Consider the following 113982-nt stretch of genomic DNA (forward strand, 5'->3'; position numbering starts at 1 on the left):
CACTCACCGACCGGAGCACGCAGATCCGGCTGTTCCGCAACCGTGAGGACCACCTCGTCCGCACCTGTGCGCAGCGCCTGCGGCGGGCACTCGACGACGACAACGACGCCTTCGACGTCTTCAACAACGCGCAGGACCACCTGCTGAAGGTCGGGCACGCCCACATCGAGCGAGTGGTGCTCGAGGCCTTCGTCGAGGCGATCGAGAACTGCGATTCCCGTTCCGCCGCAGAACTGTTGGGCAAGGTGTGCGACCTGTTCGTGTACTCCGCCCTCGAAGCCGACCTGTCGTGGTTCATGATGCACCGGCACATCTCGGTGGAGCGTGCGAAGGCGGTCCGGCGCGGCGTGAACGAGCTTTGTCAGGAACTCCGCCCGCACGCACGGTCGCTGGTCGACGCCTTCGGTGTCCCCGAGGAACTTCTCCGCGCACCGATGCTCGTGAACGGCTGACCCGACCGGGAATTCATCTGACCACTGCGCCCGGCCTGTATCGCTCAGGCCGGGCGCAGTCTTCTGTGCGCTCGTGTTTGGAAAGAGCACAACTCGGGCACTACTGCCTCGACGCCGCTGTGAAACCACCCGCTGCGACGCGTCCAGGGATGTCGCCCCGTGTTGCATCGACGGTCAAGACCGCGAAACTCCCTGGGCTCAAAGCACGTTCGTCGACACCCGCATCCCGCCGGCACCATGCAGCCGGTGTGCGATCGATGCTGCCCGCAGACCGGCGGCGCACACGTCGCGATGCCGTCGCCGACCACCGTCAAACAGCGTGAAGGGCAAGTACAAGGACCTCATCATGGACATCGCGACCGAGGAGATCGGCCATGTCGAGATGATCGCCACGATGGTCGCGCGCCTCAACGAGGGCGCACCGGTCACCGACTCCACCGCGAATGCGCTCGGTGATCCCGTGGTCGCCGCGGTGCTCGGTGGCTCCGATCCCACCCAGGCCGTCTTCTCCGGCGGCGGACCGCGCCTCGCCGACAGCAACGGCGTGCCGTGGAATGCCGGTTACATCGTCCACAGCGGCAACCTGCTCGCCGACTTCCACGCCAATGTCACCGCCGAGGCGCAGGGGCGCGTGCAGACCGCCCGCCTGTGGCACATGACCGACGACCCGGGGGTGAAGGACATGCTGCGGTTCAACCTGGCCCGCGACACCTACCACCAGAATCTGTGGCTGAAGGCCATCGAGGAACTCAAGGCCGACGGCCTCGAGGGCACCATCGCCCCGGACGACCTGTTCGACGAGGAGTACAGCGAGCATGCCAGCACGCTGTGGCACCTGTCGGACGGCGCGGACGCCGACAAGGGCGGCTGGGGGCCAGTGGTCCCACCCCTGACGGAAAGCACGAGTTCAAGTTCCTCGCCGATCCGCAACCGCTCGGCGACCGCCAATCCGGTCCGCCGCCGGATCCGAAGCTCTACGCGACCTACGATGGCGCCATGGGAGACCCGCAGAAGCCGCAGTTCGGCACTGAGAAGGGTGTCATCGGCAAGATCAAGGACGCCGTCGATCCTGATCCGACCGGCTAGAAACCCGTCGTCGATGTGGCAGGCCGCGGACTCCCGAGGGGTTCGCGGCCCTGTCATGCCACCGGCGGTGCCGCTTCATCTACGGAGGTGCCATGCCTGACCTGCCCGACCTCATCACCACGCCGTTCCGCTGGCTCGGCGCTCTGCGGCACGCCCGCGTGTTCCATCCGGACGGTCTGCTCTGCGGGGGTCAGGCTTCGGTGTCCGGCGACCACCCACTGCCGTTCCGTTCCGGCCCGGTGACGGTCCGCCTGTCGAAGGGGATCGGCACCCCTGGCGGTCTGCCCGACATCGTCGGTGTGGCCGTGCGGTTCCCCGCCGTGGCCCCGACGAACGCCCCCGCCGATGCGCCGACCCCGACCGTCACCGGCGACGCCGCGTCCGGCGCGTGGGACCTGCTGATGGCCGGCCCCGCACCGCTGTCGGGTCGTCTACCGGTGCCGCTGCCGGCCACGCACTGGGCCCCTACCGCCGTCTCGAGCCTGACTCCCTACCGCTACGACGGCGAGCTCTACTGGATTCGTGCCCGCATCATCGAGCCGACCGGGCCGTCGGGTCTGGACGTCGAGGATCTCGCCGCCTGCCTGCGCACCAAACGGCCGGTCGTCATCATCCTCGAAGCCGGGTTCAAACGGTTCGTACCCCTGGCCCGCATCGAACTCGACCACGTCCTCACCGGGCTCGACATCGACTTCGATCCGATCCTGCATCGTCCCGACGGTGTCGAGTTCGCGCCGTCGTGGCTGGGCGACCTGCGCCGGCGCGCCTACCGCGACAGCCGCAAGGGCCGTCACTCGGTGGTGTCCTGATCCTTCTTCTCGGGTTCTTCCGGATCGGTCTTCCGGGATTCGTCGCTCTCGGTGGACTTGCTCTTCCTGGTGGAGGGCGGTAGTCCCCTCCGTACGGCGGCGTGCGCCTGCGTGAGTTCACTGCGGAACACCTCGACGTCGCGGGCCCATGCCTGGGCCAGATTGCCGGAGGTGAGCCGCACCCCCACCCCCTTACGACGCCGCGGCACGCCGTGGAGTTCGCCGAGCGCCGGAGCGCTCTCCCAGTCTTCGGGTGTCGGGGAGTTGTTGGCCGGGTAGATCTTCTCGATGTCGGCGAGCGGCGTCGTCACCGCGCCCTGACGCAGCGTCGTCTCGGTGAGTTCGACGCTGACGTGGCGTCGTGCCGCGGTCACCTGGACGAGCGAAAAGCCGAACAGGATCACCAGGAAGATGATCAGGACCGGCCAGTGCACCTGCCCGGGCCCGGCGATCTCCATGATCAGGACGGCGAGGACGAGCACCGGCCCGATGAGGACCACCAACCTGCTGCCGCCGGGTTCGTAGAAGAGAACCTCGCCCGGGTCCACTTCCGGTTGGGGTGCAGCCGGTTCGGGTTCGACCGGATCGACCCCGTCGGCCGGGTCGGGGGTCTCGTCGGTCACGGCTTCTTCTTGCGCGGCGTGCGCTGCTTCTTGGGTTCGGGGGCCTTGCCGGTGTACCAGGTCTCCGAGTCCGGCCGGTAGGCCAGCAGCGAGCCGAACAGGCCGATGATGGCCGCCAGCAACGCCAGGGCGAACACCGGCGATCCGAAACCGACACTGAGGAACAGCAGCATCGCGACGACGACGAGTGTCAGGGCCGACAGCGACGACCGCCAGCGCGCGTCACCGGTGAAGGCCTTGCTGCCGAGCAGGATGTAGGCGACGCCGACGATCAGGACGAGGGCGCCGAGCGTCGCCGAAGACATCGACCCGGAGTCGTCGATCGCGGACAGGATCACCACGAGGACACCGAGGACGGCCAGGAGCGCTCCCGACACCACCCAGCACCGGTAGGCCCAGACGACGAGTTTCGGACGCTGCGCCGGGTCGGGACTTGTCACTGCTTCTTCGGTCCTTCGCTGTCGGGGTCGGGGGTCTCGGGTTTGCGGAGGTCGGGTGTTCCACCGCGAGCCGCGTCGCCGGGTGAATTGTCACCATACGGTGTGCCCGCGGACTGCGTCCCCGGCTCTGACGCAGACCCGTACGGGTTCGGTGTCGGCTCGTGGGGTGACGGATACGGATTGCTGCCATACGGATTCTGGCCGTACGGATTCTGGCCATACGGGTTCTGGCCGTACGGGTACGGCGCCGCGGCGGGCGGGACGGGCCGCGGCTTGCGTTCCTCCGCCATGCGCCGGCAGTACTTCTCGGAGTCACCCCGCATCAACAACACCGTCGCGCCCAGTGCGGCGACACCGCTGATGACCAGCGGCACCATCGCCCACGCCGGCTCGGTGTCGCCGAACAGCGAGAAGACCAGGTTGACGACGATGTAGACGCCCATCGCCCCCAGCACGATGCGGGCCCAGTTGTAGCCCTTGCGCGTGAACCACACGACCAGCGCGGTGATCGCGGTCAGGAAGACCGACATCGCGACGAGGACGCCGACGACGAAACCCGACGACGTCATGAACTGCAGCTGGTCCGCGGAGACACCCTCTTGCGGGTTGGCGCGGATCTGGTCGCGGACCATGTCGACGAAGGTGCCGGTCTGGGCGAACAGCGCGACGATCTGTCCGACGACGACCACCACCCACAGTTCGACGGCGATCGAGATCGAATCCGGGATCGTCGGGCGCTGGTGCGCATCGGCCTCGGACGAGGCGCGCATCGGGTCGAACGGTGCGGACATGGCACCAGCCTAATCGGAGGCGACCCCGGTCCCGTGCACGCGTCCCGGAGGCCGCCGCGGTCAGCTCAGGAGAGCCGGTTCGCGACCTCGGTGGCCCAGTAGGTCAGGATGACCGACGCGCCGGCACGACGGATCGAGGTCAGCGATTCCATGATCGCGGCGTCGCGGTCGATCCAGCCCCGTTCGGCGGCGGCCGTGATCATCGCATACTCGCCGCTGATCTGATATGCGGCGACGGGGACGTCGCTCATCTCGGCGACGTCGCGCACGATGTCGAGGTAACTCATCGCGGGCTTGACCATCACCATGTCGGCGCCCTCCTCGAGGTCGAGGCGCACCTCCCGCAACGACTCGATCCGGTTGGCCGCGTCCTGCTGGTAGGTCCGCCGGTCCCCCTGCAACGAGGAGCCGACCGCCTCGCGGAACGGACCGTAGAAGGCCGACGCGTACTTGGCCGAGTAGGCCAGGATTCCGGTGTCGGTGAAGCCCTCGGCGTCGAGTGCCTCGCGGATGACGGCGACCTGGCCGTCCATCATCCCGCTCGGCCCCAGGAACCGGGCACCGGCGCGGGCCTGTGCCAGCGACATCGACACGTAGCGGTCGAGGGTCACGTCGTTGTCGACGCGCCCGCGACCGTCGAGGACACCGCAGTGCCCGTGATCGGTGAACTCGTCGAGACAGGTGTCGGCCATGAGGACCGTCGAGTCACCGAGGTCGTCGGTCAGCGCGCGCAGGGCACGGTTGAGGATTCCGTCGTCCGCATCGGCACCCGAGCCCGTCGCATCCTTGTCCTCCGCACGCGGCACGCCGAACAGCATCAGCCCGCCGACACCGGCCTCGACGGCCTCGGCCGCGGCAGTGCGCAGCGAGGCAAGAGTGTGCTGGACGACGCCGGGCATCGACGAGATCGGCTTCGGCTCGTCGATGCCGTCGGCGACGAACATCGGCAACACGAGTTGCCGTGGCGCGAGGGTGGTCTCGGCGACCAGCCGACGCATCGCCGGTGTGGTGCGCAGCCGGCGGGGCCGGATGACGGGTGGCATGGCGTCTCCTTCGTCTCACTAGCCCTTCGAGGCTCGTCGCTATCGCTCCTCGCACCTCAGGGAGCAGGGCACGTCACGAACGCGATCGACGGGACTTCTTGCGCGGCGGGGGCAGTGCGCCCTCGGCGCGGAGCCGGGCGGCGTGCTCGGCGAGCGCGTCGACCAGTTCGAGAACCGACGCGTTCTCCGGCTGCACGTCCACGCGCAGACCGAATTCCGTTGCGGTCTCGGCGGTCTTGGGACCGATGCACGCAACGATGGTGCGGGCGTGCGGTTTTCCGGCGATGCCGACGAGGTTGCGGACCGTCGAGCTCGAGGTGAAGCAGACCGCGTCGAAGCCGCCGGTCTTGATCATCTCGCGGGTCTCGGCGGGCGGCGGCGCGGCGCGCACGGTGCGGTACGCCGTCACGTCGTCGATCTCCCAACCGCGGTCACGCAGTCCCTCGGAGAGGGTCTCGGTGGCGATGTCGGCCCGCGGCAGCAGGATTCGGTTCACCGGGTCGAAGACGTCGTCGTACGGCGGGAACTCGTCGAGCAGACCCAGCGAGCTCTGCTCACCCGACGGCACGAGTTCGGGGTTGATGCCGAACGACCGCACCTTGTCCGCGGTGGCCTCGCCGACACAGGCGATCTTGACGCCGGAGAAGGCGCGGGCGTCGAGACCGAACTCGGCGAACTTCTCCCACACGGCGCGGACCGAATTGGTGGAGGTGAACACCACCCACTGGTAGCGGCCGTCGACGAGTCCCTTGACCGCGCGCTCCATCTGCGCCGGACTGCGCGGGGGCTCGACGGCGATCGTGGGCACTTCCTTGGGGATCGCGCCGTGACTGACGAGGCGGTCGCTCATGTCGCCGGCCTGGTCCTTGGTACGCGGCACCAGCACGGTCCAGCCGTAGAGCGACCGCGACTCCCACCAGGAGAGCCTGCTGCGGGAACCCACGACCTTGCCGACGGTCACGACCAGCGGGCCGGTCAGGGCGTTGCCCTGCTCGTTCAGTGTCGCGAGAGTGGCCTCGATGGTGCGCTGTGCACACGTGGTGCCGTTGATGGTGATCGCCGCCGGGGTCTGCGGCGCCATCCCGTGCTCGGTCAGCGCGCTGGCCGTCTCGGCCAGGTGGCCGGACGTGGCGTGCAGGACCAGCGGGCCGGGCGCCGCGGCCAGGGCGGCCCAGTCGACCTCACCGCGCACGTCGGCCTCGGTGTGCGTCGAACCCAGCGGCATGCCGGCGTAACTCGGTACGACCGAGGCGGCGGGCAGGCCCGGCAGCACCTCGAAGGTGACCGAGTGACGCGCCACGGCGTTGACCTCGGCGAGCACCGAGTCGGTGGTGAGCGGATCACCGGCGACGACGCGGACCACGTCGTCGCCGTTGCGGGCGGCGGCCACGAGGGTCTTGGCGACCTCGGTCGGGTCACCGAGCGCCGGGCGCACCACCGACTCCTCGTCGGCCTTGTCCGCCTCCGCCGCGGATGCATCCGCGGCGGCCGCGGTGTCCGCCGCATCGCTGCCGTCGGCTTTGTCTTCCGCCGTCTTGTCGGCCTTCTTGGTCGACCGGCGGGTGTTCGGTGCGGGTTCTTCGCGGTGCGCGCTGCCGATCAGCGACACCACGGCGGCCGGGACATCGGGATCGATGTAGGCCGTGGTCGCGTTGATGATCACGGTGCGTGCCCGCACGGTGAGCAGGTCTGGGTCACCTGGACCCGACCCCACGAACAGGATCCGTCCGGGATTTGCCTTCTTCGTACGGCTCATGGGTTCGCACTCTCCTGCCCTCGCGTCGAGGGCTGCAGTTCTTTCTCTGCTAGGGAGAGTTGACGAGTTCGCCCGCTCCCAGCTCCAGCAGTTCGGCGGCAAGATCTTTACCAAGTTGGACGGCACGATCGACCGGACCCACCGCCGAAGCGCGGATCACATCGGATCCGTCCTCGGCCGCCACCGCCGCACGAAGCGACAGTTCGGCGAAGATGCGCCCGTCCTCGTCGATCGATTCGACCACCTCGGCGATCGCTCCGACCGGCGCAGTACACCCGGCCTCCAGGGCCGCGAGTACTGCCCGTTCGGCATCGATGGCCGCCCGGGTGGACTTGTCGTCCAACTCGGCGAGTATTCTCACCAGTTCGGCATCGTCTGAGCGGCACTCCACAGCGAGAGCACCCTGCGCCGGAGCCGGCAGCATGACGACCGGATCGAGCGCTTCGGAGACCACTTCGGTCCGTCCGATCCGCACGAGGCCGGCGCGGGCGACCACGACTGCGTCGAGTTCGCCGCTGGCGACTTTGCCCAACCGAGAATCTAGGTTGCCTCTTAGGGGGCGGATTTCCAAACCGAGACCCAATGCCTTAAGCTGTGCCGCCCGCCGGGGGGCCGAGGTGCCGATCACCGATCCCGGCGGCAATTCCCCGAGCACCAGATCGTCCCGGCTGACCAGCGCGTCTCGCGGGTCCACGCGGGTCGGGACGGCCGCGATCGTCAGGTCGTCCTCGGGGGCCGTGGGGAGATCCTTGTAGGAGTGCACGGCGACGTCGACCTCGTCGTCGCGGAGCGCGACGCGGATGGCGGTGGTGAAGACGCCGACGCCGATCTCGGCGACCGGTGCGGCCGAGGCGTCACCGGCGGTCTTGATGATCACCAGTTCGGCCGGGTGGCCGGCGGCGGTGAGTGCGTCGGCGATCGTCTGGGATTGGGTGGTGGCCAGTAGCGAACCCCGCGTACCGATACGGATCGGCGCGGTCCGGGTTTCACTCATCGGTCACCCTGCTCGCCGGTCGAGTCGGTGGTCCCCAGTCGATCGGGCGCCGAAACCGACTCGGCCGCACCTGGTTTGAGCTCGAACAATTCGCGCAGGGCCTCCGCGTAGTGATCGCCGTTGGGCGTCGACGCCAGCTGCTTCACCCGCACCGTCGGTGCGTGCAACAGCTTGTCGACGACGCGGCGGACGGTCTTGGCGACCTCGTCGCGCTGGTTGTTCTCGAGGTCCGGGAGCCGGGTCTCGAGGCGCAGGATCTCGGCTTCGACGACATCGGCGGCGCGCTGGCGGAGAGCAGCGACGGTCGGGGTGACCTCGGCCTGGCGCTGGTGGGTCAGGTAGTCGGCGAGCTCGGCGGCGACGATGGACCGGGCCGCGAGGGTGTCGTTCTCCGCGGCCTGGGTCTCGGAGTGGCCGCGCAGACCCTCGATGTCGACGACGTGCACGCCGGGCAGGCGGGCCGCGGCCGGATCGACGTTCCGCGGGAGTCCGAGGTCGCAGATGACCATCGGGGTCGACTCGCCGTTGCGGTTTCGCTCGGCGAGAGCCGAATGCACCGCACCCACGCTCACCACGGAGCCGATCGAGCCGGTACAGCTGACCACGACGTCGGCGGCGGCCATCGCGGCCGGCAGGTCGTCGAGTCCCACCCCGTGCACGGTGATCCCGTGGTTGGCGGCGATGTTGTCGGCCAGGTGGCGGGCGTTCTCGACCGTGCGATTGACCACGGACATCTCCGTGACGCCCTCACGGGCCAGCTGGGCGGTCGCGAGGCCACCCATGGCGCCGGCGCCGACCACCACCGCGGTGCGCAGCCGGTGCGCCCCGGTCGCGGGGTCGGTGAGGAGGGACTTGGCGCGGTGCAGGGCCACGGACACGACCGATGCGCCGGCACGGTCGATGCCGGTCTCGGTGTGCACCCGCTTGCCCACGCGCAATGCCTGCTGGGCGAGCTCGTGCAGGACGCGGCCGGCCGAGTCGTTGGCGTCCGCGCTCAGGTAGGCGTTGCGGATCTGGCCGAGGATCTGCTGCTCGCCGACGACGAGCGAGTCGAGACCGGCGGCGACGGTGAAGAGATGTTCGACGGCGGCCTCGGAGTAGCGCACGTAGGCGTGCCGGGTCATCTCGTTGACGGTCATGCCGGAGTGGTCGCCGAGAACCTCGCCGACCGCCTCGAGGGCCGGGTGGAAGGCGTCGACGACCGCGTAGATCTCGACGCGATTGCATGTCGAGACGACCATGGCCTCGGAGATCGCCCGTGACGACAGCAACTCGTCGACCAGCTTCGGACGGTCGTGGTCGGAGACCGTCAACCGCTCCAGCACCTCGACGGGCGCACTGCGGTGCGACACCCCGAACAACAGAACACTCACGCTGTCACCGTTTCTTCACCCATTGCTTTTCCGTGGCGTCCGTCGGCCGCCTTCACCTCGCGAGGCGCACCGACGTCGCTGCGTGAGGAGATCTTGAGGTCGTTCCGTGGGGCCTGTGCACTGCCACGAGAGGCCTGGAACGTCAACACCTGTAGCTCCAAGGCTAGATCAACTTGTCTGACGACGACATCCGCCTCCGTCGTCAGCGCCACCGGGGTGACGTTGAGCACTTGCCGCACACCTGCCCCGACGAAGGCGTCGAAGGCCGGCCGGGCGTCGTCGTCGGCGGTGGCCACGACCCCGATCTCCACCGCGGGCTCGACCTCGGCGCAGACCGCCGCGATGTCGGTGAGCGGGGCGATCCGCGGGCCGCCGACCTCCAGCGATGTGCCCGTGAGAGCCGGATCGGCGTCGAACATCGCGGCCACCCGGAAGCCGCGACCGAAGCCGGTGTGGGCGAGCAGAGCGCGTCCGAGCTGGCCGGCCCCGGCCAGTGCGACCGTGTGGATGCTGTCGGTGTGCAAGGTCATCGAGATGCGCGCGGTGAGACGACCGACGTCATATCCGACGCCGCGGACGCCGTTCGCGGCGACATAGGAGAGGTCCTTGCGGAGGATGGCGGGGTTCACCCCGGCCGCGGTGGCCAGTTCGCCGCTGGAGGCCACCAGGACGCCGCGCTGGCTGAAAGAGCGCAGGACATGCAGATATGTGGCCAGCCGGGCCACTGTGGGAGCCGGGATGTCGGTGGCCACCGTGGCGGCGGGCGGCGGCAGCGCAGACGCGGGAGGGTCGGCGTCGCCGGACTTCTGACGATCGGCGCCCACGCTCACCTCCACTCCCCTACGCACAGCACGATCCATCGAGGATATTACCCTCTGTGAATCTCTTCACATGGCCCTCATGATTCGCGGAGCTGTGTTAAACACCACCGTTTCTCCGCGATGGCGGATCGGGGCCGGACCGCCGGTTCAGCCCTGACGCGTGAGGTCGGCACGCAGCCGGGGCTCGTCGACCTCCCAGTAGCTGTGCTCGTCACCCTCGAGCAACACCACCGGCAGCCGGTCCCCGAACTCCGCACGGATCTCGGGACGGCCGTCGGCCGCGGCCCGGTCGACGTCGACCTCGGTGAACTCCACCCCCAGCTCGCCACAGATCCGCGTCAGGTCACGACGGGCGGTCGCGCACATCTGGCATCCCTCACGGGTCAGCAGTTCCACGGTCATGAGGTCCATACTCGCAGCGCTCCGCTCCCCCGCCGACGCGACCCCGGCCCGGTGACGAGAACCACGGCCCGGGCGCGCCGCAACGGCCCCGCGGCGACGCTGATCGTCGTGGGTGGCCGCTAGGCTGGACCGCGCAGGCAGTGCTGGCGCCAGAAGCGACGTGGGAGGTGGGCAGTGGGCAACACCCCGGGCCCGGGAGACGAACGACCCGACAACTCCTCCGACACCCCTGTGCCCGGCGCATCCGGTCCCGAAACCCCCGCGGCGCGAAGCTCCGCACCGGCCGACTCCGGCGCCACCCCGCTCGACACCGGCGACGACTGGGAGTCGCAGGCAGCACGCATCGAGTTCGACGACGACTTCGACGAGGACGCCGAACTCCACGACATCGCCGCCGACGACGAGACCCACCGGGTCACCACGTGGATCTCCCAGCGGGCCAGCGCGGCGACCGGCCGCTTCCGCCAGACCGCCCACGAACTCCGTCAGACCCTCGCCGGCGAGGCGAGCGCGAAAGCCGCGGTCGACTCGCTCCGGCTGCGCGAACCGTCCGACATCGAGCCCGGCGAACCCCCGCGCGATCTGACCGCGGCCGCGTTCTTCGACGTCGACAACACCCTCGTCCAGGGCGCGTCGATCGTGCACTTCGCTCGAGGCCTCGCCGCCCGCAAGTACTTCACCTACGGCGACATCATGGATTTCGCGTGGACCCAGGCGAAGTTCCGGATCACCGGCAAGGAGAACGCCCGCGATGTCGCCGAGGGCCGGGAGAAGGCACTCTCGTTCATCGCCGGACGCCAGACCTCGGAGCTCGCCGAACTCGGCGAGGAGATCTTCGACGACTACATCGCGGACAAGATCTGGCCGGGCACGCGCGCTCTCGCGCAACGCCACCTCGACGCCGGTCAGCAGGTGTGGCTGGTGACCGCGACGCCGGTCGAACTCGCGCAGACCATCGCCGACCGTCTCGGACTCACGGGTGCGTTGGGCACGGTCGCCGAAAGCGTCGACGGCGTGTTCACCGGGCGTCTCGTCGGCGACATCCTGCACGGGCCCGGCAAGGCCCACGCGGTGCGCGCACTCGCCATCCGCGAGGGCCTCAACCTCAAACGCTGTACCGCGTACTCGGATTCGCACAACGACGTCCCGATGCTGTCGCTCGTGGGCAAGGCCGTCGCCATCAACCCCGACACCGACCTGCGCGACGTCGCCAAGGTCCGCGGATGGGAGATGTACGACTTCCGGACAGCGCGCAAGGCGGCGAAGTACGGTGCCGGTACCGCCATCGTGCTGGGCGCCGCCGGTGGCGGTGCCGCGGCCGCCGCACGGCTCCTACGACACCGCTGACCCCGGCGCCTCGTCGCGACGTCGGTGAGCGCCCGGAGAGACCCATCCCGGAGAGGACCACCATGACGGACGAGACCCTCACCGATCCCGGACCCGGAGCAGGCGCGACCGCCACACCCGATCCGCTGCGCACGATCGAGCAGCGCGTGCTCTGGCTGTCGACGTCGATGATCCACCACGCCAACCGGGTTCGGCCGAACCCGTCGGGCCTGAAGGTCGGCGGGCACCAGGCGTCGTGCGCCTCGATGGTGTCGATCATGACGTCGCTGTGGTTCTCGCAACTGCGGCCGGGTGATCGGGTCTCGGTCAAACCCCATGCGTCGCCGGTCCTGCACGGCATCAACTACCTGCTCGACGGTCTCGACGAGTCGTATCTGACGACGCTGCGGCAGTTCGGCGGACTCCAGTCGTATCCGAGCCGCACGAAAGACCCCGACGCGGTGGACTATTCGACCGGGTCGGTGGGAATCGGTGCGACCGCGCCCATCTGGGGTGCGGTGGCACGCCGCTATCTCGACACGACGGTCGGCGGCCCCGATGCGGTTGCCGCCGACCGGCGTTCGCCCACGGTGCTCGCCCGGCAGTACTCGCTCGTCGGCGACGCCGAACTGGACGAGGGCGCGGTCTGGGAGGCGATCCTCGACCCCTCCGTGGCCGAGCTCGGCGAGATCGTCTGGATCGTCGACCTCAACCGGCAGTCCCTGGACCGGGTCGTCCCCAACATCGCCGCCGGACGCCTGGAGGCCATGTTCGCCGCCGCCGGGTGGCAGGTGATCATGGTGAAGTTCGGCCGGCTGCTGGAGGATCTGTTCGCGCGGGCGGGCGGGTCCGCGCTGCGTTCGCGCATCCTCGACATGCCCAACCCCGAGTATCAACGCCTGCTGCGGTGCGACGCCGGCGAGGTCCGCGAACGCCTGCCGGGAGCGGGTCCCGACGCGGACGCGGTCGCCGCGCTCATCACCGAGGTCGACGACGAGACCCTCCTCGAGGCCATCCGCAACCTCGGTGGCCACGACCTCGACGCCCTGGTCGGCGCCTACGAGCAGATCGACGACACCCGTCCGACGGTCATCCTCGCCTACACCATCAAGGACAACGGACTGCCGATCGAGGGCCACCCGCAGAACCACTCGTCGCTGCTCACCGTCGAACAGTACGACGAGCTGGCGGCGTCGCTGGGGCTCGACCCGAGCCATCCGTGGGGACGGTTCGACGAGGACACCGACGAGGGCCGGCTGTGTGCCGCGACGGCCGAGCGACTTCGGCGCGAACCCGTCGCGCCCACGGCACCGCCCGCGGTCCCGACCGACACCGGGAAGACACCGTCGGGAACGTCGACAACGCAAGCCGCACTGGGCCGTACGCTCCTCGCCCTGTCCCGGGAGGCTCCCGAGGCCTCGGCCCGGGTCGTCACCGTGAGCCCCGACGTCAGCTCGACGACCAATCTCGCCGGCTGGCTGAACAAGGTCGGGGTGTGGTCGCCGAACGAACGCCGCGACTGGTTCGCCGACGACGCGGAGACGATCATGCACTGGCGGGAACGACCGACCGGCCAGCACATGGAACTCGGTATCGCCGAGACGAACCTGGCCGGACTGATCGGCGAGCTCGGCGCCACCTGGAGTCGTTGGGGCGAACCGCTGTTCCCGATCGGCGTGCTCTACGACCCGTTCGTGGAGCGCACACTCGAGCCGTGGTCCTACGGCATCTACGCCGGCGGCCAGTCGATCCTGGTGGGTACCCCGTCCGGCGTCACGCTGGCAGCGGAAGGCGGAGCGCACCAATCGATCACGACACCGTCGATCGGCCTGGAACAACCCGGGTGCGTCAGCTACGAACCTGCCTTCGCGATCGACGTCGAGTGGACGCTGCTGGCGTGCATCGGCCGGCTCGGACGCCCCGACGGGACCTCGTCGTACCTGCGGCTGTCGACGCGGCCGGTCGACCAGCGACTCGCCGCGGTCCCCGACGACCCGGCCGCCCGTGAACGCCGCCGCCGTCAGGTGGTGGCCGGCGGATACCTGTTGCGTCGCAGCGAATCCCCGCAGGTCACGCTGGTCGGGATGGGTGCGGTCAGCACGGAGACACTGGCCGCCGCCGACCGCCTGGCGGATCAGGGCGTCGCCGCCGACGTCGTCTGCGTGACGAGCCCCGGACTGATCTTCGAGGCGCTACAGGCCCGACGCGGGCTCGCCGAGGCCGCGTCGTGGATTCTCGACCAGGTGTTCCCGCCCGGGCGCGCGGCACCGATGGTCACCGTCCTCGACGGACATCCGCACACCCTCGCCTTCCTGACCGGCATCAACAACGTGCCGGGTGCGGCGCTCGGGGTCAGCCGGTTCGGCCAGGTCGGCTCGCTCGAGGACGTGTACCGCCTCCACGGCATCGATGCCGATTCGATCGTCCGCGCCGCCCTCGACCTCGCGACCTGATCCTGTTCAGAGCGAGGCGACCTCACTCATCGGGTCGATCAGCACCTTCGCGTGGTGGGCGGCCGACCCGAGCGCATCGAACGCCGGCGCGACCCCTTCGAGTCCGACCGTCGCAGTGATCATCGGCGCGACGTCGACCTTGCCCGCGGCGATCATCTGCAGCGTCTCGTGGAATTCGGCCGGGTCGTAGACGAACACGAATCGCAGTTCGATCTCCTTGTTGAGCGCCATCGCCGGGCGGAACGTGTCCGGTTCCATGCACACACCGACCACGACGACACGTGAGCGGAACGGGGCGTTGGACACGATGTGCTCGATCATGCCGGGGGTGCCCACGCATTCGAAGATCACCGGCCCCTTCGGCGTCGCGCCGAGCCGATCGGCGATCCGGAACAGGGAGTTCCACGGGGCCAACGGAATTCGACGCAGGGTGTGCATGGCATCGAATGCGGTGCCGAGCAGGTCCTGCGCGGCGGTGACGTATTTCCCCTCCTGCGCACACCGGTCGAACGGCGACTCCACGGCCGGGTCGACGACGATGTCGGCGCCGACGCGGCCGGCCAGCGCCCGGCGTCCCTCGGACAGGTCGCTCGCGATCACGGTGCGCACGCCCGACGCCTTGAGCATGGCGATGACCGCGAGGCCGATGGGCCCGCACCCGATCACCACGGCGACATCGCGCCGGCCGACCTCGCCGCGTCGGACCGCGTGATGGGCGACGGAAAGGGGTTCGGTGAGGGCGGCGTGGTCGACCGACAGCCCGTCGGGGATCTCGAAGGTCATGTCCTCCGACACCAGCACGAACTGCGCGTAGGCGCCCGGGGCCGACGCCGTCAGGCCGGTCAGGTGCGCGTCGTCGCCGTGGCGGATCATCGGCACCGCCACCACCGGCGTCCCCGGCGCCCACCGCTTGCGGCATCCGGGACCGTAGGACACCACCTCGCCGGCGAACTCGTGACCCATGACGACCGACTGGTCGGACCGCATGAACGCGTCGTAACCGACCTCGCCGGACACATCGGCGGTCGCATCGCAGTGCACGCGGGCGTGGAGGTCGGAACCGCAGATGCCCGCCCGCAGAACACGCAGGAGAACCTGCCCGGTTTCCGGTACGGGGGTGAGGACGTCCTGGACGGTCAGCTCACCGGCTCGACACACGACTGCACGCATGCCTCAATGGGTAGCAGCCGACGGGCGCTGCGTCAGCTGAAATGCGGGGTCAGCCGAAATGCGGGGTCAGCCGAAGTAGACACTTCCGCGGCGGCTCAGCATCCGGAACAGGGTCTGCTGAATCTCTTCGCGTACATGGTCGGTGAGGTCGAAGACCACCATCGGGTCGTCCGCCGACGACTCGTCGTAGGAACCGGTCTCGATCGGGCGGCCGAAGTGGATGTGCCACTTCGACGGCAACGGCACCATGCCCAGGGGCCCGAGCCACGGGAACAGTGGCGTGATCGGGAAGTACGGCAGGCCGAGCACCTTGGCGAGCGGCTTGAGGTCGGCGAGCATCGGATAGATCTCCTCCGAGCCCACGATCGACACCGGGATGATCGGCGCCGCGTTGCGCAGCGCGGTCGTCACGAAGCCGCCCCGGCCGAACCGTTGCAGCTTGTACCGGTCCTTGTACAGCTTGCCGATGCCCTTGAACCCTTCCGGCCATACGGCGGTGAGTTCACCGGCGCGCAGGAGTCGGTCGGCGTCGTTGTTGCAGGCGAGCGTCGCGCCGATACGCCGCGCGACCTCGCTGATGCCCGGTGAGTCGAAGGCCATGTCGGCGGCGAGGACACGTAGATACCGATTGTCGGGATGGTTGTCGCGGACGGCCAGCGAGGTGATGATCGCGTCGACCGGAATGGTGCCGGCGTGGTTGGCAACGAGCAGCGCACCGCCCTCGAGCGGCAGATTCTCGATACCGGTGACCTCGACGCGGAACCACTTCTCGTAGACCTGGCGGAGCGCCGGAAACCACACCGATTCGGTGAAATGGGGATCGAATCCGAACTCGTCGACCTCGTACTCGCCCGCCATCCGTTCGCGGATGAAGCCCGCGGTGGAGGTCAGGGTGTCGGCGACGGCGTTCCGGATGCCCCCGAGACTGAACAGCGGGCTCGACTTCGACGGGCCGCGGTGCTCGATACCGAGCGCCTCGTCCGACAGGGCGATCTCGTCGCTGATCGGGGTGATCCGCGCAGGCGGACGGCCGAATCCATCGGTGTTGGGGTGACCGAGCATCGAATCCTCGTGCATCGCACCGGTATTCGGGCGGTGTCCCGGACCCTGCTGGCTCGGATGTCGACGACGCCCCGAATCACGTGCGCCGCGGCGATCCGCGGAGGCGTCCGGACCGGACGGCGACGCGTAGAGCTGTATGACCTTGGCGGTACGCGCATCTGTCGCTCCGCTACCTGGCAAGGCGCTCACCCCTTGTTCCTGTCCCGTGGATCGTCCGTGTCGGTGAACCCCCTGCTCGACGTCTGAACCGGGGTGCCTGAACTACTGGCCGTCGTTCCGTCACAAGCCATCCCCCAGACCGGCAGACGTAACGCTGCGTCGTCGATGACATGAAACGAGAACCCGGGAACGACCCGCGATCTCCCCGTGTGATCGTCAGCATGTTCCCGAAGTCCTCACCCGTCGCCCGCGGTGGAGTGACTCCCCCGCGCGCGATGTGGGTCTGGCGACCAAGTCTAGAGGTTGCACCGACGTTGCGCACGTCGACGGCCACACCTCGCACCAATGTCATCCACAACTCACTGGAGTTGATGTGCGGCCGAGACGACACGCTGCTCCAGAGCCCTCCAGACGTCGGTCCCGATCACCGGCGTCACGCCGCTGCGTTTCACGAAGTCATCCAGGGTTTCCATGGTCGTGTACCGCGGCACGAAACCCAACTCGGTGCGCATCCTGGTGGTGTCCAGCACCCTGCCGTAGGTGAGGAACTCGGTCTGCGAGGAACGGAGCTTCGCCGAGCGCAGGTCCTGGAACACTCCGGCGATCGGCGCGAGGAGACCACTCGGCACCGGCAGTTCGACGTGCCCGACCCGCCGGATGGCCTGCGACAACGTCACCACACCCTCACCGGAGAGGTTGAACGTGCCGGGCTTGCCGGCGAGGGTCACGTGCTCCATCGCCGCGAGTGCGTCCTCCTCGTGGAGGAACTGCAGGCGCGGCTGGTATCCGATGACCGTCGGGACGACCGGCGCCGACAGGTACGAACCCATGCGCGTGGTGATCCGCGGTCCGAGCATCGCCTGTGGGCGCACGATCGTGATGTCGATGTCCGGGCGGCGGCGTCCGAGTCCGCGGACGTAGCCCTCGACGTCGAGGAGGTCGCGGCCGTAACCCCGCTTGGGCTCGCGGCGTGCGCGGGTCTCCTCGGAGAAGTGCGACGGGTCGTGCGCACTGGAGCCGTAGACCATCCCGGTCGACCGAAGTACGAGCCGCTTCACCGACGGCGTCCGCTGGCAGGCCGCACAGACCTGCATCGCGCCGACGACGTTGAATTCCTTGATCGCCGCCGAGTGCGGGGCAGTGTCGGCGATCGACGTCGCGGCGTGGACCACCGTGTCGACCTCGTACGACACCAGCGCCTTTGCGATGGTGGGTCGCCGGATGTCCAGACGCAGGAACTCCGCACGCCCCATCCGGCGCAGGAGGTCCTTGCGCGGCACCCGGGAGTCCACGGCCAGCACACGTTCGATCTGCGGATTGGCCGCGAGCCTTGCGACAAGGTACCCGCCGAGAAAAGTCGACGCCCCGGTCACCAGGACGACCCGGGGCAGCACTGCGGAGGATTCGGCCATGGCGTCGAGGCTAACGTCATCGGCCCGTTTCAGCCCGTCGAGGGCCCCGGATCGGGTCCTTCAAACAGCAAAAGGACCCGCCGAGGCGGGTCCTGGTGCCATGAGAGTGCTTATTTGCCGAGTTTACGGCGCTGCACCCGGGTTCGACGCAGCAGCTTGCGGTGCTTCTTCTTCGACATGCGCTTGCGGCGCTTCTTGATCACTGAACCCATGGGGGCGCTTCCTCACGATTGACACTGATGTACTTGACCGACCCTGGCCTGCACTCGATCGGCTTCGTCAGTGGTCGTCGACTGGCGTCGACTACCCGGCTCGAGGAGCTCACCGGTACATCCAGGTACGCGACCACTGAGCCTACCGGGCGGTGTATCGGATCAGGAAATCGCGGTGGCCGAAATGACCACCGGGACGGTCTGCCGGCCCGGGTGGACACCCGCACCAGACACAGCACTCCCGGGGCGGCCGTGCGGCCACCCTCGGGAGTGCTGGGTAGAACTGCTGATCGGCGCGTCAGCCGAGACCGAACCTAGCCGGCGTCGAAGTACGACGTCTCCAGGTAGTCGTGCACCGCTTTCGCGTGCACACGGAACGAGCGTCCGACCCGAACCGCGGGCAGTTCGCCGTTGTGGACGAGACGGTAAACGGTCATCTTCGAAACGCGCATCAGCGACGCAACTTCGGCGACGGTGAGGAACTGCGACGCAGAGGTCGCGTTGCTCACCGAGGCCGCCCTGTCACCAGGAGTGTCTGCAGGTGCCATTGATCACTCATACCTCCGGTGCACGCGTCGCGGCCGCAGGCTTCCCCTCCTGCGGACATCAGACACGCACGTGCTTAAAGCAGCTTAGCGTGGCAGATGTGAAAAAAGCGACGTGAGGGACCGTGATTTCTGAGATTCCTGGGACTCGACCCCAACATGCTGGGGTTTAGCGGCCTGTCGACCACAACTCATGGGGTGTCGGACACCGCGTGTCCCGCCGCCAAACCCTCGACTTCCACTCGACGTCCGCCGCGGGCGCTGGCGGCCGCACAGGCGCGTGTGGCCTGGTAGACGGCGTGCCGCAGGCCGTTCGCCTCGAATTCCCGGATCGCCTCCGCGGTCGTGCCGCCCGGTGAGGTCACCGCGGCCCGCAGATCGACCGGTGACATCCCGGAATCACTCAGCAGGACCCCGGCGCCACGGATGGTCTGGATCGTCATCTCCGACGCCTGTGCGCGGGTCAGACCCAGACCGACGCCGGCGTCGATCATCGCCTCGGCGAGCAGGAAGACGTAGGCGGGACCGGACCCGGACACGGCGGTGACCGCGTCCATCTGCTTCTCGGGCACCACGGCCACCCGGCCGACGGTCTTGAGGATGTTGACGACGGCGCGCAACTGCTCATCGCCGACGTAGCGTCCGGCTGACACCGCGGACATCGCCTCGTTGACCAGCATCGGCGTGTTCGGCATGACGCGGATGACCGGCGAACCCGCCTGTAGCGCACTCTCGTAGCGGGCCAGCGGGATGCCGGCGACGAGGGTCACGGTCACGCGCTCGGTCTGCGCGTTGTCCTCGGCCGAGGCCAGCTCCCGCAGCACCGAGTCGACGGCATCCGGCTTGACGGCGAGGAACACGTACTGCGCGGATTCGGCGGCCGTCTTCACGTCGGTCACCAGGACCCCGTATTCGTCGGCGATCTCGGACGCGCGGGATTCGAGCTTCTCCGCGACGACGAGATCCTTCGTCGGGGTTCCGGCGCCGATCAGGCCGGCCAGGAGCGCCTCCCCGATCTTGCCTCCACCGATGATGGCGATGCGTTCGGTCACGAATGTCTACCTTCCTGCGGGAATGAGTGCCAACTGACGCGACTGGGCGACAACTGTCCCGGTCGAGTCCACCACGAGATGATCCTCTTCGAACATTCCGGGCCCGACCTCGGTACTCGTCGCGGCGAACCGCAGCCATCCCGGCGCGGGATGCCGGCGCACGTAGGTGGTCAGCTGCACGGTCGGCGCCCAGCCGAACATCGCGAGGTTGAAGACCACCGGCGGCGAGATGTCGCACACCAGGACCGCGAAGTACTCGTCGGGATCGAGGCCCTTCGGACGAATCCACCCGCGCACGAGCGGCTCACCGGTCTCGCCGCGGACCATCGGGAACGTCTCGGCGTCGAGGACCAGGTCGACCGCCGCACCGAGATGGTTGATCTCGGCGATCGGCGAACCGTCCAGCGAGATCCCGGTCGACGGGGGTTCGGCGGGCGTGCCGTCGAGCACGTTGGGGCCGGAGTGATGCGGGGTCCCGGAGTCGGGGCGGGCCATCGTCACCGACGAGGACACGACCGTGCGACCCTGCTGGACCGCGTCGACCTGGAGGACCGTGACGGTCCGGCCGCGTTTGCGCACGGAGATCGCGAGGTCGACGTCGGCGGCGTCGGGTGCGGTGAGGTAGTCGCTGGCGATGGCGACCGGGATCATCGCGGCCGCCGCGTCGGTGGCCTTCGTGTCGCCGTCCGGTCCCGGGGCCGGGGTGAGGGCGGTCAGTGCGGTGCGCGCCGCCTTCGCCACCACCATCTGCAGGCTTCCGCCGTGCACCTTGGGTCCGATGGTGAAGGTCTCGTCGATGTGCGCTCGCAAGGTGATGGAGTCGGGACCACCGCGCTCCACCTCGGTCAGCGCCAGTACCTCGGCGATCTTGCTGGTCATCGTCCCGCTTTCGTCGTGCCGACCCCGACGCCGGCGGAAGACCGGGACGCGACGATCTCCGGGGTCAGGTGTCGAGCCGGCCGGCGCTCTCGGGGTGCAGCTCCCGTTTGAGATGCTGCCGCGCAAAATCTAGCGAACGCGCGAGCAGTGCACTGCGTTCGGGCTTGGTGCGTGCGCTGCCCGTGGTGACCTCCAGCACGACCGCACCGGCGAAGTCGCTCTCCGCGATTCGACGGCACACCTCGGCGCACGGTTGTCCGCCGTCACCGGGGATGAGGTGTTCGTCGGTGGCGGCGCCGTGACCGTCCGCGAGATGCAGATGGTTGAGGTTCGGTCCCATGCGATCGAGCAGGTCGAGGGCGTCTACACCGGCCGTCGCGGTGTGCGACAGGTCGAGCGTGTAGTTCGAGTACCCGTCGTCGGTGGGGTCGATCGACTTGCCGAACGCCGAGGCGGCGAGACCGGGCCCACCGCCACGTCTCTGGAGGCGGCGTACGGATGGCTCGCGCGAGCCGAAGAAGCGGTCCGCCCGCATCGGGAACATGTTCTCCACGGCGATGGCGACGCCGCTGTCGTCCTCGAGCTCGCCGACGAGGTCGTCGAAGGCCGACACGTAGCCGCGCTGCCAGCGGAACGGTGGGTGCACCACGACGGTCGACGCGCCGAGGTCCTCGGCCGCCTGCACCGATCGTGCGAGCTTCACGACCGGGTCGCGACCCCACACCCGCTGGGTGATCAACAGGCACGGGGCATGGATGGACAGCACCGGCACCTGGTAGTGGTCCGACAGGTATCCCACGCGTCGGATGTCCTGGCTGACCGGGTCGCCCCAGACCATCAGCTCGACACCGTCGTAGCCGAGGTCCGCGGCGTAGGCGAAGGCCGCCTCGGTGTTCTGCGGATAGACCGAGGCGGTCGACAGACCGATGGGTATCTCCGGTCTGGGGAGCGGAGGCGTCCCGGGCGTCGTCACGTGGCCAGGAGTACCAGTGGACCGATGGTCACCAGCAGGCCGACCCCCAACGCGAGCAGCGTCGTGGTCAGGTCCTTGGTGCGCCGCACCACGTGCGACAGCGTGACGATCCCGAAGATCACCAGGACCGCGAGGACCAGCGCGAAGTAGGGGTTCCAGCGCCACAGTTCGGTGAAGCCCCAGAACAGGCCGATACCGACGACCAGACCCACGACCGCCTGACCGAAGATCAGGAGCCACGCGGCGGCCGGGGACCTCTCGTCCTCGGTGTCGGCTTCCCTGGTCTCGGCTTCCCTGGTCTCGGCTTCGTCGGCCTCACCGACGCTGACCGCGGGCTTCGCGGCCTCCTCCAGCTCAGGCGGCGTCGTACCGGCGATGGTGGCGGTGTCCTCCGCCGGCCCGTCGGCGACACCGCCGGGGGTCTCGTCGAGGTCGGCGGTCTCCGCGAGGCGGGCGGTGTCGGGCTTGTCGACGGGCTCGGGTTCCGCGGCCGGCTCGGGAGTCTCGCGAGGCTGGTCGTCCTCCTCGTCGACGACCGGCGCCGACCACGCCTCGGTGTCGTACCACTGGGCCGACGCCTGCCATGCCTCTGTCTCGTCGGTCTCTGCGGGCCGGGTCTCCTCGACGCGGGAGTCCCCCGCTGCCGCCTCGTCGTGGGCGGCGTCCCCCGGGGACGCGATCGGCTCGATGATCTCGGTCGGGTTCTCGTCGTCACGTGCCCGTGCTGCGGCGGCTCGTGCGCGACCACCCGGCGCGGACGACGTTGCGGAATCCGTGCCGGGCGTCGAGGCGGCGGCCGAAGCGGCTGTTCCCGCGGCGGCGCCGGCCGCTTTGCGGCTGAACAGCTTGCGTGCGAGCCCGCCGAGCGCCTTGGCGCCCTTCTTCGGCCCACTCGTACCGGCCGCCGGCCGGGCACCGGTGTCGGTGTCGCCCTCCACGTCGGCGAAGTTGCGGTAGGCATCGAAGTCCATGACGTCGGAGAACCCGCCGTCGGCCCGCTCGCGCGGATCGGAACCCGAGTCGACCTCGTTGAGGTCATAGGTCACCACATCGTCGGATTCGACGACGACGAGACCCTCGTCGGAACCTTCCACGACCGGGATGATGCCGGTGACCGCGTTCGCCGACTCCTCGTCGACGGGTTCCGAGTCGCGCGGCGGGCTCATGCGCCGGGCGACGGAATCCGAGCTGAAGTCACGGGTGGCCGGCGGTGCCTCGCCGTAACCGGGCATACCGCTGGCGTTGCGACCGGACGATGCGAACGGCCGGTCCGGGCGGGACCGGTCGGCGACCGGGCGGTCGTCGGCGGCGCGACGCGCGACGGGGTTCCCCGACCGCGGGAACGGACCGCTCGGGCTCTCGGTCCTCGCCGACGATTCGGGTGCGGAAGGTTCCGATGCGGAGGGTTCCGGGGTCGATGCATTCTCGGCCGGCTCGGCCTCCGGCTGCTCGACCTCGGCGGTCTTCGCCTGGGGCGCTTCGACCTCGGACGCCTCCACCACTGCGGGTTCGGTCTGCGCGGACGCGTTCTCGTCCGCAGAAGCGGGTTTCTCGTCGGCCTGCGTGGCGGGCGCGTCGGTGATCTTCGGGATCTCGCCGGTCAGTTCGGACACCGAGACCGAGCCGTCGCGACCTGCGCGTCGCCGCCCGCGACCGTCACGCCGCGTGGGCGTCGTGCCGCCGGCCGCCTGCGACCGGGCGAGTAGTTCCGATACCGAAATGGGTCGAGATTCGGGTTCCGAATCCTTCGACATGAAGTGGCTCTCCGTCCTCGAACGTCACCGGATGCCGGTCGAGCGCATCCGCTTGGGTACCTCTCGGCGCTCGTGGACGCACCGTCGACCGTCTCCCCCATCCCGCGCGCCCGTGGGCGTCGCAGACCGGATCAGCCGACGCCGCCCCGGGCGCCAGTCGTCTGTGAGGGCTCGAATGAGTCGGCTGGTTCCGCATCGAGTCGACGCAAGATAACACCCTCCCGCAGAGCCCACGGACAGATTTCCAGTGTATCGACTTGGAGGGCCCGCATAGCCGCCTCCGCCACGAGCGCGCCGGCGACCAGCTGACCGGCACGATCGGCGCTGACGCCTTCCAGTTCGGCGCGGTCGGAGCGGGTCATGCGGGAGATGAAGGAGATGAGCTGACGGAGTCCGCTCGTCGTCAGCTCGCGCCGGACACGGGGGCCCGCGCTCGACGGTGCCGCGCCGGTCAGGCGGGCGAGGCTGCGGAAGGTCTTCGAGGTGCCGACACACAGGTCGGGTGCGCCGGGCGCGAGGAGCTCCCTGGCGGGGGCGCGCAGTTCCGCGTCGAGCCAGTCCCGCAGCACACCGATCCGACGCCGGTCCGGCGGGTCGTCGGGCAACCAGTCGCGGGTGAGCCGTCCGGCGCCGAGCGGCAGCGACAGCGCGACGTCGGGTTCCTCGTCGACGCCGTTGGACATCTCCAGCGAACCGCCGCCGATGTCGAGGGCGAGGATGCGTCCCGCGCTCCACCCGCGCCAGCGTCGGACGGCGAGTGAGGTGAGCCGCGCCTCGTCGCGCCCGGACAGGACCGTGATACGCACCCCGGTGCGTTGCTCGACCTCGTCGAGCAGATCGTCGGAGTTGGTGGCGTCGCGGACCGCCGACGTTGCGAAAGCCATCATCTGCTCGCATCCGGAGGTGCCGGCGATGTGGGTGAACTCCGTGACGGAGTCGATCAGCTTGGACACCGCCTTGTCGCTCATCCGCCCGTCGGCGTCGATCTGTTCGGCGAGGCGCAGAACGGCCTTGGTCGAACTCATGGGCGTCGGGTGGCCACCGCGATGGGCGTCGACCACCAGGAGGTGAACAGTGTTGCTGCCCACGTCCAGAACTCCTAAGCGCACGGGTCAACGGTAGTGCAGGCTCCGTGTCGGCACGATCCCGGCTACCGTTGTGGTCGTGACCGCACTCTCGCCGTCCGCGCCACGAATCACGCCCGCCCCGGAGGTCGAACTCGACTTTCCGCGTGAATGGTACGAATTCGTCGATCCGGCCGATCCCGAACACTTCATCAGAGCTGACCTCACCTGGCTGCTGTCGCACTGGACGTGCGTCTTCGGCACCCCGGCCTGCCAGGGCATCCTGCCCGGACGCGAGACCGACGGCTGCTGCAGCCACGGCGCCTACCTGTCCGACTCCGACGATCGGGAACGTCTCGCCCACGGCGTCTCCATGCTCACCCCGGAGGACTGGCAGTTCTACAGGAAGGGCTCGGGCAAGAACCCGCTCGGCCCCAAGGGGTATCTCGAGGAGGGCGACCTCGACGACGAGCCGGCGCTCAAGACGCGACTCCACAAGGGCGCGTGCATCTTTCTGAATCGGCCGGGCTTCGAGGGCGGCGTCGGATGCGCACTGCACTCGATGGCCCTGCGCAAAGGACTCGAACCGCTGACCGTCAAGCCCGACGTGTGCTGGCAGCTGCCGGTGCGCCGTGAGCAGGACTGGGTGGAACGGCCCGACGGCACCCAGATCCTGCAGACCACGATCACCGAGTTCGACCGTCGCGGATGGGGCGAGGGCGGCCACGACCTCAAGTGGTACTGCTCGGGGTCACCCGACGCCCACGTCGGCGCGAAGCAGGTGTGGGAGTCCTATGCGCCCGAGCTGACCGAGCTCCTCGGCGCCCCCGCCTACGAAGCACTCGCGGCCGCCTGCCGGCGCCGTAAGGGTCTGGGGCTCATCGCCGTTCACCCGGCGACCACCGCCGCAACCGCACGCCGCGAGACCGACGTCAAATACGAGCTGCAGCCGCCGGAGTGAGCCGGGTGCGCGGGAGACCGCGCACCCGTTTCAGGCCTCGATCTTGTACCCGAGACCGCGGACCGTGATGAGGTGTTTGGGGCTGGCCGGGTCCGGCTCGATCTTGGAGCGCAGGCGTTTGACGTGCACGTCGAGGGTCTTGGTGTCGCCGACGTAGTCCGCTCCCCAGACCCGGTCGATCAGCTGCCCGCGGGTCAGCACGCGGCCGGCATTGCGCAGGAGATACTCGAGAAGATCGAACTCCTTGAGCGGCAACGTGATCGGCTCGCCGTTGACCGCCACGGTGTGTCGTTCCACGTCCATCCGGACCGGGCCCGCCTCGACGACACCGAGATCGAGGTCGTCGTCGCCGGCGTCCGCCCCGCGGCGCAGGACCGCCCGGATGCGGGCGATGAGCTCCCGCGCCGAATACGGCTTCGTCACGTAGTCGTCGGCGCCCAGCTCCAGTCCGACGACCTTGTCGATCTCGGTGTCCCGGGCAGTCACCATGATCACCGGCACGTTCGACCGGGCACGCAGGGCCTTGCAGATCTCCGTCCCCGACATCCCGGGGAGCATCAGATCGAGAAGGACGATGTCGGGGCTGACGCGGTCGAAGGCGGGCAACGCCTGGGCACCGTCGTTGACGATGCTGGCCTCGAACCCCTCCTTGCGCAGCAGAAAGGCCAGCGGATCGGCCAGCGATTCCTCGTCCTCGACGATCAGCACGTGGGTCAACTCTCGGATTCCTTGTCGTCAGCGAACCAGCCCACGTCGGACAGGTCCTCGGGGATACACAAAGTGAAGGTGGAGCCCGTACCGGGTTCGCTCCACAGATTGATCGTGCCGCCGTGGTTGGCGGCCACGTGTTTGACGATCGCCAGGCCCAGACCGGTGCCACCGGTCATCCGCGACCTCGCCTGGTCGACGCGGAAGAAGCGCTCGAAGACACGCTGCTGGTCGGCGCGGGCGATGCCGATACCGCGGTCGGTGACGGCGATCGCCACCATGGGACGGCCGTCGATCCGGATGATGCGTCGGCTGATCGAGACGACGGTGTCGGCGGGCGAGTAGGAGATGGCGTTCGAGATGAGGTTGTTCAGGGCAGTCAACAGCAGCAGCCGGTCGCCGCGGATCGTCGCGCCCAGCGGATCGTCGGAACGCAGTTCGATCGACGCCGCCTCGGCGGTGAGCGTCGCCGCGGCGAGGGCGTCGTCGACCAGTTCGTCGACGTCGATCGGGGTGAACTCGGGGGTGTCGCCGTCCTGCAGGCGCGACAGCGCGAGCAGCTCACTCACCAGCCTGCCCATACGTTTGGTCTCCCCCACTACCCGCTGGCCGAAGTGCTGGACCGATTCGACGTCGTCGGACGATTCCAGGAGAGCCTCGGCGAGCAGCCCGATCGCGCCGACCGGTGTCTTGAGTTCGTGCGACACGTTCGCCACGAAGTCGCGGCGGGTGGCCTCGAGACGCTTGTGTTCGGTGTCGTCGAGGCCGTAGACCACGGCGTACCGCTCGTCGTCCTGCGCCACCACCTTGGCCAGGCAGCGCACATGTTCGACGGTCGGCCGCGGGGTGCGGCCGGTGGAGACGAAGCCGAGGGTCGAGGTGGGTGGACTGAACTCGAAGTTCTGCTCGACGCCGGTGTCGAGGACGTCCTTGACGGCATCCCAGACGGGGTCGGCGAGCAACATGTCGCGGACGATCCCCAGTTCGACAGCCCGGTGATTGAACATCACGACGTCGCGGAACTCGTCGACCACCGCAACGGCGGTCGACGAGTTGCGAACGACCATGCTCAGCAGGCCGGCCTTGGTCATCCGGCCGTCGGCGGTCGTCGACGCGACATCGGAATCGCGGATCTCGGCCGAGGCGGGCACAGCCCTCGGGACCTGCGCGCGGTCGGTGGCCGGGACGGGCAGGGCCGCGGCGCCGGAGGCGTCGGATTGCATGGACGTGCTACCCCGGCCGAACAAGGAGCCGAGCGAGAAGCGTCGGGGCCACCGGGAGGCGCCGAGACGGCGACCCAGGATGACTCCGAGGATGAGCGCGAGTACGAACGCGATCGTCGCGGCTGAGATTGCGGCGGTCACAGGCCCAGCTTACGGCGGAACCAACGCGAGTTGCACACGTGTCGCAGCTGTTGGGCAGCTGTTCACGTGCCGTTCGCCGAAGGCCTTGCGGCCGCCGGGTCGGACCGTCGGCGGGTGGAGCCCACGCCGGCGGCGCGGATCACTGGGGGACCGGCACCGCCATGTCGGCGAACTCCGGATGGAGCTGGATGAAACGCTGTACATACGAGCAGACCGGCACGACCTGCTTGCCACTCGCCCGGATGTCCTCGAGGACGAACCGAACCAGTTGTCCCGCATAGCCGTGCCCGCTGTATTGCTCGCGGATCACTGTGTGCGTGAGCACGACCTGATACGGCTCGGAGACATAGTCGAGGTACCCGACCACCTCGTCCTCGCCGAAGGAATCGGAGGCGAGCATCGCCTCATACCGTTCCCGAGCAGGTGAATGATCGATCCGCAGGGTGCCCACATCCGCCATAGCGTCTAATGTAGCGCGCGTCACACCCAAGAAGCTATGACGATTATGTTACGCGCTCACCGCCCGGCGTCTGCGGGCGGCGAAGGCGTGTCGGAGAGGCTACTTCTGGCCCTGGGCCGCCACCGCGGCCGCGCCGGCCGCGGCCGCCTCGGGGTCGAGGTAGGTGCCGCCCGGGTTCAGAGGCTTGAGGTTCTCGTCGAGGTCGTAGCGCAGCGGGTTGCCGGTGGGGATGTTCAGACCCGCGATGTCCTCGTCGGAGATGCCGTCCAGGTACTTGACGAGCGCCCGGAGCGAGTTGCCGTGGGCGGCGACGAGCACGGTCTTGCCTGCCTGGATGTCGGCGGCGATCGTCTCGGTGAAGTACGGGATCATCCGCGCCACGACGTCCTTGAGGCACTCGGTCAGCGGCACCTCGTCGAGGTCGGCGTACCGCGGGTCGCCGACCTGGCTGTACTCGGCGTCGGGCTCGATGGCCGGCGGCGGGGTGTCGTAGCTGCGACGCCACAGCATGAACTGCTCGTGGCCGTACTTCTCCAGGGTGTCGGCCTTGTCGAGGCCCTGGAGCGCACCGTAGTGACGCTCGTTCAGACGCCAATCGCGGACCACCGGGATCCAGTGGCGGTCGGCGGTGTCGAGAGCGATCTGCGCCGTCGAGATGGCGCGTCGCAGCAGCGAGGTGTACAGGACGTCGGGCAGCAGATCGTGCTCGACGAGCAGCTCACCGGCCCGTACGGCCTCGGCCTTGCCCTTGTCCGTGAGCGCCACGTCCACCCATCCGGTGAACTGGTTGGACGCATTCCATTCGCTCTCGCCGTGACGCATCAGGATCAGGGTGCCGTTGCTCATGGGCGATAGTTTCGCACAGTCGCGCCGAGGCCTCTTCCCACCGCCCGGCCATTTGACGTCCGACGCCTCCATTCGCCCGGCGACCCCCACATCCGAGGTCTAGCGTTGTCGCATGACAGCCAGCACGAACGCCGGCGAGACCGGCAAGAATGCGGAACAGCAGCCCGAACTCAAACGCGTACTGGGTTGGAAGCTGCTGCTCCTGTTCATCGTCGGCGACATCCTCGGCACCGGCGTCTATGCGCTGACCGGCCAGGTGGCCGGCGAGGTCGGGGGCGCGGCGTGGCTGCCGTTCCTCATCGCCTTCGCCGTTGCGACGCTCACCGCGTTCTCCTACCTCGAACTGGTGACCAAGTACCCGCAGGCCGCCGGGGCAGCGCTCTACGTGCACAAGGCCTTCGGCATCCACTTCATCACCTTCATCGTGCTGTTCACGGTGATGTGCTCGGGCATCACGTCGGCGACCACGGCCTCCCGCGCGTTCGCGGTGAACATGCTGACCGCGTTCCGCGGCGAGTCCCCCGACGCCACGAACCCCGCCCTGTACGCGGTGGCCGTCGGTTTCCTGCTGCTCGTCATGTTCATCAACTTCCGCGGCGTCGCCGAGGGCGTCGGCACCAACGTCGTCCTGACCCTCGTGGAGCTGACCGGTCTGCTGCTCGTGCTGTTCATCGGCTACTGGTTCATCGTCGGCGGCAACGCCGAGCACTGGGATGCGGTGGTGGCCTTCGAGAGTCCCGACGACAAGAACGTCTTCATCGCGGTGACGGCCGCGACCTCGTTGGCCTTCTTCGCTCTTGTCGGCTTCGAGGACTCGGTGAACATGGCCGAGGAGTGCAAGGAGCCGACCCGCATCTTCCCGAAGGTCATGCTGAGCGGCCTGGGTATCACCGCCGCGATCTACGTCCTCATCGCGATCTGCGCGGTGGCGATCGTGCCCGTCGGCGTGCTGGCCGAGAGCGAGACCCCGCTCGTCGACGTCGTCCAGGCCGCGGCACCGAACTTCCCGATGTCGGATCTGCTGCCGTGGATCTCGATGTTCGCGGTCGCCAACACCGCCCTGATCAACATGATGATGGCGAGTCGTCTGCTCTACGGCATGGCCAGACGAGGCGTGCTGCCCAAATTCCTGTCGTATGTGCACCCGGGACGCCGGACCCCGTTCGCGGCGGTCATCTTCACCACGGTCATCGCGCTGTTGCTGCTCACCTACGTGAGCTCCGACCCGAAGAGCTCCATCGTCGGGCTCCTCGGCGGCACCACTGCACTGCTGCTGCTCGCGGTGTTCACGGTCGTCAACGTATCGGTGCTGGTGCTCCGCCGGGACACGGTGGAGCACAAGCACTTCCGCACCTCCACACCGGTCGCCGTGCTCGGTGCCGTCACGTGCGGATACCTCACCCTGCCGGTCACCGGCCGCGATCCCGAGCAGTATGTGATCGCCGGCTGGCTGTTGCTGATCGGCGTACTCCTGTGGGCGCTGACCTATTGGTGGAACAGACGCGCCGGCGACCATGCGATCAGCTACGACGAGGTGCCGCCGCATCAGATGAGCTGAGGCCCGCTCGAGTAGGACGGAAATGAATCGACCCCCACCGGGTGATCACCTGGTGGGGGTCGTTTCTGGTAGTCCTCGCCAGCGCTAAGGCCAACACCCCAAGATCCATCGACCGGCGCCCTGACCAAGCACAATCCGAGCGCCGACGACTCCGTTCGCGAGTCACTGACGAACTACGTGGTGAGGTGGTCCAGCTCTACGCGAGTGGGATGACGAGTCGGGCGGTCGCTGAAGAAGTTGGGATTGGACGTACCACCGTTCTAAACGTTCTCAGGCGGGAAGGAGTCACTATTCGACCCCAAGGAGCACGATACTAATAGTGATGCGCTACCCATGAGTGGGATCACGAGTGTCGCTTACTAACCTCAAAGACACCCTTCTTGTGATTCTCTTCAAACTTGCTCACAATGTTGGCTTCTTTGAGTCGGCCCAGAACCGCCGCAACCCCAGTGTTCATATCGACTTTTGGTCGATCCCACCCTGGTGAAGTCAACTGACTGTACGGTTTGCCAAGTGCGTTCAGCGCTTCCTTCAGCAACGCCAAGTCCATCGTTGAGGCCTGGTTACCAAGTAGCTCGAGGATTGGCCGCGCTGTCGCAGCTCCACCTTCAGCAGCCAGGGCGACGGTAACTTCGGGTGTTGGTGTTCGTCCCCTACTGATCGCCCAATCGGCGATAGCCTTCGCACCCTTTGGGCCAAGCTTCGGCTCGAAAGTGCCAAACTCCGTGAGGAGGGTATCCTTGACGGTGTCGGGCACAAGCCGCGATGCCGCGATCCAGAACAGCTCGTTGGTACTGAATGGCAGATCAGTCATATACCCCGGAAACCCTGAGGCGACCCGAATCAGGTTCTCCTTGATAGCCCACTCGTCGTCCTCCAGGCTCGTGTACGCCTCGGCGTCATCCACAACAATGCCCTTCTCGACCAGTGCAGGCAGCATAGTATGGGCGCGCTTCTGCAGGTCAGCGGCAGCAATGGAACCCGGACCGAGTTCGAGACTTTCGACGTGCCGAAGCGTCGCATCATCCCCGAGCGGCGACGCGGCATTGAGTAGATTCAGGGCGAGGGAATCAAGCGGGGTCGAATCTCCGGCGGGCACCGTAATCACTGTTCCTACGATCCGCAACCACTCCGCTAGGTCGAGGTCAACCCCATACTCCGCGATGTAGGCGGCGGTATTGCGAGCCGTGAGAACTAACCGATGTGCCCTGACCACTGCCGGCCAAAGGGGCTTCTCGATAAGATCGAGGTCTTCCACCATGCACTCGGCGTTCGCTCGTCGCGCAACGTCTTCTGTCACGTCGATGTTCGCTTTCCCTGCGTCGGCAAGCACGTCGGTGAACTGCTCGGCATCGGCCACGGCAGGAACACCCGTAGTCTCGTCCAGAGCAGCGAGATAGTCCGGTAGGTGGGCGAGAACGTGCTGATAGACGTCCCCTTCCTTTGAACTCTTGATGCGATCGAGTGGCAGGTGCTCGTTGTCATCGAACAACGCAAGGAGGTTGGGCAGTGTGACTGGATATAGACTGCGTGACGCCAGCTCGGCCCGGAGTGGCTCGGCGACGCCGCCCAGCTCCTCAACACGAATACCCATTTGCTCCAAAGTCGCCGCGATAGCGCCCGCCCGATCCGCTGACTGGGCTGCGGTGATGGTTGACAATTGCGGTAGCGTCGCCGATAGCACGGCTCGTTGCTGATTGCCCAGGGAATAGGTCAGGTCCGGCTCGACTCCGCCGAGCGCGGCATCCAGCAAACCTTCATCACGCGTGCCCCCATCCTGCGCTAGAAGATAATTGAAGATGCCGGACCAGCAAGCGCTCAAGCTCCTCGCCAGCTCGTTCGCCAAGTTCCCTGATGCCAGATAGGCGTCGATGAAAGTACGGTCGCTGTCGGCAGCCGCAGCCAATCGTCTAATCGGTTCGTCGAGTTTGTTGGGATCTTCTTTTAGCAGGTAGTCGAATAGCTCGATATTGTAGACGCTCTGGCCCCCCAGCAGCCGGACTTCCTCGGCGTTAAGTACCGCCAAGATGTCGGTCGTATCGACCTCGTCATCAGCTCCAAAGTGATATTCGATGTCCATCGAGTCGGGCTGAACTGCCTTAATAATGAAGTTCATCGCAGAGGCGCTGATCGCCTGCCCGGGGAACTGCGTGATGTAGAGGGTGAAATTCTCGTCGATGAGACCAGCTCGCAGAAGCTCCAGTACGACGTCCGCACCTTCGAACAGTTCGGCGGCAACATCGGTAATCGATTGATTTACGCCACGGTACAAGAAAACACGATCAGTCTCCGCAAACGCATCGGTCATCGAGGCGTGCTGCGCGATACGCCGGTTTGCTATGGCCGTCGCGATCTCGCCGCTAATATCAGTTCGGACCTCCTCCGTCCAGTCTTCTGGAGTAAGCGGGTAACCCATGATCGCCTGAACCTTCTCAAACGACAGTTTGGCACTCTCGGGCTGATAGTGCTGGCGGTAGTGCACAGTCAATTCTCCGCGCCCTCCGATATACGCGCGCCAGAATTCGGGAGTCTCCAAGTCTGCAAAGCTAAAGTTCGAGTCTGCCGCTTTGACTTGGATGGCAGATGCGCCGATGTCGAGCTGCGTCCTAGCTAGCAAGACCTCCTGAAGTCGTGCTCCCAGGCTCGCACTACGCGAGGCGATGCCGTCAACCCTGCGCAGGCGTGCCCGAGCCGCGCGTTCCGCGCGTCGGGCAGCAGCCGTCTGCTGGGCAACCCATCCCCGGTACGCACGGTATAACGTGTCCAGCCGACTCGTGCCGTCTCGGATCTTCTCGTAGTCAACTAGGTATAGGTTCTTGTAAACGATCGACGCAAAGAGCCGGTCGGCAGACAGCTCGTCTAATCCGCTACCCGACAAGATCCGCCGCCTGAAAACCTCGTATTCATTGCAGATGTTCTTAATTAGGCGCATATCGGTTAGATGCGCTCCGACAATGTCGACAACGGCATCTCCTGGTCGCTGGTGAGGAACGACCGCATCCAATTCCTGTCGGATCAGATCACGCGATGTCCGATGCGAGATAAATGGCACCATTGGGACAACAAGGTCAAAGAACTTCGTCCGGTTAGTTGAAGTGAGGCGTCGAACCTCGCCCTCGTTTGCCGAGCCCTCGTTCCCCTCAGTGCCGTCAGGACCACCAGTAGAGGTCGTATCGAGTTGCTCGAAGATACTGTCCCGAATGGCATATACGAACCGGATTGGCGATGGTCCAGTCTGCTCGGCATTATTAAGGAGCATATTGAGCTCGCGAAGCGTCTCAAAGATATATGGATCCTTGAACCGGTCGAGATCCTCAAATATTACGACCGAGGTATTCGAGGTCTGAAAAAAATATACAATCTCGTCGAGATACTCGTCAAAATAGGACGACGATGCGTCAGAAAGTGTGACCTTTGTCGGTCCTGCGGCCAGTTCCGTCACTCGGATACGCTGCTGTAACAGCCGCTGCGCCCAGACTGCGGCCAGCACGCTGAGTATGAATACGACCAGCAAGCTTGACCACTGGATTGGCCCTGCCAAGTTGCCCCAGAGATGTTCGTTAATCCACGTCCACGCTTGCGGGGGCAACGACTCCTGCACCTTATTCGGCACTTTCGCAAGGAGCGCAGCCCCTGTCACAACAACACCGAAAGCCGCTGCGACCGCCAAAGCTCGCCACTTGTCGAAAACATCCAGTCGGTTATACCGTGAGGCTGGCATGGCCGACGGCTTCTGCCGATATAGTAGCTGTTTGACGATTTCTTTCTGAATCAGGTTCGTTTTGTCGAGGGCTTTGTTTCCATCCTCCGGAATACGCCCGTCGCCCACACCCAGACTGGGCAAAGACAGATTGATAACCCCGACACTCTCCGCGAGGCGGCGTTGCGTCTCGATAAGAACACTGCTCTTGCCGCTACCATAATGGCCCGTAAGTGCAATGTTTCGAGGTGCATCAGTACCAGACTTCGTAAGTTCGGTCGCCAGAATCTCTACATAGTCCTGATGGTGGTCAGGTGCGTAGACCGGACTCAGGGAAAGAAGCGCTGGTACTCCCTCCCTCGTACTCATCCCCAATCCTCGGCGGCGAGAGGAGAAGTGTTGAGCTGTTCCCGCCGACTTCGCCAGTCAGGTAAGTACTGGTCCATCAGCGCCGTAAACCGTTCCCCGTGATTTCGTTCGAAGTAATGCGTCATCTCATGGACGACGATGTATTCGAGGCAGTCTGGATGCTTCTTTGCGAGTTCGACGTTGAACCAGATGTGCCTGGTTTCGCGGTTGCATGACCCCCACTTGGTCTTCATGCGTCGGATCGACCACTTGGGGACGGCCACGCCAAGCTTGCCCTCCCAGGCCGTGATCAGATCGGGCAGGGCATGTCGTAGCTGTTCGCGATACCACCGGTCGAGGTAGCGGCGTCGATTCTCGGCATCGGTCCCAGGTGGCACGTAAAGGACAAGTCGATCACTCTCCGGCTCGAGGTGTGCCCGGCCGGGACGCTCAACGACCTTGAGGCGTTTACGAACGCCCCACACGTAGTGACTCTCGCCTGTTGTCATCTCACGCTCACTCTGGCGCGGGGCTGCTGTGAGTTGCTCACGCTGGCGTTTGATCCACGGCAGCCGCTGGATGACCGCGAGACGCACCTGCTCATCGTCGAGCCGTTTCGGCGCCGCGACCCGAACGCGCCCTAGCGGCGGATAGACGCCAATGTGCAGATTCTTGATGTCCTTGTAGATCACGTCAACGTCGATGCCTCGGATGCTGAGGTAGGCGCTAGCGGTACTCATCGCGAGCCTTCACCAGGTTGAACACCTCGTTGAGTTTGTCATCGCCGTATTCGTCGGGCAGGGTGCGGCGCAGCGCACGTTTGACGACTTTTTCCTTGAGCGGGTTACCGACCCAGGCATCGGGCTTCGTTGTCCGCACGGCTTCGTCCAGACTGCGCGCGATCTCGACGTCGGGCCAGGTGAAGTCGACGAGCGCTTTGCGTGCGCCGTCGTTGACCCAGTCTGGGTAGCTGTGGCCGGTACCTTCGCCGGTGCCTAGCTGCTTAGCGGCTTCCAGCAGCTTTGCCAGGTACGCCTGGTAATCGATGGCCTGTTGGCGGCGCTGTTCGATGATGGCGTCGAGTAGCTCGCTCATCTTGTCGTAATACTTAGGGTTCATGGCGTGCTCGTCGATGATCACCTTGCGCATGTTGTTGGTGATCGTCTCAGCGACAGCTTCGGGGTCCTTCTTGATGCCTGGCGGCAGCTTGTCGATTGCTCCTGCGCCGAGCTTGACGATCAGATCGACCAAGCCAGTGTCTTCGAACTCCGATACGACCTCGCTGGCATCGGCCCGAATGTAGGTGTCGAGTAGGTAGCGCATCCCGGCTTCGTACTGCTTGAAGTCTATTTCCTCACCAGCACCGAGCTTTACCTCGGCTCGCACGTCGATGTAGTGCGCGATCTCCGTCTTAATCGCGGCCGCCTCGGCCTCGCTATAGCCGGCATCGGTCATCTCATTGGCGAGGTTGCTGTAGGCACGGGACACCGCCGACACCGCTTTGTATAGCTCGACGCGCTTCGGCTCGTTGGCTTTGAGCTGCTCGGCGTTGCCCTGGTCCTTGGCACAGAAGTACTGCTGGTACTGCAGCGTGCCCTTCGGTGGTGCTACGGGCTCGACGAGTGCCCGGATTCGCTCAAGGGCATCGTCGAGGTCTTCGCGTGACTTCTCGATGCGGTCACTCAGGAGACCGTCGATGTCCTTCTTCTCGTAGCCGTCGAGGGCACCGGACGTGTAGTCGGTGATCGCGTCTTCGAGTGAGTTGAACAGGTCCTGGTAGTCGACGATGTAGCCGTAGTCCTTGTCCTCGCCGTCGAGTCGGTTGACGCGGCAGATCGCCTGGAACAGGCCGTGGTCGCGCATCTTCTTGTCGATGTAGAGATAGGTGGCGCTCGGTGCGTCGAAGCCTGTTAGAAGCTTATCGACCACGATCAGCAGCCGCATCTGACCAGGATGCTTGACGAACTGCTCTTTGACTTCCTTCTCGAACTGCTCGACCTTACCCATCGCGGCGTCTTCGGACTCGCTGAAGTAGTCGGCCAGCATGCGGCGGTAGATGTCGTACTGGCGCAGTTTCTCGGTCTTGCCTTCGCCGGAGTCTTCTTTGGAAATGTCGCTGGCGTTCGGGGTGTAGCTGGTGACGATCGCGCACTTGCCTTTGAGGTCGGTGGCGTTGAACAGCTCATAGAACTTGCACGCCTGGTAGATCGACGAACCGACCAGCATGGCGTTGCCACGCTTGTCCATCAGGCGGGGCTTGGTCTCCATGTCCATCAGGATGTCGTCGACGATCTGGCGGGCGCGCGGTTCGCTGGACACAACCTTTTGCATTGTGCCCCAGCGCTTCTTCAGCTCTGCCTTCGATAGGTCGGTCATGCCTTTGGTCTTGGCTTCGAACCACTTGTCGACCTTGTCGGGTGACGTGAGGTCTTGATCGATGTTGCGAGCCTCGTACTGCAAATCGAGTACCACGCCGTCTTTGACTGCATCGTCGAACTTGTAGGTGTGGATGAATGAGCCGAAGGTTTCAATGCTAGTGGCCTTGTCCGCCTTCAGTAGTGGCGTACCAGTGAAGCCGATGAACATCGCGCCCGGGAGCAGTTCCTTCATCGCGGTGTGCATCTTGCCCGACTGCGTGCGGTGCGCCTCGTCGACGAAAACGAAGATGTTGCCTTTGGCCTTGAAGTCCTTAGGAATCTTGGCGTTAAGTTCTTTGATGATGTCAGCTGTCGCGTCGTCATCGTCGGTGTCGGTATCGGCCTCACGGAACTTGTGCACCAGCGAGCACATCAGCGATTCTTGGGACGCGTTGAGGGTGCTTATCAGGTCTGCGCCGCTCTTGGTGCGGTAGATCTGCTCGTTGACGCCGCTAAACACCCCTTCGATCTGGTCGTCCAGCTCGGTGCGGTCGGTAATCAGCAGAACCCTCGCATCGTCCTGGTGCTCCCGAATCCACTTGGCGAGCCACACCATCGTCAGACTCTTGCCCGAGCCCTGCGTGTGCCAGATGATGCCACCCTCACGCTTGGCGATACGTTCCTGCGCAGCCTTCACACCAAAGTACTGGTTGTGACGCGGCCCCTTCTTGACGCCAGCATCGAACACGATGAAGTCGTGGATCAGCTCAAGGAAGCGATCTTTGTTGCAGAGCTGCAGCAGCGCCCGGTCGAGCGGGTCCTCGACGTCCGAGGGCTCTTTCCACTCCAGCCAATACTTCTCGGGCGTGTCGATCACGCCGTAGCGCAGCCCCTCGACATCGTTGCCGGCGAAGACGAACTGGACAGTCGAGAAGAATGAGCGGATGAACTGCTTGTCTTGGTTGCCAATTGTCTGCCGGATACCTTCGGAGACCGCCACTTTCGAGCGCTTGAGCTCCAGCGTTCCCAGTGCGAGGCCGTTAACGTAGAAAACGATGTCGGGGCGCTTGGTGTGCTCCCCGGCGATCGTGACCTCTTCGGCTAACGCGAAGTGATTAGCCTCAGGCGTGGCCCAGTCGACGAGCCAGACAGTCTCGAAATTCTCACCGGCGCCTGGTTGCACCTTCACGCCGTAACGAAGCAAGCTATAGACATCCTTGTTGGCTTCGTACAGGTCGTGACCAGCACCCACCGCCGCAGCCTTGTCGAGCTTGTCGAGCGCACGATTGACCAGGTTGTCGTCGTAGCCGCGCGCCCTGAGGTTTTGAATCAGCAGCTGGCGCTCGATATTCGAGTTTCCCGCGCGGCCTTCCCAGTTGCCAAGATACTCATAGCCGAGCTGTTCGCCGAACAGTCTGACTACGCGATCCTGTGCTTTGCGCTCGACTTGGCCAACATCGCTCATGACGAAACCTCCACGGGCAAGCGGATGCGACCGGTCAGGAGCTGCTGCATCATGCCAGTCTTCATCAGCTGCGCTTTTGTCAGGCGCTGTTGCAGTCGCTTGATCTCCAGCTGCGCAACATCCAGGATCGTCGCGATGGCTTCCTGCTCCTGCTGGTCGGGCACGTCAATCTCAATCTTGCTGTACTCGGCAATCCACCGGCGCTTGTGATCGACAGCCACAAACTCTATGAGCTGCATTCGTTCGTAGAGGTAGCGTAAGTCAACCCCAGGGCGTGCTGACAGCATTTTCATTGCTGAAGACTTAGCCTTGAATGGAAAGTCAACAAACTTCGATGCAGTTGTGAAATCATCAAAGATGATGACTGGAACGGCGTCAAATACGCCATTCTTCTCAGTTGTATACCCAAGCAAGAAAGTCTTTCCTGCCGTCAAAACAGGGATACCAGAATCGGAATAATCTGCACTCGATACCAAGTATCGGCCCGGCTGTTCGTAGGTTAGCAGATCGCCTAATCGCCGAGGTTTCCATGGGCTACTGAATCCGGATAGGCGGGTGCGACCGGTCAGGAGCTGCTGCATCATGCCCTGCTTGATCGCCTGCTTCTTGGCGATTAGGCGTTCGAGGGTCGCTATCAGATCGTCGGCGTCGTCAACCGCTTGAACGATGCGGTCCTGTTCAGCTCGCTCAGGCAGAGGGATCCGCATCCCGGCGATCGTTTCCATGCGAACGGAGTCGACCGATGACTTGGCCGTCAGCGACTCGATCCGCGCAAGAAAGTTCCGGCTGAACTGGTGGAAGAAGTACCGCCCCGACACGTCAGACCGGAAGTCGCTGATTCGGTAGACCCTCTGGTGGTAGTCGAACTTGCCATCGATGTAGTGGAAGACCTTGCCTGTGCCGACACCATCGCCGGCCGTCAGCACAGCTTCACCGTCGAACGACCAGGAGTTGATGCGCTCGACTTTCTGACTTCTGACGAAGAACGGATACTTGCCGCTCGTGACGCGGTCCTTGGTGTCTTTGGCTCCAGTTCCGATTGACGCAAACGACCGAATCTCTTCTTCGGGCCACGGTGCAAGAGTCATCACTCGACTCCCATCGCGGCGAGATGTCCCGCAACCTTGGCTTCGAGGTTCACAAGTTCAGTATCAAGATCGCCAACCGTCTCGGCATATCGTTCGCCGAGCTGCTGAATGCGCGCAACCAGGTCGAGCGTCAGTGCTTCGACTTCGTCCGAGACGCGGTGCACGACGGTCGTCCGCCACTTGTCATCGAGCACGAGCGTCTTGATGTCATCTTCGGTCAGGTCGCCGTACTTCTTCAGAGTGGCACGGTCGAGCTCCGACTGGGCATCCTTGACGGTCTTCTTGGCGGCGGCTTCGGCACTGTACAGCTTGGCGGCGTGCTGTAGCGCCTTGATCTCGTCGGGATCGCCGCTGGTCTTGATCGCCTTCAGTCGTGCGGCCACGAGCGCCTTGGAGATCTTTTCGTCGTCCATAGCATCGGCGAGCAGGCCGTCTTCGACGGCATGTTCTTCGATGTACTCCTCGACGGTGCGGGTGGCTTCCTCGGCTGCAGCGGTGAGGTCGTCGATGGCGGCCTGCTCGTCGGCGAAGTAGCGCGACACGATGAGTGCTGGCGGGATGAGGTCCATCTTGTACTTTGTAGCGCTACGACCCGATCCAACAACCAGGTCGGGGGTTTCGGAGAGCTTGCGCTCCTTGACTTCGATGGTCTTGCGCGGCTTGGCAGCGTTCAGCCATCCGTCGGCCATGACCAGGTAGACATCGTCGTGCATCGTGGCGTGCCAGTAGGTCATGAGCTGTTCGTAGACGTCGTACTCGTCGAGCAACGGGACAGTCTTGAAGCGTTCCAGCAGATCGTCCCCGATCGTGGCAATCAGCTCGTTCGGCTTCGTGTCGGCGTCGATCGCGGCGAGAGCATCTCGATGTGCGTCGTACCAATCGGTCGTGATCGATCGCACTTCATTGGCGAGCTTCTGGAACTCAGCGGAGTCCAGGATGGCCTGTTGCACTTCGCTTACGTCGAGTGTCAGATCGCTGTAGCTGGGACGGTTCGGCTGGAAGAGCTGCGCGCGTAGCTGCGGAAACGCCTGCCAGTAATCGTCGAGCAGATCGAGGTCGCGATTAGGGATGCCGCCGTGTAGATGTGCTTGTAGGTCCTGCAGATCCTCGGGCTCGGAGGAGTCGATGTAGCGCGGGATATTGAGGTTGTAGTCATTCTTCGGGGCGGCGATCTCGCTCATCGGCACCATGCGCGAGTACCGATCGATCTCTCGCTGGTTGTTGAAGGTGTCGACAATCTTGTGGATGTCCTGGCTACGGAGACGGTTCTTGTTGCCGTCCTTGATGAAACCCTTGGACGCATCGATCATGAACACGCCGGTACGTCCGACCGCGTTCTCTTTGTCGAGGATGACGATGCAGGCGGGGATGCCCGTGCCATAGAACAGGTTGGCGGGCAGGCCGATGATGCCTTTGATGAACCCGTGCTGCAGCAGGCGCTTACGGATGCCGGCTTCGGCATGACCTCGGAACAACACGCCGTGTGGAAGGATGATCGCCCCTTTACCCGTGCTCTTAAGCGAGGTCAGCGCGTGTAGCAGGAACGCGTAGTCGCCGTTCTTCTCCGGAGGGCGGCCGTACTCGAAGCGGTTGAAGTCGTGTTCGAGGCCGTTGTTCCAGGATTTCACCGAGAACGGCGGGTTCATGACCACGAAGTCGAAGGTCTTGAGGTGACTACCCGCCACGGTCTGCGGGCTCGTGATGGTGTCGCCCTTGTAGATCTCGGCGATCTCGTTGCCGTGCAGGATCATGTTCATTTTGGACAGTGCCCAGGTGGCGTTGTCCTTCTCCTGGCCGTAGACCGACATACCGCGTGGAGCCTCAGCTGCCGCCTTGAGTAGGAGTGAGCCGGAGCCACAGGCCGGGTCGTAGACAGTCTGATCCTGGCGGGTGTGCGCGCCGATGCCGACGACTTTCGCGAGGATGCGCGACACTTCGGCCGGTGTATAAAACTGACCTTTGCTCTTGCCAGACTCGGTGGCGAAGTGGCGCATGAGGTACTCGTAGGCGTCACCGAGCAGGTCGTCCCCCTCGGCGCGGGAGCCTCGGAAGTCGAGGTCATTGAAGATCGTGACCAGCTTGGAGAGGCGATCGACCATCTCCTTGCCCTTGCCGAGTTTCTCCTCGTCATTGAAGTCGGCTAGGTCGATGACGTTGCGCAGATCGTTGGCGTCGGCGAGCTTGGCGATGATCTTGTTGAACTTGTCGCCGATCTCCTTGTCGTTCTTTGCGGCCAGCATGTCGTCGAACGATCCGCCATCAGGCACGTCGATCAGGCTGGCCGAGTCGGCCTTCGCCTTGTCGGAGACGTACTTCACGAACAGCAGCGTGAGGATGTAGTCCTTGTACTGCGAGGCATCCATGCCGCCTCGAAGCTGGTCGCAACTTGCCCACAGGGATGAGTAGAGGTCCGACTTTTTGAGTGCCACAGCTGGTCTACCTTCGCTATTTCCAGGCATCTAATGCCATTTTACCACTAGTTCGAACAAATGTGCGAAGAATCACGAGCGTGACTCGCCGCATCACGCACAGCATGCCAAACCAGTCGGACACCCCGAAGCCGGACACGACCTGAGCCGCCCCGTTCCGCCACTCAGAGGACATCGCCGCTCGGTGCGGAGCGCAAGCCTAGGTGTCGTAAAAGCCACGACCGTTTTCCTTGAACCAAGCCTGCAATCGCCGGATCAACTCGGCATATTCAGTCAGCGTGAGCTCCTTAATCGCATTCAGCGCAACATTGATTTTGTAGTCGTCGGGCTGCGACGAATTTTGATACTCGAGGCTATATGTCTCAATCAAACTCGCAAAGGTAAGCAGCGCGTTCGCTTCGGGCTGTTTCCGAAACGTGTCGACCGAGTGATAGCCCAATCGCTTGGCTGCGGCTTCGCGGAGAACCGTCGGATTGGCTCCTCTGCGTCCCTGCTCAAGCCCAAGCAAGATGCCGATTGCCGTTCCCTGCGCTCCCTCACTCCGCATCTTGTACACGCTGCGGAGCAGGTTCTCGACATGCTCCGCGTTGTCTGTCCCGGTGGTCTGCATGGCCACTTCGCGTAGTGCGGGCACGTCGTCGATGTAGTCCACCAGCCTGTGCAATCCACGCCGCCGCACGACCTTCAAGTCAACGACGAGGCGATCACGAAGGCTCGATTCCGGCATGACCCCATTTTGCCCGGAAACTGCCCAGTTCTCAGCCAAAGAGTACGGCGCGATTTCCGCAAACCTAGAGGTAGAGGGCGGTCAGCGGATTTGCCCCAAACCCGAACGGAGACATCATGACTGAGATTGACCGTTTCGCAACGCCGGCTGCAGGCGTCAACACCTGGTTGGGTAGTCGAGCACTGTCGCGCCAGGTCGCCCGCGACCTCGCGGCCATCAATCACTCGACCGAGGTGAGTACCGCTCGTGTAGCGGCGGCCGGTGAGGTTCAGCAGGCACGGATTGATGCTGTCGCTCGAGCTGGCGCGTACGCCATGCAGCAGGTCGCGCTGGTGTCACAGATGCAGCAACAGCTTGCGCTGGCGGCACCGGCAGCGTCTGGCGATCTCGATTTCATCAAGACCATGACCGTCGTCGGCATCGGCCAGATCGTCGCTGACACGAGCCGGGCGGTGAACCGGTGGTGACCACGTTCGTGATCATCCTGGTGGCGATCACCACGATCCTGGCGGTGCTCTACCTCGTCGGATTCCTTATTGACATCTTCGACGAGTCCGACCGCCAGATTGAGATTGCCCGCATTAATCGGGAACGTCGCCAAGCAGAGGCGAGGATCAACCGTCTCACCTCAGCGGCGATCCAGCAGATGACCGAGGCGGCCGCGCCGCACGGCGCCTTCTGCCAGTGCGCACGGTGCATCGGGTGAGGAGGCCAGCCATGACGACACCCGATCTCGAGGTCGTGACGCTCGGAGTTCAGTCCGACTACATCGCGACAGAGCAGGTCGATCAGGCTAGGCGGGGCCTGACTCGCTGGGTGTGCACTACCGCGACGACGAAGGCGCGGGAATGTGGCTTTGCCTGGACGCCACGGCCGGACGCGCCGTCGACGTATCCGGGCCTGTGCGCCGCGTACGCCCGCTCTGTGGAGTCGGGCGAGTCGTTGCCGGTGTCGTCGGAGAACTCGACCTCCGTCATCCTGACCTCGTCCGATGCCAACAACGCCTGGCGATTCGTGCACGACATGGCACATGTCGAACGCGGCCTTAGCTTCTCGCTGCCCGACGAGTATGAGTTGGCGTTGTGGCATCTGTCCGAGCTGGAGCGAGACGGGTTCAGCCCGGACAGTTTGGAGTACGCCTTCCTGAAGGCCGACACGCTCGGTCAGGTGATCATCAACGCAGTAGTGCGTCGATTCCCGGCCGACCAGGAGCTGTTCGACCTCGAATGTCAGCTGTACGGCTTCGAGCAGGGCATCCTGCGCGAGATCCGTCGAGAGTCGTCGTGAGTGGCGAGCCCGGTGGGCTCGGGCCCCGGCTGCTCAACGCTTGCATCGCAGTCTTCGTCAGCGCCATGGCACTTTACGGGGCGATCTACATCCTGCAAGCGATCTGGGTACCGCTCTGCATCACCATCGCAACCCTTTCGATTGTCGGCGGACTTTGTGCACTCATTTATCGACATTTTCGACGCTGGTAGTTCAGATTCGATTGAGTTCCAGCCGGTGTTGTGGAATGCGCAGGATATATTGACCGCTGCATTCGTGCAGCGCATAGTAAGGGCATGGCCGCTGCATAAATGCAGCACACCAATTGCCATTCACATCATCAGCTAACCACCGAAAGGAGGGTGTATTTACTATGTCCAAGAAACACTCACGCACATCACAACCGCTGAAGCGTGGCAGGAATCGACAGCTGCGGATTCGCGGCCAACTTCGCTCCGACCCAGATCTGGGACGGATCGCCCGCACGGTGGTTGCCATCGCCATCGCACAGGCCGAGAAGGAAGCGCAGGAAGGGGCCGAACGCCGTGCAGAGCGCCAGGAGACTGGCGATGATTGAGACCAACCGGCTGGTCTTTGTCACCTTGTCGATCCCCGCTCCGTTAGCGATCGTGGCCGCGCACGCCGCTGTTGTCGCCCTAGCGGGACTCAGCGGGCAGCCACAGATCGTTATCGAGGCGCTCGGCAACAATCGCCAAGTGCGGTGGCGGATCGGGATGCCGATGCGCCACCGCCACCAGGTGATCGAGGTGTTGCGCACCCATCTTCCTGGTCTTGTCGTCGACGATCCGAAGCCGCTTGCAGCCGGCCCACGGGCCGACGTCGCGGCGAAGATCCGCGTCCGGTCACGGTCTGCGGTCGAGGGCTCTCTCGCACACGAATCCACTGAATCTGTCACGCGGGGAGTCCTCGGCGCTCTTGCGAACGCTGGACGGCACGAGCGCGTCTACCTCCAGCTGCTACTCGGCCCACGCAAGGCGCCGCAGCTCCCGCCTCAGCAATTACGCGGCGGTGACCGCACGCTCGCCATCGCCAAGCTCCGCGAGTTTCGGTTCGGCTGCGCCATTCGTGTCGCGGCAACAGCCGCTGATGACGACCGAGCTCGACGCCTGGCAGAACGCGTCATCGCCGCCGTTCGCGGACTGAACGCTCCGACCGCCCAGCTGACCGCCACCCGCATGACCACTACGTCATTCGATCGCGCCCGTGCACCGTGGTTCTGGACGACGACCCTGAGTGTCAGTGAGGTCGTCGCACTGACGGCCTGGCCCATCGCGCACCGTGACGCCGCACCGCTTCCGGGCGTGCCGTCGCGACACCCAAAGCGACTTCCCACCTCCGCGAATACGCCGAAAGAAGGCCGCATGGTTGGGGTTTCGACCGTCCAGCCAGAGCGACCAATTGCCATCTCGGTTCGCGACTCGCTCTCCGGGATCGCCATCACCGGCCCGACCGGTGTGGGTAAATCGAACCTGCTCGGCCAATTTGCACTGGCAGATATCGCGGCAGGACGCGGACTTGTCGTGATCGACCCTAAGGGCGACCTGATCGACGACATCCTGCAACGCGCCGACGAATCACGTCTCGACGACATCGCCGTCGTCGACGCCACAGACCCGGCTCCGATCGGCATCAACGGGTTGGTCGGCTCGACTGATCCCGATCTCGCAGCCGACACCGTCCTGGGCGTGTTTCACTCGCTGTGGGCTGACGCCTGGGGTCCTCGCACCCAAGATGTCCTGCACGCCAGCCTGCTGACGCTCGCCCGGCGCGGTGACGCTTCGATCGCGATGTTGCCGCTGCTGCTCACCAATCCCGGCTTCCGACGCTCGATCGTTGGCCGAGTGACCCGTGAAGACCCGATGGGGCTCGGCGGCTTCTGGGCGTGGTGGGAAGGGCTCAGCGAGAACGAACAAGCTCAGGCCACCGCGCCCCTTCTGCGCCGAGTGCGACCGATCCTGCTCCGTCCCGGCCTACGTGGCATCCTCGGTCAGCGCCGTCCGAAGTTCGATCTGTCGGACGTATTCACCAAGCGCCGCATCCTGCTCGTCAGTCTGGAGAAGGGCAAGATCGGTCCCGAAGCTGCCGCCTTGCTCGGTTCGCTGATCGTTTCGCAGCTCTGGACGGCGACCCTCGCCCGGGCCTCACAGCCACCAAAGTCGCGGCACCCGGTCACGATCCTGATCGACGAGGTCCAGGACTACCTCCGGCTCCCCGGCGACATCGGTGACGCCCTGGCTCAAGCACGCGGGCTCGGCGTTGGCTACACCCTGGCGCACCAGCATCTCGGCCAGTTACCGAGGTCGATCCGCGAAGCCGTCACCGCAAACGCCAGAACGCGCATCGCCTTCCAGCTGAGTCACCCTGACGCCCGCGAATTCGCCAGTCTCACCAGTGGCCAACTCGAGCCCGCCGACTTCGAGGCGCTGCCCGCGTATCAGGCGTATGCCCAGATCCTGCACCAGAACGCACCTGGTCCATGGGTGAGTGTCACCACCACGAAGATGCCCGAAACCGTCCGGTCGGCCGAATCAATCCGACAACGCTCCCGCAAGCGCTACGGGCAGCCACTCAGCGAGGTCGAAACCGATCTGCTGTCGCTCACCGAACGCCGATCCTCTCGCGAATCATTCGGCCGAACCAGGCGATCTGACGCGGAAGGCGGCGCGTCATGACCAGTTACACCCCAGGACAGGGCATTCCGCCCGCCATTCCGGCCGGCTCATCCGCCACATCCCCGTCATCGCAGGTCAGTCGCGAATCCGCGAATCATCGGGGGACGAATACTCCGCCGACGATGTCGACGGAGAGCGCCCGAGTATTGCAACCGGATAAGCGACGCCGCCGAATCGACCGCGACGAACTTCGCCGCATCAGTGAGGCCATGCCGGAACGTGACCGCGAGGTCCTGCACCGTATCGACGAGCATCGCTACCTCACCACGCACCAGATCCAGTCCTTCGTCTTCACCGCTCATGGCAGCACCGACTCGGCCGCGCGCACCACCCGCTATGTCCTGGCTCGACTCGAACGTCTCGCCTTGATCCGAGCGCTGCCGCGTCGAGTCGGTGGAGTCCGTGCAGGGAGTGCCGCCCGCATCTGGCAACTGGCTCCGGCCGGTGCCCGCTTGCTCCGCGATGAGGGCCAGGCCTATCGCAGCCATGAACCGTCACTGCGCTTCCTTCAGCACTGCTTGGCGGTCGCCGATGTCCACCTCGGTCTGCGTGATCTGACTGGCCTTGAGACCGTCGAGACGATCGGCGTCGCCACCGAACCCAACTCTTGGCGGCGCTTCGTGGGCACCGGGGGCGAACAGCGCTTGTTGCAGCCCGATCTCGCCAGCATCGTCCGGACGAGGGACTACGTCGATCGTTGGTTCATCGAGGTCGACCTCGGCACCGAATCGCTCCCGACCGTACTCAAGAAATGCGGCCAGTACGAGAGCTATCGAGCCAGCGGCATCGAGCAGGACGCCCACCACGCCTTCCCGTTGGTGATCTGGGTCTTCACCAGCCAGACGCGAGCCGAGAAGGTGAAGTCCTCAATCCTGCGCTCCCCCAGGTTGACACCCGATCTGTACCGCGTGGTGACGGCCGACCGTTTCACGACCAGCGCACAGGAGTGGCTGCAATGAGCGGGCCACCACGAAACCAGATCCTGACCGGCGACGCACTCGCACAGTTGAAGACACTGCCCGACGCCAGTATCGACTGTGTCATCACCAGCCCGCCGTACTTTCGGCTACGTGACTACGGCCACGACAACCAGCTCGGCCTCGAATCGCACGTCGACGCCTGGGTTGTCCAGCTGCGTGCCGTGCTCGCCGAATGCGCCCGCGTCCTCGTGCCGACCGGGACTCTGTGGCTCAACCTAGGTGACACCTACAGCACTCACGCTAGGGAGGGCGCTGAGCGCAAGAGTTTGCTGCTTGGCCCGGAACGTCTGGCGCTCCAACTAATCACGGATGGCTGGACAATTCGCAACAAGATCGTCTGGGCCAAGACCAACACGGTGCCGTCGAGTGTGCGGGATCGACTCACTGCCTCGCACGAGGTCATCTACCTGCTGGCACGGTCGCCGCGTTACTACTTCGACCTCGACGAGATTCGCATCCCGCACGTCTCTCAACCGCCGCGACGATCACCTCGACCAGTGAACCGCGCCGAGAAAGCAGGGCGCAGGCCGAACACCCACAGCGATCGCGGTTTGCTTGATCTTCGAGCCAGCGGACGAGTCGGACACCCCCTCGGGAGAAACCCCGGTGATGTCTGGGCGATGAGCGTCAGCAACTTCCGAAGCAGCCACATCGCGACCTACCCGGAAGCGCTGGTTCGTCGCATGATTCTGGCCGGCTGCCCACGACTGCGGTGCTTGCACTGCCGAGCACCCTGGACACGACAGCTGGTGCGACGCGGCAATCGCGCGCACCGAAAACCTCCACGGCCGAGCTGCACCTGTGATGCGCCCACCGAACCCGGACTCGTTCTCGATCCGTTCATCGGCTCAGGTACGACGGCCGTCGTTGCGACTCGTACAGGGCGCGACTGGCTCGGGATCGAAATCAACCCCCGCTACGTCGAGGTTGCGGAACAGCGGATTCAAACCACCCGGCAACTCAACACAACTCAACCCACAAAACGAAAGGAGGTGCTATGAACCATGAACACACCCACGAACCCCATCACGAGGACGAAACAACCCGAAAACTCCAGCCCCGCATCTGGATCGGCAGCTTGGCCGACTACAACGCCGGACGGCTCCACGGCGACTGGTGTGACGCCGCCGTCGACCCAAGCGACCTGCGGGCGGCTGTCGATCGCATCCTAGCCGGATCTGACGAACCGGACGCCGAAGAGTGGGGCATCTTCGACTACGACGACTTCGGCGACTTCCACGTCGGCGAGTACGACACGCTCGAGCAGGTCTCAGCCGTCGCGTGCGGGATCGTCGCGCACGGCCCAGCCTTCGCTACCTGGGCTGAGATGCACGACGGGAATCCCGACATGCTCGCCCAGTTCGATGACTGCTTCATCGGCACCTATGACTCACCGACGGACTGGGCCCGCGAGGTACTTGACGGCAGTGGGATCGAGAAGGCGCTCGAACGCGAGGTGCCGGCTGACCTCCGCGCCTACGTCCAGTTCGACTACGACGGATTCGCCCGTGACCTCCAACTGGGCGGCGATGTCCACATCGAGACCGCACCTGACGGCAAAGTCTGGCTTTTCCGGGTGATCTAAATAGCCGGTCATCCGTCGTCGAGAGACTGCGGCCGTCTCAGTGAAGCATTCCGCTCACCGGCCGCACCACCTCGAAGACGGTGACCGGGCACCCGGAAACAACCTTCAGGAAGGAGTAGGAGACTCATGAAAACACTGGCAATTCGTCTCGAAGACGAGCAGCACGCACGTCTGTCGATTCTGGCCAAGCTCAGTGGCGTATCGCTCACGGACACCATCCGTGACGCCATCGAGAGCCGTATCGCCACCCTGGCATCCGATCCAGAGATCGCGGCCAAAGCCGAGGCGCTGACCGCCGAGATCGACCGTGAAGCTGCCGAACAACGCGACGCCATCGCCACTCTGTTCGGTACGAACAACCGGACGACACCGCGTGGCCGCACGGCCAAGGAGTGAGTCAACCCATCCGCAAAACCGGGAAGCCAGGTCGAGTTGCAGCCAGCAACTCCCTGGCTCCCCAATATCCCTCGACAAATCCTATAGAGGTGAGGGAAACCTCGCCGATTCTACAACGATTTCAGTACTGCATTTATGCAATTTTGGGAATAAAATAGATATAAGAAACGAAGAAATCGGAGACAAAAACTATGGCAACCACTACTAACGCAGTCAAACTCGGAAACGCGCTCAAAGAGCGCAGGACCGAACTCGAGTTAACCATCAAGGAAGTTGCTCGCCGCTCTTGCATGACGGACTCCAACGTTTTGCGCATCGAGCGCGGTGACATCCCTCAGCCGAGACCAGAAACCTTGAAGTCACTGGCAGACGTACTGGGTCTTGAACTCTCCGACTTGTTCAACCTCGCGGGCTACGTCCAGCCGAAGACACTACCGAGCTTGTCTCCCTACCTGCGAAGCAAGTACGCAGATCTCCCCGAATCGGCAGCAAAAGAAATGGAAGCCAGCTTCGCGCGAATTGCCGCGAAACACGGATACGACCCGAGTGGACCACGCGACGGGGAAGACGAAAGAGAATAACGACCAGCCCACTATGAAAGGAGGCTCACCATGACACATACCTACAAACCATCAGTACTGACGAGCCTCCGCGCTGTCATTCCGCAACGCAATGCGAGCTTCCTCGAAGCACTGCGAACCGCTGAGATCCAGGCCGCCAAGCTCGCCGACCTGATCGCTGACGAACGCGGCATCCTCGAACACCACATCACTGGGCTGCCTCGCATCGTTGTCATCCGCGAGCGCATCCCGGTCTCCGGCATGAGCTACTGGAACGGTCAGCAGTGGGTGATCGTGCTTTCCGCCAATGAACCCACCGTTCGCCAACGCTTCACGCTCCTGCACGAGTTCAAGCACATCATCGATCACGGGCATACAGCCCAGCTCTACCGCACCACCCCCAAGATGACTGCGGCCGAGCAGGCCGAAGCGGCTGCCGACTACTTCGCGGGCTGCGCCCTGGTCTCCAAGCGATCACTTAAAACCGCCTGGGGTAACGGCATACAGCGCGTCGCCGACCTGGCATCTCACTTCGGTGTCAGCGAACCAGCGATCCGCGTCCGTCTCGCGCAAACCGGCCTCGACAAGGCCGATGATGCGCCCCTCGCGCACCGCTGCGCCCGACCTATCTACACCAACCATGACGAGCGCCAGAAGTTCATCCGCGCACCCCGTTCAACCCGACAGAGGAGCTACGCATGACCGCCGCACCATCACTTGGAATCAAGCCGCTGGCGGTTCACTACCTCCGCGTCAGCACGAAAGACCAAGCCGAGCGAGGCGGTGAGGCCGAGGGCTTCTCGATCCCTGCTCAGCGCGAAGCTTGTCTGCGCAAGGCACAGTCACTGGATGCGTTGACTGTCGCCGAGTTCGTCGATGCCGGTGAAAGCGCCCGCTCGGCCAATCGCCCGGAACTGAAGAAGATGCTCGACTACGTCAAGGCGCACAAGATCCAGTACGTCATCGTCCACAAGGTCGACCGTCTCGCACGCAACCGCGTCGACGACGTCGAGATCAATCTGCAGCTCACGTCGGTTGGTGCCCAGCTCGTCTCCTGCTCGGAAAACATCGACGAGACTCCGAGTGGCATGCTGCTCCACGGCATCATGAGCTCGATCGCCGAGTTCTACAGCCGCAACCTGGCCACCGAATCGCGCAAGGGCATGCTGCAGAAAGCGAAGGGTGGCGGCACCCCAGGCATGGCACCGTTCGGCTACCTCAATAGCCGCACCCGCACTGACGACGGCAGAGAAGTGAAGACCGTCGTCGTCGACCCCGAGCGTGGCCAGTGGGTCACCTGGATGTTCGAGCGTTACGCCACCGGTGAATGGACAGCCGGAATGATCAAAGACGAGTTCGACAAACGCGGCGTGACCACCGTGACCCGACCGAACCGCCCCAGCCGACCGATCGCTCACTCCCACATCACCGCGATGCTCCAGAACCGCTACTACACCGGTGCCGTCCGGTTCGAGGGGGTCGAGTATCCCGGTAGCCACCCAGCTCTTGTGAGCGAAACACTTTTCGCCGAGGTCCAGCGCGTCCGCCAGGCCCGCCACCAAAGCCGCGAGAAGCCGCGTGTACACAACCACTACCTGAAAGGATCGGTCTACTGCGGACAATGCGGCGAACCGCTCACATTTGAGAAGACCCGCAATCGGGTGGGCACCGTCTACGACTACTTCTACTGCCTTGGCCGTCAGCGACTCAAGAACGGCTGTACCTTCCGTGCCATCCAAGCGCCGCACCTCGAAGACCTCGTGACCGCTCATTGGCAGACCGTGACACTCAACGAGACGCAGACTGCCGCGATCCGTGCGCTCGTCCTCGACCACATGCGCATCCTGCTCCCGGACGCAGCCCGGGCACGACAGGCAGCCTCCGAACGACTCCAACAACTCGAACAGGAGAGCCGCAAGCTGCTCGAAGCGTTCTATGCCGACGCAATAGGCACGCCCGAACTCCGGAACGAGCAAGCGCGTATCGCGAGTGAGCGCGCGAAGTCGGAGGCGAGGCTCGGCGAGTTCGATCTCCAAGAATCACACCTCACCACGAAGCTCGAAGGTTGCCTGGCGCTCCTCGGCAACGCACATGAGCACTACCTGTCAGCCGACGCGAAATCGCGCCGCGACCTTAACCAGAGCATCTTCACGCACCTCTACGTCCACGACGACGACATCGTCGCTAGCGACCTGAGTCCGGCGTACCAGTTGCTCATGAACGACGATCTGGCCGCGACGCTGGCAGCCGAACGGAAGCGGGACCAGAACAACGTCGTTAGAACTAGTGACCTCATCGAAGCGACAAAGGTCACCGGGATTGGCGACAGGGGTGGTGAATCAACCCTCCGAGACCTGCCGACACGCGCCCGTAGAATCGCCCCAGACGCCCGAATCCCCGGGTTCCTGACTATCGAACGCCCCAGAGGTGCAATGCCGTGGGAAAAAGAAAGAACCACGGCCCCTGAGGACCGTGGTTCTAACATTATTTCTTTGGTAGCGGGGACAGGATTTGAACCTGCGACCTCTGGGTTATGAGCCCAGCGAGCTACCGAGCTGCTCCACCCCGCGTTGCAAGGAGCAACACTATCCGCGGGGTGCGGCCTGCACCAAATCGGCAGCTCGGACGGGCCCCGTCCCCGTGGCCGGACCTACTTGCGCAGGTCCTTGCGCAGGATCTTGCCCGACGCCGACTTCGGGATCGCCTCGATGAACTCCACCGCACGAACCTTCTTGTGCGGGGCCACCTTCGACGCCACGAACTCCATCACCTCGTCGGCGGTGAGCTCGGCCTCGGGCTGCCGGACGACGAACGCCTTCGGGATCTCCTCCCCCGACTCCGCATCGATCACACCGATGACCGCCGAGTCCGCGATCTTCTCGTGCGTCAGGAGCAGGGCCTCCAACTCGGCCGGCGGCACCTGGTAGCCCTTGTACTTGATGAGCTCCTTGAGCCGGTCGACGATGTAGACACACCCCGTCGGATCGACCTGCGCCATGTCACCGGTGTGCAGGAAGCCGTCGGCGTCGATCGTGTCGGCGGTGGCCTGCTCGTTGTTGAGGTAGCCGAGCATGACGTTCGGCCCCTTCACCCACAGCTCACCCGGCTCCGAGAGCCCTTCCTGCGGGAGGGGGATGTCCTCACCGGTGGCGGGATCGACGACCTTGTTCACGGTGTTCGGCACCGGCCAGCCCGTCGACGACAGCGGCGGATCCTCACGTCCCAGCGTGGCCTGGGTGTCGAAGGGGATGATGTGCGACACCGGGGACAACTCGCTCATGCCGTAGCCCTGCAGCATGTGCAGGTTCAGACGCTTGGCGACCGCCTGGCCCAGCTCGTCGTCGAGCGGAGCCGCGCCCGACATCATCGTGTGCAGCGACGACAGGTCGTAGTTGTCCACGATCGGGTGCTTGGCCAGGGCGACGGCGACCGGCGGCGCGATGTAGGCCATCGTCACCTTGTGGTTCTGGATGTTCTCCAGGAACTCCACGAGGTCGAACCGCGGCATGATCACCAGCGATCCACGGGCCGCGAGAGCCGCGTTGAGCAGCACGGTCATGCCGTAGATGTGGAAGAACGGCAGCACCGCGATCACCACGTCGTCGGCGGTCATGCCCTGCAGCGGACGGAGCTGCGCGACGTTGGCCACCAGGTTGCGATGAGAGAGCGCCACGCCCTTTGGGTTTCCGGTCGTTCCCGAGCTGTAGGGCAGAACCGCGACGTGGGTGCTCGGATCGAAGGAGACGTCCGGCGCCGGGAGGTTCGCACCGAGCAGGTCGATCGCGTTCGGGTGACCCGAGGCGTCCTGCCCCTCACCGTCCAGGACGATCAAACTCTCCGCCGACAGTCCCACCTCGTCGGCGGCCGCCTTGGCCTGCTCGAACATCGGCGAGATCGTGACCAGCATCTTGGCGCCCGAATCCCGGAGCTGCTTGGCGATCTCGGACGCGGTGAACAGCGCGTTGATCGTCGTCGCCGTGGCGCCCGCCCGCAGGATGCCGTGGAAGACGGTCGCAAACGCCGGGATGTTGGGCGAGAGGATGCCCACCACGTCCCCGACCCCGATCCCGCGCGACGCGAGGGCTCCGGCCGCGGCCTCGATCTGCCCGATCAGCTGGCCGTAGGTGGTCGTCGACCCCGACTTCGGGTCCACCAGGGCGATCCGCTCGCGGTCCTCGTCCGCGACCGACCCGAACAGGTAGTCGAAGACACTCACATCGGGGATCTCGACATCGGGGAAAGGACTCGTGAAGCTCATGGCACCTCCGGTGGTGGGTCGGTTTCGCCCGCACACCGTATCAACACACATTGACACAATGTGACCTGGACCTCTCCATCCAACCAAATCCCCCGCGCCGAGGTGTGACAACCCCTGCCGACACCGACGCCGATGAGGGCAGACCAAACCCTCCCGCCGTCGAGGAGGCTGTGGAGAAACCTGACAGTCGAACGTCAGTCCTCGGACGCGGACCCGCCTTCTCCACTCGAGGCCTGTGCGCCCTCGACCACGGATTCGCCTGGGACGTAACGCCCTTCGAGCGGGGCGCCGGCCTCGGGCAGCGCGTCTTTGTCGATGAGGTGCTCGAAGGCCAGGAGGTTGCGCAGGGATTCGCCGCGCGAGACCCGCCAGGCCCACTCGCGCTGGATCGAGGAGAGGAAACCGAGTTCGAGCAGGGTGTTGAAGTCGCCGTCGGCGGCCTCGAGGACCTGCCCGAGGACGCGGTCGAGTTCATCGGACCCGAGGGCGTCGGCCGAGATCCGGCCGACGAGGTAGATGTCCCCGGTGTTGTCGATGGTGTAGGCGACGCCGTACAACCGACGGTTGCGCTTGAGCAGATATCTGTACACGCCGGTGTGGTTCTCGTCGGGCCGGCGGCACACGAAGGCCTCGACCCTGACCCCGTGTTCACTGGCGGTGAGCAGCACGGTCGTCTTGAGCTTCTGCTCGCCCGGGAGTTCCAGGATGACGTGGTCGACGTCTGCTCCCCCGCCGCTCTTGCGCGAGTAGGCGATCTCGTTCTCGGTCAGGGTCTTCTCGAGTAGGTCGACGACCTCGGTACGACTCACGACATCCTCTCGGTGGGGAACGGGTTCGGCGGGACCTCTCAGACGGTCACCCGGTTGCGCCGCCGACGCCAGCGCCGGCGTACCCGGGCGGGCCCGCCCGGCGTTTGTGCCGCTGCCTGCTCGGCGTCTCGGTGGGCGGCATCGGTCTGAGCGGCGAAGGACTCCATCGCCCAGCGGTAGCTCTCGATCAGCTGGTCCACCGTGTGCTCCCAGGAGAACTTCTCGGCGTGGCGTCGGGCGTTGCGGCCGAGTTCGGCCAGCCGATCGGGTTGCGCCAGAAGCTTTTCCAGTGCATTCGTCCAGTCGCCGGGCACATGACCATTGACCAGCACACCGGTGCGTCCGTCGTCGACGGCGACGCCGAGACCACCGACATCGGCGGCGATGACCGGCGTCCCGCAGGCCTGCGCCTCGATGGCCACGAGACCGAAACTCTCGGAATGACTGGGCACCGCGACCAGGTCCGACGCGCGGTACACCTGGACGAGCCGATCCGACGGCTGCGGCGGGAGGAAGGTGACGGACTCGGAGATCCCCAGTTCGGCTACCTGATCCATGAGCGCGGTGGGGCGTTGCAGTCCGGAACCCGACGGCCCGCCGACGATCAGGAGTCGCAGCTTCCGCCCGGACCCGACTTCTTTGATCAGCGGCGCGATCGCGGCGACCAGGAGATCGGGAGCCTTGAGCGGCTGGATCCGTCCCACGAACGTCACGATCGTCTCGTCGGGATCGAGGCCGAGGACCGACCTGGCCTCGGCCGACGAGCCGGGCGTGTAGCACTCGAGGTCGGCGCCCGGCGTGACCACGTCGATGCGGTCGGCGTCCGCGTCGTACATCGAGAGAAGTTCTGCCGCTTCGGTTTCGGTGTTCGCGACCAGCCGGTCGGCCTCGCCCACCACCTGCTGCTCGCCGATGACGCGCAGTTGCGGCTCGGCGGTGTCACCCTCTGCGAGGGCGGCGTTCTTGACCGCGGCGAGAGTGTGGGCGGTGTGCACCAGCGGCACGCCCCAGCGGTCGCGCGCCAGCCAGCCGACCTGCCCCGACAACCAGTAGTGCGAGTGGATCACGTCGTAGTGGCCCGGCGCCTGCGCCGCCTCGGCGCGCAGCACTCCCGCGGTGAACGCGCAGAGCTGGGCGGGGAGGTCTCGCTTGTCGAGACCCTCGAAAGGTCCGGCGACCACGTGGCGGACGGTCACCCCCGGCGCGGCCGCGACCGACGGCGCGTCGGACGACGAGGTCGCCCGGGTGAAGATCTCGACCTCGATGCCGCGTCGGGCCAGCCGGATCGCCGTCTGCCAGACGTAGACGTTCATCCCGCCCGCGTCACCGGTACCCGGCTGCGCCAACGGCGAGGTGTGCACGGAGATCAGCGCAACACGCCGCGGCAACGGGCTGGAGGTCATGATCTCCACCTTAGAGAAATGGCGCAGGCGGTGACGCGCGCCCTCCGCGTCGACCAGCGCACACCGCAGATCTCCCACGGCTTCGCGTCGGGCCCGGCCATCCCCTACACTGTTTTCGGTAACGATTGTCATTTGCGTAAAGGGTGTCATGAGGAAAACGCTTCTCGCCGCGGCCGGAGTCCTGTCCGCCGCCGCGCTGGTGCTGGCCGGCTGCTCGAGCGACTCCGGAAACGGTGACGGCACCCCGACCGTGGTCACGTCGACCAACGTCTGGGGCGCGGTCGCCTCGGCCGTCGCCGGCGACAAGGCGACCGTCGCCTCCGTCTACACCAGCACCGAGGGCGACCCCCACGAGTTCGAGCCGTCCGCCGCCGACACCGCGACGATCGCCGACGCCGACATCCTCGTCATGAACGGCGGCCACTACGACGCCTACATGGAGCAGGCCGCGAAATCCTCGGGCGCGACCGTCGTCGACGCCTACGCCCTCACCCGCAGCGACGACCATGACGCGCACGATCACGATGCCGACGGACAGAGCGCAGACGACCACGCGGATCACGCCGATCACGACCACGGCGACGAGAACGAGCACGTCTTCTACGACCTGCCCGTCGTCGCGGAGGTCGCCGACAAGGTCGCCGACGCCCTCGCCGAGCAGGACCCGGAGAACGCGGGGACCTACCGCGCGAACGCCGAGACCTTCACCACCGGCATCGACGAACTGCGAGCCGAGGTCGCCGGCATCCGCAAGGCGCACGACGGCACGAAGGTGGCCCAGACCGAACCGCTCGCGGGGTACCTGCTCACCGAGGCCGGCCTGATCGACGCGGCTCCGGCCGGGTTCACCCAGGCCGTCGAGGAGGGCCAGTCGCCGTCCGCCGCGGACCGCGCGGCCATGCAGGATCTGCTCGCCTCCCGCGGCGCCGCCGTCCTGATCTACAACGTCCAGGCCGTCGACCCGGTGACCCAGGCGATGCTCGACGTCGCGAAGTCCGCGAAGGTGCCCGTGGTCGAGTTCACCGAGACCCTCCCGGACGGCGTCACCGACTACCTCGTCTGGCAGCGCGCACAGATCGACGCGCTCGCGGCAGCCCTCGACGCCGAGAAGGGGTGACCGCGATGACGGCGGGAACCGACCCGGTGGTCACGTTCTCGGGTGCGCGACTCGGCTTCGGCGACCGCGTGCTCTGGGACGACCTCGACCTGACGATCCGACCGGGTGAGTTCGTCGCCGTACTCGGCCCCAACGGGTCCGGGAAGACCTCGTTCCTGCGCGTCCTGTTACGTCAGTACTCACTCGACCGCGGCACCGTCACGACCACCGACAAGATCGGCTATATCCCGCAGCAGCACGCCGACGAGGGCGACCCGATGGCCCTCCGGGGCCGGGACCTGGTCGGTTTCGGCGTCGACGGCAACCGGTGGGGACTCGGACTGCGCGGGCGGTCCCGCCGCCGCGAGCTCGTCGACCAGGCACTCGCCGCGGTGGACTCGCTCCCCTACGCCGACGCCCCGCTCGGTGTCCTCTCCGGAGGCGAACAGCAGCGGCTGCGCGTGGCCCAGGCGGTCGTGAGCGATCCCGACCTCCTGCTGTGCGACGAACCGCTGGCGAGCCTCGACCCGACCAACCAGCAGGTGGTCGTCGACCTCATCGACCAGCGCCGCAAGCAGGCGGGAACGGCGGTCGTGTTCGTCACGCACGAGATCAACCCGATCCTCCCCTACGTCGACCGCGTGCTCTATCTGGTCGGCGGACGGTTCCGCGTCGGCACACCCGACGAGGTGATGACCACGGAGACGCTCAGCGAGCTGTACGGCAGCGACGTCGAGGTGCTCCGGGTCAACGGTCGCCTCGTCGTGATCGGCGGCGAGGATGCACACCACTGCGTCGACATCGCCGAAACCGGGAGTCAGCCCCTATGAGCGTGTCTCCGCTGGCCGCCGAACGCCAGTTCAGCGACCTCTGGGACTTCTCGACGACCATCGACCTGCTCGGCTACGACTTCATGCAGCAGGCGCTGCTCGCGATGGTCCTGCTCGGCCTGGTGGGCGGACTGCTCGGGCCGTTGATCGTCGCCCGGCAGATGTCGTTCGCGGTCCACGGCTGCAGTGAGCTGTCGGTGACGGGCGCGGCCGCGGCGTTGCTCGCCGGCGTCAGCGTGAACCTCGGCGGTGTCATCGGCGCAGTCCTCGCCGCGGCGGTCTTCGGCATCCTCGGCAACAAGGCCCGGGAACGCGATTCGGTGATCGGTGTCGTGATGGCGTTCGGCCTGGGCATCGGTGTCCTGTTCCTGGCCCTCTACGGCCGGATCGGCACCGGTTTCGCGCTGCTGACCGGACAGGTCGTGAGCGTCGGACTGAACGGCCTGGTCGCGATCACGATCACGACGGCCATCGTCGTCGCGGTGCTCGCGGTGATCTACCGGCCGCTGCTGTTCGCGTCGACCGATCCGCGCGTCGCACAAGCGCACGGCGTGCCCGTCCGGACGCTGTCCGTCGTCTTCGCGATCATCATGGGACTCGCGGCCGCCCAGGGCGTCCAGATCATCGGCGCGCTGCTGGTGATGTCGTTGCTGATCACCCCGGGTGCCGCCGCTGCACGGGTGACGGCCAACCCGATGCGGGCGCTGGTGCTGTCGGTCGTCTTCGCCGAGGTCGCCGCGGTCGGCGGCTTGTTGATGTCGCTCGCCCCGAAACTCCCGGTTTCGGTGTTCGTCACGATCATCTCGTTCGTGATCTACGTCGTCTGCCGCATCATCGGCTCCCGCCGCGTGCACACCACTCGCTAGTTGTAAGACCCGGGCAGGTTGTGAACGTGTAGACGTTCGATCGGGGTGAGTCCGCCGATGCCGGTGTGGGCTCGGTGGTGATTGTAGTGGTGTAGCCAGTCGTCGTAGGTGGCTGCGCGGGCGGTTTCTGAGCTGTAGAACTCGGCGTAGGCCCATTCCGAGGCCAGGGTGCGGTTGAATCGTTCGACCTTGCCGTTGGTTTGCGGGCGGTAGGGACGGGTCTTCTTGTGCTTGATCTCGGCGCCGAGGGATTCTGCGAAAACCTTTGAGCGGTAACAGGCGCCGTTGTCGGTCATCACTCGTCTCACAGTGATCCCATGTTGGCTGAAGAAGGCGTTGGCGCGGTCCCAGAATTGCGCGGCGGTCTCTTTGCGTTCGTCGGTGAGGATCTCGGAGTATGCCAGCCGGGAATGGTCATCGACGGCGTGGTGCAGATATGCGTACCCCGGGCGGTGCTTCTTGTTGTGCCGGTTGCCGATCGTGCGCCCGAGTTTGCGGTGGCCGCCGCCTTCGGGGATGCGGCCGAGTTTCTTGATGTCGATGTGGATCAGGTCGCCGGGAGTGTCGTGTTCGTAGCGTCGTGGCGGTGTCCGGCGTACCGGAAGCCCGGTGGCCTGATCGAGGTGACGCAACAGCGGCATCCGATACCGGCGCAACACCGCCTCGACGGTCGATTTTGCTAGCCGCAGGTGCGCAGCGATTCGTGCAGCGCCCCAGCGACGCAGGAACCGCAACTTGATGATTCGACGTTCCCGGCGCACAGGGAGCTGATGGGGTGACCGGTAGGGGCGGCTGGACCGATCTGCCATGCCGGCCTCACCGGTCTGCCGGTAGCGGTCGGCCCACTTCTTGGCCGTGGCCGGTGAGCAGTTGAACCGTTCGGCGGCCCGTCGTAGAGGCCAGTTCTTATCGACGACGCACTGAGCCAGGGCCAGACGGCCACGTTCGGTGAGGAAGGCATTACGGTGGGTCATGAGGGCCTCTTGGTGATCGGCGTGTGTGTGGTAACCACATCGATACCGGAGGCCCTCACCTGTTGACCGGCACCACGCCGTTCACAACCTCCCCAAGAGTTACAGCTAGTACTCCTCGGCGAATCCCGGATTGCATCGGGCGCCGATCATGTCCTCCTCGGGGACGACGGGCCGTCCGGGTTCCAGGTTCCAGCTCGGCTTCTCCGGTTCGATGATCCGCGCGAACCGCCAGTGACAGTCGAACTGTGCCTGCATGCCGGGGGTGTCGGCGTTCGCGTCGAGTCCGACGACCTCACGCCAGGCCGCGGCCATCGCCGCCGGGTCCTGCGTGTACCGACCCGAGGTCGTCGGGAAGACGGAGAGGCTCGGTCCCACTTCCGTCTCCGTCCACTCGACGTGGTCGATGAACGGCGGCCGATAGACCACCGTCGGAGTGGTCGACCTACTCGCGGGTCCCGGACCTGTCGTGATGGTGGACGTGGGGGCAGAATCCGTACTCACCTGAGTGGTCGTCGACGTCGCGCCGACCGACTCGCCGGCCTCGCCGGATTCCGCACTGCAACCCGCCAGGAACAACGTGGTCGCGACACCTCCCACTCCGGCCAGAGCACGGATTCGCGCCGTTGTCTTCCTGAAGCCTCCCGCGCTCATACGGCCACCGTAGGGCACGAGTAGCCTGCATCTGTGATTCACCGGCGAACATTCGGTCGGGCGGTGCGCACGGGGACGACCGTGCTCATCGTCACCGTGTTCGTCCTGCTCATCGGTCTCAGCGGGGGCGACCGCGATTCCGCACCGCACGCCGGTGACTCGACTCGTCCCCGCGTGCGCGCGACCTCGGACGGCCTCACCCTCGACGGGAAACCGTGGTGGCCGGTGGGTTTCAACGCCTACCAGCTGGGCACCGACTGGTCGGTGAACGTCGGCTGCGGCGCCGAGGTCGATCTCGATGCATACTTCGCGGCGTTGCCACCCGGGGCCCTGACGCGGTTCGACCTCTACTCGTCCTTCGCCTCCGACAAACACACGGGACTGCTGAACTTCGAACCACTGGACCGGGTCTTCGAAGCCGCGAAGCGCCACGCACAGCTGGTGCTGCCGGTCCTTGCCGGCGGCTCGGGGGACTGCGAGGACGGCAGGTTCAAGGAGCGGGCCCTCTATGTGGACGGGTGGCTGTCGAAGGGTGCCTCCGCGACGACCTCCCGAGGTCATCTGACGTATGCCCAATGGGTCGAGACCGCAGTGTCCCGCTGGCGTGACGAATCGTCGATCGTCGGATGGGAGCTCGTCGGCGAGCCCGAACCCGGAGTCTGCGGCAGATCCTGCGACTGGCGGCGACGCGTGTGTCCCGGCGATGCCACGGCCGTGTTGCGCTCGTTCTTCGACCGGGCCGGCGCGCATCTGCGATCGTTCGACGACTCGCGCCCGATCTTCTCCGGACTCGTGGGTGGCGACCAGTGCGGGATCGCCGGCGACGGTTACCTCGAGGTCGCTCGCTCCGACGGGATCGACGTCCTCGACTTCCACGACTACAGCTCCACCGACGACCCCGACCCCGGACCGCAGGGCAGCGACCTGTCGACCCGGATCGATCAGGCCCGACGACTCGGTAAACCGTTGGTGGTCAACGAGATCGGCATCGAAGCAGGTTCGTGCCTGTCCCTGGGGACCCGCGCCCGGCGCGTCGACGCCGCCATGTCCCGCCGGCGGGACGCCGGTGTCGCGGGCGTCCTGCTCTGGTCCTTCGTCCCCGACCCCCGCACCTCCGAATGCACCTACGACATCGGGCCGCGCGACCCCGCATGGGATGTGTTGCGCGCCAACGTCCCTCAGCCGACCGGCTGAGGGGGCCCTCAGCCCGTGATCCGGTAGACGCGCCAATCGGGCAGAGCGGCACCGTCGTTGGGGGCCTCGAGAACGCGGACCCCGATCTGGGCACCGTTCTCGTACATCGTCGGGTAGCGCTGGTTGATGGCGTCCGACACCCCGCGCCCCTCGGCCGGAACGGTGAGGAAGTACTGCACCCCGCCGCCGACCGGGTCGTTCAGCAACTGCGCGAAGTCGCGGTCCGACGGGATGACGAACTGTCGCGGCCGCTCGGACTGGGCGACCACCGCGAAGCCGTACACGGTGTCGCACAGGACGGCCCCGTCGGGCAGTTCGAGCGAGTCCAGGTACTTCGCCAACGCCCGTTCGGTGGAGAACGACCGCACGACGCGCTGTTCGTCGAGGTACTTCTTCTCGACCGACTGCGGTCGAGGATCGACCACCGAACCCACCGCGAACTCCTGCGGTGCGTACTTGGGTGATGTCATCCCCATCGCGGTCACCGGGATCGCGGCGGCCATCAGCACGACGACGGCCCCGGCGGCGGACGGGTACGCGAGCCCGCGGTACGCAGATAGGTCCGCAGGACGAGGTCGACGGCGTTGCGCTCGACGCGAATCCCACGCAGCGACAACGCGATCGGCGAGTTCACCGCTGCATCGATCGGGGTGCGCGAGATCAGCCGCCCCTCCTGCAGCACGTCGACGGTGCCACCGGTGACGAAGGTCGGGAACTGCGCGGTTCCGCGGATCTCGGTGGGCGTCAGGCCCTGGGGAACCGCGAGCGACAGGCTGACCTCCCCCTGTTGCCCGGGGAACGCGACCGTCGGCGACGAGCCGAGTTCGCGCATGCTCAGGGGCGGAGGCGGGTCACCCGGCGCCGCGGTTGCGGGGGCGGTGAGCGCCCCGGTCGAGACGATCCCGGCCAACAGCAGACCCGCCAGCAGCAGGCTCACGCTGCGACGGCTCCGGACACGCGAGAATGCCTGGAGCGCCCAGGACGTGCACATACTTCACCCTCCGAATGACCCCCGACAACACCCCATCGCCTCGGCGTTCAACCTATCCCATGCCCCTGCCGGGTACATCTTTGTCCGGCGAAGCAATGGTCTCGATTGCCGAAGGTCTCCCCGCGCCACGACGAAGTCTGCAACCATGGCGGAGCGGAGGAGTCCACGCCAACCCGAGGAACGCCCATGCGCACAGTTCACGTCGGCGACGAGGTCGACGGCGGAACGTACGTGGACGTCGCCGGGACCACGCTCTGGCATTTCTCCGCCGGTGACCCGCAGGGCACCCCGACCGTCCTGTTGCACGGCATCTTCGCGTCCGCCGCGTCCTGGGGCGCACAGGTCCCCGACTTCCTCGACGCCGGACTGTTGCTGTTCATGCCCGAGCGGCCCGGTCACGGCCACAGTCCCGACACCACCAGCGATTTCACCTGTGCATCGATCGCCGAGCGCACGATCGCCTATCTCCAGACGGTCGTCGGACGGCCGGCGAACATCGTCGGGTGGGCCGACGGTGCGGCGATCGCCCTCGTCGTCGCCCGGGACCGGCCCGATCTCGTCAACCGGATCGTGTACGTGGGTGGCTACCTGAACCCCCGTGGGCGCCGACCCGATCGGTTCTCCGACATGGTGCTCAGCCGCAATCCCGTCACCGTCGAATACCTGCGCACCCACCACGATGCGACATCGCCCGATGGGCCCGAACACTTCTCGGTCGTCTACGACAAGACGCTTCGGATGCTCGCCGCCGAACCCGACTACGCGGTCGCCGATTTCGCCGACGTCCGGGCGCCGGTCCTCGTGGTGGTCGCCGACCGCGGGCTGGTCCGGATGGAACACGCCCTGGAGATCGTCCGGACGCTGCCCAACGCCCGGTTCGCGGTGCTGCCCGGTACGCACATCCTTCCGGTGGAGGCACCAGAACTGTTCAACCCGCTCGTACTGTCGTTCCTCGCCGCCGACCCGCCGACGCAGTGGCTACCGGAGTGACCCGACGGGTGTGCGGTCAGGCCTGCGACGGTGCGTGCACCCGGTACCAGGCCCGACGACGCAGGGTGTCGGGATCGGCGACCACACGATCGGGGTCGTTGATCACCAGGACCTTGCGCTCGTCGGTGGTGTAGACCGGCCAGCCCAGACCGGGGTCGCCGGTGCGGGCGAATGCACCCCAGCGACCCTGCACGTTCTCGGTCACGCGGCGCGTGCCCGGCCAGTCGGCGATGGCGAGCCCCGCCCCCATCGGCGCCCGGTAGGCACCGAACACGGTGAACAGTTCCGTCGCGTGTGTCGCGCCGAAGCCCGTCGCGTCCAAAATCTTCGTCCGGTAGTCGTAGCGGTACACGTAGGTCGGCGCGACCCTGCTGTGCCCGTCGGCGAAGGCGGTCATGGGCGCCCAGAAGATCGAGTCGCCGGCCAGGCGGATGCGGTCGCGGTCGCCGTTCCCGTACTGGGAGGCGATCTCGCGGCGGACCTCCTCGTCCTCCACCCGCATCAGCATGCGTTCGGAGTCCGGTAACACGTTCCAGAGTTTCGCGAAGAGCTTGCCCTCGTCTTTGTTGCTCCCGATCACCAGCGGCACCGGCACCGTCAGGCCCTCGACAGCCGCGGCCAGCGGCGAGCGCGGCAGCACGTCACCGTCGACGACCGGCGCGAACGGGATGGCCCCGCCGGACGACTTGGTCGCGAACCGCATCAACCGGTTGCCGGCCTCGAGCAACAGGGCGGGATTGGGCGTGGTGAGGAGGCGCTGCGCCTCGGCCGGGTCGATGGGATCCTCGGTCCGCTCCATCGTGGTGTTCCGACGCTGAGGGTCTCGGAGGATCCGGACGAACTCGTCGGCATAAACGGTCGCCGCGTCCTGCTCGACCACGAGTTCGGGAGCCGGGCTCTGCGCGATGGCGTGGTGGAACAGGCCGGTGGCCTCCGGCGCGGCGAGCAGGGCGAGGACCGACGATCCGCCGGCGCTCTCGCCGAAGACGGTGACGCTGTCGGGGTCGCCGCCGAAGGCGGCGATGTTGTCCTGCACCCAACGCAGCGCGGCGATCTGGTCACGCAGACCCGCATTGGTGTCGAACGGCCGGTCGTCCGTGGCGAACTGGGACAGATCGAGGAAACCGAACGGCCCGAAGCGGTATTGGATCGTCACCACGACGACGTCCTGGGCGCGTGCCAGGAAGGCGCCGTCGTAGAGCGGCGTCGCGGCGGTGCCGAGGATGAAGGCGCCGCCGTGGATGAAGACCATCACCGGGCGCGGCCGGCTCGATTCGACCTCGGGTGAGAACACGTTGAGGGTCAGGCAGTCCTCGGCCATCGGGGCGAACTTGCCCGGCGCGACCGCGGTGAACCGCTTCTCCTGGATGGCGGCCTTGGCGAGCTTGGTGCAGTCCCGCACGCCGGGCCAGTCGTGTGCCGGTTCGGGAGCGCGGAAGCGGCGGTGGGCCACCGGGGGCGCGGCGAACGGGATTCCCCGCCAGCTGATCGTGCCGCGGCGAAGCCGCTTCCCCCGGGCGCCACCGACGACGCCGTTGACCGTGGTGACCTTGGTGTCGAGCAGTGCCATGCCCCCACCGTAGACGAATCGCCCGTATCGTCCGGGCGACCTGCGGCAGAACTAGGATGTGGCCCATGACCCCCGACAGGGCCACCACCGACCCGGCGCACGCTTCTCGCATCGATCTCAATGCCGATCTGGGCGAGGGAGTCGGCGACGACGCGGCGATGCTGACCATCGTCACCAGCGCCAACGTCGCGTGTGGCTTCCACGCGGGAACCCCCGCCGACCTGCTGGCGACGTGCCGGGCGGCCGTCGCCGCCGGGGTCCGCATCGGCGCCCAGGTCTCCTACCCCGACCGTGCCGGGTTCGGCCGCCGCTTCATGGAGATGTCGACGCCCGACCTGATCGCCGATCTCGTCTACCAGATCGGCGCGCTCGACGCCCTGGCCCGCTCCGTCGGCGGGACGGTCACCTATGTGAAACCCCATGGCGCGCTGTACAACACGGTCGTCCACCACGAGCAGCAGGCCGATGCGATCGTGACCGCGGTGCGCGACGTGAACCCCGATCTGGCGGTGATGGGTCTACCGGACTCGGAGGTCCTCGCCCGCGCCGAACGGGCCGGGCTCGCGGTCATCACCGAGGCCTTCGCCGACCGTGCCTACACCCCGGCCGGCACCCTGGTCCCCCGCACCGAGCAGGGGGCGGTTCTCTCCGACAGTGCCGAGATCGCCCGCCGCGTCGTCGAGATGACCACCAGCGGCCGGCTCACGGCCATCGACGGCTCGGTCATCACCGTCGCCGCGGATTCGATCTGCCTGCACGGAGACACCCCGGGCGCGGTCGACCACGCCCGCGCGGTCCTCGAGGCCCTCGGCCGGGCCGGTGTCGAGGTCGCGCGCAGCCGGTCGTGACCGTTGTCGGACGCTACCGACGCCGCTGACGCGCGAACTCGGCGAGAACGACGCCCGCGGCCACCGACGCGTTGAGTGACTCGACGTCTCCGGCCATGGGGATGGAGAGGATCGAGTCGCAGCTCTCGCGCACGAGGCGCGACAGCCCCTTGCCCTCCGACCCCACGACGATCACGGTCGGGCCGGTGCCGTCGTAGTCGTCGAGGGTCACATCGCCGCCGGCGTCGAGACCCACGAGCTGGGCACCGGAGTCCGCCCAGTCCTTGAGGGTGCGGGTGAGGTTGGTGGCTCGTGCGACCGGAAGACGGGCGGCCGCGCCGGCACTGGTCCGCCAGGCCACGGCGGTCACACTCGCGCTGCGACGGGCCGGGATGACCACACCGTGCCCGCCGAACGCGGCCACCGAGCGGATCACCGCGCCCAGGTTGCGCGGGTCGGTGATGTTGTCGAGGGCCACCAGCAGCGGCGGGGTGCCGCTGGCCTTGGCGTCGGCCATCAGATCGTCCGGATGGGTGTACCGGTACTCCGGCACCTGCAGGGCGATGCCCTGGTGCATTCCGTTGGTGGACAACCGATCCAGCTCCGGCTTGCCGACCTCGAGGATGGAGATCGCCTGATCGCCGGCGATCTTGACCGCCTCGGCGACGCGCTCGTCCGGCTCGGAGTTGGTGGCGATGTAGAGCGCCGTCGCGGGTACGCCGGCACGCAGGCACTCGACCACGGGGTTGCGGCCGAGGACGTACTCGGGACCCTCGTCTCTCGCGCGCGCCGCGCCGCCGCCGCTGCGTCCGGGGCTCGACTTCGCCGCGGCCTTGGCCTTCTTGTGCGCGGGGTGGTACTGGCGGTCGACCGCCTTCGGGGTGGCGCCGCGGGCCTCGAGTCCACGGCGACGCTGGCCGCCGGACCCGACGACCTGCCCCTTCTTGGTGCCCGACTTGCGGATCGCACCCTTACGCTTGGAATTTCCTGCCATCACGCCTCACCCTTCAATGCCCACTGTGCACCATCGGGGGTGTCGGTCACCTCGATGCCGGCCTCGGCCAGGCGGTCCCGGACCGCGTCTGCGGTCGCCCAGTCCTTGGCGGAACGCGCGTCCGCGCGTCGTTGCAATTCGGCGCGCACCAGCACGTCCAGTGCGGAGGTGGCGGCCGAGTCATCGGCCGTACCGGCCCACTGGTCGTCGAGCGGGTCGACGCCGAGAATCCCCATCATGCCCCGAACCGACGACGCGGCGGCGAGAGCGGCCGCCCCGTCACCCGATTCGAGGGCGGTGTTTCCCTGACGGACGACGTTGTGCACCACCGCGAGAGCCGCGGGAACGCCGAGATCGTCGTCGAGCGCGGCACCGAACTCGGGACCGATGTCACCGATCGCCACATCACCCACGCGGGCGGCGACACGTTCGACGAACGACTCCACCCGCCGATAGCCGGCGGCCGCCTCGGTGAGCGCACCGGGCGAGTACTCCAGCATCGACCGGTAGTGCGCGCTGCCGAGGTAGTACCGCAGTTCGACGGCACGGACGCGCTGCAGCATCGCGGGGATCGACACCACGTTGCCCAGCGACTTGCTCATCTTCTCGCCACCCATGGTGACCCAGCCGTTGTGCAGCCAGTAGCGCGCGAACGGGTCCCCGGCGCCGTGCGCCTGGGCGATCTCGTTCTCGTGGTGCGGGAACACCAGATCCATTCCGCCGCAGTGGATGTCGAACTCCGAACCCAGCAGGCTGGTGGCCATCGCCGAGCACTCGAGGTGCCAGCCCGGGCGTCCCGGGCCCCACGGCGTCGGCCACGACGGCTCGTCGGGCTTGGCCGCCTTCCACAGCGTGAAGTCGCGGTGGTCGCGCTTGCCGGTGCCCGCGCTCTCACCCTGGTGCACGTCGTCGAGCCGGTGCCCCGACAGCGCACCGTAATCGGGGAGGCTGCGGACGTCGAAGTAGACGTTGCCGTCGGCGACGTAGGCGTGTCCGCGCGCGATCAGCCGCTCCATGTACTCGACCATCTGGGTCACGAAACCGGTCGCCCGCGGTTCCGCCGATGGGGGCAGGACGCCGAGCGCACGGTAGGCGTCGTCGAAGGCGCGCTCGTGGGTGGCCGCCCACTCCCACCAGGGACGCCCCGCATCGGCGGCCTTGCGGAGGATCTTGTCGTCGATGTCGGTGACGTTGCGGACGAACAGCACGTCGAGGCCCTGATGACTCAACCAGCGGCGCAGGATGTCGAAGGCGATACCGCTGCGGACGTGGCCGATATGGGGAACACCCTGCACAGTCGCGCCACAGAGGTACACCGATGCCTGGCCTGGGCGCAGCGGCACGAAGTCGCGCACCTCTCGGGAGCTGGTGTCAAAAAGGCGCAGGGTCACGACCGGCCATCCTACCGGACCACGATCGGGCCCCCGACCACGCGAGCGCGCTGACGAGGCCCGTTCCGCAGCCGGAATGCCATCAGCCCGCGTCGGCGGCGGAGACCGGGTCGAGGACCGAGTCGAGCAGCGCCTGCATCGTGTCGAGCGTGTCCCCGAGGACCGCCACGGCCCGTTCGGTGTGCGGATACCGCACTCGGACATGGATACCGTCGCGATCACGCCAGAACCACCACTGCGCCGTGTCGGTCGGCTTCTGGCTCGAGATCTGCCGTACGACGACGTCCCCGCGCGGCACCGGCAGCCGCGTGTAGTCGACGTAGGACATCATGAAGACGTCGCTTCGACCGGGACGCAGTCGATCACCGAAGGCCGCGTACACCGGTGTCAGCCCGATCTCGGCCAGCGGCAGCGCGGGCCGCGAGACGTCGGGTGTTCCGGTACATGGCGGCGTACAGGTCGCCGGTCGCACTGATCAGCAGCGGGGCGTTTCCCACCGACCAGCTCACGCAGCCCGGTCCCGCCCCGGAACCGGTGGGCACCACGGTCGCCACCTCGTCGGGTCCACCCGCGGCGCTGATGGCCATCCCCGCACAGGTGAGGACGGCCGGATAGGTACGCGCCCCGCGACGGTGCACCGTTGAGCTGAAGGCCGCGGCGTCGTCGCCGGACAGCAGCGTCCGGACCATCGTGTGCACCGGCAGAGCGTCCCCGGGCGCGACGCCGAGGTCGAGCGGGAACTCCGGCACCGTCCAGCCGGTGGCGGTGAGGAACCGCTCCCAGCCGCCGAGCCGCGGATCGTCGGAGGTCACCGATGCCTCGCACTCCGCGATGGCACGGAGCGCGTCGAGGCCGGACTCCGCCGGGGCCGGCCCACGACCGGCCACCAGCTCACAGATCTCGGCGGCGACGACCGCCAGCGAGCGGGCGTCGACGTAACAGTGGTCGAAGGCGCAGATCAGGGTCGTGCCACCGGGACGCGTCACCGCGGCCAGGAAGTGCGGCATCGGCTCGAACGGATTGCACGTCGCGCCGATGTACTCGGTCAGGCGCGAGGCGAACGCCTTCGCCGAGAGCCCGTCGACCGTCTCGCGGAGTTCCTCCTTGACGTCGACGCCCGGATGCAGCAACCGCGTGACACCGTCACCGGTCCGCACGTAGTGGCTGCGCAGCGCGTCATGGCGGGCGATGATCGTCCCGACCACCTCGCCGAGCACGTCGGCGTCGATCTGTTCGGGGAAGTCGAGGGTCAGCGCCATCCAGCCCGGCTGCCCCGAGGCGAGCGACGCCAGATGGAACCGCTCGTTCTCCGACACCGGAGCGCTCGACTGATTGGCCGCCCCGCCCGGCACCGCCCGCCAGCGCACCAGTTCACCCGGCTCGGCCTCCCACGATTCAGAACTCGAGAGCTTCATCGCACACTCCTTGACGATCGGCGGGGGTCGGTCGGTTGGCGGGGGTCGGCGGACGTGGACTCGGGAGCGCCCGCGGCGTAGTCGGCCACGATGGACTCGACCCGCTCGAACAGCCCGAGCACCGAACTGCGCGCCACCTCGTTGTCGGGGACGTGCGAGCGCATGACGAGGCCTGCGTCGGTGCGCGTGAACCACAGATTGGCGTTGCGGGTGGGACCGACCCCACTGGAGGTCTGCATCGTGGACAGGACCGGGTCGGCACCGAGTCCCAACCGGCGAACATCGGTGTAGGACACCATGTACGGACTTCCGTCGAGTCCTTTGAAGACCCCTTCGCCGGCCAGCAGACCGAGTGCGCCGTGGGCCGGCACGGAGGCGGCACGGCGAGCCGCACGCACGCTGCCGGTCGCGATCCGGACGTGGTCGTCGAACGAGGCATCCGGACCCTGCGGTGCGTCCACGATGACCGGCGCGAAGTTGCACAGCCAGCCCTGTGTCCGCTCGTGCCCGGCGTCTCGCCTCGCGAGCACGGTGGACACGAAGAACCTTGCCTCTCCGGTGGATTCACGATGGTGCCGGGCGAGAGCGGCGTAGAGAAGACCCGCGAAACCGCCACCGGTCGCGGCGAGCCGGGTGTCGCAGCGGGCCAGCTGCTCGGGGGTCAGCAACCAGTGCTCGACCGCGACCGCCGGTTGCGGCGTGCCGTCGGTCAGTCCCAGTTCGAGTGGACACCGCGGAGGTCGACCATCGTTCGCGGACAACGCATCCCGCCAGAGAGCGACGCACTCGTCCGCCGAGGTCAGCGCCGCCGCCGCGGCCCGCTCGGCCGTGATCGAGTCACCGAAGGCACCGGCAGGGCCGAGTTCCGCGGGTACACCGGAGCTTCGCTCCCGGTACAGCGCGACGATCTCCGACAGCGCGAGCGCCGACGAGTAGCCGTCACCGTGGGCGTGGTCGGTGGCGAAGAAGAACGTGAAGGCGTCGTCGTCGACCGCGGCGGCACACCAGGTGCCCGGGATCAGCTCTGCGCGAGCAGTTTCCGATGCGCGACGACCCACCCAGAGGCCCAGATCGTCATCTTCGACGACCAGCGCCTCCCCGGCGCGCCGGGCCACCCGGAACTCGAACGCCTCCGGCGGCGCCACCCATCGCTCGGGACCCGAGTCACCACTGCGGTAGTGGGCGCGCTGCTCCTCGTGTCGGCGGACGAACGCGGTGAGAGCACCGCTCATCGCCTTCTCGTCGAGTGGACCGTCGAAGCGTGCGGCGGCGAGCAGGAACAGATTCGCCGGGCTTCCCGATTTCCGGGGGGGCCGGTCCACATTGGTCACGACAGTAACCCGAATTCATCCGATTGGATAGTTCGCCGTGCGAATTGCGCGTCAACAAGGCGACCCTTAAAGATCCATGATATTGGCGGTTTCAGGGCACTCCCGGGCCACCGTTCGGGCCCGTCGCCCGAAGATCGGGCCACCACCGGCTCCTCGGGTATGGTTTGCACGGTCTCGACGCCACCTGACGCGGCTCGCGGGGCGCGGTCGACCACGATCACCGAATCCGCAGCTGCGCACATTCATCCGTCCGGCCGTCGCCGGCATCCGGCCCGCACCGCTCCGCCGGTCCGGCAGGATCGGACCGGCACCGCGGAAGACACCTCGGGAGGTGCTCACAATGGAAACTTGGTGTGACACAACACACATGGCACCAGGGTGCGGTCGGAGCCCTTCCGCCCGGTGGTTTGTGGAAAGAATCACTCTCGACGAACGGCAGGTGCAGTCATGAACTTCGCTTCCCTGGTCGGACACGTACCCGGCGTGTCCACCGACTCGACCGTCGATCGGCTCACCGCGGACGACGACCTCGTCGTGCGCATGGATGTGATCCTCGGCCTCCCCGTCGTGAACCAGACGCTGTGGCGGTTCCCCGGCACGGTCGACGTCGACGCCATCGCCTCGTTGGCGGACAAGCTACGTCGCGGTCGCTTGAGCCGGCTCGTCGCCACCCATCGGGGTCCGGGGCGCGCCTACTGGCGGTACACCCCCGACGCCGGCCACTTCTCCGTGCAGGCCGAGCCGGTCGCGGTCGGCGAGGAAGAGCAGTGGGGCCGGGCACAGGCCGACGCCGACCTCGACATCGAGAACGGACCCGCGTGGCGGCTCGTCGTCGCACGGACCGCCGACGACGCCTCGGTGCTCGTGTCCCTGGTCATCTCCCATGTCATCGCCGACGGCGGGACGGGCGCGGTCGCGGTCCTCGAGGCCGTCCACGGCCCTGGACTACACGCCCGGCACCGCTCCGGGCCTGGTGTCGAACGTCGTCGACGCCGGCGACCTGCTCTGGACCGCGGGGAAGACCGCGATCCGGATGGCGCGCGCGAGTAGGTCCGGACCGCCCGCCTCGCCGGCGCGCGTGACCGGCCGGCCGGCACCCGACACCGACGTCGCCACCGCCGAGATCGCACCGAACGTGACCGTCCTGATCCCGGCCGCCGACTTCACCGCCGCGGCCGAATCCCGGGGCGGCACCGACAACAGCCTTTTCGCGGCGCTCATGGTGGGTGTACTGGAGCGGTGCGGCCGGGTCTCCCCCGGCGACGTCGTCCCGGTGTCGCTGCCCGTCTCGTCACGCACGCCCGACGACCGCCGCGCCAACGCGACGTCGGGCGCCACCGCCTTCGTCGAGGTCTCCCCGGACCGCTACGAGGACCTGTCCGCGGTCCGGACGGCGTGCAAGGACGCCTACAACCGGTCGGCCGCCAACTCGGGCAAAGTGGCCCAGCGAGCAGTCGTCCTGCAGGCGCTGAGCGCCGCCCTCACCCGACGCCTCGCCGCCAACGTCACCACACCGCTGTGCCTCGCCTCCAACGTCGGACTGGTTCCCGACGAGTTCGCGACGCTGGGCACCGGAGAACGCGCCGCACTCTCCATCCGCGCCGTCACCGCGACCGACGATCCCCGCAATCTGCGTGACCGCAAGGGCGGCATCAGCGGCTGGCTCGCGCTCGGCGCCGACGACGTCATGTTCAGCGTGAGTTCGCTCGACCCGGTGCGCATCCCGGACGTGACCACCCTGCGCGAGCTGGTGACCACCGAACTCGCCGCGTGGGGCCTGCACGGAAGCCGCTGGGGCGCATGAGGATCGCGTTCACCGTCCACGGCAGCCGGGGAGACGTCCAGCCCGCGGTGGCGATCGGCACCGAACTCGCGCGTCGCGGCCACGAGGTCCGCCTCGCCGTGCCCGAGGATCTCGTCGAACTGACCGCGGCGTCCGGGTTGCCGACGCGGATGCTGGCGCCGTCGACGGCCGAGCTGCTGGCCGGTCCACTGGTCAAGGAGCGCCTGAAGTCCAAGAACCCACGGGTCCGGTTGAAGGCGCTGAGCGAGGTCGCCGACCACGGTCGCGCGACCTCGGAACAGGTCATGGCCGAACTCGCCGACGTCTCCGATCTCCTGGTGACCGGGCCGCTGGCGCAGGACCGGGCCGACGCGATCGCCCAGAGCCGTGGCATCGGATTCGTTCCGCTGCACTACTGTCCGCTGCGCCCGAACGCCAGCCTCGCCGTCCGCTACCGCGAGTACCCGCGTACGGTCTCGCGCGCGATGTGGCGTCTCGCCGACCAGACCTACTGGCTGACGCTGCGCGGCGCCGACCGGAGGCTGCGCACCGAACTCGGCCTCCCGCCCGCCAAAGGCCCACTGGGGAGCCGACTTCAGCGGCGCGGGGTACCCGAGATCCAGGCCTACGATGCCGCCCTGTTCCCCGGACTCGCGAACGACTGGGGACCACAGCGGCCGCTGGTCGGATTCCTTCTGCCGGACAAGAAAACTCGCGCCGCACTCGCCAACGGCGACGATGCGACGTCACGCGCGGTCGAGTGGGCGTCGGGCGGTGAGGCATCCGTCTACGTCGGTTTCGGCAGCATGAAGATCACCGCCGAGCAGATCGGCGGGATCGTGAGCTCGCTCCTCGATCGCGGGCTTCGGGTCATCGGACACACCGATCACGAACTCCCCCAGCATGATCGGCTCCTGCACCTCCAACAGCCGGTCGACCACGAGACCCTGCTCCCGGAATGTCGAGGCGCGGTGCACCACGGCGGCGCCGGCACCACGGCAGCGGCAGCACGCGCGGGCATCCCGTCGGTGATCGCGTGGCTCAGCGCGGATCAGCCGATGTGGGCGGCAGCTCTTCGACGGAAAGGTGCGGGTTCCGGCAACAAGCTGGCCCGGTTCGAGCCATCCGATCTCGACCCGCTCACCGATCCGGCGGTGGCGGCTGCGGCCGCGCGTCTGGGGAGGGACCTCACCCCACCGGCCGACGCCGTCGACCGCGCCTGCGAGATCCTGCTGGACGCCGCCGCGCGCTGACCCGGGCGTCGTCGAGCCGCGGTCACGCGTCGTCGAGCAGGGCGGTGGCGACCGCCGCGATCCCCTCGCCGCGTCCGGTCATGCCCAGACCGTCGGTGGTCGTCGCCGACACCGACACCGGTCCGCCGACCGCCGCGGACAGCACTTCCTGAGCTTCGGCACGACGGGGTCCGATCTTGGGACGATTGCCGATGACCTGCACGGCGGCGTTGACGACGCGGAGTCCCTCGTCAGCGATCAGCTCGGCCACATGGGTGAGCATCGCGATGCCGGAGACGCCCTCCCACTCGGGTCGACCGGTGCCGAACACCGACCCGACGTCGCCGAGTCCGGCGGCCGAGAGCACCGCGTCGCACAGGGCGTGCGCACCGACGTCGCCGTCGGAGTGACCCTCACAGCCGGGCTCGTCGGGAAAGTGCAGGCCGACCATCCAGCAGTCGGCGGATGCGTCGATACGGTGCGCATCGGTGCCGATCCCGACCCTCATGACCGGGCCTCGGCGTCGGCCGCGGTCTCACGGACGACGTCTCGGATGATGCGGAGGTCCCACGGGGTGGTGATCTTCATGGCGAGAGGGTCTCCCGGGACGATGTGGACGGGGATTCCGCAGCGTTCGGCGAGGCCGGCGTCGTCGGTCGCCAGACCGGAATCGTCGGCATGCGCTCGCAGCAGGGCCTCGCGGGTGAAGCCCTGTGGGGTCTGCACCGCGCGGAGTTCTTCGCGGTCGACGGTGCGGGTCACGAGTTCGTGTCCGCTCGCATCCGGTGCGACCTGCTTGAGAGTGTCGACAACCGGCACCCCGGGCACCACGGCCGGATGCCCGGCCGCGACGGCGTCGACCACTCTCGTGAAGACATGAGCGGGCGTCAGGGGACGTGCCGCGTCGTGCACGAGAAGGATCCGGGCATCGCCGGCCGCGGCTATTCCCGCACGCACCGAATCGGACCGGTGAGCACCGCCGGGAACGACGGCGACCCCGGGGAGCAGCTCTCGAGCATGCTCCACGAGGTCGGCCGGCACCACGACGACGATCGACGCCCCGAGCGATTCGGGGATGTTGTCGACGCAGCGCTCGATGATCGTTGCGCCACCGAGGTCGACGAACGCCTTCGGTACCGGCTCGCCGAGTCGGGTTCCCGACCCGGCGGCCGGGATGATGACGCAGACTGCCGCGCCGGAATCCTCCGGCGTAGTGGTCAATGTTCTACCTGATCAGGTACGAACCGATGTCAGGAAGCCGCCGCGAGGACCTCGTCCAGGATGATGGTGGCCTTCTCGTCATCGGTGTTCTGCGCGAGCGACAGTTCGTCCACGAGGACTCGGCGGGCACGGGTCAGCATGCGCTTCTCACCGGCCGAGAGTCCACGGTCCTGCTCGCGGCGCCAGAGGTCGCGCACGATCTCGGCGACCTTGATGATGTCGCCGGAGATGAGCTTCTCCTGGTTCGCCTTGAATCGCCGCGCCCAGTTGGTCGGCTCTTCGGTGTGCGGGGCCCGCAGCACCTGGAAAACCTGGTCGAGACCCTCTTGCCCGACCACGTCGCGGACGCCCACGTATTCCAACTTCGTCGAGGGAATCTGAACGGTCATGTCACCGTCGGCAACCTTGAGAACAAGGTATTCGATCTGCTCACCCTTGATGGTCCGGGTAACGATGTCTTCGACCCGAGCAGCACCGTGATGGGGGTAAACGACGGTGTCGCCAACTTTGAAATTCAATGTTCCTTGCCCCTTTCGAGTGAACCCAGTCTAGCACGGGCGTTCCGAGGGCCCCACCCAACGGTGCAGGTCAACGCGGTGAACCGGTTCCAGTGCAGGCTCTTCCGAGGTGGCAGGGGGTGCCGTAGCAGCGTGTTCGACGTCACGCAACACCTCTCCGGCGAGCCCCGTGGAGACCCCCCTCCCGAGCCCCGGAACATGCCCTCGCGGACACGAATCGGGCACCCGGGCGGACTTTTCCGGACGACGCCCACTACGCTGCGTAGTGCAGGGTTTCGCGCGCTGCAATTCGACTTCGTTTGACCTGGGAGGATCGGGTGTCAGTGCTTCCACTATCCGCACGGCGGTCGGCGGTTCGGCCGTCTCGTCTGGCCACCGCTGCAGCCACGATCGGCATCGCCGTTGCCCTGGGCACCACCGGTTGCGGTGCGGGACAGATCTCGCAGACCGCCAACCAGCTGCCCGCGGTGAACGGTGCGAACGTCAACATCGACACGCTGCAGCTGCGGGACGTGCAGATCCTCTACCCGGAGAAGGACGCACCGACCGTCTTCGGCAACGGCGGACCGTTCGAGCTCGCGTTCGTCGTCGCGAACTCCGACCAGACCGCGTACTACCGCCTTAAGGAGATCAAGCCCGAGAAGGGTTCGGTCGAGTTCGTCGAGGGCAGCGACTCCGCGGCTCGCGTCATCGCGCCGGGGCAGGCCCTCAGCAGCGGCACGCCCGTCGGCTCCGTCCGGGACAGCGAGAAGAAGGTCACCGCCGAGCTCACCAACGCGGGCGACACCGTCGCCGCCGGCCTGACCACCGACCTGACCTTCGTCTTCGAGAAGCGCGAGGGCAACGGCTCGTGGGTCCCCGCCGGTGAGACCACCGTGCAGACCCCGGTAGACGCCGGCGCGGAACTCGAGCGCCAGGACGTCGCGCGCAACGCGGAGCCGACGTTCTACAACCAGCATCACGGAGCGGTCGGCCCCGGGGACTCCGAGGGCGGCACACCCGAGACCGGACACGAAGAGGGCGGCGGGCACTGACCCCTCCCCTGAAGACGCACGACGAGGCCCGGCATCCGCCGGGCCTCGTCTGTTCTGTCGGTCCGCCCGCTTAGGCTGACCGGGTGGCAAAACCCAAATCCTCGTATCGCTGCACCGGCTGCGGTCATCAGGTCGCCAAGTGGGTCGGACGCTGCCCCGAATGCAGCGAGTGGGGATCGATCGACGAGGTCGCCGGCGCACCCACGTCCTCCCGGACGACCGCCGCGGTGGCGCCGTCGAGCCCGGCCCTGCGCATCACCGAGGTCGACGCCCAGTCCACCGCGGCGGTGCCCACCGGCATCGGGGAACTCGACCGCGTCCTCGGGCGCGGCGTCGTCCCGGGGTCGGTCATCCTGCTCGCCGGAGAACCCGGCGTCGGCAAGTCGACGCTGCTGCTGGAGACCGTCAAACACTGGGCGGCCCAGGATCGCGTCGCGCTCTACATCACCGGCGAGGAATCGGCCGGTCAGGTCCGTATGCGCGCCGAGCGCACCGGCGCGGTGCACGCCAACGTCTACCTCGCCGCCGAAACCGATCTCGCGACCATCCTCGGCCACGTCGACACCGTGCGGCCGTCGCTGATGATCATCGACTCGGTGCAGACCGTCGTCGCGTCCGGCGCCGACGGCGTGACCGGTGGCGTGACGCAGATCCGCGCCGTCACCACCGCACTGGTCTCGCTGGCCAAGAACCGGGGCATCGCGGTGATCCTGGTCGGCCACGTGACCAAGGAGGGCGCGGTCGCGGGTCCTCGTTCACTCGAGCACCTCGTCGACGTCGTACTCGCCTTCGAGGGCGACAAGCACTCGACGCTGCGGATGGTCCGCGGCGTGAAGAACCGTTTCGGCGCCGCCGACGAGGTCGGCTGTTTCGAACAGCGCGACGACGGCATCCACCAGGTTCCCGATCCGTCGGGAATCTTCCTGCACCAACGGGATTCGGACGTCAGTGGCAGCGTCACGATGGTGACGATGGACGGCAAGCGGGCGCTCGTCGGCGAGGTACAGGCGCTCGCCAACGGGACCGAGATGTCCAACCCCCGTCGTGCGGTGTCGGGCCTCGACTTCAACCGGGTGGCGATGGTCCTCGCCGTGCTGCAGGCGCGCGCCGGCCGCAAGGAACTGGGCAAGTCGGAGGTCTACCTGTCGACGGTCGGCGGCATGCGCGTGACCGAACCCGCCGCCGACCTCGCCATCGCGCTCTCGGTCTATTCGACCCTGACCCAACGCCCCGTCCCCCAGTCGACCGTCGTCATCGGCGAAGTCGGACTCGGCGGCGAGATCCGTCGGGTGTCGGCGGTGGCGCGACGCCTGGCGGAGGCCAAGCGGCTCGGCTTCCGCGAGGCCATCATCCCCGCGGCCACCGACGAGGAACTCCCGAAGGGCATCCGCATCCTCCGGGTCGCCAACCTCGGCGACGCCGTCCACCTACGCGACTCCGACCCGGTGGACGCGCCGTTCTGAGCCGGCCTCAGAGCTGAGGCTTACCGCCCAGGTACTCCGCCGCCTTGGCGCTGTTCTCGACGTGATCGGCGAAGTGCGCCCGGACGTCGATCTGGACGAACAGGCCGTTCGCCCGCGCCACCGGCCGCTCCGGATCACCGAGGTGCGCAACACCTTCGACGTAGATCTTGCGTCGCTGCTTGCCCAGGATCTCGGCATGCAGGTGCAGGGTCTTGCCCACCGGGATGGGCTGCAGGAAGTCGACCTGGAGGTGCACGGTCACCGCCGCCGGACCGATCAGCCGCGGCGTCATACCCATGACGTCGTCGAACGCACTGGAGAGGATGCCGCCGTGGATCACGCCGGGCCCGCCCTCCATCCACTGCTGGACGGGCATCTTCGCGTCGACGCTGAAGCCCTCGCCCGCGTACATCTCGAGGTGTAGGCCGTGTGGGGACTCTGGGCCACAACCGAAGCACGTCATGTTGTGCGGACGCATGAGTTCGCCCGGTTCGGACGTCTTCGGGTGACGCTCGAGCACGTCGAGTTCGTCGGGCACCACAAAACTGCTGCTCTTCACATCCCGGTACCCTAGTCACCGTTGTGACGACCTGCTTCGACGGGCGTCGTCCGCCCGGGGTGTCCCGGTGCCGAAGGGGAGACATGGTTGCCGAAGTGGTGAAGTCCGAGCTCACGCGTGAGACGTTGGCGCGCGTCGCGCCGGGCACCCCGCTGCGCGACGGCCTGGAGCGGATCCTGCGCGGCGGTACCGGCGCCCTGATCGTGCTCGGTCACGACTCCGACGTGGAGAAGATCTGCGACGGTGGCTTCCACCTCGACGTCGAGTTCGCCCCCACGCGGCTGCGCGAGCTCGCCAAGATGGACGGCGCGGTGGTCTTGTCGACCGACGGCAAGCGCATCGTGCGAGCCAACGTCCAGCTCGTGCCGGACCCGTCGATCCCCACCGAGGAATCGGGCACTCGGCATCGCAACGCCGAGCGCACCGCGATCCAGACCGGCCACCCGGTCATCTCGGTCAGCGCTTCGATGTCGATCGTCAGCGTCTACGTCGACGGTGCTCGTCGTGTCGTGGAGAGCCCTGACCCCATCCTGTCGCGCGCGAACGTCGCCCTGGCGACCCTGGAGCGCTACAAGGCACGCCTCGACGAGGTCATCGCCGCGCTCTCGCGCGCCGAGATCGAGGACTACGTGCTGCTGCGCGACGCCATGTCGACCGCACAGCGCATGGAGATGGTGCGCCGGGTGTCGGTGGAGATCGAGGAGTACGTCCTCGAACTGGGCACCAACGGCCGGCAGGTGAGCCTGCAGCTCGAGGAGCTCATCAGCGACAACGACACCATGCGCGAACTCCTCGTCCGCGACTACTACGCCAGTCCCGAACCCGCGACCGCCGAGGACGTGCGGCAGGCGCTCGAGGTGATCGAGGGACTCAGCGATGCCGATCTCCTCGACCTCACGCAGCTCGCGGGCGCCTTCGGCTACCCGACGACGATCGATGCCCAGGACAACGCCATGAGTCCGCGCGGCTACCGGCTGCTCGCTCGCATCTCCCGTCTGCAGTTCGCGCACGTGGACCGGCTCGTCCGCAGCTTCGGCACCCTGCAGGCGCTGCTCGCCAGCACCTCGGCCGACCTCCAGGCCGTCGAGGGCATCGGCAGCATCTGGGCGCGGCACATCCGCGAAGGCCTTTCCCGGCTCGCGGAGACAAGCATCGAGCGATACGACTAGAGCCCCGACGAATCGGGGCTCCAGACGATCAGGGTTTTCTGACGATCAGGGTTCTTGCGCCGGGGCGACCACGTTGAAGGTGATCGGGAACGACTCGCGCTCCCCGATCTTGCCGATCGCCGAGTAGGAACCGGCGGGCACCTGCGTCCGCGGACGCTCACAGCCGGGGCTGCTGGTGGTACCCGACCAGGTGATCGTGTCCTTGACCTGCTGTGCGGGCTTGAGGACGACGTTGTTCACGGTTTCGATCGGCGAACAGTCACGCGCCGACCACAGGGTGCGCGACCCGTCGAGCGTCCGCACGATCACGTTCTGAGCGGCCTTGCCCACATCGCGTGTGCAGTCGGACAGACCGGCGTTCGTGGTGACGATCGTGAAGACCGGCTGCTGGCCGATCGTGTACGTCGGCTTGTCGGTGTAGAGGACCACCGAGATCGCCTGGTCCGGGCAGAGGTTGGGGCCGGCGGGGCCACCGGGGACTCCTGCGGGGCTCGCCGATTCCGGAGGTGAGGACGCCGACGCGGACGCACCACCCGGGGCTCCGGCACCGGCAGCATTGCCGCCCGGAGCGCCACCGGCGCCGGCGTCTCCGGCGGCGGGCGGTTCGGACGACGGCGGCGCCGACTCCGAGGACGGAGCCGCACTGCTGGGAACGGATGAGGTGGCCGCGGTGTTCTGCGGCGCGTCACCACCCGACGTCATCCACACGATGAGAGCCACGACCAACCCCACGACGACCAGTGCAGCACCCCCGGCGACAACGCGTCGTCGCCAGTAGATCTCGGGGGGCAGCGGGCCCTGGGGTTCGATCACGACCACAACGCTAACGGCCGGATCTTGACTTCCGGTTGATCACGTGCGGCGTGTCGCGGCCGAAAAACAGTCCCCAACAGGCAAAGTCTAGAGTTCGCCTTCAGGTTCCGGGTCGTCCGGAGCGATTCAGGCGGTCTCCGCCACCACGTGGGCCTGCGGCTGCTCGCCGATGTCGCCGTACACGCCCTGCAGGCTCACCCGGCCCTCGCTCAGCTTGTAGGTCAGGCCGACGATCGCGAGTCTCCCGGTGCTGATGCGGTCGGCGATGATCCGGCTGCGCTGCATGAGCAGGCGCCCGGTCTCGACGACGTGGCGGGCCTCGAACTCGTCGACCCGGGTGAGGCCCTCGCTGCGTCCGGCGAGAATGCTCGGGGTGACTCGTTCGACGACGTCGCGGATGTAGCCACCGGGGATCTGCAGATCGTCGAGGGCGTCGAGGGTGGCCTTCACCGCGCCGCAGCTGTCATGGCCGAGAAGCACGATCAGCGGCACGTCGAGGACCTCGACCGCGTACTCGAGCGAACCCATGACCGCGGAGTCGATGACGTGGCCGGCCGTGCGGACCACGAACATGTCGCCGAGACCCTGATCGAAGATGATCTCGGCTGCCAGACGGGAATCGGCGCAGCCGAAGAGGACCACATGCGGGTGCTGCCCGTCGGCGAGTCGCGCCCGATCCTCGATACCCTGGCTCGGATGTTGAGATTCTCCGGCCACAAATCGGTCGTTTCCGTTGCGCAGGACGCGCCAGGCTTCGCGGGGTGTCTTTCCGATCATGACCAATAGTGTGCCACCGGAGCGATTGATCGGTTGGTTCGGCACCCATGAGCGTGACCTGCCGTGGCGGGACCCGGCATGTACCGGATGGCAGATCCTCGTCAGCGAGATCATGCTGCAACAGACCCCGGTCTCCCGGGTGCTGGAGCCGTGGCGGGTGTGGGTCGAGCGCTGGCCGGTGCCGTCGGCGATGGCGGTCGAGCCTGCCGGTGAGGTCCTGCGCGCCTGGGGCAAGCTCGGGTACCCCCGGCGCGCCCTGCGCCTCCACGAGTGTTCGAAGGTCCTCGCACGTGATCACGGCGACCGAGTGCCCGACGACGTCGAGACGATGCTCACGCTACCCGGCATCGGCGACTACACCGCGCGGGCGGTCGCGTGCTTCGCCTACGGCCAGGCGGTACCCGTCGTCGACACCAACGTCCGCCGCGTCATCGCGCGCGCGGTGCACGGTCGCGAGCACCCCGGGAACCCGTCACGCCGCGACCTCGACGACGCCGAGGCGCTGCTCCCCCGGTCCGGCGCGCCGCGGTTCTCGGCGGCCCTGATGGAACTGGGCGCACTTGTGTGCACAGCACGAAACCCCAAGTGCGACAACTGCCCTCTCGTGGACTGTGCCTGGGTCCGCCGCGGTCGTCCAGCGCACACCGGCCCACCGCGGAAGGCCCAGAAGTTCGCCGGCACCGACCGCCAGGTCCGCGGCCTGCTGCTCGACGTCCTGCGCGGCACCACCGGTTCGGTGGATCGGACGAAGCTCGACGTGGTGTGGACGAGCGACACCGCCCAGCGCGACCGTGCCCTCGACTCCCTGCTCGTCGACGGGCTCGTGGAGATCACCACCGACGGGCGCTACTGCCTTGCGGGCGAGGGCTGAAGCCGTCCGACCGACGGGCGACACCGCAGGTCATAATTCGTGCCAAGGTCGATGACCAGTCATTTGATCGTTCGGACATAGTCTCCCGCCGGACCCGGATCGTTGCTAATGTCCCGATCCATGAGTCAGCCGCCGTATCCTCCTGTCCCGCCGTCGGACCCGAACCAGCCGGGTGGACAACCCGGGCAGCAGCCGCCCCAGTACGGGCAGCAGCCGCCGCCCCCGCCCCAGTACGGCCAACAGCCCGGGTTCGGGCAGCAGCCACCGCAGTACGGCCAGCAGCCCGAGTACGGTCAGCCGCAATACGGCCAGGCACCGCCTCCGCCGCCCCCGGGTGCACCGCAGTACGGCGATGTCGGCGCATATCCCGGTGGTCCGGGCGCCCCCGGCACAAAGGTCGATGTGGGCGAGGCGTTCTCCTGGGCCTTCAACAAGTTCAAGAACAACGTCGGCGCCATGATCCTCCCGGGTCTCGTGGTGTTGCTGCTCGGCGCTGCGCTCATCGCCGTCGGATTCTCGGCGGTCGCACTCTTCGGCACCACCGAACGGGTCGACTACGGCAATGGCTACTACTACGAGGAGACGTCGCTGGGCTTCGGCGGCTCGGTCCTCTTCGGCCTGGTGTACCTCGTGTTCATCCTGGGGCTGCTCTACATCCAGGCGAGCATCATCTCGGGCGCGGTCCGCGTCGCCAACGGCGAACCGGTGACGGCGAAGTCGTTCCTGACCCCGATCCGCTTCGGACCGGTCGTCGGCACCGCGATCCTGGTCGGCATCATCACCGGAATCGGCTACGCCCTGTGCATCATCCCCGGCATCATCGCGATGTTCTTCCTGATGTTCTCGGTGGTCGCCACCATCGACAAGAGCCTCTCGCCGATCAACGCGATGAAGAACTCCTTCGAGCTGACGAAGTCGAAGGTCGGTGACTCGATCATCACCCTGCTGGTCACCTACGCCATCAACCTGGTCGGTGTACTGGTCTGCTATGTCGGGCTGATCGTCGCCGCCCCGGTCGCCCAGTTGTTCCTGGTGCACTGCTGGCGTCGACTCAACGGCGCACCGATCGCACCCGCCGATCCCGCCTGATCCACAGTCCACCCATTCGGGGCGCGCACGAGACATCGTGTGCGCCCCGATCTATTCGGGGCAGGTGTCCAGCCCGGACAGAAAAGCCTCCACCGCACCGCGATACACGTGCGGCGCGTCGTCGTGGACGAGGTGCCCGGCCCCCTCGACCCGTAGATACCGCGCGTGTTCGTTGACCTCACACATGCGGCGCATCTGCCCGGGCGGGGTGACCGTGTACTCGGCTTCGATCACCAGCGACGGCACCGCGACCTCTTCCCACTCCGCCCAGAAGTCGCGAACGCCCCACTCGTCGGCGATCGCGCCCCACAACGGAATCCGGCCATGGAGTCGACCGTCGTCGAATGCCTCGTAGAAGTACCGGCCGGCCACCGGACCGAACATCGCGACCGCGTCGTCGACGGAATCGAAACGCTCGGGCCAGGACTCGAACCAGGGCGTCCAGTTGGTGGTGGTCCGACCGCGGAAGTCCGGTGCCATGTCCTCGACCACGAGCGCCGCCACGAGCTCCGGATAGGCGGCGGCGGTGCACCAGGCGTGCAGGGCCCCCATCGAGTGCCCGATGAGTACCGCCGGTCCGCGGTCGATCCAGGTGAGGATCTCGGCGAGGTCGGCGACGAACCGCTCGGTCGCGAGTTCTGTTGCGCTGTCCGGCTCCTCGACATCGGCGCCGGTGTGAAAGGCCGCGTCGTAGGTGAACACCCGGCCGTACCGGCGCAACCACGGCACCTGTCGCCGCCACGTGCGCCCACGCCCCATCAGCCCGTGCAGCAGGACGATCGGCCGCGTCGTCGTGCCGCCGTCGAGCGGACCGCGGGCGTCGTCGACGATCACCGGACCCCCGTGGTCACGGAACCCGATCTCGCCGATCGCGTGGCTGTCGAACATGGCCGAAACTGTAGCCGCAGGACCCGTGCCTCGAGCCCGGCAACACCGTCACGACCGCACTCGCAACGCCTATGGTGGACGCATGGCTGTTGTGAAGATCAATGCAATCACCGTTCCCGAGGGCGCCGGACCCGAACTGGAGAAGCGGTTCGCCAACCGCGCCCACTCGGTCGACGGTTCCAAGGGATTCCTCGGGTTCCAGCTCCTGCGTCCGGTGAAGGGCGACGACCGCTACTTCGTCGTGACGCAGTGGGAGTCCGAAGAGGACTTCCAGGCGTGGGCATCCGGCCCGGCACGCGAAGCGCACGCCGGAGAGCGGGCCAAGCCGGTCGCCTCGGGTGCCGATCTGCTCGAGTTCGAGGTCGTCCTCGACGCGCGCCCCAGGGCCTGACGGAGCAGCCCTGAGTTCGTCGATCCCCGCCGGCGAGCAGTTCGTCTCGCCGATGTTCCCGCTCGGCACCGCCCTGCTGCCGGGTGGCGAGTTGCCGCTGCGTGTCTTCGAACCGCGCTACCGGCAGATGGTCGGCGACCACATCGAGGAGTCCGACGGGCGATCGACCGTGCGTTTCGGCGTCGTGTTGATCGCCCGCGGCTCCGAGGTCGGTGGCGGCGAGGTGCGGTGCGAGGTCGGCACGCTGACACTCGCCGACGTCACCGATCGACTCCCGGACGGTCGGGCGCTGTTGTCCGGCACCGGCACTCATCGCTTCCGGATCGTCGAATGGCTTCCCGACGATCCGTATCCCCTCGCGCGCATCGAGGTGCTCCCCGAACCGGCCCCTTCCGAGGTCGACCTCGAGCGGCTGCACTCGATCGACCAGCGCCTCCGCGTCATCATGCGGCAGACTCTCGAGGCCGCCGGCAAGGACGTCGACACGATCTTCGCCGCACTCGACATCATCGACGCCGATCCCGCGATGGCAGACATCTCGCCCATCTACCGCTGGGCCAACCGACTCCAGGTCGAGCCCCACGATCAGCAACGCCTCCTCGAGGCCGCCGACCCGTCCGGACAGCTCGATGTGCTCGACGACGTCATGGAAGGACTGGAGGCCCGAGCGGCGTTCGGCCGGGGCTGATTCGCGCCGCCCCTGGCGGCGAAGTTAGAACGTGTTCTAGTATTGCGTGTGCCGTAGTTCACACTTGCCCGCGTGCGGAGAGAAACCCGCCGCTGACCGGCAAGAACCCGTCCTCCTGAGGAGCACACGCGTAATGACCGAGACCGTGGAGTCCCACACCGCAACAGTCACCGGCGGCGGGGATCAACCCCAGTTGCTCATCGGCGGCCGATGGGTCGACCCCCATTCCAGTGAGACCCTCGAGGTCTTCTCCCCCGCCACCGGGGAGCGTGTCGGATCCGTGCCGCACGCCGACGCCACCGACGTCGACACCGCGGTCAAGGCCGCACGCGCGGCCTTCGACTCCGGCGTCTGGAGTTCGACGCCCCCGGCTCAGCGCGCCGACATCATCGCCAAGGTCGCCGACCTCATCGACGAGCGCGGCGACGAGATCACCGCGCTGGTCTCGGCCGAGATGGGCGCCCCGCCGAGTGCGATCGCCACCCTGCAGCAGCTGCCCGGCACCGGTGTCCTGCGCGCCTACGCCAACGCCGCCCGCGACTACCAGTGGGAGGAGTACCGGACCGGCCTGTTCGGCACCACCCGCATCACCCGCGAGCCGGTCGGCGTCGTCGGCGCGATCTGCGCCTGGAACGTTCCGCTGTTCATCACCTGCAACAAGATGGGCGCGGCCCTCGCCGCCGGCTGCTCGGTGGTCCTCAAGCCCGCCCCGGAGACCCCGCTCACCGGTAACTACGTGGCCCAGCTGTTCATCGAGGCCGGCGTGCCCGCCGAGGCGATCTCGGTGGTCACCGGCGGCACCGAGACCGGCCAGGCCCTCGTCGCCCATCCCGACGTCGACAAGATCACCTTCACCGGTTCGACCGCCGCGGGCAAGGCCATCGGCGCCGCCTGCGCCGAGACCCTGAAGCGCTGCTCGCTCGAGCTGGGCGGCAAGTCGGCGGCGATCGTCCTCGACGACGTCGACATCGCCGCGAACGCCTTCATGCTGACGTTCCTCGGCCTGTTCAACACCGGCCAGGCCTGCGTCGCGCAGACCCGAATCCTGGTGCCGCGCAGCCGCCAGGACGAGATCGTCGCGGCGATGGTCGAGGCGGCGAAGGCCATGAAGGTCGGCCTGCCGTCGGATCCGGAGGCCCAGCTCGGGCCGCTGATCACCGAAAAGCAGCGCCAGAAGGTCGAGGAGTACATCGAACTCGGCAAGAAGGCCGGTGCCACACCGGTTCTCGAGAGCGAACGTCCCGCCGGTCTCGACTCGGGCCACTTCCTCACCCCGACCATCTTCACCGGCGTCACCAACGACATGGCCATCGCCCAGGAGGAGATCTTCGGCCCCGTCCTGTCGGTCATCGCCTACGACGACGTCGACGAGGCCATCGCCATCGCCAACGACTCCGACTACGGACTCGCCGGCACGGTGTGGACCAACGACGTCGAGCGCGGCATCGAGATCTCCACCAAGATCCGCACGGGCACCTTCGGGATCAACTGGTACGCAATCGATCCCGAGTCCCCCTTCGGCGGCTACAAGAACTCCGGCATCGGCCGCGAGAACGGCCGCGAAGGCCTGGAGTCCTTCCTCGAGCACAAGTCGACGATGCTGCCGATGGGCTACGAGGTCTCCAGCAACTAGACCCTCACCTCTCACAGGGGGAAATACCGGGGCCGGACGCCGGGCGTCCGGCCCCGATTCCGTTGTCCCACTGCTGCCTGAGGCGCGAGGAGCGATGGGGTACCCAGGTCAGTGGGCGGCGACCGGCGCCAGTTCCACCACCCGCGCGTCGCCGACGTCCGCGGGGAGCTGGTGGGTCACGACCACGACGATGCGATCGGGTCCGAAGAGGTCGTCCTCGACGCCGAGGAGGCGTCTAAGCAGGCCGGCGGCATCGTCGGCGGAGAGGTGTTCGGTCGGTTCGTCGAGCAGGACCATCGGTGCCGGGTGGAGTAGTGCACGAGCGAGGAGCAGGCGTCGGCGCTCGCCGCCGCTGACGGCGTCGGCACCGCCGGTCAGGGTGGTGTCCAGACCGTCGGGAAGCCTTGCGGCCCAACCGTCGAGGCCGACGGTCGTCAGGGCCGCGAGGATCTCCTCGTCGGTGGCGTCACCGCGCGCGACGCGTATGTTCTCGCGGACCGATGTCGAGAAGAGATGTGCCTCCTCGGCGAAGTAGCAACCGGCCGAACGGAGTTCGACGGGCCCACGGCTCGACGTGTCGACACAGGTGATGTCCCCGTCGACGGGATCGAGCAGGCCGGCGAGGGTGAGCAGCAGCGTGGACTTGCCGACTCCGCTGGGTCCGACGACCGCCAGCCTCGATCCCGGCCGCAGGTCGAGGTCGAGGCCGTCCTCGGGTCCGAGGACGTTCCGTTCCGCGCGCCCCCATCGCAGTCCGTCGGTCGACACCTCGACCATCCCACGGTGGACCGCCACATCCGCACCGGACGGCCCGGTGCCGTCGGCGGCGTGCGCACCGTCGACGAGAGCCATGACCCGAGCGGCACTCTGGCGACTGCGCTCGATCTGCAATCCAGCCTCGGTCAGCGGCGCGGTCGACTCGAAGGCCGACAGCGGCAGGAGGACCAGCACGCCGAGGATCATCGGGGTGAGCCCCTCGCCGGAGGCGATCCCGGCGAGGGAACCGGTTGTCTGCGATGCCAACTGGATGGCGATCACACATGCCGCGACGAGTGACGCACCCATCGCGAGTGGGGTGGCCGCAGCGGCTGCCGCCTCCAGCCGACGCCCCCGATCGGTGGCCGCGAGATGCCGGCGGTCGGCGTCTGCAGCGGTCTCGAGCAGCTCTCCACGCCGACGCGCGACGACGAGTTCGGAGGCGTGCCACAGTGTGGTCGTCGTCGCCTCGGCGGATTCGGTGGCCGCGCGCGACCCGTCCCGGAGGGTGGAGGCGCCACCGCGCGCCGCGAGCCACGGGGCGACGCCACCGCTGATGACGAGCGCGACGGCGAGCACTGCGGCGGCGGGCAGCGAGACCAGTGCCATCACGACGACCGCGGCCACGGCCGTCGTCACCCCGACGCCGATGGGGATGAGTCCGCGGATGAGCGCGTTGCCGATCTCGTCGATGTCATCGCCCGTGCGGGTCAACAGATCTCCGCGCCGGAGAGTGACCGAGTAGGCGGGCGAACCGGTCGCGAGGGCCGTGTACACCCGTTCGCGGGCGGTCGTCATCGCACGCAGGGCGAGATCATGGGTGGCGAGCCGTTCGAGGTAGCGGAACAGGCCGCGCGAGATGCCGAGTGCCCGAACGGCGGTGATCGCCACCGACAGGTACAGCACCGGCGGCATCTGCCACGCGCGGGTGATCAGCCACGCGGACAGCGCCGCGAGGCCGAGCGCCGACAGCGAACCGCCGACGCCGAGCAGCAGGGCCTTGGCGACCGCGCCACGGCGCAGGCCGAGGAATCCGAGCGCCCGGATCAGTGGGTCGTCGCGCATGGCACACCTCCGTCGAATTCGACGACCTGATCGGCGAATTCACGCGCGATCCCCCGATGGGCCACCACGATGACCGTGTCACCGGCGCGTGCGCGCTCGCGGAGCGCGGTGAGCACCGCACGTTCGGAGTCCTCGTCGAGGTGGGCGGTCGGCTCGTCGAGGAGCAGCAGCGGAGCCGGGGATGCAAGCACTCGTGTCAGCGCGAGTCGCTGGCGCTGGCCGGCGGACAGTCCGACGCCGCCCGCGCCGAGCCGGGTGTCGAGACGGTTCGGCAGCTCGAGCACCACGGAGTCGAATCCACTGGCCGTCGCGGCCCGGTCGGCGGCGTCGCGGTCGAGGGCGCCGAACAGTTCCACGTTCTCGCCGACCGTGCCCGGCACGACGACCGGTTGCTGCGGCAGCCAGGCGATCTGTTCGTACAGGGACTCGGGATCGGCATGGGTGACCGGGATGGACCCGATGAGCACCGACCCGTCGTCCGGTGTCACCAAACCCATGATGGCGGCCAGGGTCGTGGATTTCCCCGACCCGTTCGGGCCGGTCAAGAGCGTGAGCGAGCCGGGCGCGATGGTCGCGCGCAGGGACTCCGGCGCCCAGCCGTCACGACCGTGCACCCCGAGGTCGAGGATGGTGATCGGCGCGCCCGCAACGGTGATGCCCCGGCCACCGCTGACCGGCATCGGCGCCGCGTCCTCGGGAGAGTCGATCAGCTCGAAGACCTCCCCGGCGGCGGTGACGCCGTCGGCGGAGTTGTGGAACTGTGCGCCGACGCGTCGGAGAGGCAGATACGCCTCGGGCGCCAGGATCAACGCGAAAACACCTGCATAGAGCGACATCTCGCCGTACACCAGGCGCAGACCGATGCCCACGGCGACCAGGGCGACGCACAGGGTGGCGAGCAGCTCGAGGACGGCCCCGGACAGGAACGCCACCCGTAGCGAACTCATCGTGGAACGCCGGTGTGCCTCACCGAGTTCGGCCACCTGGGCGGCCGGGGCCTCGGCCCGGTTCAGTGCCCGCAGCGTCGGCAGGCCGGCGATCAGATCCAGCAGCTGCGCGGTCAGCCTGCTCATCGTCGCCAGCTTGCGGCTGGTGCGATCCCGGGTCATGAGCCCGACCAGGACCATGAAGATCGGGATGAGCGGCAACGTGATCAGGATGATCAGCGCCGACGGCCAGTCGGCGAAGGCGATCACCACGGTCACCGTAGGCGTGAGGATCACCGCGGCCACGAGCGCCGGCAGGTATCCGGACAGATACGGCCCGAGCGCGTCGAGTCCCCGCAACAGCACGGTCGCCGCATGCTCACGCAGCGTCAGCAGCGTTCGCGGTGCGGTCCGACGCGGATCGGTGAGCACATCGAGTGCCTCGGACCGCAATTCCGCGATCGCCTGTTCGGCCGCGCGGTGCGCATATCGGTCGTGCCCATAAGCCATCGCGGCACGGGCCGCCATCGCGACCGCGAGGACGACCAGGTGCGCCCACTGCGCGTCGAAGGACCGCTTCTCCGGGAAGACGATCAGCTCCGACAGGATCGAGGCGGCCGTACCCGCGGCCACGATGATCGCGATCACCTGCGCGACGGCGAACGCCGCGGTGACCGCGACGTAGCGCCGGGTCGTCGGTGAATACCGCAGCAGGCGCGGATCGACCGGCGGCCGGGCCGCACCCCGCCGCGTGGCCGCCGACCGTTCCAGCGGCGTCACTCGCCGAAGGCGCGCAGGGATCGCAGCCCCGCCGGCTTGGGCATGATCTCCACGGACAGGCGCTTGCGGAACACCCAATAGGTCCAGGCCTGGTAGGCGATCACGACGGGTGTGACCAGAACGGCGGCCCAGGTCATGACGACGAGGGTGTAGTGACTCGACGAGGTGTTGTCGATGGTGAGGTCATACGCCGGATTGATCGTCGACGGCAGCACGTCGGGGTACAGCGACCCGAACAGGGCCGCCACGGTGCCCACGATGGCGATCGAGGTCGCGGCGAACGCCAGGCCCTCCTTGCGCACCTGGGTGGCACCCACCATCACCAGGGCGGCGACCGCGGCGGTCAGCACCGGAATCCAGGTCCACGCACTGCCGTAGGCGAACTGCGTCCACAACAGGAACGCCCCCGCGACGACCAGCGTCGGGATCGACAGCCGCGATGCGTAGCGCATCGAGTCCTCGCGAAGCGCGCCGTCGGTCTTCAACGACAGGAAGACGGCGCCGTGGGTCAGGAAGGCCAGCAACGTGGTCAGGCCGCCCAACAGCGCATACGGGTTGAACAGGTCGAAGAATCCGCCCGTGTACTGCGCGTCGGCGTCGATCGGCAGACCGCGTACGACATTGGCAAAGGCGATGCCCCACACGATGGCCGGAATCCAGGAGCCGAGTCCGATCCCGACGTCGCACCACATCCGCCATCGCGGGTTGTCGATCTTGCCGCGCCACTCGATGGCGCAGACCCGCGTGATGAGGCCGATCAGGATCAGGAACAGCGCGAAGTAGAAGGCGGAGAACATGGTTGCATACCAGCCGCCGAAGGCGGCGAACAACGCTCCACCCGCGGTGATCAACCACACCTCGTTGCCGTCCCAGACCGGGCCGATCGTGTTGAGCAGCACCCGCCGACGGGTATCGGGGTCGGCGGCCGGCTCATCGGACGCCACCCGTGCATCGCCGCCGGTGTGGCTGCGGCCGAGGAAGGGCATCAGCATCCCGACGCCGTAGTCGAACCCCTCGAGGACGAAGTAGCCGACGAACAGCACCGCGATGATCAGGAACCAGACTTCCGGAAGTCCCACTGGTCTCTCCTATGGTTGGGTCGGCCGTCAGTACGCGAACGAGAGCTGTTTGGGCTCACCGCTGTCCGCGTCGGGGTCGGAATGTCCCGGCGGTCTGGAGTCATAGGTCGCCGGCCCCTCGATGACATATCGCCGCTGGAGCATGAACCACACGACACCCAGCGCGCCGTAGAGCAGGGTGAAGCCGATCAGCGTCACCCACACCGTCGCCGCCGAGTGGTTCGAAACCCCGTTCTGGACGAGCATGTTGATCCGCATCGGGTCGAGGTCGTTCTCCCAGTTGGGCGCAACGACCCACGGCTGACGTCCCATCTCGGTGAAGATCCAGCCAGAGCTGTTGGCCAGGAACGGTGTCGGGATCATCCACAGCGCGAGAGTGCCGAACTTGCGGGATTCGACGACTCGCTTGCGACGCGTGAGCCAGAGTCCCCCGAGCGCCACCACGACCGACCCGAGAGCCCAGGTGATCATCGCCCGGAAACTCCAGTAGGTGACGAACAGGTTCGGGGCGAAGTTCTGCCCTGCGGGCACACCTGGTTGTCCCGCGAGCGCCTCGGTGTACTGCTGCTGCAGTTCCTCGACGCCCTGCAGGGTGCTGTCGAAACTGTGGTCGGCCAGGAACGAGAGCATCTTCGGGATCTCGATGACGTGCTCGATGTTGTCGCAGTTGTTCTGCCGCCCGATGGCCAGCACGGAGAATCCGGCGCCGGTCTGGGTCTCGCACAGAGATTCCGCCGCAGCCATTTTCATCGGTTGCTGGTTGAACATGATCTGCGACTGGATGTCGCCGGTGATGAACAACCCCACACCGGAGGCGATCACGATCCAGAGAGCCAACCGGGTGACCGGCCGCCAGAAGCGTCGGGCGTCGAGCTCGAGATCCTCGGGGGTGGCGTCGATGTGGCTCGGCGAGGTCGTCTTGGGCATTTCCGAGGTGTCACCGGTGTCGATGGCCACACGGAGTTTCTTGGCGCGCCACATGTTCCGGGCCATCCACCAACAACCGATGGCGGCGACGAAGGTGCCTGCGGTGAGGAAGGCACCGGCGATCACGTGCGGGAACGCCGCCAGTGTCGTGCTGTTCGTGATCACCGCCCAGAAGTCGTTCATCCTCGGCCGGTCTCGCGTGTCGTCCCACACCACGCCCACCGGGTGTTGCATCCACGAGTTCGCCGCGATGATGAAGTACGCCGAGGCGATGACGCCTATCGAGGCGAGCCAGATGCACGCCAGGTGCACCCTGCGCGGCAGCCGATCCCAGCCGAAGATCCAGAGTCCGATGAAGGTGGACTCGAGGAAGAACGCAACGAGCCCTTCCATCGCGAGCGGGGCGCCGAACACGTCCGCGACGAATCGGCTGTACTCGCTCCAGTTCATGCCGAACTGGAACTCCTGGACGATGCCGGTCGCGACACCCAACGCGAAGTTGATCAGGAAGAGTTTGCCGAAGAACTTCGTCGCGCGCAGCCACTGCTCGTTGCCGGTGACGTGCCACACCGTCTGCATCACCGCGATCATCGGTGCGAGACCGATGGTCAGCGGCACCAGGATGAAGTGATAGACGGTCGTGATACCGAATTGCCATCTGGAGACGTCCAGAGCGTCCATGTATGCCTCGAATCAGTTCACCGGCTGAGCCGGCGGGTGCCGACGTCGCCTACTACTTTTAGTAGTAGGCGCTAGGCGCGACGTTACGCCTGGTCACCGACCCTGTTCAAGCGCCAAAAGTCCCATCACTGCACTGTCGCTGGTGCATTCGCTCTCACCCGCGAACAGGTGTGACGCGGGCCCGGGATCATGTGTGAGTGACCGGGATCAATTGTCTTCCGCGGCGATGGCTCGGTCCACCAAATCGGAAAACCGGTCGGCGTCGGCCGGCACCGGCATCACGTACCGGTTGAGATGGGTGACCCGGGCCGCGAGCGTCACGCTGCTGACGAGCCAGACCGAGTCGGCCGCCACGAGATCCTCCGGGCGCAGGATCTCGACCTTGGTCTTCCAGCCCTCCGCATCGGCGAGATCGAAGACGGCCTGGGCAGTCGTCGAGGCGAGGATGCCGATCTCCGTCGGCGGGGTGACCAGCGAGTCCCCGTACACCGCGACCACCGTCGATCGCGGACCCTCGAGCACCGCCCCCTCGCTGCTGACGAAGATGACGTCGTCGTAGCCCTCGGATGCGGCGTGCCGGAGCGCGGCCATGTTGGTCGCATAGCTCAGCGTCTTCGCCCCGAGCAGCTGCCATGGCGCCCTGGCGGCCAGGTCGATGGAGAAGCCGCGATCGAGGGTGACCACCGAGACACCGTCGGCGCGCGCCGAGGCGACGCGTTCGGGCACCCGCTCCACGGTCAGGTAGGCCGTCGGGGCGTACCCGTGTTCGCGCCCACGGGTGTAGACCAGACGCAGCAACGCCTCGTCCGACGTCCCGTGCTCGGCAGTCCACAGCTTGACCGCGTTCTCGACCGCCGCGCGCCACTCGTCGGGGTCCGGTGCCGGCAGCTCCATCGCGGTCGCGCTACGGGCGAGGCGCTCGAGGTGCAGGCGCACCCCACGCGCCCGGCCGGCACGGACGAGCAGGGTCTCGAAGACGCCGTCGCCGCGCACCGCCGCGAGGTCGTCGGCGTGCAGGAACGGTGCATCGGCATCGTGTTGGGTGCCGTCGAGGGTGAGCAGGATCGAATCCGACATGGATAAGAGGCTCCCACGACCGGCCGGCCCCGGCTCAACACCCCTGGTGCGCGAGCGACCCGTAGAATCGACCCGTGAGCCGTTCACCCATCCTGACCAGGCATTCCGAGGGCGGGGCGGTCCCCGGCCCCGGCGAGTTCCACTCATCGGAGACCCCGTGGCACTTCGGTGATCCACTCGGGGAACAGAGAGCCGCCGCCACCGGGGTCATCGTCGTCGACCGCTCCGACCGCGCCGTCGTCGAGATCCCCGGCGAGGAACGCCTGAGCTGGCTGCACACCATCTCGAGCCAGCACGTCTCCGCACTCCCCGACCGCCGGAGCGCGGAGAATCTGTCTCTCGACGCCAACGGCCGCGTCGAGGAACACTTCGTCCTGACCGACATCGACGGCGTCACCTGGGTCGACACCGAGGGCGTACGCGGCGAGGCCCTCGCCGGGTTCCTCGCCAAGATGGTGTTCTGGGCCAAGGCGCAGCCGGCCCCGCGAACAGACATGAAGGTACTCACCCTCGTCGGTCCCGGCGCGGTGACCGGACCGGTCGCCGAGCTGCTCGAGATCCCCGCCGACGCGGACGTCTACCAGGCGGGCAACCTGCCGGAGACGCATCACGAGGACGAGCCGCTGGGATTCTGGCGACGGATGCCACCCCTCGGCGAGAACCGCGACCTGCCGGTCGTCGACCTCGTCCTGCCCGAGTTCGTCCTGCTGCGCTGGTGGGACGCACTCGTCGAGGCCGGCGCCCGGATGGCGGGCAGCTGGGCGTACGACGCGCTGCGCGTCGCCGCCCGCCGCCCCCGGCTGGGTGCCGACACCGACGAACGGACGATCCCGCACGAGGTCGACTGGATCGGTGGTCCGGCCGAGCAGGGCGCCGTCCATCTGGACAAGGGCTGCTACCGCGGCCAGGAGACGGTCGCCCGTGTCCACAACCTCGGCAAGTCGCCGCGACGCCTGGTACTTCTGCATCTCGACGGCAGCTCGGATCAGCGTCCGACGACCGGCGACCCCGTCACCGCGGGCGGCCGCACCGTCGGCCGTCTCGGCACCGTCATCGACCACTACGAGTGGGGCCCCATCGCGCTCGCGCTCGTCAAACGCAACGTCGGTGCGGACGTCGAACTGACGATCGGTGCCGAGGAACCGGTGAGCGCACGCATCGATCCGGACTCCATCCGCGAGGACGATCACGTCCAGGCCGGTCGCGCCGCCGTCGAGCGGCTGCGCAGCGGCTCGGCCACCCCGGGCACCTGACACGTGGACACCGGAACCGTGCTGGCCGTCTGCGCGGCCGGCCATGACGTCGTCCTCGACAAGATCGGCCCGTCCGCGATCGACAAGCGCCCTCTGGCCGGCCGCGCCGACGTGCACGAGCTCGGACTGGCCGCCGATCACCAGCGCAACCGCAGGCATCACGGCGGCGTCGATCAGGCGGTGTACGCCTACGCCGAACCCGACGCACGACGCTGGTCCGAGGAACTCGGACGTGAGCTTCCTTACGGCTGGTTCGGCGAGAACCTCCGGATAGACGGGATCGACGTCACCGACGCCTTCGTGGGTGAGCGGTGGCAGGTCGGTGACGACGGACTCCTCCTCGAGACCACCATCCCTCGTGTACCGTGCCGGACCTTCGCGGTGTGGGCGGATGAGCCCAGGTGGGTGAAGAGGTTCATGGACCAGGCCGATTTCGGCGCCTACCTGCGCGTTCTGCAGCCCGGTACGGTGGCCGCGGGCGATTCGGTGAGAGTGATCCACCGTCCCGATCACGGTGTGCGGGTCCGGCAACTGCTCGCCGACGCCGACCCCGAGTCGATCGCCACGCTGCTCGCCGCCGACGATCTGCCGGTCAAGGTCCGACGCGAGGCGCAGCGAATTATGAGCAAGGTGAAGAGATCGGGCGGCGCGGCGAGGCAGGGCGCGGCACACAAGTCCTGAAGGCGCGCTAGACTGGTCAGCACGACAGAATTACTTCAAGAGAACGGGGCCGCCAAATCGTTGGCCGCCCCGTCATTTTGCGAGGGGGTCCCGTATGGGCCGCGGCCGGGCAAAGGCAAAGCAGACGAAGGTTGCTCGTCAGCTGAAGTACTCCACTCCGAACACCGATCTCGAAAGCCTGCAGCGTGAGCTGTCCGGGCAGACCAGCTCGGTAGATCGTCCGGATCCGGTGGATGAGTGGTTGGACGAGGACGAGTGGCGACGCGCCTGAGGCGCACCACTCGTGGGTGCCGGCCTCATCGGCGACACCAGATCTCACCCCGGCACGACCTCTCCGCTCAGCGGACCCGCGGTAACGCGGGTTGATGTTTTCGTAGGTATCAGACGGCCGCAGGTGACTGCGGCCGTCTGATGCGTGCGGAGTCGTTTCTCGACATCCAGCGGTGCTCGCCGCGGCGACAACCGGCGATGAGCATCGCTGCTCTGTGGTGTCCAGCGGTAGGGTGCGATCGACGCGTCTGACAACGAGAAGGCGGCGGGAACCCGAAGGTCCCCGCCGCTTTGGCGTCGGTGCGAGAGGCGCTGTGCGCCCGTGACTCTCAGAAGCGCGGGTGCTCGCCGACCAGGGAGACGCGCGAGCCTGCCTCGGTGCTCTTGGGGTCGGTGGACCGCTTGATCGTGCCGAGCACCCAGTTGTCGACGTGCCGGGCCGTCAGGACCGCCTGTGCGCGGTCGGTGTCCTCGGGTGCGACGACCGCGACCATGCCGACACCCATGTTGAAGGTGCGCTCCATCTCGAGCTGCTCGACGCGTCCGCGCTGCCCGATGAGGGCGAAGATCGGGGCCGGGGTCCAGGTGTTGCGTTCCAGCTCGGCCACGAGGCCCTGAGGGATGACGCGGGCCAGGTTCTCGGCCAGGCCGCCGCCGGTGATGTGCGCGAAGGTCCGCACGTCCGCCTCGGCGATGAGCGCCAGGCAGTCGCGGGCGTAGATGCGGGTCGGCTCGAGCAGTTCCTCGCCGAGCGAGCGGCCGAACTCCTCGACGTGGCCGAAGAGATCCATGTGGCCCCACTCGAGCAGCACCTTGCGGGCGAGCGAGTAGCCGTTGGAGTGCAGGCCCGACGATCCCATGGCGATGACGACGTCACCGGCACGGACACGGTCGGGGGTGAGGACCTTGTCGGCCTCCACGACACCGACGGCGGTGGCCGACAGGTCGTAGTGGTTGTCCTGCATGAGTCCGGGGTGTTCGGCGGTCTCGCCGCCGAGCAGCGCACATCCGGCCTCGACGCAGCCGTCGGCGATGCCGGCGACGATCTGCGCGACGGTCTCGGGGACGACCTTCCCCACGGCGATGTAGTCCTGGAGAAAGAGCGGCTCGGCGCCGCAGACGACGAGGTCGTCGACGCACATGGCGACGAGGTCGCGCCCGACGGTGTCGTGCTTGTCGATGGCCTGCGCGACCGCGAGCTTGGTACCGACGCCGTCGCTGGCCGCAGCGAGGACCGGCTCGCGGTAATTGCCCTTCAGTGCGAAGAGACCCGAGAAACCGCCGAGGCCACCGAGGACCTCGGGACGCGAGGCACGTTTCGCGTGCGGGGTGATCAGCTCTACGGCTCGTTCACCGGCGTCGATGTCGACCCCGGCCGCCGCGTACGAAGCCGGCGGCGTAACGCCCGTCGTCTCGTCGGCCGCCGCATCCCGCTCCGTCATCTCCGCAAGCACCCCTTGTCAAAAGTTGTTCTCGGCGTGTTCGCCGACGATCACACGGTACCGGAGTGCCCTGCGCCCTGATTCAGGGACGCATCACTGCGCTGACGTTGTCGTTGGGCTTGGTCAGCGGGTCGACGGTCCCGTCGTGGGCAGCGGAGGCCAGCATCTGTTCCAGAACCGCCTTGCCCATGGAGGTCTCCTCGGGCAGTTCGATCGGGTACTTGCCGTCGAAGCACGCCGCGCACAGGTTCGATGCGGACTGCTCGGTGGCACCGATCATCTCGTCGATGCTGATGTAACCGAGCGAGTCGGCGCCGATGGCCTGGCGCACGCCCTCGACCATGCCCTCCTCGGACTCCATGCCGTTGGCGATGAGTTCCGCCGGGGAGGCGAAGTCGATGCCGTAGAAGCAGGGCCAGCGGACGGGGCTGGAGGCGATCCGCACGTGTACCTCGGCGGCACCGGCCTCGCGCAGCATGCGGATGAGGGCGCGCTGGGTGTTGCCGCGCACGATCGAGTCGTCGACGACGACGAGACGTTTGCCGCGGATGACCTCGCGCAGCGGGTTCAGCTTGAGTCGGATGCCGAGCTGACGGATCGTCTGCGACGGCTGGATGAAGGTGCGGCCCACGTAGGCGTTCTTCATCAGACCCTGCCCGTACGGGATGCCCGAGCCCTGGGCGAAGCCGACGGCCGCGGGCACACCCGACTCCGGCACGGGGATCACCAGGTCGCCCTCGGCGGGGTGTTCCTTGGCCAGGCGCCGACCGATCTCGACGCGGGTGGAGTGCACCGACCGGCCGTGGATGTTGGAGTCCGGGCGGGCCAGGTAGACGTACTCGAAAACACAGCCCTTCGGCGTCGGCTCGGCGAAGCGCTTGGTCCGCACGCCGTCGGCATCGATGGCCAGCAGCTCGCCGGGCTCGATGTCGCGGACGAAGGACGCGCCGACGATGTCGAGGGCGGCGGTCTCCGAGGCGACGACCCAGCCGCGGTCGAGGCGTCCGAGCGAGAGCGGACGCACACCGTGCGGGTCACGTGCCGCGTAGAGGGTGTGCTCGTCCATGAAGGTCAGGCAGAAGGCGCCCTTGAGAGTCGGCAGCAGTTCCATCGCGGCCTGCTCGATCGAGCTGTCGGCGGCGCCGTGCGCCAGGAGCGCACCCACGACATCCGAGTCCGACGTCGCCGCGGAGCTCTTGATGCCCTTCTCCCGAGCGCGGGCGGCGAGATCGGCGGTGTTGACGAGATTGCCGTTGTGACCGAGCGCGACGCCGGTGCCGGCATCGGTGGTGCGGAAGATCGGCTGCGAGTTCTCCCAGGTGGTCGAACCGGTGGTGGAATAGCGGCAGTGCCCGATGGCGACGTGGCCGCTCATCGCGCCCAGTGTCTGCTCGTCGAACACCTGGCTGACGAGGCCCAGATCCTTGAAGACGACGACCTGGCTGCCGTCGCCGACGGCGATGCCCGCCGCCTCCTGTCCGCGATGCTGCAGCGCGTAGAGGCCGTAGTAGGTGAGTTTGGCGACGTCCTCGCCGGGTGCCCAGACCCCGAATACCCCGCACTCCTCGCGCGGTTCGTTCTCGGGCTGGTCCAGCGGAGCGGGTTCGGGCGCGCATCCACCGGCTGCGGAGCATCCACCGGCCGGCGTGGGAGCGAGCAGGTTCACGTTGGCGATCGAGCGATCAGTCATCGACTAGCTCCCCTGGGCTGCGAATCGGTTAACACGTCAATGTGCTGGGAGACAGTTTCGGAGTTTACGTGCCCGTTGCCTCACAGAGCGAATCTTCCAGCGGTGTCCGAAGCGCCGTAATTCCACGTGAACACCGGGAGTGACGGATCACACTCGTCGGATCACTCGGTTCTCGACGCGCCCGGGCCCAGCGGAACCAGCGGCAGCAGCCCCGCCACCAGGTCCGCGCGGTGGCCCGATGCGTCGAGTTCACCGACGCCGAGCGCGGCGTCGTAGGTCAGCAGACCGGTCACCATCAGCAACCACGTGCGCGGCGAGGTCTCGACGACGTTGGGCGGCGTCCCGCGCGTGTGGCGCGGGCCCTCGATGCACTGCACCGCGACGAACGGTGGGACGCGAACCTCGACCGAGTTGCCCGGGGCGAGGTGTTCGAGCGTGCGGGCGGTGAGGCGGACGGCGGCGGCGAGAGCCGGCCGCGACGGCGCGGGGGCCGATTCGTCGCCGAGCCAGTCCGCGACCGCGAGGACTGCGGCGCGGACCTCTGCCGGGTCGGGTCTCTTACGAGGGGGCACGTCAGTCATCTTGCAACGGCGGTTGACGCCGCCCGAATTGGGGCAGTATGTGACGCATGGGCGCGGAAGTGACCAAACAGGAGTTCACCGGCGAGGATCGCGTGAGGTTCCGCCGGCAGGTCAGTCGTGGTACCGACGCGATCGCGCGGATGCTCGCCGACGGGCTGTTCACCGATCAGGGGCGGCCACCCAAACCCCTCCTCGGCATGGAGGTGGAACTCAACCTCGTCGACGAGCAGATGCGTCCGGCCATGGCCAACGCCGCCGTCCTCGAGGCGATCGCCGACCCCGACTATCAGACCGAACTCGGGCAGTTCAACATCGAGATCAACGTCTCGCCGCGGCCCTTCACCACCGACGACACGATCTCGCTGGAACAGGCGCTGCGGACGTCGTTGAACCGCGCGGAGGAACGCGCCGCCCGCACGGACAACCACCTGGTCATGATCGGGATGCTCCCGACCCTGAAGGCCGAACACTTTGCCCATCAGTGGATCTCGGCCAACCCCCGCTACGACCTGCTGAACGAGCAGATCTTCAACGCCCGCGGCGAGAACCTCGAGATCGACATCAGCGGTGTGCCGCTGGGCGACGGCCATGACACCGAACGCCTCCACACGTCCACCGACTCGATCCTCCCCGAAGCCGCCTGTACCTCGCTGCAGCTGCACCTGAGGGTGGCCCCGGAAGACTTTGCCGCGCATTGGAATGCCGCCCAGGTGATCTCCGGGATACAGGTGGCGCTGGCCGGCAACTCCCCGTTCCTCGCCGAGACCGCACTGTGGCACGAGAGTCGCATCCCGGTCTTCGAGCAGGCCACCGACACCCGGCCGCTGGAGCTGAAGAACCAGGGCGTCCGGCCACGCGTCTGGTTCGGCGAACGCTGGATCAACACCATCTTCGACCTGTTCGAGGAGAACACCCGTTACTTCCCTGCTCTCCTACCCGTCTCGACCGACGTCGATCCGCTGGCCGAACTCGATGCCGGACGTATCCCGACGCTCGACGAGCTGCGGCTGCACAACGGCACGGTCTACCGCTGGAACCGGCCCGTGTACGACATCCACGAGGGGCAGGCACATCTGCGCGTCGAGAACCGGGTGCTGCCCGCCGGACCGACGGTCGTGGACACGATGGCCAACGCCGCCTTCTACTACGGGGTGGTCCGCGGGCTCGTCGAGGCCGACCGGCCGCTGTGGTCGCAGATGTCGTTCAACGCGGCCGCGGAGAACCTACAGTCCGGTGCGCATTTCGGCATGGAGTCGCAGCTCTACTGGCCCGACGTCGGCTGGGTCCGACCGGACGAACTCGTACTCCGGCGCCTGCTGACCCTCGCCGAGAAAGGCCTTCGCGCATACGGCGTCTCGGACAAGGCCCGCAAGCGGTATCTGTCGGTGATCGAGGGACGCTGCGTCACCCGCCGGACCGGGTCGGTGTGGCAGCGCGAGGCCGTCGCCGCCCGCGAGAAGGCCGGCGAGAGCCGGTCGGCGGCGCTGAGCGGCATGCTCGCCGATTACGTGACTCTCATGCACGAGGGCGAACCCGTGCACACGTGGGACATGTGAGGGGTCAGCCCCGCGTCACCAGACCCCGCCCGGTGATGAGCGGTAGATCCAGGGCGGTCACCAGGCCCGGCTTCGCATCGACCACGGCGGCAACCGAATTCACCAGCCGCATCGCCGTGACGATCATCCCGGAGACGTTGTGGTCGCCGTTCTCCCCGTGATGACCGAACTCGACGGTCATCTCCGGCTCGCCGGAGATCGCGATCCGGTAGCAACCGTCACCCTCGTGCGGGGTCGGCCACTCCGGGCACTGGTCGGCGTGCGTGCGCGTGTAGTGCTCCAGCACAACACGATCCACTCCGTCGACCTGACCGGCGACCTCGAATCGCAACGCCGCCATGGTTCCCTTCGGGATCTCCACCGACACCGTCGAATAGTCACGGTCGGCCTCGACGCGTTCCACCCGTTCGACGAGCGGCTCGTCGAGGGTGAGGTCGAGTCCGGCGGCGATCTGCCGCACCACGCTGCCCCAGCCCATCGACAGGATGCCCGGCGACAGCAGCAACGGCGTCGTGTCCATCGGCTGCCCGAAGCCGAACAGGTCCCGCATGACAACCGGCTGGTAGTAGGTCGAGTAGTCCGCGATCTCCTGGCACCGCACCTCGTCGATCCGCTGGGAGAGACTCGTCAACGACAGCGGCAGAACGTCATTGGCGAAACCGGGGTCGATGCCGTTGACGTGCAGACTGGCACCGCTGGACTCGCCGGCCGCGGCGATCCGGTCCAGCAGTCTGTCCGGCAGGATTCCCTTCGGGAACTGCAACACGACCGGACCACTGGAGACCACGTTGATCCCGTTCTCCACGAAGAAGATCAGATCCTCGATCGACTCCATCACCCGGTCGTCGGTCATCGCGGTGTGCACGATGCAGTCGGGCTTCAGGGCGATCAGTGCGTCGCGGTCGTCGGTCGCGGCGACGCCGAGGTCACGATCGAGGCCCGCCAGTGCGCCGGCGTCTTTCCCGACCTTGTCCGGACTCGACACCCAGACCCCGACGAGTTCGAGGTCGGGATGGGCGTCGATCCCGGCGATCGCATGTCTTCCGACGGTTCCGGTCGACCACTCGACCACACGCAGAGTCATGCCCCTCAAACTAGAACACGTTTCAACTCTGCAGGGCCGGTTCGGCGAGAACAGGTCGCGACCGCAACCAGAGTCCGGTGACCACCGCGACGGTCGCGGCCATACAGATGCCGGCCAGGACGAAGGCGACCGCCATCGTGATACCGGGGGTGGACTCGTCGATGAACGGACCGGGCAGGAAGGTGAAGACCAGTCCCACCGTCCAGGCGGCCGCGTTCACCGGTATCCACTGCCATGCGTGGGGGATTCGGTTCCGCAGAACGACGTACTGCGCCGAGGGAATGCTGATCAGCAGCGCCACCGCACCCGCGCCGGCCACGATCCAGGTGAGGGGATTCCCGAAGTCGATGTCCGCCCCCAGATCGACAAGACTCGACGGCGCCATCCCCAACGACCAGGCGATCATCGCGCCGACCGCGGTCGCCGGAACCCATCGCGCGGTCGGGACCTGCCACGACGTCCCGCGGAGGGCGACTGCCTGACCGAGACCGAGCAGCGCGCCCTCGCCGGCCCCACACACAACCATGAGCAGCCAGGCCCATCCGACCGGTAACCCGGTGATGGCGGAGATCGCGAACCCGGCGACCGGGATGAGGAATCCGGCCGACTCGGCCATCGTCACCGCACCGACCCACCTGGGCATCGAGAACGCCGCCATCTGCCAGACCCTACCGGGACTAGTCTCGGAAGACGATGTCCCAGACGAGCACACCATCAGCGCCCGATCCGGCACGTCCGCCGCTGTACGTCGACTTCGACGGGCACCGGACCATGCTCAAGTGGCACCGGGGTCGTCGGCGCGCCGACGACCCGGCCTTCACCGCTTCTCGCATCATCGAGGGGATGCGGCTGGGCGCGAGCATCGAGGTGGACCTGGTCATCCACGCCGACCGCGGTTTCGCGGTCCTGCACGACCGCGTCGTCGATCACGCCACCACCGGCACCGGGGCGATCTCGGCGCTACCCGCGGCCTACCTCCGCGGACTGTCCCTGCGCGACAACCACGGCAAGGCGCTCGACGAGCCGGTCCTGTTACTCGAGGACCTCACCGAGCTGTTCTCGACGGTCGACATCGCACCGTCGTCGATCCTCCAGCTCGACTTCAAGGAGGACGACGCCGCCCTCGATCCACGTGCGGTGCACACCTTCGCGCGCAGCGTCGAGCCGCTGGCGTCGCACTACATCCTGTCCTGCGGCGATGCGGCGGCCGTGGCGCGCCTGACGTCGGCGGCCCCCGGGATTCGCGTCGGTTACGACCCCTGCCATCACGGTGCCGCCGACGCCGCGATCCGGTCTGGGGACTTCGAGGGTTTCGTCGCGCGTGCGCTGGCCGCGTCGCCGAACGCGGAGATGGTCTATCTGGAGAACCGCTTGATCCTCGCCGCGGACCGGCGCGGTGTCGATCTCGTCGACGCCTTCCATCGCCACGATCGACTCGTCGACGGGTACACGGTGACCCGTGTCGGACCTCGTTCGGTCCCGGATATCAGGCGGCTCTTGGAGTTACGGGTCGACCAGATCACCACCGACGACCCGGAGGGACTTGCCGCGCTCGATCTCGACGCGGCTGCCGACGCCGGCGGGTCACGACTGGTCCGATGGGTCCGGCGCACCGGACGCCGCGGCCCGTCAGACGTGTAGGGACCAGAGCGGTTCCACCGGGATGTTCCGGACCACGAACCAGCCGAGCACGGCGACGAGCAACACGACGGCGGAATAGCGCATGTTCTGCCAGCCGCGAATCCGCCGCCCGGTCCACAGCCGCAGGCAGTAGGCGCCGAATGCGAAGAGCAGCAACCCGAGCGCGAGGACAAAGGCCGCGTTGTAGTGCAGGGACGCGAACAGATCACCGTGCAGGAGTGAGTAGAGCGCACGCTGCGACCCGCAGCCCGGACAGGTCACACCGAGGATCAACTTGGTGGGACACATCGGGAGTACCCCGCCGGGCGTGGTGGGATCTCCCAGCAACACTGCGGCACAACAGATCCCGGCCCCGACGACCACGGTCGCCGGGCCGAGGACCCGATGGTTCGAGAGGACCGACACCCGCTCCAGGACGGCCCGTTCGAACCGTTCAGTACGTGGACGTGGTGGCGCTTGCACCGATGATCAACGCCGCGAAGACGAAATAGACGACCACGATGAGGATCGAGCCGACGATCCCGATGATCGCGCCCCACATCGCCCACTTCTTGGCGTCGTCGGCCGCCTTCTGAGCACCGGCGAAATCACCGGCGGCCCACAGCTTGCTGACCGAGGTGGACTTGACGATCGCCACGATCCCCAGGGGCAGGCAGCACAGCACCGTCGTCAGGATCGCCCACACGAGGTTGTTGTCCGGTTCGGGACCGGGCGCGTATGCGCCGTACGGCTGCTGTCCGTAGCCGGGCGCCGCGCCGTAGTTCGGCGGCTGGTTCGGATCGTGGGGATAGCTCATCTGCGCCCTTTCGACTCTCGCTGAGAACCCACGGAGCGTATCCGACCCTGACCGGATTCGTCGGGTCGGTGAATCAGATTGCTTTCAACGGTATACGCGCACCGTTCCCGCAGGAGGGAACGGTGCGCGCTACAACGATTCGGCTCGCTACGCGGTGTCGCCGAAGAGACGCGGCAGCGTCGCCTCGTGCACCTCGCGCAGCTCGGCGAGCGGCACCGAGAAGTAGTCCTGGACCTCGACCTCGTCGCTGCCCTGGTCGACCACGCCGATGCGCGTCCACGGCATGCCGCGGGCGTCGAGCATGGCGGAGAAGCGGGACTCCTCGGTGCGCGGCACGGCGACCAGCACGCGTCCGGCGGATTCGGAGAACAGCCAGACGAAGGGGTCGGCATCCTCGGGCAGCAGCAGCCGGCAACCGGTCTCGCCGGCCAGCGCCGCCTCGACGACGGTCTGGATGAGCCCGCCCTCGCTGAGATCGTGTGCGGCCGAGATCAATCCGTCGCGCGACGCCGCGGTCAGGATCTCCGACAGCAGACGCTCACGCTCGAGGTCGACCTCCGGCGGCACGCCACCGAGGTGGTCGTAGGCGACCTGCGCCCAGATCGAGCCGTCGAACTCGTCGCGGGTCTCGCCGAGGAGGATCAGCGTCTCGCCCGGTTCGGTGCCGAAGCCCGTCGGGATACGACGATGGACGTCGTCGATCACACCGAGGACACCGATGACCGGCGTCGGGAGGATCGCGGTCGCACCGGTCTGGTTGTAGAAGCTCACGTTGCCGCCGGTGACCGGGATGCCCAGCTGCGCACAGCCGTCGGCGAGTCCGCGGACCGCCTGCTGGAACTGCCACATCACCGCCGGGTCCTCGGGCGAGCCGAAGTTGAGGCAGTTGGTGACGGCCTTGGGCGTCGCACCCGAGACGGCGACGTTGCGGTAGGCCTCGGCCAGCGCCAGCTGCGCACCGCGGTACGGGTCGAGGAAGGTGTAGCGGCCCGACGCGTCGGTCGCCAGCGCGATTCCGCGGCCGGTCTTCTCGTCGATACGGATCATGCCGGAGTCGGCGTGCTCGGCCAGGACGGTGTTGCCGCGGACGTAGCGGTCGTACTGGTCGGTGATGAACTGGCGGCTGCACAGCGCCGGGCTGGCCAGCATCGCCAGCAGGGTCTCGCGCAGCTGATCCGGCGTGCTCGGACGCTTCAGCGGCTCGGTTGTCGACGCGACCACGGTGTCCTGCCAGTCCGGACGCGCCACCGGGCGCTCGTAGACCGGGCCGTCGTGGGCGACGGTGCGCGGCGGCACGTCGACGACGGTCTCGCCGTGCCACGTGATGACCAGATGATCACCGTCGGTGACCTCGCCGATCACGGTGGCGAGCACATCCCACTTGCGGCACACCTCGAGGAAGGCGTCGACGTTCTCGGGAGCGACGACCGCGCACATGCGTTCCTGCGACTCGCTGGACAGCACCTCGGCCGGGGTCATGCCCTCGGCGCGCATGGGCACCTTCTCCAGGTCGATGTGCATGCCACCGTCGCCGGCGGCCGCGAGTTCGCTGGTGGCGCAAGACAATCCGGCACCGCCGAGGTCCTGAATGCCCACCACGAGCCCGGCGTGGTAGAGCTCGAGGCAGCACTCGATGAGCACCTTCTCGGTGAACGGGTCGCCCACCTGGACACTCGGCAGCTTCTTGCGGCTCGGGCCCGAGGTCTCGTCATCGTCGAAGGTCTCCGACGCCAGGACCGACACGCCGCCGATGCCGTCGAGTCCGGTGCGCGCACCGAACAGGATGATCTTGTTGCCGGTTCCCGACGCGAAGGCCAGGTGAAGGTCCTCGACGCGGAGCACACCCGCACAGAGTGCGTTCACCAGCGGGTTGCCCGCATAGCTGGCGTCGAAGACGGTCTCGCCGCCGATGTTGGGCAGGCCGAGGGAGTTGCCGTAGCCGCCCACGCCGCGCACCACACCGTCGACGACGCGTCGGGTGTCGGGGGCGTCGGCCGGGCCGAAACGCAGCTGGTCCATGACCGCGATCGGGCGCGCGCCCATCGCCATGATGTCGCGGACGATGCCGCCGACACCGGTCGCCGCACCCTGGTAGGGCTCGACGTAGCTGGGGTGGTTGTGCGACTCGACCTTGAAGGTCACCGCCCATCCGTCGCCCACGTCGACGACGCCGGCGTTCTCACCGATACCGGCGAGCATGTTGGCCCGCATCTCCTCGGTGGTGGTCTCCCCGAAATACCGGAGGTGGACCTTCGACGACTTGTAGCTGCAGTGCTCGGACCACATGACCGAGTACATGGCGAGCTCAGCGTCGGTGGGTCGACGGCCCAGGATCTCGCGGATCCGCGCGTACTCGTCGTCCTTGAGTCCGAGTTCGCGGAACGGTTGCGGATGATCCGGGGTCGAGGAAGCGGCTGAGACGGTATCCACCTGGGCACTCACGGTGACAAGTCTAGGCGGGCCCGGGCGGTCGGAGGCGACGGGGCGGACCATCCGATGTTCGACGGGTCCTCCCCTGGGAGATCTGTTCCGGGGACCGGGCCTGTCTCGGGATAGTCTGTTCACTCGAGCCGCGCCGTGTGCGCGACGTGCGCGGGGGTGCGCCGCACGCCGCCGCCGCGCGGGGGGACGACGTTGACACAGGGGGACGAGATGGCCGATGTCCGCAAGGCGAGGGCACTCTTCGAGCTGGGTGTCCTGTCCTTGAACATCCCGGTCGACGGTCAGGAACCCATCAACAATCCGGCCCAGGCCGCGAAAGCATTCACTCGCGCGACCGAGTGGGACCCGTCGCTCGGCGACGCCTGGATCGGCCGGCTCGCCTGCGGGGACACGAGCGACGAGGTGCTCCTGGGGCTGTACCGCGCACGCGCCACGATCGGCGCCGAACAGCGGCGCCTCGGCCTCCCCCCGGGCACCATCGCAGGCCGCTGGGACACCGGGCTGTACATCGAGTACCCGGCGATCAACGCCGTCGACGCCACCGCCGCATATGCGTCCAGCCTGATCCGCGGCGCCGACCACACCGGCGCAGAGGAGGCGCTGGACGAGGTCCCGCCCGCCCATCGACTGCCGATCGTCGAGTTCGTCCGCGCTCACCTCCACTTCAAGACCCAGCGGTGGCCCGACGTCCTGACCGCCCTCACCCGCTCGGACCGGTGGGGCGACACCGTCATGCAGTCGGTGGCCGACTACATGGCCGGCTCGGCGTGTGTGAGCCTCGGCATGCTCGGTGAGGGCATGCGGCGCCTGCAGAACGCCATCGACGGTCCGATCGCCGCCTGCTCGACGAGCGCTATGTACGCCTATGCCCTCGCACTCCGCCAGCAGGGGCATGAGGAGAAGGCGAAGGCGATGCTCGAACAGGTCTACGCCCGCAACCCGGCGCACACCGCCGCGGTACAGGCTCTGCAGTCTCCGTCGATCCGCCTGGCTGTCACGACCCCCGAGCAGATCGCCGCCCGCACCGACCCGTGGGACCCCGCCTCCGTGCCGGACCGGACCGAGACCCTGGTGTCGCAGGACGGCTCGGACGGCGTCGCCGAGAACGAGCTGGTGACCGATGCCCGGCGCGAGCTCGACGAACAGATCGGACTCGAGTCGGTCAAGCAGCAGGTCGCAAAACTGCAGTCGGCCGCCACCCTCGCCCGGGTCCGCGCCGACCGCGGACTCTCGACGTCGGCGCGCAGCCTGCACCTGGCCTTCACCGGTCCTCCCGGAACCGGCAAGACGACGGTCGCCCGGATCGTCGCCAAGATCTACTGCGGGCTGGGCTTCATCAAGTCCGACAAGGTCGTCGAGGCGACGCGGCGCGACCTCGTCGGCGAGCACCTCGGCTCCACCGCCATCAAGACGTCGGCGCTCATCGACTCGGCCATGGACGGTGTGCTGTTCATCGACGAGGCGTACACCCTGATCCAGAAGGGCCTGTCCGGCGGCGACGCGTTCGGCCGCGAGGCGGTGGACACCCTACTGGCGCGGATGGAGGACGACCGCGACCGTCTGGTCGTGATCATCGCCGGCTACGACTCGGAGATCGACCGTTTCCTCGCCGCCAACGACGGTCTCTCGTCGCGTTTCGCCCGTCGCGTCCGATTCGACTCCTACACCCCGCAGGAGCTCGCGCAGATCGGCGAGTTCATCGCCCGCAAACGCGATTCGGTCCTCACCCCGGAGGCGGTCGCCGAACTGGAGCAGGCGTGTGCGCCGCTGTACCACGATGTCCGCGGAGCCGACGGCGGCACGCGCCGGGCCACCGACCTGGCCGGTAACGGCCGATTCATCCGCAACATCGTCGAAGCCGCCGAGGAGGAACGCGAGTTCCGGCTCAGCTCCGCCGGCGACCTCGCCTCCCTGTCCGCCGACGACCTGATGCGCATCGAACTCGACGACATCCGGTCCGCGATCTCCGGAGTGCTGTCCGGACTCCGCCGCTAGCAGTCCTCCTTTGCCCCGGCCGTACCGTCCTCGACAACCGAGACTCGAATCCCCAGAGAGGTTTCCTCATGTCCCGCGCTCGTCTGTTCCGTCCCGCCCTGCTCGCCGGGGCTGCCGCGCTGTCGTTGTCGCTGGCCGGCTGCTCGTCCGACGACGCCGAACCCGCGCCGACGACGACGGTCTCGGAACAGACCTCGGTCGAGCAGACCAGCACCGAGCAGGCCACTCCGGCAGCACCGGGCACCGCCGAGAGCTCGGCGGCCCGGCCGTCGACGGGCACACCCCGGCCGACGGGCTCCGCCGACGCCGGCGACGCCAAGGCCCTGAGCTGCCGCGAATTCCGCGCACTCGAGGACGAGGGGCGTGCGGCCGCCGTGGCAGCACTCGGGGTGAAGTCGAACGCCGACCAGGTCGCCACCGTCGCGGCGACGGTCTGCCTCACCCGCCTCGAGGACAAGGTCGCCGACGTTGTCGGTGAACTCGTGCCCACTCGCTGATACTTTCGTTGTCCATGACCGCTCGCCCGTGGACAGTGCTGCACGGCCCGTTGTTCTCGCGCAGCAATCCGCTGGACCGTGAACACGCCGCCCCCCGCATCAGCGCCTACATCTACGGCAACATCCTGATCTTGGCGGCGCTGATCCCGCTGCACCTCACCGACGATTTCGTCGGCATCCTGATCCTGCTCGGCACGGCGGCGTCGACCTTCGTCGCGCATGTCTTCGCCGAGGCCGTGGGACGCCGCGTGCACGAGGGCGCCATCCATCCGAACAAGTCGATGGTTCTCCACAATCTGCGGGACTCGGTGCCGATCCTGTCCTCCGCGTCGGTCCCGTGTCTCATCCTGGCGATGGCCTGGGTCGGCTGGATCGATCCGCGCACCGCCCAGCTCGCCGCGGAGATCGTGATCCTCTTACGAATCGGCGGAACGGTTTTCGTCATCGACCGACTGAACAACGAACGGCCCAATCGCGCGACGCTGATCGGCGCCGGCGCGGTCACCGTGGTGGCCACCGCGATCGTCGTCATCAAGGTCGTGCTGACGCACTGAGCCGGGGTTCCCGGAACACGCGGCCGTGCGTCAGCCGCCCGCACCCTCGGCCGTGACGGTGAGGATCGCCTCGACGTATTCGGGTCGGCAGATCACCAGGTCGGGCAGATACGTGTCGTCGTTGTTGTAGACCAGGGGCGAGCCGTCGATGCGTCCGCACCAGAGACCCTTCGCCTGCGCGACGGCCACCGGTGCGGCCGAATCCCATTCGTACTGACCACCGGCGTGCACATACGCGTCCGCCTCACCGCGGACCACCGCCATCGCCTTCGCGCCGGCCGAACCCATCGGCAGGAGTTCACCGCCGACCGCGGCGGCGACCTCGTCGGCGAAAGCCGGTGGGCGCGACGAGCTGACGACGACGCGGGGCACACCGGTACGCGGCCGCGAGGCCAGTCCCTCGGTGGGTTCGACGACCGTCTCGTCGTCGACGTAGGTCACGCCGAGCGCCGGGAGTGCCACCGCACCGGCGATCAGACCGTCGGTCGCCGACCACAGCGCCACATGAACGGCCCAGTCGGCGCGGCCGGCTCCCGGCTCGTAGGTGCCGTACTCACGGGTGCCGTCGACCGGGTCCACGATCCAGACCCGCTCCGCCTGGAGTCGGGACTTGTCGTCCGCCGATTCCTCCGACAGCACCGCGTCGTCGGGTCGCTCCTCCGCGAGCCGTCGAAGCAGGAAATCGTTGGACTGCGCATCGCCGGCGTTTCCCAGCTCCTTGCCGGTCAGCCCGCTGGTCTTGCGAATGTCCAGGAGGAGTTCTCCTGCCGCGGTGGCCAGTTCGCCTGCGAGTGCTCGATCGTCGGTCACGGGATTCCCTCTCTGGCGTTGTGCTGATCAGTCGCTGCATACCCAGGGGTGTCCCCGGCCAACCGGCGTTTCTTACAGTCCCAGGTTACGGAGGACCATGTCGGCGACCTCGGCGGGCGCGCCGTCGTCGGGGGTGATGACGAGCTCTGCGTCGGCCGGCCGTTCATACGGCGAGTCGATACCGGTGAACTGACTGATCTCGCCCCGGCGAGCCTTGCCGTACAGCCCCTTCGGGTCCCGCCGCTCGCACTCCTCGATCGGGGTGTCGACGAAGATCTCGTAGAACGGCAGACCCCGCTGGGCGTGGATCTCGCGGGCGCGCTGCCGTTCCTCGGCGAACGGGCTGATCAGCGACACGATCGCGACCGCACCCGAATCGGCGAAGAGCGCCGCGACCTCGCTGGTCCGGCGGATGTTCTCGCGCCGGTCGTCGTCGGAGAAGCCCAGGTCGGAGTTCAGCCCGTGCCGGAGGTTGTCACCATCCATCAGGTAGGCGGGCCGGCCCTCGGCGACGAATCGCCGCTCGAGTTCGACGGCGAGCGACGACTTCCCCGAACCGGAGAGTCCGGTGAGCCAGATGGTGGCACCGCGGTGCGCCCGGTGTTCGCGGTCGACCTTGCTGGCCTGCCAGACGATGTGGCTGTCGTGGCTGACCGGAGCGTTGATCATGCCCGCGCCCACGGTGCGGTTGGTGGCCTCGTCGATGAGGATGAAGCTGCCGGTGTCCCGGTTGCGCCGGTACGAGTCGAACATGACCGGTTCCTGCGTACGCAGGGTCACCCGGCCGATCTCGTTGAGCGACAGCGCCTCGGCGTTCTCGTCGCGGTGCAGCGAGTTGACGTCGAGCCGGTAGTTGAGGCCGGTGATCTGCGCGCGGGTCAGTCGCGTTCCGCACAGGAGCTGATAGCGGTTGTGCGAGCGGAGATCCGCGTCTTCGGCGAACCAGCACACCATCGCGTCGATGTCGCGCCCGACGTACGGCCGGTTGTTCGGCCGCGCGAGCATGTCGCCGCGCACGATGTCGATCTCGTCGGCGAGCTCCACCGACACGGCCATCGATGCGAACGCCTCGTCGACGCGGGCCCCGCCCGGTTCCCAGATCTCGGTGATGGTGGTACTGAATCCGCTTGGCAGAACCACGATCTCGTCGCCCTTGGCGAACACGCCGCCGGCGACCGTACCCGCATACGCGCGGTGGTCGGCGCCATCGCTGCGCTGCGGACGGATGACGTACTGCACCGGCAGGCGGGCGTCGATGAGGTTGCGGTCGGATGCGATGTAGACGTGCTCGAGGTGGTTGAGGAGCGGCCTGCCCTCGTACCACGGCATCGCGGTCGACTGTTCGACGACGTTGTCGCCGCGTAGCGCCGACATCGGGATGAAGGTGAGGTCGACGACGTTCAGCTTGGCCGCGAAATCGATGAAGTCGGCGCAGATCTCGTCGAAGCGTTCCTGCGACCAGTCGACGAGGTCCATCTTGTTGACGCAGACCGTCAGGTGCGGAATCCCGAGCAGCGTCGAGAGGAACGCGTGTCGCC

General features: G+C 67.0%; 104 protein-coding genes, 1 tRNA gene and 4 pseudogenes (2 of these 109 running past the window's edge). 44 read left to right on the plus strand and 65 right to left on the minus strand.

The genetic code is table 11. From position 1 onward, the window contains the following. The 3 genes and pseudogenes from C5O27_RS00200 to C5O27_RS00210 form a co-directional block, all read left to right on the plus strand. On the plus strand, positions 1–452 hold the 3' end of the coding sequence (locus C5O27_RS00200; protein WP_127961581.1) for an acyl-CoA dehydrogenase family protein. Its footprint begins 1615 nt before the window's first position; only the last 452 of its 2067 coding nucleotides appear in the window; its start codon lies off the left edge, out of view; the stop codon is at positions 450–452. Between the two features lie 319 nt (positions 453–771). Then, a pseudogene (locus tag C5O27_RS00205) lies at positions 772–1538 on the plus strand (manganese catalase family protein); the annotation flags it as partial. A gap of 92 nt (positions 1539–1630) precedes the next feature. Further along, positions 1631–2347: a hypothetical protein gene (locus C5O27_RS00210; protein WP_127961582.1), complete on the plus strand. Its 717-nt coding sequence runs from the start codon at positions 1631–1633 to the stop codon at positions 2345–2347. Here C5O27_RS00210 and C5O27_RS00215 read toward each other — a convergent pair. The 9 genes from C5O27_RS00215 to C5O27_RS00255 form a co-directional block, all read right to left on the minus strand. Beyond that, positions 2329–2970 (minus strand): DUF3093 domain-containing protein, encoded by a 642-nt coding sequence (locus C5O27_RS00215; protein WP_127961583.1) that lies wholly within the window; start codon positions 2968–2970, stop codon positions 2329–2331. The two genes, C5O27_RS00210 and C5O27_RS00215, sit on opposite strands and share 19 nt — an antisense overlap. Continuing rightward, complete coding sequence (locus C5O27_RS00220) at positions 2967–3410, minus strand: hypothetical protein (protein WP_127961584.1); 444 nt, start codon at positions 3408–3410, stop codon at positions 2967–2969. Before C5O27_RS00220 ends, C5O27_RS00215 begins: the two co-directional genes overlap by 4 nt. After that, complete coding sequence (locus tag C5O27_RS00225; protein ID WP_127961585.1) at positions 3407–4201, minus strand: Bax inhibitor 1 family protein; 795 nt, start codon at positions 4199–4201, stop codon at positions 3407–3409. Before C5O27_RS00225 ends, C5O27_RS00220 begins: the two co-directional genes overlap by 4 nt. Positions 4202–4266: 65 nt before the next feature. Further along, entirely contained in the window at positions 4267–5244 is a 978-nt protein-coding gene (gene hemB, locus C5O27_RS00230; RefSeq protein ID WP_127961586.1) for a porphobilinogen synthase, read from the minus strand. A 73-nt stretch (positions 5245–5317) separates the two neighbouring features. Further along, entirely contained in the window at positions 5318–7000 is a 1683-nt protein-coding gene (locus C5O27_RS00235; protein WP_127961587.1) for a bifunctional uroporphyrinogen-III C-methyltransferase/uroporphyrinogen-III synthase, read from the minus strand. 49 nt (positions 7001–7049) lie between these two features. Beyond that, positions 7050–7994, minus strand: a complete 945-nt coding sequence (gene hemC / locus C5O27_RS00240; RefSeq protein WP_006358540.1) for a hydroxymethylbilane synthase — start codon at positions 7992–7994, stop codon at positions 7050–7052. After that, positions 7991–9367: a glutamyl-tRNA reductase gene (locus tag C5O27_RS00245; RefSeq protein ID WP_006358539.1), complete on the minus strand. Its 1377-nt coding sequence runs from the start codon at positions 9365–9367 to the stop codon at positions 7991–7993. Before C5O27_RS00245 ends, hemC begins: the two co-directional genes overlap by 4 nt. Beyond that, the gene (locus tag C5O27_RS00250) at positions 9364–10191 is read right to left on the minus strand and encodes a redox-sensing transcriptional repressor Rex (RefSeq protein ID WP_006358538.1); all 828 of its coding nucleotides are present in this window, start codon (positions 10189–10191) and stop codon (positions 9364–9366) included. Before C5O27_RS00250 ends, C5O27_RS00245 begins: the two co-directional genes overlap by 4 nt. Before the next feature lie 144 nt (positions 10192–10335). After that, positions 10336–10590, minus strand: coding sequence for a glutaredoxin family protein (locus C5O27_RS00255; RefSeq protein ID WP_006358537.1), 255 nt, complete (start codon positions 10588–10590; stop codon positions 10336–10338). Between the two features lie 174 nt (positions 10591–10764). Here C5O27_RS00255 and C5O27_RS00260 point away from each other — a divergent pair, with 174 nt between their 5' ends. Then, a complete protein-coding gene (locus C5O27_RS00260; RefSeq protein ID WP_127961588.1) occupies positions 10765–11937 on the plus strand; it encodes an HAD family hydrolase in 1173 nt (390 codons plus the stop codon). A 62-nt stretch (positions 11938–11999) separates the two neighbouring features. Continuing rightward, positions 12000–14369: a transketolase-like TK C-terminal-containing protein gene (locus tag C5O27_RS00265; protein ID WP_127961589.1), complete on the plus strand. Its 2370-nt coding sequence runs from the start codon at positions 12000–12002 to the stop codon at positions 14367–14369. 6 nt (positions 14370–14375) lie between these two features. Here C5O27_RS00265 and C5O27_RS00270 read toward each other — a convergent pair whose 3' ends face one another. From C5O27_RS00270 to C5O27_RS00315, 10 genes are all read right to left on the minus strand, one after another. Continuing rightward, positions 14376–15539 (minus strand): zinc-binding dehydrogenase, encoded by a 1164-nt coding sequence (locus C5O27_RS00270; RefSeq protein ID WP_127961590.1) that lies wholly within the window; start codon positions 15537–15539, stop codon positions 14376–14378. A gap of 66 nt (positions 15540–15605) precedes the next feature. Then, positions 15606–16601 (minus strand): lysophospholipid acyltransferase family protein, encoded by a 996-nt coding sequence (locus C5O27_RS00275; RefSeq protein ID WP_127963723.1) that lies wholly within the window; start codon positions 16599–16601, stop codon positions 15606–15608. Positions 16602–17119: 518 nt separating this feature from the next. Next, positions 17120–18172 carry an NAD-dependent epimerase/dehydratase family protein gene (locus C5O27_RS00280; RefSeq protein ID WP_006358532.1) on the minus strand — a complete coding sequence of 351 codons (1053 nt, stop codon included), beginning with the start codon at positions 18170–18172 and terminating at the stop codon, positions 17120–17122. A gap of 110 nt (positions 18173–18282) precedes the next feature. Then, a complete protein-coding gene (locus C5O27_RS00285) occupies positions 18283–18384 on the minus strand; it encodes a 30S ribosomal protein bS22 (RefSeq protein ID WP_003402602.1) in 102 nt (33 codons plus the stop codon). 314 nt (positions 18385–18698) lie between these two features. Beyond that, positions 18699–18932 carry a helix-turn-helix domain-containing protein gene (locus C5O27_RS00290; protein WP_006358531.1) on the minus strand — a complete coding sequence of 78 codons (234 nt, stop codon included), beginning with the start codon at positions 18930–18932 and terminating at the stop codon, positions 18699–18701. 188 nt (positions 18933–19120) lie between these two features. Then, positions 19121–19981, minus strand: a complete 861-nt coding sequence (gene proC, locus C5O27_RS00295; protein ID WP_035751763.1) for a pyrroline-5-carboxylate reductase — start codon at positions 19979–19981, stop codon at positions 19121–19123. 6 nt (positions 19982–19987) lie between these two features. Then, positions 19988–20860: a thioesterase family protein gene (locus C5O27_RS00300; protein WP_127961591.1), complete on the minus strand. Its 873-nt coding sequence runs from the start codon at positions 20858–20860 to the stop codon at positions 19988–19990. Positions 20861–20924: 64 nt separating this feature from the next. Further along, positions 20925–21833, minus strand: coding sequence for a sugar phosphate isomerase/epimerase family protein (locus C5O27_RS00305; protein ID WP_127961592.1), 909 nt, complete (start codon positions 21831–21833; stop codon positions 20925–20927). Further along, on the minus strand, positions 21830–23587 hold the full coding sequence (locus tag C5O27_RS00310) for a hypothetical protein (protein ID WP_127961593.1): 1758 nt from the start codon (positions 23585–23587) through the stop codon (positions 21830–21832). Before C5O27_RS00310 ends, C5O27_RS00305 begins: the two co-directional genes overlap by 4 nt. Positions 23588–23718: 131 nt before the next feature. Beyond that, positions 23719–24696 carry a Ppx/GppA family phosphatase gene (locus C5O27_RS00315; RefSeq protein WP_187346464.1) on the minus strand — a complete coding sequence of 326 codons (978 nt, stop codon included), beginning with the start codon at positions 24694–24696 and terminating at the stop codon, positions 23719–23721. A 55-nt stretch (positions 24697–24751) separates the two neighbouring features. On the opposite strand from C5O27_RS00315, the gene C5O27_RS00320 reads away from it, so the two are divergent. Next, on the plus strand, positions 24752–25612 hold the full coding sequence (locus tag C5O27_RS00320; protein ID WP_127961594.1) for a DUF3109 family protein: 861 nt from the start codon (positions 24752–24754) through the stop codon (positions 25610–25612). 30 nt (positions 25613–25642) lie between these two features. Here the strand turns inward: C5O27_RS00320 and C5O27_RS00325 are convergent, their stop codons facing one another. The 4 genes from C5O27_RS00325 to C5O27_RS00340 all read right to left on the minus strand — a co-directional run bounded on the left by C5O27_RS00325 (position 25643) and on the right by C5O27_RS00340 (position 28990). Next, positions 25643–26329 (minus strand): response regulator transcription factor, encoded by a 687-nt coding sequence (locus tag C5O27_RS00325; protein ID WP_006358524.1) that lies wholly within the window; start codon positions 26327–26329, stop codon positions 25643–25645. Further along, a complete protein-coding gene (locus tag C5O27_RS00330; RefSeq protein WP_127961595.1) occupies positions 26326–27684 on the minus strand; it encodes a sensor histidine kinase in 1359 nt (452 codons plus the stop codon). The genes C5O27_RS00325 and C5O27_RS00330 overlap by 4 nt, the downstream gene beginning before the upstream one ends. A 139-nt stretch (positions 27685–27823) precedes the next feature. Beyond that, positions 27824–28144 carry a GNAT family N-acetyltransferase gene (locus C5O27_RS00335; RefSeq protein ID WP_006358522.1) on the minus strand — a complete coding sequence of 107 codons (321 nt, stop codon included), beginning with the start codon at positions 28142–28144 and terminating at the stop codon, positions 27824–27826. Between the two features lie 99 nt (positions 28145–28243). Then, entirely contained in the window at positions 28244–28990 is a 747-nt protein-coding gene (locus tag C5O27_RS00340; RefSeq protein ID WP_127961596.1) for a phosphoglyceromutase, read from the minus strand. Between the two features lie 112 nt (positions 28991–29102). Here C5O27_RS00340 and C5O27_RS00345 point away from each other — a divergent pair, with 112 nt between their 5' ends. Both C5O27_RS00345 and C5O27_RS23185 read left to right on the plus strand, forming a co-directional pair. Beyond that, the gene (locus C5O27_RS00345) at positions 29103–30548 is read left to right on the plus strand and encodes an APC family permease (RefSeq protein WP_075862739.1); all 1446 of its coding nucleotides are present in this window, start codon (positions 29103–29105) and stop codon (positions 30546–30548) included. A gap of 41 nt (positions 30549–30589) precedes the next feature. After that, positions 30590–30865 carry a helix-turn-helix domain-containing protein gene (locus tag C5O27_RS23185; RefSeq protein ID WP_425269587.1) on the plus strand — a complete coding sequence of 92 codons (276 nt, stop codon included), beginning with the start codon at positions 30590–30592 and terminating at the stop codon, positions 30863–30865. Positions 30866–30891: 26 nt separating this feature from the next. Here C5O27_RS23185 and C5O27_RS00355 read toward each other — a convergent pair whose 3' ends face one another. From C5O27_RS00355 to C5O27_RS00380, 6 genes are all read right to left on the minus strand, one after another. Further along, positions 30892–34617, minus strand: a complete 3726-nt coding sequence (locus C5O27_RS00355) for a YobI family P-loop NTPase (protein ID WP_127961597.1) — start codon at positions 34615–34617, stop codon at positions 30892–30894. Then, the gene (locus C5O27_RS00360; RefSeq protein WP_127961598.1) at positions 34614–35336 is read right to left on the minus strand and encodes a M48 family metallopeptidase; all 723 of its coding nucleotides are present in this window, start codon (positions 35334–35336) and stop codon (positions 34614–34616) included. The genes C5O27_RS00355 and C5O27_RS00360 overlap by 4 nt, the downstream gene beginning before the upstream one ends. Further along, positions 35323–38418, minus strand: a complete 3096-nt coding sequence (locus C5O27_RS00365; protein ID WP_127961599.1) for a type I restriction endonuclease subunit R — start codon at positions 38416–38418, stop codon at positions 35323–35325. The genes C5O27_RS00360 and C5O27_RS00365 overlap by 14 nt, the downstream gene beginning before the upstream one ends. Continuing rightward, the gene (locus C5O27_RS00370) at positions 38415–39506 is read right to left on the minus strand and encodes a restriction endonuclease subunit S (RefSeq protein WP_127961600.1); all 1092 of its coding nucleotides are present in this window, start codon (positions 39504–39506) and stop codon (positions 38415–38417) included. Before C5O27_RS00370 ends, C5O27_RS00365 begins: the two co-directional genes overlap by 4 nt. Beyond that, complete coding sequence (locus C5O27_RS00375; RefSeq protein ID WP_208651407.1) at positions 39506–41935, minus strand: type I restriction-modification system subunit M; 2430 nt, start codon at positions 41933–41935, stop codon at positions 39506–39508. Before C5O27_RS00375 ends, C5O27_RS00370 begins: the two co-directional genes overlap by 1 nt. A gap of 199 nt (positions 41936–42134) precedes the next feature. Continuing rightward, on the minus strand, positions 42135–42662 hold the full coding sequence (locus C5O27_RS00380; protein WP_127961602.1) for a hypothetical protein: 528 nt from the start codon (positions 42660–42662) through the stop codon (positions 42135–42137). Between the two features lie 116 nt (positions 42663–42778). On the opposite strand from C5O27_RS00380, the gene C5O27_RS00385 reads away from it, so the two are divergent. From C5O27_RS00385 to C5O27_RS00395, 3 genes are read left to right on the plus strand one after another with little or no spacing between them, the layout of a single operon-like run. Next, complete coding sequence (locus tag C5O27_RS00385) at positions 42779–43129, plus strand: hypothetical protein (protein WP_127961603.1); 351 nt, start codon at positions 42779–42781, stop codon at positions 43127–43129. Further along, positions 43126–43368, plus strand: a complete 243-nt coding sequence (locus C5O27_RS00390) for a hypothetical protein (protein ID WP_127961604.1) — start codon at positions 43126–43128, stop codon at positions 43366–43368. Before C5O27_RS00385 ends, C5O27_RS00390 begins: the two co-directional genes overlap by 4 nt. A gap of 11 nt (positions 43369–43379) precedes the next feature. After that, positions 43380–43949, plus strand: coding sequence for a hypothetical protein (locus C5O27_RS00395; RefSeq protein ID WP_127961605.1), 570 nt, complete (start codon positions 43380–43382; stop codon positions 43947–43949). A 376-nt stretch (positions 43950–44325) separates the two neighbouring features. On the opposite strand, the gene C5O27_RS00405 is transcribed toward C5O27_RS00395, so the two are convergent. Beyond that, the gene (locus C5O27_RS00405; RefSeq protein ID WP_127961607.1) at positions 44326–44706 is read right to left on the minus strand and encodes a hypothetical protein; all 381 of its coding nucleotides are present in this window, start codon (positions 44704–44706) and stop codon (positions 44326–44328) included. 544 nt (positions 44707–45250) lie between these two features. Between C5O27_RS00405 and C5O27_RS00410 the strand changes: the two genes are divergently transcribed. From C5O27_RS00410 to C5O27_RS23190, 8 genes are all read left to right on the plus strand, one after another. After that, entirely contained in the window at positions 45251–46621 is a 1371-nt protein-coding gene (locus tag C5O27_RS00410; RefSeq protein WP_127961608.1) for a type IV secretory system conjugative DNA transfer family protein, read from the plus strand. A gap of 122 nt (positions 46622–46743) precedes the next feature. Then, positions 46744–47580: a replication-relaxation family protein gene (locus C5O27_RS00415; RefSeq protein ID WP_164905293.1), complete on the plus strand. Its 837-nt coding sequence runs from the start codon at positions 46744–46746 to the stop codon at positions 47578–47580. Continuing rightward, entirely contained in the window at positions 47577–48602 is a 1026-nt protein-coding gene (locus C5O27_RS00420) for a DNA-methyltransferase (protein WP_164905294.1), read from the plus strand. The genes C5O27_RS00415 and C5O27_RS00420 overlap by 4 nt, the downstream gene beginning before the upstream one ends. Then, a complete protein-coding gene (locus C5O27_RS00425) occupies positions 48599–49186 on the plus strand; it encodes an antirestriction protein ArdA (protein ID WP_127961611.1) in 588 nt (195 codons plus the stop codon). The genes C5O27_RS00420 and C5O27_RS00425 overlap by 4 nt, the downstream gene beginning before the upstream one ends. Positions 49187–49312: 126 nt before the next feature. Further along, the gene (locus tag C5O27_RS00430) at positions 49313–49582 is read left to right on the plus strand and encodes a DNA-binding protein (RefSeq protein ID WP_127961612.1); all 270 of its coding nucleotides are present in this window, start codon (positions 49313–49315) and stop codon (positions 49580–49582) included. A gap of 191 nt (positions 49583–49773) precedes the next feature. Continuing rightward, on the plus strand, positions 49774–50163 hold the full coding sequence (locus C5O27_RS00435; RefSeq protein ID WP_127961613.1) for a helix-turn-helix transcriptional regulator: 390 nt from the start codon (positions 49774–49776) through the stop codon (positions 50161–50163). A gap of 30 nt (positions 50164–50193) precedes the next feature. Next, positions 50194–50844 (plus strand): ImmA/IrrE family metallo-endopeptidase, encoded by a 651-nt coding sequence (locus C5O27_RS00440; RefSeq protein WP_127961614.1) that lies wholly within the window; start codon positions 50194–50196, stop codon positions 50842–50844. Continuing rightward, complete coding sequence (locus tag C5O27_RS23190; RefSeq protein ID WP_425269615.1) at positions 50841–52679, plus strand: recombinase family protein; 1839 nt, start codon at positions 50841–50843, stop codon at positions 52677–52679. The genes C5O27_RS00440 and C5O27_RS23190 overlap by 4 nt, the downstream gene beginning before the upstream one ends. Here C5O27_RS23190 and C5O27_RS00455 read toward each other — a convergent pair. The 4 genes from C5O27_RS00455 to mshA all read right to left on the minus strand — a co-directional run bounded on the left by C5O27_RS00455 (position 52636) and on the right by mshA (position 56612). Further along, positions 52636–52712: transfer RNA gene (locus C5O27_RS00455), tRNA-Met, on the minus strand. The two genes, C5O27_RS23190 and C5O27_RS00455, sit on opposite strands and share 44 nt — an antisense overlap. 80 nt (positions 52713–52792) lie before the next feature. Beyond that, entirely contained in the window at positions 52793–54400 is a 1608-nt protein-coding gene (locus C5O27_RS00460) for a 4-coumarate--CoA ligase family protein (RefSeq protein ID WP_127961615.1), read from the minus strand. 194 nt (positions 54401–54594) lie between these two features. After that, on the minus strand, positions 54595–55209 hold the full coding sequence (locus C5O27_RS00465) for a type III secretion system chaperone family protein (RefSeq protein WP_127961616.1): 615 nt from the start codon (positions 55207–55209) through the stop codon (positions 54595–54597). A 38-nt stretch (positions 55210–55247) separates the two neighbouring features. Continuing rightward, positions 55248–56612: a D-inositol-3-phosphate glycosyltransferase gene (gene mshA, locus C5O27_RS00470; protein ID WP_127961617.1), complete on the minus strand. Its 1365-nt coding sequence runs from the start codon at positions 56610–56612 to the stop codon at positions 55248–55250. 148 nt (positions 56613–56760) lie between these two features. Between mshA and C5O27_RS00475 the strand changes: the two genes are divergently transcribed. From C5O27_RS00475 to C5O27_RS00485, 3 genes are read left to right on the plus strand one after another with little or no spacing between them, the layout of a single operon-like run. Next, entirely contained in the window at positions 56761–57729 is a 969-nt protein-coding gene (locus C5O27_RS00475; RefSeq protein WP_127961618.1) for a metal ABC transporter solute-binding protein, Zn/Mn family, read from the plus strand. A 5-nt stretch (positions 57730–57734) separates the two neighbouring features. After that, on the plus strand, positions 57735–58538 hold the full coding sequence (locus C5O27_RS00480; protein WP_127961619.1) for a metal ABC transporter ATP-binding protein: 804 nt from the start codon (positions 57735–57737) through the stop codon (positions 58536–58538). Then, positions 58535–59404: a metal ABC transporter permease gene (locus C5O27_RS00485; RefSeq protein WP_127961620.1), complete on the plus strand. Its 870-nt coding sequence runs from the start codon at positions 58535–58537 to the stop codon at positions 59402–59404. The genes C5O27_RS00480 and C5O27_RS00485 overlap by 4 nt, the downstream gene beginning before the upstream one ends. Here the strand turns inward: C5O27_RS00485 and C5O27_RS00490 are convergent. Then, positions 59401–60378: an IS481 family transposase gene (locus C5O27_RS00490; RefSeq protein ID WP_127961621.1), complete on the minus strand. Its 978-nt coding sequence runs from the start codon at positions 60376–60378 to the stop codon at positions 59401–59403. The two genes, C5O27_RS00485 and C5O27_RS00490, sit on opposite strands and share 4 nt — an antisense overlap. 105 nt (positions 60379–60483) lie before the next feature. After that, complete coding sequence (locus C5O27_RS00495) at positions 60484–61029, minus strand: DUF2599 domain-containing protein (RefSeq protein ID WP_127961622.1); 546 nt, start codon at positions 61027–61029, stop codon at positions 60484–60486. Positions 61030–61092: 63 nt separating this feature from the next. Between C5O27_RS00495 and C5O27_RS00500 the strand changes: the two genes are divergently transcribed. Beyond that, positions 61093–62223 (plus strand): beta-mannosidase, encoded by a 1131-nt coding sequence (locus C5O27_RS00500; protein ID WP_244216567.1) that lies wholly within the window; start codon positions 61093–61095, stop codon positions 62221–62223. An 8-nt stretch (positions 62224–62231) separates the two neighbouring features. Here C5O27_RS00500 and C5O27_RS00505 read toward each other — a convergent pair. Beyond that, a pseudogene (locus tag C5O27_RS00505) lies at positions 62232–62732 on the minus strand (ABC transporter); the annotation flags it as partial. Positions 62733–62761: 29 nt separating this feature from the next. Further along, positions 62762–63214 (minus strand): annotated as a pseudogene (locus C5O27_RS00510) (hypothetical protein); the annotation flags it as partial. 186 nt (positions 63215–63400) lie between these two features. Between C5O27_RS00510 and C5O27_RS00515 the strand changes: the two are divergent. Further along, on the plus strand, positions 63401–64204 hold the full coding sequence (locus C5O27_RS00515; RefSeq protein ID WP_127961624.1) for an alpha/beta fold hydrolase: 804 nt from the start codon (positions 63401–63403) through the stop codon (positions 64202–64204). A gap of 16 nt (positions 64205–64220) precedes the next feature. Here C5O27_RS00515 and C5O27_RS00520 read toward each other — a convergent pair whose 3' ends face one another. After that, a complete protein-coding gene (locus C5O27_RS00520; protein WP_127961625.1) occupies positions 64221–65774 on the minus strand; it encodes a carboxylesterase/lipase family protein in 1554 nt (517 codons plus the stop codon). Positions 65775–65839: 65 nt separating this feature from the next. Between C5O27_RS00520 and C5O27_RS00525 the strand changes: the two genes are divergently transcribed. Next, positions 65840–66622: a LamB/YcsF family protein gene (locus C5O27_RS00525; RefSeq protein WP_035751776.1), complete on the plus strand. Its 783-nt coding sequence runs from the start codon at positions 65840–65842 to the stop codon at positions 66620–66622. Between the two features lie 13 nt (positions 66623–66635). Here C5O27_RS00525 and rlmB read toward each other — a convergent pair whose 3' ends face one another. The 4 genes and pseudogenes from rlmB to C5O27_RS00545 all read right to left on the minus strand — a co-directional run bounded on the left by rlmB (position 66636) and on the right by C5O27_RS00545 (position 71732). Continuing rightward, entirely contained in the window at positions 66636–67595 is a 960-nt protein-coding gene (gene rlmB, locus C5O27_RS00530; protein ID WP_035751777.1) for a 23S rRNA (guanosine(2251)-2'-O)-methyltransferase RlmB, read from the minus strand. Next, on the minus strand, positions 67595–68986 hold the full coding sequence (gene cysS / locus C5O27_RS00535; RefSeq protein WP_127961626.1) for a cysteine--tRNA ligase: 1392 nt from the start codon (positions 68984–68986) through the stop codon (positions 67595–67597). Before cysS ends, rlmB begins: the two co-directional genes overlap by 1 nt. An 82-nt stretch (positions 68987–69068) precedes the next feature. Then, positions 69069–70401: pseudogene (locus C5O27_RS00540) on the minus strand (condensation protein). After that, a complete protein-coding gene (locus C5O27_RS00545; RefSeq protein ID WP_244216570.1) occupies positions 70398–71732 on the minus strand; it encodes a condensation domain-containing protein in 1335 nt (444 codons plus the stop codon). Before C5O27_RS00545 ends, C5O27_RS00540 begins: the two are co-directional and overlap by 4 nt. A 447-nt stretch (positions 71733–72179) precedes the next feature. On the opposite strand from C5O27_RS00545, the gene C5O27_RS22865 reads away from it, so the two are divergent. The 3 genes from C5O27_RS22865 to C5O27_RS00555 are packed head-to-tail and all read left to right on the plus strand — an operon-like array spanning position 72180 to position 74768. Continuing rightward, a complete protein-coding gene (locus C5O27_RS22865) occupies positions 72180–72782 on the plus strand; it encodes a condensation domain-containing protein (RefSeq protein WP_244216571.1) in 603 nt (200 codons plus the stop codon). Beyond that, positions 72706–73536, plus strand: a complete 831-nt coding sequence (locus tag C5O27_RS22870; protein ID WP_244216572.1) for a hypothetical protein — start codon at positions 72706–72708, stop codon at positions 73534–73536. The genes C5O27_RS22865 and C5O27_RS22870 overlap by 77 nt, the downstream gene beginning before the upstream one ends. Further along, positions 73533–74768, plus strand: a complete 1236-nt coding sequence (locus C5O27_RS00555) for a nucleotide disphospho-sugar-binding domain-containing protein (RefSeq protein WP_127961627.1) — start codon at positions 73533–73535, stop codon at positions 74766–74768. The genes C5O27_RS22870 and C5O27_RS00555 overlap by 4 nt, the downstream gene beginning before the upstream one ends. Positions 74769–74790: 22 nt before the next feature. Here C5O27_RS00555 and ispF read toward each other — a convergent pair whose 3' ends face one another. From ispF to C5O27_RS00570, 3 genes are read right to left on the minus strand one after another with little or no spacing between them, the layout of a single operon-like run. Then, positions 74791–75255 carry a 2-C-methyl-D-erythritol 2,4-cyclodiphosphate synthase gene (gene ispF / locus C5O27_RS00560; RefSeq protein ID WP_035751791.1) on the minus strand — a complete coding sequence of 155 codons (465 nt, stop codon included), beginning with the start codon at positions 75253–75255 and terminating at the stop codon, positions 74791–74793. Beyond that, positions 75252–75968 (minus strand): 2-C-methyl-D-erythritol 4-phosphate cytidylyltransferase, encoded by a 717-nt coding sequence (ispD, locus tag C5O27_RS00565; protein WP_006358498.1) that lies wholly within the window; start codon positions 75966–75968, stop codon positions 75252–75254. Before ispD ends, ispF begins: the two co-directional genes overlap by 4 nt. Positions 75969–75997: 29 nt before the next feature. Beyond that, positions 75998–76486, minus strand: coding sequence for a CarD family transcriptional regulator (locus tag C5O27_RS00570; protein WP_006358497.1), 489 nt, complete (start codon positions 76484–76486; stop codon positions 75998–76000). Between the two features lie 323 nt (positions 76487–76809). On the opposite strand from C5O27_RS00570, the gene C5O27_RS00575 reads away from it, so the two are divergent. Beyond that, positions 76810–77520, plus strand: a complete 711-nt coding sequence (locus C5O27_RS00575; protein WP_006358496.1) for a copper chaperone PCu(A)C domain-containing protein — start codon at positions 76810–76812, stop codon at positions 77518–77520. Between the two features lie 83 nt (positions 77521–77603). Beyond that, on the plus strand, positions 77604–78983 hold the full coding sequence (gene radA, locus C5O27_RS00580) for a DNA repair protein RadA (RefSeq protein WP_006358495.1): 1380 nt from the start codon (positions 77604–77606) through the stop codon (positions 78981–78983). 7 nt (positions 78984–78990) lie between these two features. Here radA and C5O27_RS00585 read toward each other — a convergent pair whose 3' ends face one another. Continuing rightward, positions 78991–79521: a PaaI family thioesterase gene (locus tag C5O27_RS00585; protein ID WP_127963726.1), complete on the minus strand. Its 531-nt coding sequence runs from the start codon at positions 79519–79521 to the stop codon at positions 78991–78993. Between the two features lie 104 nt (positions 79522–79625). Here C5O27_RS00585 and disA point away from each other — a divergent pair, with 104 nt between their 5' ends. Further along, positions 79626–80711, plus strand: coding sequence for a DNA integrity scanning diadenylate cyclase DisA (disA, locus tag C5O27_RS00590; protein WP_006865342.1), 1086 nt, complete (start codon positions 79626–79628; stop codon positions 80709–80711). Between the two features lie 45 nt (positions 80712–80756). Here the strand turns inward: disA and C5O27_RS00595 are convergent, their stop codons facing one another. Next, positions 80757–81524: a hypothetical protein gene (locus C5O27_RS00595; protein WP_006358492.1), complete on the minus strand. Its 768-nt coding sequence runs from the start codon at positions 81522–81524 to the stop codon at positions 80757–80759. A 126-nt stretch (positions 81525–81650) separates the two neighbouring features. Beyond that, a complete protein-coding gene (locus C5O27_RS00600) occupies positions 81651–82301 on the minus strand; it encodes a carbonic anhydrase (protein WP_035751798.1) in 651 nt (216 codons plus the stop codon). On the opposite strand from C5O27_RS00600, the gene C5O27_RS00605 reads away from it, so the two are divergent. Both C5O27_RS00605 and C5O27_RS00610 read left to right on the plus strand, forming a co-directional pair. Beyond that, positions 82300–83172, plus strand: coding sequence for an HhH-GPD family protein (locus C5O27_RS00605; RefSeq protein WP_127961628.1), 873 nt, complete (start codon positions 82300–82302; stop codon positions 83170–83172). The genes C5O27_RS00600 and C5O27_RS00605 overlap by 2 nt on opposite strands. Positions 83173–83292: 120 nt before the next feature. Next, positions 83293–84261, plus strand: coding sequence for a hypothetical protein (locus C5O27_RS00610; protein WP_127961629.1), 969 nt, complete (start codon positions 83293–83295; stop codon positions 84259–84261). A gap of 51 nt (positions 84262–84312) precedes the next feature. Here C5O27_RS00610 and C5O27_RS00615 read toward each other — a convergent pair whose 3' ends face one another. Continuing rightward, entirely contained in the window at positions 84313–85149 is an 837-nt protein-coding gene (locus C5O27_RS00615) for an alpha/beta fold hydrolase (protein WP_127961630.1), read from the minus strand. 82 nt (positions 85150–85231) lie between these two features. Between C5O27_RS00615 and C5O27_RS00620 the strand changes: the two genes are divergently transcribed. The 3 genes from C5O27_RS00620 to C5O27_RS00630 all read left to right on the plus strand — a co-directional run bounded on the left by C5O27_RS00620 (position 85232) and on the right by C5O27_RS00630 (position 87861). Next, on the plus strand, positions 85232–85540 hold the full coding sequence (locus tag C5O27_RS00620; RefSeq protein ID WP_006358487.1) for an antibiotic biosynthesis monooxygenase family protein: 309 nt from the start codon (positions 85232–85234) through the stop codon (positions 85538–85540). 52 nt (positions 85541–85592) lie between these two features. Continuing rightward, complete coding sequence (locus C5O27_RS00625) at positions 85593–86228, plus strand: LON peptidase substrate-binding domain-containing protein (protein WP_127961631.1); 636 nt, start codon at positions 85593–85595, stop codon at positions 86226–86228. 133 nt (positions 86229–86361) lie between these two features. Further along, on the plus strand, positions 86362–87861 hold the full coding sequence (locus C5O27_RS00630; RefSeq protein ID WP_006358485.1) for an aldehyde dehydrogenase: 1500 nt from the start codon (positions 86362–86364) through the stop codon (positions 87859–87861). A 108-nt stretch (positions 87862–87969) separates the two neighbouring features. Here C5O27_RS00630 and cydC read toward each other — a convergent pair whose 3' ends face one another. The 5 genes from cydC to C5O27_RS00655 form a co-directional block, all read right to left on the minus strand. Further along, positions 87970–89682, minus strand: coding sequence for a thiol reductant ABC exporter subunit CydC (gene cydC, locus C5O27_RS00635; protein WP_127961632.1), 1713 nt, complete (start codon positions 89680–89682; stop codon positions 87970–87972). Next, positions 89664–91388, minus strand: a complete 1725-nt coding sequence (cydD, locus tag C5O27_RS00640) for a thiol reductant ABC exporter subunit CydD (RefSeq protein ID WP_127961633.1) — start codon at positions 91386–91388, stop codon at positions 89664–89666. The genes cydC and cydD overlap by 19 nt, the downstream gene beginning before the upstream one ends. Continuing rightward, positions 91385–92467 carry a cytochrome d ubiquinol oxidase subunit II gene (cydB, locus tag C5O27_RS00645; RefSeq protein ID WP_006358482.1) on the minus strand — a complete coding sequence of 361 codons (1083 nt, stop codon included), beginning with the start codon at positions 92465–92467 and terminating at the stop codon, positions 91385–91387. The genes cydD and cydB overlap by 4 nt, the downstream gene beginning before the upstream one ends. Positions 92468–92494: 27 nt before the next feature. Then, on the minus strand, positions 92495–94075 hold the full coding sequence (locus C5O27_RS00650; RefSeq protein WP_035751813.1) for a cytochrome ubiquinol oxidase subunit I: 1581 nt from the start codon (positions 94073–94075) through the stop codon (positions 92495–92497). Positions 94076–94282: 207 nt separating this feature from the next. Further along, positions 94283–95152, minus strand: coding sequence for an aminodeoxychorismate lyase (locus C5O27_RS00655; protein WP_035751815.1), 870 nt, complete (start codon positions 95150–95152; stop codon positions 94283–94285). Positions 95153–95226: 74 nt separating this feature from the next. Here C5O27_RS00655 and ygfZ point away from each other — a divergent pair, with 74 nt between their 5' ends. The 3 genes from ygfZ to C5O27_RS00670 all read left to right on the plus strand — a co-directional run bounded on the left by ygfZ (position 95227) and on the right by C5O27_RS00670 (position 97357). Then, positions 95227–96405, plus strand: a complete 1179-nt coding sequence (gene ygfZ / locus C5O27_RS00660) for a CAF17-like 4Fe-4S cluster assembly/insertion protein YgfZ (protein ID WP_127961634.1) — start codon at positions 95227–95229, stop codon at positions 96403–96405. A gap of 3 nt (positions 96406–96408) precedes the next feature. Then, positions 96409–97086, plus strand: a complete 678-nt coding sequence (locus C5O27_RS00665) for an MOSC domain-containing protein (RefSeq protein WP_127961635.1) — start codon at positions 96409–96411, stop codon at positions 97084–97086. A gap of 94 nt (positions 97087–97180) precedes the next feature. Continuing rightward, positions 97181–97357, plus strand: coding sequence for a DUF3073 domain-containing protein (locus C5O27_RS00670; RefSeq protein WP_005194294.1), 177 nt, complete (start codon positions 97181–97183; stop codon positions 97355–97357). Positions 97358–97685: 328 nt separating this feature from the next. Here C5O27_RS00670 and purM read toward each other — a convergent pair whose 3' ends face one another. The 3 genes from purM to C5O27_RS00685 all read right to left on the minus strand — a co-directional run bounded on the left by purM (position 97686) and on the right by C5O27_RS00685 (position 101069). Further along, complete coding sequence (gene purM / locus C5O27_RS00675; RefSeq protein ID WP_127961636.1) at positions 97686–98798, minus strand: phosphoribosylformylglycinamidine cyclo-ligase; 1113 nt, start codon at positions 98796–98798, stop codon at positions 97686–97688. Positions 98799–98880: 82 nt separating this feature from the next. Further along, complete coding sequence (purF, locus tag C5O27_RS00680) at positions 98881–100488, minus strand: amidophosphoribosyltransferase (RefSeq protein WP_127961637.1); 1608 nt, start codon at positions 100486–100488, stop codon at positions 98881–98883. 161 nt (positions 100489–100649) lie between these two features. Then, complete coding sequence (locus C5O27_RS00685; protein ID WP_127961638.1) at positions 100650–101069, minus strand: sterol carrier family protein; 420 nt, start codon at positions 101067–101069, stop codon at positions 100650–100652. Positions 101070–101116: 47 nt separating this feature from the next. Between C5O27_RS00685 and C5O27_RS00690 the strand changes: the two genes are divergently transcribed. After that, positions 101117–102625, plus strand: coding sequence for a glutamate-cysteine ligase family protein (locus C5O27_RS00690; RefSeq protein WP_127961639.1), 1509 nt, complete (start codon positions 101117–101119; stop codon positions 102623–102625). 4 nt (positions 102626–102629) lie between these two features. Here the strand turns inward: C5O27_RS00690 and C5O27_RS00695 are convergent, their stop codons facing one another. Continuing rightward, positions 102630–103709, minus strand: coding sequence for an NAD(P)H-dependent amine dehydrogenase family protein (locus C5O27_RS00695; RefSeq protein ID WP_006358473.1), 1080 nt, complete (start codon positions 103707–103709; stop codon positions 102630–102632). Between the two features lie 22 nt (positions 103710–103731). Beyond that, on the minus strand, positions 103732–104367 hold the full coding sequence (locus C5O27_RS00700) for a hypothetical protein (RefSeq protein WP_244216573.1): 636 nt from the start codon (positions 104365–104367) through the stop codon (positions 103732–103734). Between the two features lie 35 nt (positions 104368–104402). Between C5O27_RS00700 and C5O27_RS00705 the strand changes: the two genes are divergently transcribed. Further along, positions 104403–105350, plus strand: a complete 948-nt coding sequence (locus tag C5O27_RS00705) for a glycerophosphodiester phosphodiesterase (protein ID WP_127961640.1) — start codon at positions 104403–104405, stop codon at positions 105348–105350. On the opposite strand, the gene C5O27_RS00710 is transcribed toward C5O27_RS00705, so the two are convergent. From C5O27_RS00710 to purL, 3 genes are all read right to left on the minus strand, one after another. Next, positions 105339–105755: a DUF2752 domain-containing protein gene (locus C5O27_RS00710; RefSeq protein WP_006358470.1), complete on the minus strand. Its 417-nt coding sequence runs from the start codon at positions 105753–105755 to the stop codon at positions 105339–105341. The two genes, C5O27_RS00705 and C5O27_RS00710, sit on opposite strands and share 12 nt — an antisense overlap. 28 nt (positions 105756–105783) lie before the next feature. Then, positions 105784–106146, minus strand: a complete 363-nt coding sequence (locus C5O27_RS00715; RefSeq protein WP_035751830.1) for a CD225/dispanin family protein — start codon at positions 106144–106146, stop codon at positions 105784–105786. A gap of 147 nt (positions 106147–106293) precedes the next feature. Continuing rightward, positions 106294–108639: a phosphoribosylformylglycinamidine synthase subunit PurL gene (gene purL, locus C5O27_RS00720; RefSeq protein WP_006358468.1), complete on the minus strand. Its 2346-nt coding sequence runs from the start codon at positions 108637–108639 to the stop codon at positions 106294–106296. A gap of 159 nt (positions 108640–108798) precedes the next feature. On the opposite strand from purL, the gene eccA reads away from it, so the two are divergent. The 3 genes from eccA (at position 108799) to C5O27_RS00735 (ending at position 111634) form a co-directional block, all read left to right on the plus strand. Beyond that, positions 108799–110583 carry a type VII secretion AAA-ATPase EccA gene (gene eccA / locus C5O27_RS00725; protein WP_127961641.1) on the plus strand — a complete coding sequence of 595 codons (1785 nt, stop codon included), beginning with the start codon at positions 108799–108801 and terminating at the stop codon, positions 110581–110583. Positions 110584–110651: 68 nt separating this feature from the next. After that, positions 110652–111080 carry a hypothetical protein gene (locus C5O27_RS00730; RefSeq protein ID WP_006358466.1) on the plus strand — a complete coding sequence of 143 codons (429 nt, stop codon included), beginning with the start codon at positions 110652–110654 and terminating at the stop codon, positions 111078–111080. A 14-nt stretch (positions 111081–111094) separates the two neighbouring features. Further along, complete coding sequence (locus tag C5O27_RS00735; protein ID WP_006358465.1) at positions 111095–111634, plus strand: hypothetical protein; 540 nt, start codon at positions 111095–111097, stop codon at positions 111632–111634. Between the two features lie 30 nt (positions 111635–111664). Here C5O27_RS00735 and C5O27_RS00740 read toward each other — a convergent pair whose 3' ends face one another. Together C5O27_RS00740 and cysC are read right to left on the minus strand one after the other, a co-directional pair. Then, on the minus strand, positions 111665–112444 hold the full coding sequence (locus C5O27_RS00740; RefSeq protein ID WP_127961642.1) for a 3'(2'),5'-bisphosphate nucleotidase CysQ: 780 nt from the start codon (positions 112442–112444) through the stop codon (positions 111665–111667). Positions 112445–112516: 72 nt separating this feature from the next. Beyond that, positions 112517–113982, minus strand: partial view of an adenylyl-sulfate kinase gene (cysC, locus tag C5O27_RS00745; protein WP_006358463.1) — the 3' portion only. Its footprint extends 397 nt past the window's final position; 1466 of the gene's 1863 nt are visible here — the last part of the coding sequence; its start codon lies beyond the right edge, outside the window; its stop codon occupies positions 112517–112519.

The sequence above is a fragment of the Gordonia alkanivorans genome, assembly GCF_004011905.1.
Taxonomy (GTDB): Bacteria; Actinomycetota; Actinomycetes; order Mycobacteriales; family Mycobacteriaceae; genus Gordonia; species Gordonia alkanivorans.

What these genes read in the sequence shown, in the direction of transcription:
- C5O27_RS00365 (WP_127961599.1), bottom strand. Translation starts at nt 38,418, where the DNA reads ATGAGCGATGTTGGCCAAGTCGAGCGCAAAGCACAGGATCGCGTAGTC.
- C5O27_RS00235 (WP_127961587.1), bottom strand. Translation starts at nt 7,000, where the DNA reads ATGAGCCGTACGAAGAAGGCAAATCCCGGACGGATCCTGTTCGTGGGG.
- C5O27_RS00480 (WP_127961619.1), top strand. Translation starts at nt 57,735, where the DNA reads ATGACGGCGGGAACCGACCCGGTGGTCACGTTCTCGGGTGCGCGACTC.
- C5O27_RS00415 (WP_164905293.1), top strand. Translation starts at nt 46,744, where the DNA reads ATGTCGACGGAGAGCGCCCGAGTATTGCAACCGGATAAGCGACGCCGC.
- C5O27_RS00435 (WP_127961613.1), top strand. Translation starts at nt 49,774, where the DNA reads ATGGCAACCACTACTAACGCAGTCAAACTCGGAAACGCGCTCAAAGAG.
- disA (WP_006865342.1), top strand. Translation starts at nt 79,626, where the DNA reads ATGGTTGCCGAAGTGGTGAAGTCCGAGCTCACGCGTGAGACGTTGGCG.
- C5O27_RS00310 (WP_127961593.1), bottom strand. Translation starts at nt 23,587, where the DNA reads ATGTCGAAGGATTCGGAACCCGAATCTCGACCCATTTCGGTATCGGAA.
- C5O27_RS00700 (WP_244216573.1), bottom strand. Translation starts at nt 104,367, where the DNA reads ATGGCGGCGTTCTCGATGCCCAGGTGGGTCGGTGCGGTGACGATGGCC.
- C5O27_RS00440 (WP_127961614.1), top strand. Translation starts at nt 50,194, where the DNA reads ATGACACATACCTACAAACCATCAGTACTGACGAGCCTCCGCGCTGTC.
- C5O27_RS00600 (WP_035751798.1), bottom strand. Translation starts at nt 82,301, where the DNA reads ATGATCGGAAAGACACCCCGCGAAGCCTGGCGCGTCCTGCGCAACGGA.
- purL (WP_006358468.1), bottom strand. Translation starts at nt 108,639, where the DNA reads ATGGTCCGCCCCGTCGCCTCCGACCGCCCGGGCCCGCCTAGACTTGTC.
- C5O27_RS00395 (WP_127961605.1), top strand. Translation starts at nt 43,380, where the DNA reads ATGACGACACCCGATCTCGAGGTCGTGACGCTCGGAGTTCAGTCCGAC.
- C5O27_RS00355 (WP_127961597.1), bottom strand. Translation starts at nt 34,617, where the DNA reads ATGAGTACGAGGGAGGGAGTACCAGCGCTTCTTTCCCTGAGTCCGGTC.
- C5O27_RS00605 (WP_127961628.1), top strand. Translation starts at nt 82,300, where the DNA reads ATGACCAATAGTGTGCCACCGGAGCGATTGATCGGTTGGTTCGGCACC.
- C5O27_RS00670 (WP_005194294.1), top strand. Translation starts at nt 97,181, where the DNA reads ATGGGCCGCGGCCGGGCAAAGGCAAAGCAGACGAAGGTTGCTCGTCAG.
- C5O27_RS00280 (WP_006358532.1), bottom strand. Translation starts at nt 18,172, where the DNA reads ATGGCCGAATCCTCCGCAGTGCTGCCCCGGGTCGTCCTGGTGACCGGG.
- C5O27_RS00385 (WP_127961603.1), top strand. Translation starts at nt 42,779, where the DNA reads ATGACTGAGATTGACCGTTTCGCAACGCCGGCTGCAGGCGTCAACACC.
- C5O27_RS00425 (WP_127961611.1), top strand. Translation starts at nt 48,599, where the DNA reads ATGAACCATGAACACACCCACGAACCCCATCACGAGGACGAAACAACC.
- C5O27_RS00225 (WP_127961585.1), bottom strand. Translation starts at nt 4,201, where the DNA reads ATGTCCGCACCGTTCGACCCGATGCGCGCCTCGTCCGAGGCCGATGCG.
- C5O27_RS00380 (WP_127961602.1), bottom strand. Translation starts at nt 42,662, where the DNA reads ATGCCGGAATCGAGCCTTCGTGATCGCCTCGTCGTTGACTTGAAGGTC.
- C5O27_RS00625 (WP_127961631.1), top strand. Translation starts at nt 85,593, where the DNA reads ATGTTCCCGCTCGGCACCGCCCTGCTGCCGGGTGGCGAGTTGCCGCTG.
- C5O27_RS00610 (WP_127961629.1), top strand. Translation starts at nt 83,293, where the DNA reads ATGAGTCAGCCGCCGTATCCTCCTGTCCCGCCGTCGGACCCGAACCAG.
- C5O27_RS00515 (WP_127961624.1), top strand. Translation starts at nt 63,401, where the DNA reads ATGCGCACAGTTCACGTCGGCGACGAGGTCGACGGCGGAACGTACGTG.
- C5O27_RS00255 (WP_006358537.1), bottom strand. Translation starts at nt 10,590, where the DNA reads ATGACCGTGGAACTGCTGACCCGTGAGGGATGCCAGATGTGCGCGACC.
- C5O27_RS00735 (WP_006358465.1), top strand. Translation starts at nt 111,095, where the DNA reads ATGACCGCTCGCCCGTGGACAGTGCTGCACGGCCCGTTGTTCTCGCGC.
- C5O27_RS00630 (WP_006358485.1), top strand. Translation starts at nt 86,362, where the DNA reads ATGACCGAGACCGTGGAGTCCCACACCGCAACAGTCACCGGCGGCGGG.
- C5O27_RS00650 (WP_035751813.1), bottom strand. Translation starts at nt 94,075, where the DNA reads ATGGACGCTCTGGACGTCTCCAGATGGCAATTCGGTATCACGACCGTC.
- hemC (WP_006358540.1), bottom strand. Translation starts at nt 7,994, where the DNA reads ATGAGTGAAACCCGGACCGCGCCGATCCGTATCGGTACGCGGGGTTCG.
- C5O27_RS00275 (WP_127963723.1), bottom strand. Translation starts at nt 16,601, where the DNA reads ATGCTCGGTCACCCCAACACCGATGGATTCGGCCGTCCGCCTGCGCGG.
- C5O27_RS00270 (WP_127961590.1), bottom strand. Translation starts at nt 15,539, where the DNA reads ATGCGTGCAGTCGTGTGTCGAGCCGGTGAGCTGACCGTCCAGGACGTC.
- eccA (WP_127961641.1), top strand. Translation starts at nt 108,799, where the DNA reads ATGGCCGATGTCCGCAAGGCGAGGGCACTCTTCGAGCTGGGTGTCCTG.
- C5O27_RS22865 (WP_244216571.1), top strand. Translation starts at nt 72,180, where the DNA reads ATGAACTTCGCTTCCCTGGTCGGACACGTACCCGGCGTGTCCACCGAC.
- C5O27_RS00525 (WP_035751776.1), top strand. Translation starts at nt 65,840, where the DNA reads ATGACCCCCGACAGGGCCACCACCGACCCGGCGCACGCTTCTCGCATC.
- cydC (WP_127961632.1), bottom strand. Translation starts at nt 89,682, where the DNA reads ATGCGCGACGACCCACTGATCCGGGCGCTCGGATTCCTCGGCCTGCGC.
- C5O27_RS00265 (WP_127961589.1), top strand. Translation starts at nt 12,000, where the DNA reads ATGACGGACGAGACCCTCACCGATCCCGGACCCGGAGCAGGCGCGACC.
- C5O27_RS00620 (WP_006358487.1), top strand. Translation starts at nt 85,232, where the DNA reads ATGGCTGTTGTGAAGATCAATGCAATCACCGTTCCCGAGGGCGCCGGA.
- C5O27_RS00370 (WP_127961600.1), bottom strand. Translation starts at nt 39,506, where the DNA reads ATGACTCTTGCACCGTGGCCCGAAGAAGAGATTCGGTCGTTTGCGTCA.
- C5O27_RS00495 (WP_127961622.1), bottom strand. Translation starts at nt 61,029, where the DNA reads ATGAGCGCGGGAGGCTTCAGGAAGACAACGGCGCGAATCCGTGCTCTG.
- C5O27_RS00615 (WP_127961630.1), bottom strand. Translation starts at nt 85,149, where the DNA reads ATGTTCGACAGCCACGCGATCGGCGAGATCGGGTTCCGTGACCACGGG.
- C5O27_RS00460 (WP_127961615.1), bottom strand. Translation starts at nt 54,400, where the DNA reads ATGAGCTTCACGAGTCCTTTCCCCGATGTCGAGATCCCCGATGTGAGT.
- C5O27_RS00485 (WP_127961620.1), top strand. Translation starts at nt 58,535, where the DNA reads ATGAGCGTGTCTCCGCTGGCCGCCGAACGCCAGTTCAGCGACCTCTGG.
- C5O27_RS00655 (WP_035751815.1), bottom strand. Translation starts at nt 95,152, where the DNA reads ATGTCGGATTCGATCCTGCTCACCCTCGACGGCACCCAACACGATGCC.
- purM (WP_127961636.1), bottom strand. Translation starts at nt 98,798, where the DNA reads ATGACGGAGCGGGATGCGGCGGCCGACGAGACGACGGGCGTTACGCCG.
- C5O27_RS00430 (WP_127961612.1), top strand. Translation starts at nt 49,313, where the DNA reads ATGAAAACACTGGCAATTCGTCTCGAAGACGAGCAGCACGCACGTCTG.
- mshA (WP_127961617.1), bottom strand. Translation starts at nt 56,612, where the DNA reads ATGACCTCCAGCCCGTTGCCGCGGCGTGTTGCGCTGATCTCCGTGCAC.
- C5O27_RS00345 (WP_075862739.1), top strand. Translation starts at nt 29,103, where the DNA reads ATGACAGCCAGCACGAACGCCGGCGAGACCGGCAAGAATGCGGAACAG.
- rlmB (WP_035751777.1), bottom strand. Translation starts at nt 67,595, where the DNA reads ATGGCAGGAAATTCCAAGCGTAAGGGTGCGATCCGCAAGTCGGGCACC.
- hemB (WP_127961586.1), bottom strand. Translation starts at nt 5,244, where the DNA reads ATGCCACCCGTCATCCGGCCCCGCCGGCTGCGCACCACACCGGCGATG.
- C5O27_RS00730 (WP_006358466.1), top strand. Translation starts at nt 110,652, where the DNA reads ATGTCCCGCGCTCGTCTGTTCCGTCCCGCCCTGCTCGCCGGGGCTGCC.
- C5O27_RS00285 (WP_003402602.1), bottom strand. Translation starts at nt 18,384, where the DNA reads ATGGGTTCAGTGATCAAGAAGCGCCGCAAGCGCATGTCGAAGAAGAAG.
- ispF (WP_035751791.1), bottom strand. Translation starts at nt 75,255, where the DNA reads ATGAGGGTCGGGATCGGCACCGATGCGCACCGTATCGACGCATCCGCC.
- purF (WP_127961637.1), bottom strand. Translation starts at nt 100,488, where the DNA reads ATGACTGATCGCTCGATCGCCAACGTGAACCTGCTCGCTCCCACGCCG.
- C5O27_RS00210 (WP_127961582.1), top strand. Translation starts at nt 1,631, where the DNA reads ATGCCTGACCTGCCCGACCTCATCACCACGCCGTTCCGCTGGCTCGGC.
- C5O27_RS00360 (WP_127961598.1), bottom strand. Translation starts at nt 35,336, where the DNA reads ATGAGTACCGCTAGCGCCTACCTCAGCATCCGAGGCATCGACGTTGAC.
- C5O27_RS00335 (WP_006358522.1), bottom strand. Translation starts at nt 28,144, where the DNA reads ATGGCGGATGTGGGCACCCTGCGGATCGATCATTCACCTGCTCGGGAA.
- C5O27_RS00300 (WP_127961591.1), bottom strand. Translation starts at nt 20,860, where the DNA reads ATGACCAGCAAGATCGCCGAGGTACTGGCGCTGACCGAGGTGGAGCGC.
- C5O27_RS00290 (WP_006358531.1), bottom strand. Translation starts at nt 18,932, where the DNA reads ATGGCACCTGCAGACACTCCTGGTGACAGGGCGGCCTCGGTGAGCAAC.
- C5O27_RS00420 (WP_164905294.1), top strand. Translation starts at nt 47,577, where the DNA reads ATGAGCGGGCCACCACGAAACCAGATCCTGACCGGCGACGCACTCGCA.
- C5O27_RS00490 (WP_127961621.1), bottom strand. Translation starts at nt 60,378, where the DNA reads ATGACCCACCGTAATGCCTTCCTCACCGAACGTGGCCGTCTGGCCCTG.
- C5O27_RS00690 (WP_127961639.1), top strand. Translation starts at nt 101,117, where the DNA reads ATGGGCGCGGAAGTGACCAAACAGGAGTTCACCGGCGAGGATCGCGTG.
- C5O27_RS00555 (WP_127961627.1), top strand. Translation starts at nt 73,533, where the DNA reads ATGAGGATCGCGTTCACCGTCCACGGCAGCCGGGGAGACGTCCAGCCC.
- C5O27_RS00685 (WP_127961638.1), bottom strand. Translation starts at nt 101,069, where the DNA reads ATGACTGACGTGCCCCCTCGTAAGAGACCCGACCCGGCAGAGGTCCGC.
- C5O27_RS00475 (WP_127961618.1), top strand. Translation starts at nt 56,761, where the DNA reads ATGAGGAAAACGCTTCTCGCCGCGGCCGGAGTCCTGTCCGCCGCCGCG.
- C5O27_RS00340 (WP_127961596.1), bottom strand. Translation starts at nt 28,990, where the DNA reads ATGAGCAACGGCACCCTGATCCTGATGCGTCACGGCGAGAGCGAATGG.
- C5O27_RS00520 (WP_127961625.1), bottom strand. Translation starts at nt 65,774, where the DNA reads ATGGCACTGCTCGACACCAAGGTCACCACGGTCAACGGCGTCGTCGGT.
- C5O27_RS23190 (WP_425269615.1), top strand. Translation starts at nt 50,841, where the DNA reads ATGACCGCCGCACCATCACTTGGAATCAAGCCGCTGGCGGTTCACTAC.
- C5O27_RS00705 (WP_127961640.1), top strand. Translation starts at nt 104,403, where the DNA reads ATGTCCCAGACGAGCACACCATCAGCGCCCGATCCGGCACGTCCGCCG.
- C5O27_RS00715 (WP_035751830.1), bottom strand. Translation starts at nt 106,146, where the DNA reads ATGAGCTATCCCCACGATCCGAACCAGCCGCCGAACTACGGCGCGGCG.
- C5O27_RS00695 (WP_006358473.1), bottom strand. Translation starts at nt 103,709, where the DNA reads ATGACTCTGCGTGTGGTCGAGTGGTCGACCGGAACCGTCGGAAGACAT.